At 58.0% G+C, this 115,343-nt stretch carries 108 protein-coding genes, 1 tRNA gene and 2 pseudogenes (2 of these 111 cut by a window edge); 69 read left to right on the forward strand and 42 right to left on the reverse strand.

Going from position 1 to position 115,343, the window contains the following annotated elements; translation table 11 throughout:
* The 5 genes from AC54XV_RS06460 to AC54XV_RS06480 all read right to left on the reverse strand — a co-directional run.
* Positions 1-1,023, reverse strand: the 5' portion of a protein-coding gene (locus tag AC54XV_RS06460) for an ABC transporter permease (protein WP_011266864.1). The gene continues 87 nt to the left of window position 1, outside the view; only the first 1,023 of its 1,110 coding nucleotides appear in the window; the start codon lies at positions 1,021-1,023; its stop codon lies beyond the left edge, outside the window.
* A gap of 9 nt (positions 1,024-1,032) precedes the next feature.
* A complete protein-coding gene (locus tag AC54XV_RS06465; RefSeq protein ID WP_032656339.1) occupies positions 1,033-2,142 on the reverse strand; it encodes a BMP family ABC transporter substrate-binding protein in 1,110 nt (369 codons plus the stop codon).
* A 15-nt stretch (positions 2,143-2,157) separates the two neighbouring features.
* Complete coding sequence (gene atzF / locus AC54XV_RS06470; protein ID WP_024651232.1) at positions 2,158-3,963, reverse strand: allophanate hydrolase; 1,806 nt, start codon at positions 3,961-3,963, stop codon at positions 2,158-2,160.
* 223 nt (positions 3,964-4,186) lie between these two features.
* Positions 4,187-4,567: a glyoxalase superfamily protein gene (locus AC54XV_RS06475; protein WP_004406588.1), complete on the reverse strand. Its 381-nt coding sequence runs from the start codon at positions 4,565-4,567 to the stop codon at positions 4,187-4,189.
* A gap of 61 nt (positions 4,568-4,628) precedes the next feature.
* The gene (locus AC54XV_RS06480) at positions 4,629-5,108 is read right to left on the reverse strand and encodes an Lrp/AsnC family transcriptional regulator (protein ID WP_004403020.1); all 480 of its coding nucleotides are present in this window, start codon (positions 5,106-5,108) and stop codon (positions 4,629-4,631) included.
* 233 nt (positions 5,109-5,341) lie between these two features.
* Here AC54XV_RS06480 and AC54XV_RS06485 point away from each other — a divergent pair, with 233 nt between their 5' ends.
* The 8 genes from AC54XV_RS06485 (at position 5,342) to AC54XV_RS06520 (ending at position 11,472) form a co-directional block, all read left to right on the forward strand.
* Complete coding sequence (locus AC54XV_RS06485) at positions 5,342-5,722, forward strand: Dabb family protein (protein ID WP_004406586.1); 381 nt, start codon at positions 5,342-5,344, stop codon at positions 5,720-5,722.
* Positions 5,723-5,737: 15 nt separating this feature from the next.
* Positions 5,738-6,160, forward strand: coding sequence for a DUF2000 domain-containing protein (locus tag AC54XV_RS06490; protein ID WP_004403022.1), 423 nt, complete (start codon positions 5,738-5,740; stop codon positions 6,158-6,160).
* A 25-nt stretch (positions 6,161-6,185) separates the two neighbouring features.
* A complete protein-coding gene (locus AC54XV_RS06495; protein ID WP_004406584.1) occupies positions 6,186-7,583 on the forward strand; it encodes a phenylacetate--CoA ligase family protein in 1,398 nt (465 codons plus the stop codon).
* Between the two features lie 2 nt (positions 7,584-7,585).
* Positions 7,586-8,545, forward strand: coding sequence for a branched-chain amino acid transaminase (locus AC54XV_RS06500; protein WP_004406582.1), 960 nt, complete (start codon positions 7,586-7,588; stop codon positions 8,543-8,545).
* A gap of 26 nt (positions 8,546-8,571) precedes the next feature.
* On the forward strand, positions 8,572-9,192 hold the full coding sequence (locus AC54XV_RS06505; protein ID WP_024639180.1) for a bacilysin biosynthesis protein BacA: 621 nt from the start codon (positions 8,572-8,574) through the stop codon (positions 9,190-9,192).
* Positions 9,193-9,257: 65 nt separating this feature from the next.
* Positions 9,258-9,827 (forward strand): carboxymuconolactone decarboxylase family protein, encoded by a 570-nt coding sequence (locus AC54XV_RS06510; RefSeq protein ID WP_024639179.1) that lies wholly within the window; start codon positions 9,258-9,260, stop codon positions 9,825-9,827.
* A 3-nt stretch (positions 9,828-9,830) separates the two neighbouring features.
* Positions 9,831-10,802: an ornithine cyclodeaminase family protein gene (locus AC54XV_RS06515; protein WP_024639178.1), complete on the forward strand. Its 972-nt coding sequence runs from the start codon at positions 9,831-9,833 to the stop codon at positions 10,800-10,802.
* A gap of 49 nt (positions 10,803-10,851) precedes the next feature.
* Positions 10,852-11,472: a LysE family translocator gene (locus AC54XV_RS06520; RefSeq protein WP_004406576.1), complete on the forward strand. Its 621-nt coding sequence runs from the start codon at positions 10,852-10,854 to the stop codon at positions 11,470-11,472.
* A gap of 48 nt (positions 11,473-11,520) precedes the next feature.
* On the opposite strand, the gene AC54XV_RS06525 is transcribed toward AC54XV_RS06520, so the two are convergent.
* The gene (locus tag AC54XV_RS06525; protein ID WP_004418871.1) at positions 11,521-12,942 is read right to left on the reverse strand and encodes a sugar porter family MFS transporter; all 1,422 of its coding nucleotides are present in this window, start codon (positions 12,940-12,942) and stop codon (positions 11,521-11,523) included.
* 205 nt (positions 12,943-13,147) lie between these two features.
* Here AC54XV_RS06525 and AC54XV_RS06530 point away from each other — a divergent pair.
* Positions 13,148-13,255, forward strand: a pseudogene (locus AC54XV_RS06530) (ester cyclase); the annotation flags it as partial.
* Between the two features lie 97 nt (positions 13,256-13,352).
* On the forward strand, positions 13,353-13,979 hold the full coding sequence (locus AC54XV_RS06535) for a glutathione S-transferase family protein (RefSeq protein ID WP_004406575.1): 627 nt from the start codon (positions 13,353-13,355) through the stop codon (positions 13,977-13,979).
* 474 nt (positions 13,980-14,453) lie between these two features.
* Here AC54XV_RS06535 and AC54XV_RS06540 read toward each other — a convergent pair whose 3' ends face one another.
* The 5 genes from AC54XV_RS06540 to AC54XV_RS06560 form a co-directional block, all read right to left on the reverse strand.
* A complete protein-coding gene (locus AC54XV_RS06540; protein ID WP_069704347.1) occupies positions 14,454-14,615 on the reverse strand; it encodes a DUF2986 domain-containing protein in 162 nt (53 codons plus the stop codon).
* Positions 14,616-14,678: 63 nt separating this feature from the next.
* Positions 14,679-16,424, reverse strand: a complete 1,746-nt coding sequence (locus AC54XV_RS06545) for an OPT family oligopeptide transporter (RefSeq protein ID WP_024642745.1) — start codon at positions 16,422-16,424, stop codon at positions 14,679-14,681.
* A gap of 204 nt (positions 16,425-16,628) precedes the next feature.
* Positions 16,629-17,114, reverse strand: a complete 486-nt coding sequence (locus AC54XV_RS06550) for a P-loop nucleotide/nucleoside kinase family protein (protein ID WP_024638534.1) — start codon at positions 17,112-17,114, stop codon at positions 16,629-16,631.
* A gap of 73 nt (positions 17,115-17,187) precedes the next feature.
* Positions 17,188-17,475 carry a YceK/YidQ family lipoprotein gene (locus AC54XV_RS06555; protein WP_003314115.1) on the reverse strand — a complete coding sequence of 96 codons (288 nt, stop codon included), beginning with the start codon at positions 17,473-17,475 and terminating at the stop codon, positions 17,188-17,190.
* A 394-nt stretch (positions 17,476-17,869) separates the two neighbouring features.
* Positions 17,870-18,814, reverse strand: a complete 945-nt coding sequence (locus AC54XV_RS06560) for a bestrophin family protein (RefSeq protein ID WP_024651696.1) — start codon at positions 18,812-18,814, stop codon at positions 17,870-17,872.
* Positions 18,815-19,156: 342 nt separating this feature from the next.
* Here AC54XV_RS06560 and AC54XV_RS06565 point away from each other — a divergent pair, with 342 nt between their 5' ends.
* A complete protein-coding gene (locus AC54XV_RS06565; RefSeq protein ID WP_024642743.1) occupies positions 19,157-20,608 on the forward strand; it encodes a hypothetical protein in 1,452 nt (483 codons plus the stop codon).
* Positions 20,609-20,691: 83 nt separating this feature from the next.
* On the opposite strand, the gene AC54XV_RS06570 is transcribed toward AC54XV_RS06565, so the two are convergent.
* Positions 20,692-22,017 carry a pectate lyase gene (locus AC54XV_RS06570; protein ID WP_011266872.1) on the reverse strand — a complete coding sequence of 442 codons (1,326 nt, stop codon included), beginning with the start codon at positions 22,015-22,017 and terminating at the stop codon, positions 20,692-20,694.
* A 304-nt stretch (positions 22,018-22,321) separates the two neighbouring features.
* On the opposite strand from AC54XV_RS06570, the gene AC54XV_RS06575 reads away from it, so the two are divergent.
* The 3 genes from AC54XV_RS06575 (at position 22,322) to AC54XV_RS06585 (ending at position 25,470) form a co-directional block, all read left to right on the forward strand.
* A complete protein-coding gene (locus AC54XV_RS06575; protein ID WP_024638530.1) occupies positions 22,322-22,816 on the forward strand; it encodes a CesT family type III secretion system chaperone in 495 nt (164 codons plus the stop codon).
* Entirely contained in the window at positions 22,813-24,975 is a 2,163-nt protein-coding gene (locus AC54XV_RS06580; RefSeq protein ID WP_058398988.1) for a hypothetical protein, read from the forward strand. The genes AC54XV_RS06575 and AC54XV_RS06580 overlap by 4 nt, the downstream gene beginning before the upstream one ends.
* A 105-nt stretch (positions 24,976-25,080) precedes the next feature.
* Positions 25,081-25,470 carry a type III secretion system chaperone gene (locus AC54XV_RS06585; protein WP_004406567.1) on the forward strand — a complete coding sequence of 130 codons (390 nt, stop codon included), beginning with the start codon at positions 25,081-25,083 and terminating at the stop codon, positions 25,468-25,470.
* A 62-nt stretch (positions 25,471-25,532) separates the two neighbouring features.
* Here the strand turns inward: AC54XV_RS06585 and AC54XV_RS06590 are convergent, their stop codons facing one another.
* Positions 25,533-30,893: an AvrE-family type 3 secretion system effector gene (locus tag AC54XV_RS06590; protein WP_496718167.1), complete on the reverse strand. Its 5,361-nt coding sequence runs from the start codon at positions 30,891-30,893 to the stop codon at positions 25,533-25,535.
* Positions 30,894-31,111: 218 nt separating this feature from the next.
* On the opposite strand from AC54XV_RS06590, the gene AC54XV_RS06595 reads away from it, so the two are divergent.
* From AC54XV_RS06595 to sctL, 9 genes are all read left to right on the forward strand, one after another.
* The gene (locus AC54XV_RS06595) at positions 31,112-32,635 is read left to right on the forward strand and encodes a lytic transglycosylase domain-containing protein (protein ID WP_496718169.1); all 1,524 of its coding nucleotides are present in this window, start codon (positions 31,112-31,114) and stop codon (positions 32,633-32,635) included.
* A 1,075-nt stretch (positions 32,636-33,710) separates the two neighbouring features.
* Positions 33,711-34,655, forward strand: coding sequence for a transcriptional regulator HrpR (gene hrpR, locus AC54XV_RS06600; RefSeq protein WP_080267145.1), 945 nt, complete (start codon positions 33,711-33,713; stop codon positions 34,653-34,655).
* 45 nt (positions 34,656-34,700) lie between these two features.
* Positions 34,701-35,609 carry a transcriptional regulator HrpS gene (gene hrpS, locus AC54XV_RS06605; RefSeq protein WP_011266878.1) on the forward strand — a complete coding sequence of 303 codons (909 nt, stop codon included), beginning with the start codon at positions 34,701-34,703 and terminating at the stop codon, positions 35,607-35,609.
* A gap of 92 nt (positions 35,610-35,701) precedes the next feature.
* A complete protein-coding gene (locus tag AC54XV_RS06610; protein WP_003314134.1) occupies positions 35,702-36,028 on the forward strand; it encodes a type III secretion system major pilin HrpA in 327 nt (108 codons plus the stop codon).
* A 52-nt stretch (positions 36,029-36,080) separates the two neighbouring features.
* Entirely contained in the window at positions 36,081-37,112 is a 1,032-nt protein-coding gene (hrpZ, locus tag AC54XV_RS06615; RefSeq protein WP_024638525.1) for a type III secretion system effector HrpZ, read from the forward strand.
* 27 nt (positions 37,113-37,139) lie between these two features.
* Positions 37,140-37,514: a type III secretion system inner rod subunit SctI gene (gene sctI, locus AC54XV_RS06620; protein ID WP_003314135.1), complete on the forward strand. Its 375-nt coding sequence runs from the start codon at positions 37,140-37,142 to the stop codon at positions 37,512-37,514.
* Positions 37,515-37,522: 8 nt separating this feature from the next.
* Entirely contained in the window at positions 37,523-38,329 is an 807-nt protein-coding gene (gene sctJ, locus AC54XV_RS06625) for a type III secretion system inner membrane ring lipoprotein SctJ (RefSeq protein WP_240850811.1), read from the forward strand.
* Positions 38,329-38,856, forward strand: a complete 528-nt coding sequence (locus AC54XV_RS06630; RefSeq protein ID WP_496718174.1) for a type III secretion protein — start codon at positions 38,329-38,331, stop codon at positions 38,854-38,856. Before sctJ ends, AC54XV_RS06630 begins: the two co-directional genes overlap by 1 nt.
* Before the next feature lie 34 nt (positions 38,857-38,890).
* Positions 38,891-39,493 carry a type III secretion system stator protein SctL gene (gene sctL, locus AC54XV_RS06635; RefSeq protein ID WP_496718176.1) on the forward strand — a complete coding sequence of 201 codons (603 nt, stop codon included), beginning with the start codon at positions 38,891-38,893 and terminating at the stop codon, positions 39,491-39,493.
* 408 nt (positions 39,494-39,901) lie between these two features.
* On the opposite strand, the gene AC54XV_RS06640 is transcribed toward sctL, so the two are convergent.
* Both AC54XV_RS06640 and AC54XV_RS06645 read right to left on the reverse strand, forming a co-directional pair.
* Positions 39,902-40,981 (reverse strand): FRG domain-containing protein, encoded by a 1,080-nt coding sequence (locus tag AC54XV_RS06640; protein ID WP_225651108.1) that lies wholly within the window; start codon positions 40,979-40,981, stop codon positions 39,902-39,904.
* Positions 40,968-41,705: a hypothetical protein gene (locus AC54XV_RS06645; RefSeq protein WP_225651109.1), complete on the reverse strand. Its 738-nt coding sequence runs from the start codon at positions 41,703-41,705 to the stop codon at positions 40,968-40,970. The genes AC54XV_RS06640 and AC54XV_RS06645 overlap by 14 nt, the downstream gene beginning before the upstream one ends.
* Positions 41,706-42,959: 1,254 nt before the next feature.
* Between AC54XV_RS06645 and AC54XV_RS06650 the strand changes: the two genes are divergently transcribed.
* From AC54XV_RS06650 to AC54XV_RS06660, 3 genes are all read left to right on the forward strand, one after another.
* On the forward strand, positions 42,960-43,091 hold the full coding sequence (locus AC54XV_RS06650; protein ID WP_010424327.1) for a hypothetical protein: 132 nt from the start codon (positions 42,960-42,962) through the stop codon (positions 43,089-43,091).
* A gap of 462 nt (positions 43,092-43,553) precedes the next feature.
* Positions 43,554-44,231 carry a DNA adenine methylase gene (locus tag AC54XV_RS06655; RefSeq protein WP_496718178.1) on the forward strand — a complete coding sequence of 226 codons (678 nt, stop codon included), beginning with the start codon at positions 43,554-43,556 and terminating at the stop codon, positions 44,229-44,231.
* Entirely contained in the window at positions 44,231-45,064 is an 834-nt protein-coding gene (locus AC54XV_RS06660; protein WP_010424325.1) for an 8-oxoguanine DNA glycosylase, read from the forward strand. Before AC54XV_RS06655 ends, AC54XV_RS06660 begins: the two co-directional genes overlap by 1 nt.
* Here the strand turns inward: AC54XV_RS06660 and AC54XV_RS06665 are convergent.
* The 6 genes from AC54XV_RS06665 to AC54XV_RS06690 form a co-directional block, all read right to left on the reverse strand.
* On the reverse strand, positions 44,999-45,742 hold the full coding sequence (locus AC54XV_RS06665; RefSeq protein WP_412548557.1) for a nitroreductase family protein: 744 nt from the start codon (positions 45,740-45,742) through the stop codon (positions 44,999-45,001). The two genes, AC54XV_RS06660 and AC54XV_RS06665, sit on opposite strands and share 66 nt — an antisense overlap.
* The gene (locus AC54XV_RS06670) at positions 45,657-46,262 is read right to left on the reverse strand and encodes a 7-cyano-7-deazaguanine synthase (RefSeq protein WP_010424323.1); all 606 of its coding nucleotides are present in this window, start codon (positions 46,260-46,262) and stop codon (positions 45,657-45,659) included. Before AC54XV_RS06670 ends, AC54XV_RS06665 begins: the two co-directional genes overlap by 86 nt.
* Positions 46,259-47,470: a PfkB family carbohydrate kinase gene (locus AC54XV_RS06675; RefSeq protein ID WP_225651111.1), complete on the reverse strand. Its 1,212-nt coding sequence runs from the start codon at positions 47,468-47,470 to the stop codon at positions 46,259-46,261. The genes AC54XV_RS06670 and AC54XV_RS06675 overlap by 4 nt, the downstream gene beginning before the upstream one ends.
* Positions 47,471-47,490: 20 nt before the next feature.
* On the reverse strand, positions 47,491-47,811 hold the full coding sequence (locus AC54XV_RS06680) for a hypothetical protein (RefSeq protein ID WP_225651112.1): 321 nt from the start codon (positions 47,809-47,811) through the stop codon (positions 47,491-47,493).
* A 258-nt stretch (positions 47,812-48,069) separates the two neighbouring features.
* Positions 48,070-49,974 (reverse strand): UvrD-helicase domain-containing protein, encoded by a 1,905-nt coding sequence (locus AC54XV_RS06685; RefSeq protein WP_496718182.1) that lies wholly within the window; start codon positions 49,972-49,974, stop codon positions 48,070-48,072.
* A gap of 2 nt (positions 49,975-49,976) precedes the next feature.
* On the reverse strand, positions 49,977-51,959 hold the full coding sequence (locus AC54XV_RS06690) for an ATP-dependent nuclease (RefSeq protein WP_225651114.1): 1,983 nt from the start codon (positions 51,957-51,959) through the stop codon (positions 49,977-49,979).
* Positions 51,960-52,247: 288 nt separating this feature from the next.
* On the opposite strand from AC54XV_RS06690, the gene AC54XV_RS06695 reads away from it, so the two are divergent.
* The 8 genes from AC54XV_RS06695 (at position 52,248) to AC54XV_RS06730 (ending at position 61,292) form a co-directional block, all read left to right on the forward strand.
* Complete coding sequence (locus tag AC54XV_RS06695; RefSeq protein ID WP_225651115.1) at positions 52,248-53,171, forward strand: DUF4238 domain-containing protein; 924 nt, start codon at positions 52,248-52,250, stop codon at positions 53,169-53,171.
* Between the two features lie 84 nt (positions 53,172-53,255).
* Positions 53,256-56,456: a tetratricopeptide repeat protein gene (locus AC54XV_RS06700; RefSeq protein WP_496718185.1), complete on the forward strand. Its 3,201-nt coding sequence runs from the start codon at positions 53,256-53,258 to the stop codon at positions 56,454-56,456.
* A gap of 163 nt (positions 56,457-56,619) precedes the next feature.
* The gene (locus AC54XV_RS06705) at positions 56,620-57,054 is read left to right on the forward strand and encodes a hypothetical protein (protein ID WP_010424307.1); all 435 of its coding nucleotides are present in this window, start codon (positions 56,620-56,622) and stop codon (positions 57,052-57,054) included.
* Between the two features lie 938 nt (positions 57,055-57,992).
* Positions 57,993-58,217: a type III secretion protein gene (locus AC54XV_RS06710; RefSeq protein WP_003314139.1), complete on the forward strand. Its 225-nt coding sequence runs from the start codon at positions 57,993-57,995 to the stop codon at positions 58,215-58,217.
* Positions 58,195-58,635 (forward strand): type III secretion system protein HrpG, encoded by a 441-nt coding sequence (locus AC54XV_RS06715; RefSeq protein ID WP_004418828.1) that lies wholly within the window; start codon positions 58,195-58,197, stop codon positions 58,633-58,635. The genes AC54XV_RS06710 and AC54XV_RS06715 overlap by 23 nt, the downstream gene beginning before the upstream one ends.
* 1 nt (position 58,636) lies before the next feature.
* Positions 58,637-60,742 (forward strand): type III secretion system outer membrane ring subunit SctC, encoded by a 2,106-nt coding sequence (gene sctC, locus AC54XV_RS06720; protein ID WP_440058757.1) that lies wholly within the window; start codon positions 58,637-58,639, stop codon positions 60,740-60,742.
* Entirely contained in the window at positions 60,739-60,942 is a 204-nt protein-coding gene (gene hrpT / locus AC54XV_RS06725; protein ID WP_003314144.1) for an HrpT family type III secretion system protein, read from the forward strand. Before sctC ends, hrpT begins: the two co-directional genes overlap by 4 nt.
* Positions 60,943-60,944: 2 nt before the next feature.
* Complete coding sequence (locus AC54XV_RS06730; RefSeq protein WP_003339817.1) at positions 60,945-61,292, forward strand: negative regulator of hrp expression HrpV; 348 nt, start codon at positions 60,945-60,947, stop codon at positions 61,290-61,292.
* 602 nt (positions 61,293-61,894) lie between these two features.
* Here the strand turns inward: AC54XV_RS06730 and AC54XV_RS06735 are convergent.
* The 14 genes from AC54XV_RS06735 to sctW all read right to left on the reverse strand — a co-directional run bounded on the left by AC54XV_RS06735 (position 61,895) and on the right by sctW (position 75,458).
* On the reverse strand, positions 61,895-62,755 hold the full coding sequence (locus AC54XV_RS06735) for an HNH endonuclease (RefSeq protein WP_058398995.1): 861 nt from the start codon (positions 62,753-62,755) through the stop codon (positions 61,895-61,897).
* Positions 62,752-64,455, reverse strand: coding sequence for an AAA family ATPase (locus AC54XV_RS06740; RefSeq protein WP_024659973.1), 1,704 nt, complete (start codon positions 64,453-64,455; stop codon positions 62,752-62,754). Before AC54XV_RS06740 ends, AC54XV_RS06735 begins: the two co-directional genes overlap by 4 nt.
* A gap of 531 nt (positions 64,456-64,986) precedes the next feature.
* Positions 64,987-66,066: a type III secretion system export apparatus subunit SctU gene (gene sctU, locus AC54XV_RS06745; protein ID WP_004406538.1), complete on the reverse strand. Its 1,080-nt coding sequence runs from the start codon at positions 66,064-66,066 to the stop codon at positions 64,987-64,989.
* The gene (gene sctT, locus AC54XV_RS06750; protein WP_003339813.1) at positions 66,063-66,857 is read right to left on the reverse strand and encodes a type III secretion system export apparatus subunit SctT; all 795 of its coding nucleotides are present in this window, start codon (positions 66,855-66,857) and stop codon (positions 66,063-66,065) included. The genes sctU and sctT overlap by 4 nt, the downstream gene beginning before the upstream one ends.
* A complete protein-coding gene (gene sctS / locus AC54XV_RS06755; protein WP_004406535.1) occupies positions 66,858-67,124 on the reverse strand; it encodes a type III secretion system export apparatus subunit SctS in 267 nt (88 codons plus the stop codon).
* A gap of 7 nt (positions 67,125-67,131) precedes the next feature.
* The gene (sctR, locus tag AC54XV_RS06760; protein ID WP_024651707.1) at positions 67,132-67,785 is read right to left on the reverse strand and encodes a type III secretion system export apparatus subunit SctR; all 654 of its coding nucleotides are present in this window, start codon (positions 67,783-67,785) and stop codon (positions 67,132-67,134) included.
* On the reverse strand, positions 67,782-68,180 hold the full coding sequence (locus tag AC54XV_RS06765) for a FliM/FliN family flagellar motor switch protein (RefSeq protein ID WP_024638522.1): 399 nt from the start codon (positions 68,178-68,180) through the stop codon (positions 67,782-67,784). Before AC54XV_RS06765 ends, sctR begins: the two co-directional genes overlap by 4 nt.
* Positions 68,170-68,886 (reverse strand): hypothetical protein, encoded by a 717-nt coding sequence (locus tag AC54XV_RS06770; protein WP_024638521.1) that lies wholly within the window; start codon positions 68,884-68,886, stop codon positions 68,170-68,172. The genes AC54XV_RS06765 and AC54XV_RS06770 overlap by 11 nt, the downstream gene beginning before the upstream one ends.
* Positions 68,883-69,455, reverse strand: a complete 573-nt coding sequence (hrpP, locus tag AC54XV_RS06775; RefSeq protein ID WP_024638520.1) for a type III secretion system protein HrpP — start codon at positions 69,453-69,455, stop codon at positions 68,883-68,885. Before hrpP ends, AC54XV_RS06770 begins: the two co-directional genes overlap by 4 nt.
* A gap of 6 nt (positions 69,456-69,461) precedes the next feature.
* Positions 69,462-69,908, reverse strand: coding sequence for a hypothetical protein (locus tag AC54XV_RS06780; protein ID WP_004405163.1), 447 nt, complete (start codon positions 69,906-69,908; stop codon positions 69,462-69,464).
* 2 nt (positions 69,909-69,910) lie between these two features.
* A complete protein-coding gene (hrcN, locus tag AC54XV_RS06785; RefSeq protein WP_011266891.1) occupies positions 69,911-71,260 on the reverse strand; it encodes a type III secretion system ATPase HrcN in 1,350 nt (449 codons plus the stop codon).
* Positions 71,257-72,231: a type III secretion system inner membrane ring subunit SctD gene (gene sctD, locus AC54XV_RS06790; RefSeq protein ID WP_054092896.1), complete on the reverse strand. Its 975-nt coding sequence runs from the start codon at positions 72,229-72,231 to the stop codon at positions 71,257-71,259. Before sctD ends, hrcN begins: the two co-directional genes overlap by 4 nt.
* A 33-nt stretch (positions 72,232-72,264) precedes the next feature.
* Positions 72,265-74,352, reverse strand: coding sequence for a type III secretion system export apparatus subunit SctV (sctV, locus tag AC54XV_RS06795; protein WP_011266893.1), 2,088 nt, complete (start codon positions 74,350-74,352; stop codon positions 72,265-72,267).
* Positions 74,352-75,458 carry a type III secretion system gatekeeper subunit SctW gene (gene sctW / locus AC54XV_RS06800; RefSeq protein ID WP_277249530.1) on the reverse strand — a complete coding sequence of 369 codons (1,107 nt, stop codon included), beginning with the start codon at positions 75,456-75,458 and terminating at the stop codon, positions 74,352-74,354. Before sctW ends, sctV begins: the two co-directional genes overlap by 1 nt.
* A gap of 241 nt (positions 75,459-75,699) precedes the next feature.
* On the opposite strand from sctW, the gene hrpL reads away from it, so the two are divergent.
* The 5 genes and pseudogenes from hrpL (at position 75,700) to AC54XV_RS06825 (ending at position 81,449) form a co-directional block, all read left to right on the forward strand.
* Entirely contained in the window at positions 75,700-76,254 is a 555-nt protein-coding gene (hrpL, locus tag AC54XV_RS06805) for an RNA polymerase sigma factor HrpL (RefSeq protein ID WP_004406521.1), read from the forward strand.
* 76 nt (positions 76,255-76,330) lie between these two features.
* On the forward strand, positions 76,331-78,637 hold the full coding sequence (locus AC54XV_RS06810; protein ID WP_177411198.1) for a type III effector HrpK domain-containing protein: 2,307 nt from the start codon (positions 76,331-76,333) through the stop codon (positions 78,635-78,637).
* Positions 78,638-78,767: 130 nt separating this feature from the next.
* Positions 78,768-80,156: a membrane-targeted effector domain-containing toxin gene (locus AC54XV_RS06815; protein ID WP_069704346.1), complete on the forward strand. Its 1,389-nt coding sequence runs from the start codon at positions 78,768-78,770 to the stop codon at positions 80,154-80,156.
* A 216-nt stretch (positions 80,157-80,372) separates the two neighbouring features.
* Positions 80,373-80,710, forward strand: a pseudogene (locus AC54XV_RS06820) (IS66 family transposase); the annotation flags it as partial.
* A 319-nt stretch (positions 80,711-81,029) separates the two neighbouring features.
* Positions 81,030-81,449: a hypothetical protein gene (locus AC54XV_RS06825; RefSeq protein ID WP_004406513.1), complete on the forward strand. Its 420-nt coding sequence runs from the start codon at positions 81,030-81,032 to the stop codon at positions 81,447-81,449.
* Between the two features lie 158 nt (positions 81,450-81,607).
* On the opposite strand, the gene AC54XV_RS06830 is transcribed toward AC54XV_RS06825, so the two are convergent.
* Both AC54XV_RS06830 and AC54XV_RS06835 read right to left on the reverse strand, forming a co-directional pair.
* Positions 81,608-82,018 (reverse strand): hypothetical protein, encoded by a 411-nt coding sequence (locus AC54XV_RS06830; RefSeq protein WP_003339776.1) that lies wholly within the window; start codon positions 82,016-82,018, stop codon positions 81,608-81,610.
* 166 nt (positions 82,019-82,184) lie between these two features.
* Positions 82,185-82,269, reverse strand: a tRNA-Leu gene (locus AC54XV_RS06835).
* A 117-nt stretch (positions 82,270-82,386) separates the two neighbouring features.
* On the opposite strand from AC54XV_RS06835, the gene queA reads away from it, so the two are divergent.
* From queA to AC54XV_RS06865, 6 genes are all read left to right on the forward strand, one after another.
* Positions 82,387-83,451: a tRNA preQ1(34) S-adenosylmethionine ribosyltransferase-isomerase QueA gene (queA, locus tag AC54XV_RS06840; protein ID WP_004406511.1), complete on the forward strand. Its 1,065-nt coding sequence runs from the start codon at positions 82,387-82,389 to the stop codon at positions 83,449-83,451.
* 14 nt (positions 83,452-83,465) lie between these two features.
* A complete protein-coding gene (tgt, locus tag AC54XV_RS06845; RefSeq protein WP_004406509.1) occupies positions 83,466-84,581 on the forward strand; it encodes a tRNA guanosine(34) transglycosylase Tgt in 1,116 nt (371 codons plus the stop codon).
* A gap of 53 nt (positions 84,582-84,634) precedes the next feature.
* Positions 84,635-84,970: a preprotein translocase subunit YajC gene (yajC, locus tag AC54XV_RS06850; protein WP_002552468.1), complete on the forward strand. Its 336-nt coding sequence runs from the start codon at positions 84,635-84,637 to the stop codon at positions 84,968-84,970.
* 63 nt (positions 84,971-85,033) lie between these two features.
* On the forward strand, positions 85,034-86,902 hold the full coding sequence (gene secD, locus AC54XV_RS06855; protein WP_496718196.1) for a protein translocase subunit SecD: 1,869 nt from the start codon (positions 85,034-85,036) through the stop codon (positions 86,900-86,902).
* Positions 86,903-86,911: 9 nt separating this feature from the next.
* Positions 86,912-87,823, forward strand: a complete 912-nt coding sequence (gene secF / locus AC54XV_RS06860) for a protein translocase subunit SecF (protein ID WP_004406504.1) — start codon at positions 86,912-86,914, stop codon at positions 87,821-87,823.
* 108 nt (positions 87,824-87,931) lie between these two features.
* A complete protein-coding gene (locus AC54XV_RS06865) occupies positions 87,932-88,471 on the forward strand; it encodes a glycine zipper 2TM domain-containing protein (RefSeq protein ID WP_003421912.1) in 540 nt (179 codons plus the stop codon).
* A 67-nt stretch (positions 88,472-88,538) separates the two neighbouring features.
* On the opposite strand, the gene suhB is transcribed toward AC54XV_RS06865, so the two are convergent.
* Positions 88,539-89,354, reverse strand: a complete 816-nt coding sequence (gene suhB, locus AC54XV_RS06870) for a type III secretion system regulator SuhB (RefSeq protein ID WP_003314166.1) — start codon at positions 89,352-89,354, stop codon at positions 88,539-88,541.
* Between the two features lie 215 nt (positions 89,355-89,569).
* Between suhB and trmJ the strand changes: the two genes are divergently transcribed.
* The 22 genes from trmJ (at position 89,570) to AC54XV_RS06980 (ending at position 108,781) form a co-directional block, all read left to right on the forward strand.
* Positions 89,570-90,334 carry a tRNA (cytosine(32)/uridine(32)-2'-O)-methyltransferase TrmJ gene (trmJ, locus tag AC54XV_RS06875; protein ID WP_054092902.1) on the forward strand — a complete coding sequence of 255 codons (765 nt, stop codon included), beginning with the start codon at positions 89,570-89,572 and terminating at the stop codon, positions 90,332-90,334.
* Positions 90,334-91,110, forward strand: a complete 777-nt coding sequence (cysE, locus tag AC54XV_RS06880) for a serine O-acetyltransferase (RefSeq protein ID WP_003365098.1) — start codon at positions 90,334-90,336, stop codon at positions 91,108-91,110. The genes trmJ and cysE overlap by 1 nt, the downstream gene beginning before the upstream one ends.
* A gap of 159 nt (positions 91,111-91,269) precedes the next feature.
* On the forward strand, positions 91,270-91,761 hold the full coding sequence (gene iscR / locus AC54XV_RS06885; protein WP_002552474.1) for a Fe-S cluster assembly transcriptional regulator IscR: 492 nt from the start codon (positions 91,270-91,272) through the stop codon (positions 91,759-91,761).
* Positions 91,762-91,805: 44 nt separating this feature from the next.
* Positions 91,806-93,020: an IscS subfamily cysteine desulfurase gene (locus AC54XV_RS06890; RefSeq protein WP_058399004.1), complete on the forward strand. Its 1,215-nt coding sequence runs from the start codon at positions 91,806-91,808 to the stop codon at positions 93,018-93,020.
* Positions 93,021-93,101: 81 nt separating this feature from the next.
* Complete coding sequence (iscU, locus tag AC54XV_RS06895) at positions 93,102-93,488, forward strand: Fe-S cluster assembly scaffold IscU (RefSeq protein WP_496718200.1); 387 nt, start codon at positions 93,102-93,104, stop codon at positions 93,486-93,488.
* Positions 93,489-93,559: 71 nt separating this feature from the next.
* Entirely contained in the window at positions 93,560-93,883 is a 324-nt protein-coding gene (gene iscA / locus AC54XV_RS06900; protein WP_003365093.1) for an iron-sulfur cluster assembly protein IscA, read from the forward strand.
* A gap of 10 nt (positions 93,884-93,893) precedes the next feature.
* A complete protein-coding gene (hscB, locus tag AC54XV_RS06905; protein WP_024638515.1) occupies positions 93,894-94,415 on the forward strand; it encodes a co-chaperone HscB in 522 nt (173 codons plus the stop codon).
* A gap of 44 nt (positions 94,416-94,459) precedes the next feature.
* On the forward strand, positions 94,460-96,322 hold the full coding sequence (gene hscA / locus AC54XV_RS06910; protein WP_058399016.1) for a Fe-S protein assembly chaperone HscA: 1,863 nt from the start codon (positions 94,460-94,462) through the stop codon (positions 96,320-96,322).
* A gap of 3 nt (positions 96,323-96,325) precedes the next feature.
* The gene (gene fdx, locus AC54XV_RS06915; protein ID WP_004406488.1) at positions 96,326-96,667 is read left to right on the forward strand and encodes an ISC system 2Fe-2S type ferredoxin; all 342 of its coding nucleotides are present in this window, start codon (positions 96,326-96,328) and stop codon (positions 96,665-96,667) included.
* A gap of 14 nt (positions 96,668-96,681) precedes the next feature.
* Complete coding sequence (gene iscX, locus AC54XV_RS06920; RefSeq protein ID WP_003415412.1) at positions 96,682-96,882, forward strand: Fe-S cluster assembly protein IscX; 201 nt, start codon at positions 96,682-96,684, stop codon at positions 96,880-96,882.
* Positions 96,883-96,978: 96 nt separating this feature from the next.
* Positions 96,979-97,404, forward strand: a complete 426-nt coding sequence (ndk, locus tag AC54XV_RS06925) for a nucleoside-diphosphate kinase (protein WP_002552482.1) — start codon at positions 96,979-96,981, stop codon at positions 97,402-97,404.
* 33 nt (positions 97,405-97,437) lie between these two features.
* Positions 97,438-98,586, forward strand: coding sequence for a dual-specificity RNA methyltransferase RlmN (gene rlmN / locus AC54XV_RS06930; protein ID WP_011266908.1), 1,149 nt, complete (start codon positions 97,438-97,440; stop codon positions 98,584-98,586).
* Positions 98,587-98,612: 26 nt separating this feature from the next.
* Positions 98,613-99,371 carry a type IV pilus biogenesis/stability protein PilW gene (gene pilW / locus AC54XV_RS06935; RefSeq protein ID WP_003409116.1) on the forward strand — a complete coding sequence of 253 codons (759 nt, stop codon included), beginning with the start codon at positions 98,613-98,615 and terminating at the stop codon, positions 99,369-99,371.
* The gene (locus AC54XV_RS06940) at positions 99,371-100,375 is read left to right on the forward strand and encodes a RodZ domain-containing protein (RefSeq protein ID WP_058399005.1); all 1,005 of its coding nucleotides are present in this window, start codon (positions 99,371-99,373) and stop codon (positions 100,373-100,375) included. The genes pilW and AC54XV_RS06940 overlap by 1 nt, the downstream gene beginning before the upstream one ends.
* Before the next feature lie 3 nt (positions 100,376-100,378).
* Complete coding sequence (ispG, locus tag AC54XV_RS06945) at positions 100,379-101,488, forward strand: flavodoxin-dependent (E)-4-hydroxy-3-methylbut-2-enyl-diphosphate synthase (protein ID WP_003339743.1); 1,110 nt, start codon at positions 100,379-100,381, stop codon at positions 101,486-101,488.
* 22 nt (positions 101,489-101,510) lie between these two features.
* The gene (hisS, locus tag AC54XV_RS06950; RefSeq protein ID WP_032656375.1) at positions 101,511-102,800 is read left to right on the forward strand and encodes a histidine--tRNA ligase; all 1,290 of its coding nucleotides are present in this window, start codon (positions 101,511-101,513) and stop codon (positions 102,798-102,800) included.
* Between the two features lie 39 nt (positions 102,801-102,839).
* Positions 102,840-103,481 carry a YfgM family protein gene (locus AC54XV_RS06955; protein WP_002552488.1) on the forward strand — a complete coding sequence of 214 codons (642 nt, stop codon included), beginning with the start codon at positions 102,840-102,842 and terminating at the stop codon, positions 103,479-103,481.
* Complete coding sequence (bamB, locus tag AC54XV_RS06960; RefSeq protein ID WP_024642815.1) at positions 103,474-104,628, forward strand: outer membrane protein assembly factor BamB; 1,155 nt, start codon at positions 103,474-103,476, stop codon at positions 104,626-104,628. Before AC54XV_RS06955 ends, bamB begins: the two co-directional genes overlap by 8 nt.
* Positions 104,629-104,765: 137 nt before the next feature.
* Entirely contained in the window at positions 104,766-106,238 is a 1,473-nt protein-coding gene (gene der, locus AC54XV_RS06965; RefSeq protein ID WP_011266911.1) for a ribosome biogenesis GTPase Der, read from the forward strand.
* A 109-nt stretch (positions 106,239-106,347) separates the two neighbouring features.
* Positions 106,348-107,496, forward strand: coding sequence for a pyridoxal phosphate-dependent aminotransferase (locus AC54XV_RS06970; protein WP_011266912.1), 1,149 nt, complete (start codon positions 106,348-106,350; stop codon positions 107,494-107,496).
* Positions 107,484-108,275 carry an amidohydrolase gene (locus tag AC54XV_RS06975; RefSeq protein WP_496718207.1) on the forward strand — a complete coding sequence of 264 codons (792 nt, stop codon included), beginning with the start codon at positions 107,484-107,486 and terminating at the stop codon, positions 108,273-108,275. The genes AC54XV_RS06970 and AC54XV_RS06975 overlap by 13 nt, the downstream gene beginning before the upstream one ends.
* 59 nt (positions 108,276-108,334) lie before the next feature.
* A complete protein-coding gene (locus tag AC54XV_RS06980; protein WP_004406464.1) occupies positions 108,335-108,781 on the forward strand; it encodes a FlxA-like family protein in 447 nt (148 codons plus the stop codon).
* A 111-nt stretch (positions 108,782-108,892) separates the two neighbouring features.
* Here AC54XV_RS06980 and AC54XV_RS06985 read toward each other — a convergent pair whose 3' ends face one another.
* The 4 genes from AC54XV_RS06985 to xseA form a co-directional block, all read right to left on the reverse strand.
* Positions 108,893-109,762 carry an isocitrate lyase/PEP mutase family protein gene (locus AC54XV_RS06985; RefSeq protein WP_004406462.1) on the reverse strand — a complete coding sequence of 290 codons (870 nt, stop codon included), beginning with the start codon at positions 109,760-109,762 and terminating at the stop codon, positions 108,893-108,895.
* Positions 109,763-110,119: 357 nt separating this feature from the next.
* On the reverse strand, positions 110,120-111,790 hold the full coding sequence (leuA, locus tag AC54XV_RS06990) for a 2-isopropylmalate synthase (RefSeq protein ID WP_496718210.1): 1,671 nt from the start codon (positions 111,788-111,790) through the stop codon (positions 110,120-110,122).
* A gap of 372 nt (positions 111,791-112,162) precedes the next feature.
* Entirely contained in the window at positions 112,163-112,987 is an 825-nt protein-coding gene (locus AC54XV_RS06995; protein ID WP_096135868.1) for a M23 family metallopeptidase, read from the reverse strand.
* Positions 112,988-112,994: 7 nt separating this feature from the next.
* The gene (xseA, locus tag AC54XV_RS07000; RefSeq protein WP_024652114.1) at positions 112,995-114,374 is read right to left on the reverse strand and encodes an exodeoxyribonuclease VII large subunit; all 1,380 of its coding nucleotides are present in this window, start codon (positions 114,372-114,374) and stop codon (positions 112,995-112,997) included.
* 131 nt (positions 114,375-114,505) lie between these two features.
* Here xseA and AC54XV_RS07005 point away from each other — a divergent pair, with 131 nt between their 5' ends.
* Together AC54XV_RS07005 and guaB are read left to right on the forward strand one after the other, a co-directional pair.
* A complete protein-coding gene (locus tag AC54XV_RS07005) occupies positions 114,506-115,054 on the forward strand; it encodes a hypothetical protein (RefSeq protein WP_011266917.1) in 549 nt (182 codons plus the stop codon).
* Positions 115,055-115,148: 94 nt separating this feature from the next.
* Positions 115,149-115,343 carry the 5' portion of an IMP dehydrogenase gene (guaB, locus tag AC54XV_RS07010; RefSeq protein WP_003314194.1) on the forward strand. 1,275 nt of this gene lie beyond the right edge of the window, so only the first 195 of its 1,470 coding nucleotides appear in the window; the start codon lies at positions 115,149-115,151; the stop codon falls past the right edge of the window.

A 115,343-nucleotide genomic window follows, 5' to 3' on the forward strand; every position in this document is an offset into this window, starting at 1 on the left:
TTCCCAGAGCAGCAGATTGGTGAACAGCAGACCTTCAAGAATCAGCGTGGTGGCGTCCGGCAGACCGAGCCGTCGTTGAAGCAGTCCGCCACTGGCCTCCAGCCCGCCAAGCAGGATGGCGCAGACGATAATGGCCAGCGGATGATGGCGAGCGGCGAAGGCGACAAGGATGCCGCTGGTGCCGTAGCCTGCGATCAGTGCGGCGTTGGCGCTGCCTTGCACCGCGGTGACCTCGAACATGCCGGCCAGGCCCGCCGCCGCACCGCCCAGCAGGCAACTGAGCATGATCAGCCGGTCCACGGGCAAGCCGATCATCAGCGCAGCCCGCACGTTGCCGCCGACCACGGCGAGGGCAAAACCCTTGACGCTGTGGCGCACCAGCACATACGCCAGCAGACAGGCGACGACGCCCGCCACCAGTCCCCAGTGCACCTCGAAACTGTCGCTGATCGTGCCGATCATATAGGCATCGTCCAGCGGCGGCGTCGAAGGCTTGTTCAGGCTTGCCGGATCGCGCAGGGGGCCTTCCACCAACTGCCGGAACAGTGCCAGGGCGATGTACGAAAGCAGCAGGCTGCTGATCGTTTCATTGACCCCGCGACGCTGGCGCATCCAGCCACTCAGACCAATCCACAGTGCGCCCACGGTCATTGCTGCGACGGCCATGCAGGCAAGCATCAAACCGGCTGGCAGATCGCTGACCCACAAGGGTGTCACTGCGGCAGCCAGGCCGCCCAGTACCAGCGCGCCTTCACCGCCGATGATGATCAGCCCGGCCCGTGCGGGCAGGGCGACGCACAGCGCGGTGAGCATCAGCGGCGCGGCGCGTTGCAAGGTGTTTTCCAGGGCGAACCACGAGCCGAACGCGCCTTCGCCGACCAGGTGCAGCGCCTGCCAGGCAGGCTTGCCCTGAACCGCCAGAAACAGCCCGAACAGCACGCACGAGGAAAACACCGCCAGCAGCGTAGGCAGCCCCGGCAACAACGCGCTGGCCAGGCGGCGCAGACTTATCGATGAACTCATGAATGTTCCTCAGAGCTGGCCAAGCACGCCTTCGACCAGGTAATTCATGCTCTCCAGAGCAATGTCGGTCTGGCCTTGGGCAACACCATCGGCAATCACCACGTTGCCCTTGTTGTCCTTGAGCGGGCCTTTGAAAATCACGAACTGACCGGCCATCATCTGCGCCTTGATGGCATCCGCTTTCTGTTTGGCGTCGGCTGTTACCGCAGGCCCGTAAGCGGACGTTTTGACGAAGCCTTCCTTGAGCCCGCCGCGCAGGAAGTTGATCATCGGCGCGCCGCTCTGGGCTGCCGCGACGTGAGCACGATAAGGCGTCTCCCAGTTCCATTCGGCCCCGGTCAGGTAGCCCTTGGGCGCCAGCGCAGCCTGGCTGGCGTGGTAGCCACAGGTCATCACGCCGCGTTTTTCAGCCGTCTCGACGATGACCTTGGGCCCGTCGACATGGCAGGTCAGTACGTCACAACCCTGGTCGATCAGGCCGTTGGCGGCCTCCGCTTCCTTGACCGGTAGCGACCAGTCACCGGTGAAGATCACCGTGGTGACGATGCTCGGGTCGACCGAGCGGGCACCCATGGCGAAGGCGTTGAGGTTGCGCAGCACCTGAGGCACTGGTTTGGCGGCGACAAAACCGAGCTTTTTGCTCTTGCTCATGTGCCCGGCGATCACGCCGTTGAGGTATTGCGCCTCGTCGATGTAACCGAAAAAGCTCCCCGCGTTCATCGGGTCGCGACCTTTCTGCCAGAGACCGCCGCAGTGCGCGAAACGGACGTCGGGGTACTTTTTGGCGACCTTGACCACATGCGGTTCGAAATAGCCGAACGAGGTCGGGAAAATCAACGTGGCGCCGTCCTGACGGATCATGGCTTCCATGGTCTTCTGTACGGCCACGGTTTCCGGAACGTTCTCTTCCTCGATCACTTTGACGTTGGGCAGTGTCTTGATGATGGCCGCTGCCTGGGCGTGGGCCTGGTTGTAACCAAAGTCGTCGCGAGCGCCGACGTAGATAAAACCCACTACCAGCGGCGCATCGGCTGAATAGGCGCGACCGAAAGGCAGCGCTGCGCTCAGGCCGATAATGCCCGCCAACTTGATGAAACTGCGACGATCAACATTCGACATGTGTGCTACCTCGGGTCATTGAGCGATGGAAGATGTGTGCGCGGCGCGGTAGGCGCGCCAGCCTTTGTAGTCAGTGATGTCCAGCGCGCCTTCAAGGCCGCCAGGCTCACAGATGAAACCCTTGACCCACTGGCCGTCGGCCAATTGCAGCGAGCCGATGCCCAGTGGCGCGGGAATGGCTGCGACGAAAGCGCCGAACTGGTTCAGCGGCATTTCCCAGACTTCTATCTCGATGCTCGCGCCCTGTTCAGCGACGCGCACCAGTCCCGGCTTCGGCGGCGACGTTTCTGCCAGCGCATACAGGCGGTAATCCGCGCTGGTGGTTGTGCTGCGCAGCAAGCGAGCGCCACCTTCAAGCAGTTGCCAGTTGAGCGGTTGGCCGACCAGATGCGCGCCGACGACCGCAACCTGTACGGTCGGGCTGTTATAGGGCAGGGGAGCCATTGCCACGGCGTCACGCTGGTCAGCCTGGCCGAACAGCGGCTGCCAGGCGGCGGCGATCTCTGCCAGGCGTTGATCGGCACCGGCCGGGCCAATCAGCGTGATACCCGCAGGCAGCCCGTCCGCGCGACGATCTGTCGGGATGGCGATGGCGCACATGTTCATCAGGTTGACGAAGTTGGTGTAATAGCCGAGCTGTGAGTTGAGCGCGACCGGGTTGCCGAGCACCGCTTCGATGGTCGGCATGCACGGCGCGGTTGGCACCACCAGCACATCGATGTCGGTCAGCAGTTGCTGCGCAGCGCGGGTCAGCTCTGCCAGGCGATAGCGCGCGTTGAACGTGTCCACGGCGTCGAATGAATCAGCGCTCTGCACAATGCCGCGCACCACGGGATGAATGTCGGCCGCGTTGCTGGCGAAGAATTCGCCGATGGCAGCGCGGCGTTCCGCCACCCACGGGCCTTGATACAGCAGGGCAGCTGCCTCGGCGAACACGTCGAACTCGATAGCGCTGACCGTCACCAGCGGGTCGTTTTGCAGGGCTTCCAGAGTTTTGAGGTAAGCCGCCTGTGCCTGCTCATCGCCGAAGAACTCGCAGTGCCGCGCGACGGCGACACGCCGAACCCTGCGCTGCACCGGCAATGCCTGCACGGCCACACTGGACGCATCCAGCGGGTCGTAAGCTGCAATGACCTGCGCCACCTGCCAGGCTTGCATCACATCGTTGGCAAAGATGGATGGGCAGTCCAGCGTGCGGCAGGCAGGCACGACCCCGCGGCTGCTGAACAGGCCAAGGCTGGGCTTGAGCCCGACGATGCCGTTGAAGCCGGCTGGCACGCGGCCTGAACCTGCGGTGTCCGTGCCCAGTGCAAAACTGACGTAGCCACGCGCTACCGCCACTGCCGAACCGGAACTCGAACCGCCACTGACGTAGGCCGGATCATGCGCATTGCGTACCGCGCCGTAAGGCGAGCGGACGCCCACCAGGCCTGTGGCGAATTGATCGAGATTGGTCTTGCCCATCAGGATTGCGCCGCTGTCGAGCAGCAGCTGCACAACGTGAGCATTGTCCTCGGGTACGTAGGCGAACGTCGGGCAGGCAGCCGTGGTCGGCATCTGCGCCACGTCGAAATTGTCCTTGACCGCAAAGGGCACGCCGAACAGCGGCAACCGGTCATACAGCGCATCGCCCATTTCTTCGGCGATGCCCTCCAGCGCCTTTGCCCGCTCGACAAGCTGTGCCAGGGGAACGCGATGAATCCAGACCTCTGCCCGGTCATCCGCATCAATATGCGCAGTCAGGGTATGCACCAGAGTCGTCAGCGTGGTTTCGCCGGAGCGGAGCGCCGACTGAAGTTCAGGAATATCGAGTGCGGTCATGGTGGTGTTCATTCATGTATACAAGATGAACTGACGCGTTTGCACGTTATGGGCCAACGTCGGCCGGAGGGCGATTTACGGCGGGATTACTGGCTATTGGCGGTGAGTTGCGCTGCAATCATGCGTCATGTGTGCGCTTGAATGCGTCTGTGTGCACAAAGATGGGTCGTGTCAGCCGCAGGGCGAATAGTATCGCCGCACGGCTGACATCAATGCGGGTTTCTCAGCTCTCGCAGAACCTGAGCCGGTTACCGAACGGGTCGCAGACTTCCAGTACCTTCCCCCAGCCTTGCTGAACAATATCCGGGCGGGCATAGCCGTACTGCTTGCCGATCAGCTCATCGCGCAATTGCTCGATGTTCTGCGTCGGAATGAACACCGCCGCACCTGGACAGGCGTCACCGTGATGCTCGGAGAGGTGCAGGTTCAGCCCGTTACGGCTGATGCCTAGATACAACGGCAGATCCGCTTCGAAGCGGTGTTCGAATTCGATGCTGAAACCGAGAAAGTCGATATAGAACTCACGCGCTTTGCGTTCATCGAACATCCGCAGGATCGGGATGGCGCTGGTGAAGGTCACGGTGGCTGGCTCGGTCGTGGGCATGGCTATTCCTTTATTTGAAATGATGGGCGTGCAGTCATTGATGCCGATGCACGCATTTATGCTATGCGGGCTGCTTTACCGGGAACGAGACGAACGGTTTTATTTCCTTGAGGACGAACATGCTCTGCATTTCCTTGATGCCGGGTAATCGTCTGACCACGGTCATGGCGAAGTCAGCAAAGGAATCCAGATCGGGCGCTACGACCTGAAGCAGAAAGTCCGCATCGCCACCGATGCTGTAGCACGCCACGACATCTTCCAGCTGCATGACTTCCTTCTCGAATTTTCTGGCCTCGGCCTCACTATGACTGTCGATGCTGATACGAATGAACACCATGACGCCCAGCCCGATCTTGCGGCGGTCCAGTACGGCTCTGTAACCCTGGATATAGCGATGTTCTTCCAGCTGCCTGACCCGTCGCCAACAGGGCGAGGCAGACATGCCGATCTGGTCGGCCAGGGTCTGGTTGGTGATACGGCCATCCTGCTGCAGCGCCGTGAGGATCCTTACATCAGTAGGATTCAACGTCTGGTAGGTCATAAATTCCGCAACTCCTTGTGGATGGGGGAAATTCTACCTAATTCGGTGATTCAGGCAATCAGAATAGATGATTTTTTCCCGTTTAAAGCGTGTAGTATTTTTTCCAGACAAGGTTTGGCAAACGTCTCATCAATACACTGTTTGCCGTTAGCCGGATCGTTGGAAAGTAAATAGGGACAGCCCCGCGTTTAAATAATCCAGTCAACGTGGTCGGCGATAAACAAGGACGATGCATGATTCTCCACTTGGTTTTCTTCAAGTTTCATGAGCCTTTTCAATGGTGTGACAGTGAAGTCCTGGAGGCAGAAGCCGCCACCCGTGGACACCCGCACCGTATTAGCGAGATTGCAGGCTGGGCCTGTGGAAGAAATATAAGCGTGCGTAAAAGAGCGATGGACTTTGTGGTCATGGGCTTATTTGAAAGTCAGGAAGAACTGTCAAGTTTCCTTATTCATCCTGATCACCAGGACGGCGTGCTCAAGTGGCAGAAGATCGCCAGTTGGCAGGTCGTGGATATCGATATCAACAGTGAAACAACACAGTGGTCAGGGCTGCTCGATGGCTGGACTGACGTGGTCAGCGCACCGCTCGATGCGGTGAGCGTTTCTCGATAGTTTGAGGGGGGACCCATGAATTTTGATGCGGCACTTCACAAGTGTGTAATCGTTGTTGATAAGGCGCTGGGGCTGGGGCATGCCGCGAACGCAGTCAGCGTCATCGGCGTCAGTATGGGGCGCTCCGTAGAGGGACTGGTCGGTCCGGACATGCAGAGCAGCGACAGTGTCAACTACCCTGGCGTCATCTACGCGCCTTTGCCGATTCTGTTGTCCAGCAATGAAAGCCTGCACGAGCTTCAGGAAAAAGCCCTGGCCGATGATGAGATTTTCAGCATTCCGTTCAGTGCACTGGCGCAATCCTGCAAAACATATCAGGAGTACGAGTCGCGTATCTCCGAGGCTGACAGTTCGTCCATCGAGTTGGTCGCGATCGGGCTGATAGGGCCGAAGAAAAAGATCAGTAAGCTGTCAGGAAACTTTCCACTGTTCAAGTAATTATCTCAATGACAAGGAGGTTGTCGTGTACGCTTTATTCAAACCGGATCTTTTAGAGTTGGCGCGTGTCACGTACCAGCAGCATGCATTGTTTGAAAGCGATGGTATCTCTGTCGAGGAACTTAACTCTATTCAACTCGACCGTCTCAGGCAGACACTTCGTTATGTCAACGCCCATTCTCCGTTTTATCGCGATCTGTTGTCCGCGTCGGACGCTGCATTAAGCACGCTGGACTGGCACGCGTTCCGCCAGTTGCCATTTACTACGAAAGATGACTTGCGCACGGCAGGTCACTTCATGCTCTCTGCTCCGCTGTCTGATGCCTGGATCTATTACGAAACCACCGGCACGACGGGTGCGGCCACGCCATGCCCGCGTAACGAGCGGGATTCGATATTCAACAATACCCCGTTGATACTTCGTTACGGAGCGCTTTTTCAGGCTCACGGCGAGCGCCATATAGTCGGTGTCATGGGGCCTACGGAGCTGCACTCTACCGGGGATACATTCGAGGACGTCTGCCGCAGTCTGGGACACACAGTAGTGAAGATGTGGCCGCGCTCACCTGTTGTCGGTATGGAGCGCGTCGTTACGCTGATCAGGGAGCTGAAAATCTCTGCACTGGTGTGTACTCCCGCCGTTGCAATCAGCCTGGCAAGGCACCTGATCAACAAGGGGCAGAACCCTTCATCGCTGGGCGTGAAGTTGATATTCACCTTGGGTGAACTCACCACGCCTGGTTTGTTGCGCAACATTGGCGATGTATGGGGCAGTGCGGTTTACAACTGCATGTACGCATCGCAGGAGTCTTCAATTCTTGCTGCCTGTGACAAGCAGGGGCACTTGTGCACCGTGCCCTTGAATGTCGTCTATGAAGTGGTCAATCCGATCACCGGCGAAGTCCTGGAGCCGAAAGACGGCCAGATGACCGGCGAGCTGGTTATCACGCACCTCTATCAGGGCCAGAAGCCTCTGATTCGGTATCGCACGGGAGATACGATCAGAGCCCGGGTTCTGAGTCAGGGCAAGTGGCAGATCATCCCCATCGGACGGCTCAGAGACACGCTGGTCATAAACGGACGCAACCATTGCGCCTACGACGTTGAAGCAGCGCTGTTCGAGCATCTGACAGGTTGTCTGGACTATCACATTCAGGTCGAAACCGTGTCGGGTATCGATAAATTAAGCGTCATTATCGAGTTGCAGCCCAATAGCGAAGCCCGAAACGACCTGAACACCGTTGCTAGCTATATGGAGACCGCACTCGGTGTTCCCGTGAGTATTACTGTCGGCCCAACCGATGCGGTGACCGGCACGGCAGCGATGGTCAGCTGGAAAGCTGCGCGACTCCACGACAAACGCACGGGCGGCGATAATCTGGAGCGTGATACCGCCTTGAAGATCGCTGCGCGGAGGGCCTGACCATGGCCGACGGACCGCTCAACACCACAAGTACTCCGCGCAAACCGCACCCATGGGTGTACCTGGATGATCGTTTTGTAGCCGCTGCAGACGCTCTGGTTCCGATAACGACCCAGGCATTCAATTACGGCACCGCGGTGTTCGAGGGTATACGCGCCTATGTTGCTGAAAACGGCGAGTTGAACGTCTTCAGGCTGGACGATCATCTTAAACGTATGGAGAACTCAGCCAGGTTGCTGCAGTTGGACAGCCTGCCGGGCCGCGCTGAACTAAAGGAAATCATTCTCGATTTACTGCGTCGCAATGACGCGCTGACCGACAGCTATATCAGGCCCATGGCCTACAAAAAGGCGCTGATGCCCGGCGTCGGTTTCGGAGTAAAACTGACTGGCGTCAGCTCCGGGCTGGTTATCAACACGCTGGCAATGGGAGCCTACATGCCCGCTGCCGGCATCCGCTGCGCCGTTTCGAGCTGGCGACGCATCCCGGATGTATCTCTTCCTTCGCGAGCGAAAATCACCGGTAGCTATGCCAATTCGGCGTTGGCCATGGAGTCGGCGCAACGTAACGGTTTTGACGATGCATTGATGTTGAATATTCACGGCAATCTGGCCGAATCAACCACCTCCAATGTATTCGTGGTCAAGGATGGATGCCTCATCACACCGCCTCTTAGTGCACACATTCTTGAGGGCATTACCCGGGATTCGATCATGACCCTGGCCAGAGAAACACTAGGCTTGAGCGTGGTAGAGCGAGACATCTCGTTTTCCGAATTGTATTCGGTCGACGAGTGCTTCCTCGCCGGCACAGGCGTCGAGATCGTACCCGTGACACAGATTGATCATTACGTATTGCAGAACCACAAAGTGGGCGAGCTGACCGCCGCGCTGAGAAGCCTCTACCTGCAAACGGTGAAAGGTTCGCACAGCCGATATGCCCACTGGCTGAGCCCCCTTTGAAATCGATCATCCGGAGATTTATGACAATGGACAGTAAATTCCTGAATTTGAGTGTGGGCGACTGGCGCGAGGTGATGATCCATACACTGGGGCCGAGTGGAACCAGTAGTGAAGCGGCGGCTGGTTTCTTTACCGAATGGCTAGGCCAGCGTTTTCCTGAATCACAGGTGCAGATCAACCTCAGTGACTCTTATGAGCATGCCTGCTCAGCGATGGACGAGCGCATCCCCGGCGTATTGATCGTGGCCAACGCCTATCCGCAGATTCATAACTTTTATATGAACCCGCGGTTAAGCCTTGTGGCGACGTTCGTCTTTGACACCCCGGAGTACGGTCTGGTGAGCAAGGGGCCGTTGACTACCAGAAAACTTACGATAGCTACCCATCCCGCTCCGCTCATGTTGATTCAGGAGTTGCTGCCCGACGGTCTTGAAGTCGACTCGGTGATTTTTTCGCTTTCTACCAGTGCCGCTGCAGCTGCGGTAGCCAGGGGCGAAGTCGACGTCGCGCTGACCACCGAGGTTGCAGCCCATATCCATGGGCTGCAGTTCATATCGAAGACGCGCCCCATACGCATGCTCTGGTCCGTCTTCGCGCCGATCCAGTGGAGCACCCAGCCCGTTGAAGTCAGCGCACGCTGGCGCTGATTCCCCAAACATAAGGGCACCTGGTCGAGCCGGGCAGCCCCGAATCACTTTTGATCGAGGTCATCATGACTGTCTTGAAGCTCCACACGATCGACTCCGCCCCCCTGAAAAGTAAAGCGTTGCTCCAGAGTTCGATCGACAACTTTGGCTGGATCCCCAATCAAAGTGCCTATATGGCCGAGTCGCCTTCATTGTTGGGCGCTTATCAGCGGGCGCATGACCTGGTTATCGAAAGCTCGTTGAGCGAGGAGGAAAAAGCGGTGGTCTGGATGACCACGGGTGTAGAAAACGGGTGCGCCTATACCATCCAGGCGCATGCCTTCATTGCCTTGTCCAAGGGCGTTGATCAGTCCGTGGTCGAGGCATTGGCTCATCAGCCTGGGCGCTTGAATACCCGTTTGCAGGCATTGCGCGAGTTTACCCTGGAAGTGATCAACTGCCGTGGCCGCTTGAGCGGGGCAGCCGTGGAGGCTGTGCTCAAGGCCGGGTTCAGCAAGCAAAACATGCTGGACGTGATTCTCGCTGTCGCACAGAAAAACATGTCAACGATTCTGAACAGCATTGCCGGTACTGAAATCGATGAACGGTTCAAATGGGACGCCTTTCAAGGGCTCAATACATTGTCCGAGGCCTGAACGATGCTTCATTTGGACGGCAATACGGTCAAGTCGCTCATGAGTGCTCAGCTAAGTCTCCAACTTAGCGAGGTAGCGTTCCAGCTGCATTCTTCAGGGCAGGTAGAGCAGCCGTTGCGTACCGTTATCAAGGGCGGTGAGAACGCGTTGATGGGCGTCATGCCCGCCTACATCAAGAGTGGTCCTTACCAGGGATTCGGCCTGAAGTCAGTGGTCGTCAGGTTTGGAGAGGCTGCCGGCGGTCCTTCTCACATGGGCACGATCCTGATTTATGACGAAGCGCAGGTGACTCCTGTCGTAGCGGTGGACGCAGGTGCAGTGACGGAAATCCGCACAGCGGCTGCATCGGCTCATGCGACGCGGCTGCTGGCCGCCCCTGACGCGAGTCGTCTTGCCATACTGGGCACAGGCTTGCAGGCGAGAGCTCATCTGCAGGCAATGCAAGCGGTAAGGCCCATTAGGTACGTTTCGGTATGGGGGCGCAGCAACGAGGCTTGTCGCGAATTCTCAGCCTGGAGCGCGCAGCACTGCGATCTGCCCGTTTCGATTTGCACTAGCGCTGCCGAAGCCGTGCGCGACGCCGATATCATCTGTACCACCACCGCTGCACGTTCGCCCATCCTGTTTCATGCGGATCTTCCAGTGCACTGTCACATCAACGCGATCGGCGCTTCAGCCCCTGGTTTTCAGGAGTTGCACGAGGATGTCTACCAGGACATTACGTTATTCACTGACTGCAACCGCTCGGTGCTGGCCGCATCCGACTGCGTGATCAAGGCCGTTCAGAAAGGTCTGCTTGCGCAATCGGGTGGCGGAACAGAGATCGGCACACTGTGCAAAGATGAAACGCTGCAAAAAACTCGAGGCGTAACAGTTTTCAAGTCGGTAGGGCTGGCGGTGCAGGACCTGGTGTTCTCTCGGGAAATAATCCGCCAGTGGGTCGCGTCCCGTTGCAACGGTAGCAGTCTTACATGACTGACGGCGCTGCTCGCCGGGCACTTATAATTATTTCAAGGAGTGCAACATGCTTGATCTGACTCAGGTTCTTACGTATTCGGCAGCGTTGGGTATTGCCGCCGCCATTCCTGGCCCCGGTATGGCAGCGCTGGTCGCACGGAGTGTCAGCGGCGGGGCGGTGTCAGGCTTTTGCCTGCTGTCCGGGCTGATCCTCGGTGACCTGACCTATCTTTCATTTGCAGTATTTGGCCTTGCCATGATTGCCGAACACTTCAATGCGTTGTTTCAGGTAGTGCGATGGGGGGCCGCGATTTATCTGTGCTATCTGGCCTGGCAGTTCTGGTTCGCAGATCATCAAGCCATAGAAATCGGAAAATCAGCGAAGAAAAAAGAGTTGCTGTCCGCGGCCGCGTCCGGACTGACCATTACCTTGGGCAACCCCAAGACCATTGCCTTTTATCTGGCGCTTTTGCCGTTGGTCATCAATCTTGAAACGGTCTCTTTGCAGACATGGGGGCTGGTTCTGGTGCCGCTGACGGTGCTGGTACTGCTGGCGGTCGGGGCCGTGTTCATATTTGCCGCCTTGCGCATTCGACATTTGCTGTCGAGTGAGCGTGCGCAAAGAAAACTGTTTCGCGGTGCGGCAGCAATCATGGTAGCGGCGGCAGCTTCGATGCTGGTGCGCTGATCTGCCTGGAGGGTGGATGAGGCCGTTGACGACCTCATCCGGTCGCCGTTACAGCTCCTTCTTCAGATGCTTTTCGATCTGCTCCAGCGACTTGCCCTTGGTTTCCGGCAGGCACAGGAACACGAAAATCAACGAGCCAATGTTGATGGCGGCGAAGATGAAGAACGTCGGGTTGCCGATGGTATCGACTGCGATCGGGAAAGTGAACGCTACCGATGCGTTGAACAACCACTGCATCGATACGGCCGTGCCAGTCAGCAAACCGCGCACCTGCATCGGGAAAAGTTCTGACATCAGCAGCCAGTAGACCGGCGAGATGCACATCTGCATGAACAGCAGAAACACCAGAATGCAGGCCAGGGCGGTATAGCTCTGGGTCATGTTCTGCGGCATGAACTGCAACACGCAACCGAGCGCTGCCTGCATCAGAATGACGATGACCAGACCGGTCATCAGCAAATGCCGACGCCCATAGCGGCCGATGGCCCAGATGCCCAGCAAGGTCGCGATGACTGACACCACGCCGTTGCCGATCGTCGCGGTCAACGCAGCGTTGGTGCCCATCCCGGTGTTCTTGAGAATGATCGGCGTGTAGTACATGAACGCGTTCACCCCGGTGAACTGCGCGGTAAAGCCCAGACCTACACCGATCAGCAGCAACTTGATGACCCAGCGCTGACGCAGCAATTCTCTTGCTTTGGGACGATGACGAGCTTCTTCGTCCTGCGCCTTCATCTCGTCGACTTCGCGCTGTGCGTCCTGTTTGCTGGGGCGCAGTTGCTCCAGCACGTCCTGCGCTTCGTCGAAACGGCCTTTGGAGGCCAGCCAGCGTGGCGACGCTGGTACGAAGAACGTGCCTACCAGCAGCAACACCCCTGGCACCATGGCGACTGCCAGCATGTAACGCCAGATCCCCGGTGTATGCAGCAAGGCGGCCATGACTGCACTCAGCACATAGGCGAGCAACTGGCCGCTGACGATCATCAGTTCGTTTCGGCTGACCAGCCGCGCACGCCGTGACGGGCCTGCGATCTCGGCGATGAACACCGGCACTGTTGCAGAGCCGCCGCCCACCGCGATACCCAGCACGAAGCGCGCGGCGATCATGAACGGAATGGACGGTGCAATGGCGGTTCCCAGTGCGCCGGCGATGAACAGCACTGACAGCAGGCGTAAGGTGAGGCGGCGTCCGAAGCGGTCGGAGATATAGCCGCTGGCAAGCGAGCCGAACGCGGCGCCGACAATCAGTGACGCGGTGACCATCCCTTCGCTGTACGCATCCAGACCCAGGCCGCCCTGGTCGGCGGGCAGGGTCATGAACGGCAGGGCGCCGGCGATGATGCCAGTGTCATACCCGAACGCCAGCGCGCCCATGGTCGCCACAAGCACGGAGATAAAGATGAGTCGATTCGATGCAGCGCGTTGCCGGCCTTGCTGACCCGCCGCTGCTGAGGTGCTACTAGAAGACATGAATCTGAAGTCCTTGGCTTGAAACCAGCGTTGCGCCAGTACATGGATGTCACGCTTAGGGCGATGTCGGTCGCGCTAGTTCCCTACAACCCCACTCAGGATTGCATTTTTGGCGAAAGCCTTGAGCATGGGGCTGCTGGAACGATTAACTTTTTCTTGTCCTGATGACTGGATTTGTCTCTTTTTCCGTCATTGAGACTCAGTCTTTGGTGATGGCAAGATCGTCGGGGTCTGGTCGGTCATTGATAAAGCGGCAGTGGAGCGCGAGCTTCGTGGCGAACCGGCGGGTGCTTCGAGTGACAGAGGCGCCTGAGCGAGTCGGGTACGTTCATCGAACGTAAAATCATTTCAGGGCACTCCGGGGTGGTAGCGCAGTCTTTTTTAGACACTCTCACCTGGCGGAGCCCGACATGATCACTGTCCATCACCTGAACAACTCACGTTCGCAGCGTATTTTGTGGCTGCTCGAAGAGCTCGACCTGCCCTACGAAATCAAACGTTATCAGCGCGACCCGAAAACCAACCTTGCGCCACCCGAGCTCAAGGCGGTACATCCGCTGGGCAAATCACCTGTCATCGAAGATGGTCCGCACGTCGTCATTGAGTCCGGTGCCATTGTCGACTACCTGATTCGCCGCCATGGCGACGGCCGCCTGCAGCCGGACCCTGCCAGCGCTACTTACGACGAATACGTGCAATGGCTGCATTTTGCTGAAGGTTCGGCGATTCTGCCGCTGATGCTCAACCTGTACGTCGGACGCCTGGGTGACGCGGGCGCGCCGCTGCATCCGCGTATCCAGTCGGAGCTGGCCAACTATCTGGGCTATCTGAATGAGGCTTTGGGGCTGACGCCATATCTGCTTGGCGACGAGCTGAGCGGCGCGGACATTCAGATGAGCTTCATTGGCGAGTTCGCCAAGGCCCAGGGAATGCTGCAGTCCTACCCGAATGTGACCGCATGGGTTGAAAGACTGCAGGGCAGACCTGCATACCGCAAGGCTTTGGAGCAGGGCGGCGAATATTCCTTTGCCAAGTAACCGCCGTGCCTGAAGCGCTTGCGCCGCACGATACTCGGGCTGATCGCTCCTCACGCTCCAGCGTGGGAATGCAGTTCTAGACGCTCTGCGTCGCAAGAGGACGCAGAGCGTCCGGAACGGCATACGACGCAGAGCGTCGCACGATATTCGGGCTGATCGTTCCTCACGCTCCAGCGTGGGAATGCAGTTCTCGACGCTCTGCGTCGCAAGAGGACGCGGAGCGTCCGGAAAGGCATACGACGCAGAGCGCCGCACGATAGTTGAGATGATCGTTCCTCACGCTCCGCGTGGGAATGCAGTTCTCGACGCTCTGCGTCGCAAGAGGACGCGGAGCGTCCGGAAAGGCATACGACGCAGAGCGCCGCACGATAGTTGAGATGATCGTTCCTCACGCTCCGTGTGGGAATGCAGTTCTCGACGCTCTGCGTCGCCAGGAGGACGCAGAGCGTCTCACGATGGCGCTGACATGGAGGATCAGCCTTCAGACGGGCGGATCGAGTCCTGATCCGCTTCGGCCGCCAGCTTCAAGCGGTCGGCCTTGCTGATGTATTTGTCTTTGCTTTGCGGGGCCAGTTTGGCGCTGGCCTTTTTGGCATGGGCCTTGAGCAACTGCTGGATTTTCTTGCGACGATTCATGTTCTTCAACCCGTTTGCACAGACGCGAATCATAGCAGTTTGCCTGTCGCGCCATGCCTATGCCTACCCGCCGTTCTGAACCATCTGCCACAACGACGCACCGACGCCGGTAATGCTCTCGCCGGCAATCAGGCCTGCCGCTGCGGTGATGGCGAAACGTTCGGTCAGTGACGGCCAGCGACAGTTCACCAGCCAGGTGAGCACTGCCCCGAGCGCCATCATCAACGACACCGAGGCGGGCAGCACGAAGGCCAGGCCCAGTGCTGCGGCGCTGGGCAGGTACCGGGCGCGATGCGCGGGCAGTGTGCTGTCGAGGATACCCAGCAACAAGCCGGCCAGACCACCGATGAAAATCGCCCAGCGGATGCTCGCCGACAGCGAATCCAGACCGTGCGTCAGGGTCTGCGCCACGGCTTTCCAGGTCGCCACCGCCGGGGCTGGCCACTCCTCGGTGAGCAGCATCGATTGCGGGTCCGGGATCAGCGCCATATAAGCCAGAACCCCGACGATACTGCCGACGAAAATCCCCAGTGTCTGGGCAATCAATTGCTTGCGCGGCGTGGCGCCGATCGCCCGGCCTACCTTGAAATCGTTCATCAAATCGGTGCATTGCCCGGCTGAACCGCCGGCTGTGTTGGCGCTCATCAGGTTGATCGGCACCTGACCGGGCGCGACGATGCCGAAGCTCAATTGCGATAACTGCCCGATTGCGCCGATGGGCGGAATACCCGTGGCACCGACCACTCGCGCCGCAACGGCCGCCAGGCAGATCGCCAGAGGAATGGTCAGCAAGGCCATCCACAGATTGATACCGAACAACAGTGCCTGCAGGCTGACGACCAACAGGATCGCCAGCGCAAACCCGGCGGCCGGCCCGGGCTTGGGCATTGACCAGGGCGTCCCGCCGCTGGCCTTGGTGGAGGCGTGCAGTGTCCACAGACGGATGGCCAATGAGGCCAGCGTCGAACAGACCATCAGGCTCACGCCCGGCCACAGCAACCATTCCACCAGCGCGGCGAACTGCGGGCCGCTGCTGTCGGCCGGTAACGTCACCAGCCCCTGTTCCAGCAGCCACGGCGCCAGGCCACCCCAGGCCAGCAAGGCACCGATCAGCAGGGTCAGGCCGACGCGAATACCGATAATCGCCCCAAACCCCACCAGCAGCAGCGAAGGGTCAGCGGTAAAAGTCAGGCGCTCCAACTGAGCGCTCGGCGACCAGCGCGGGAACGCCCATATGAACGTGTCGACCCACTTGGCCAGCGCTGACATCAACGCGGTACTGAGCAGCACCTTCAGGCGCGTCGCAGCTTCACGGCCGTGATTGTAGATGTGCAGGAGGGTTTCCAGAGTGGCCATGCCTTCGGGGAATTTCAGCGATGCGTCATTGAGCAGTGACGGGCGCAAATACCAGGCAATCCAGATCCCCAGAAAGCTCACCGAGAAAACCCAGGCGATCATCGGGATGGCATCCAGTTGCTGACCCGTCAGCAGGGTATAAGCCGGAATCGGCGCGACCAGCCCGCCGGAAATGATCGACGCAGCGGCCGAGGCGACAGTCTGATTGATGTTGCTCTCATGCAGCGTCCACGGCAGCTGCCCGGAAGAACGCTTCGACAGCCCTTGCCAGATCGCATAACCGATCAACAGCGCAATGATCGACATGTTGAACGACCAGCCGATCTTCAACCCGGCGTACACATTGGAAGGCGTCAACAGAATACCGAGCACAACCCCGGTAAGTACCGCGCGTAGACTGAGCTCACGCTCGACAGGGCTGGCAAGAGGGGTCGATGGTGAGGTCGAAAGCATGCGAATTCCTTTCGGCGATGAGACAAGGCGACCTATAAAGTGAGCGCCATATCGGCCGAAGGTTCACATGGCAGGCTTCGTTGTGTAGTGGCGTTAAGGCATCCATTTGTTCCGGTTTTCGCCGACCGGTTACGCAGGGTGCCTGTTGCAGGAATATCAGATATCAGACTGTTTGAAGGACATCACCACGCGCCTTCTGATGAATTACAGGCGGTGAACCAGAATATCCAGCCCTTCGTCAGTGTGTGGAATCTGGAAGTAGCGTGTGATCAGCCTGAACTCCGCATCTGTGGCCGCAAAGTCATGCTCGGCTCTTTGGTTGCGAGCATGCAGTCTGGCAAGGCAAATATCATCTTCCACGTCGAGATAGTGCAGTCGATGCTTAACCTGCGCGTCTTCAGCCAGGCTGCGAAGCCACTGGCGGTCGGCGAGCGTATTGGCAGGGAAATCCAGAACCACGCACATGCCGGACTTCAGCATGTCGATGACCAGAGGGCCGATGATGTCGCGAATCCGATGGGCCAGGCGCACGTAGTCCGCCACTGATTTGATCTCGTCAGGGTAGAGCCGGGAGAGCCATTGATCTTCACTCAACAGGATCGCTGAATGCTCGGTCGCGATTGATTTTGCCAGTGTCGATTTACCGGATGCGATCTTGCCGCACAGGAGGTGAAGTCTGGTGGCGAGCATCAAGTCGTGTCCTTTTCCAGTCGTAAGCTGTGCATTCCTGAACAGAGGTGAGCCCATACCCAGCGGGAGCCTGTCAACCAAGCACATTCAGCCCATCATTGAAATGGCACTCGCGATCATCACCGCCAAGGTTTTCCGGCAGGAAAGCGGTGAGGTCGTAGGGCAGAAACAGCGTGTCCAGCGCCAGAGAGAACGGCACGTCTATCAACCAGGGCCAGGTCGATGTCACATCTTTAGTACCCCATGCCCAGCCGTGCCGTGTACCGGGATAGACGCAACGCTCACCATCGAGGTGATACATCAGGCTCCAGCAGCCGCTCAGTGAGATGGCCGTAGCGAGTAACAGGCATTGCTTGAACATACATTCCCTTGTTTTGGCGTCTACGCAAAGTGTGCTTCATTCTACCCAACCGCCCTGACAGGGAACCAGGCGACGTCGAGTCTGGATCAAAAAAGGCGACTCTAGAGCATTCGAACAAGCGAGCAGTGAGCGACAGCAGATGCATGGGGTACTCCGATCATCCTGCCCACAGCTCAGGCAATGCGTTGCGCGATCTGCCTGAACAACGCTGTCTCAGTGGGAGCGAGCTTGCTCGCGATCTGTCGGGAACCGACAGCAAAACCTCTGAGCCGGTACGTTCAGGCATAACTGCGATGGCTGGTTGCAACGTCGCCTTGCCACTGTCTTAAACGTCAGCGGCTGCAGCACGCAAGTTATATTCAGCGCTTATAAATAGCGACGAGCGTGCCTGGCATCAAACGACCAGTCGATGCGGTTGCCAGGCGCTGCCCTGCTGGTCTTGCGAGTCAATTACCAGACTTTGCCTGGCCGGTGCATCAAACATCGAGCGCAGATTCTTTTCGATGGTGTTGCACAGGTCTTCCATGCGAATCCGGTGCTGGCTGGCGCCGAACGGGGCTTGCAGGTCAGTACCGATGCGGTCCATTGCCAGCAGCATGCAGCCGACGACCGTCGAGATTGCCGGGGTGAACCAGCCCAGGGTGGTCACCATGCTCAGCGGCATGATGATGCAGAACAGGGTACTGAACAGTCTGGGAAAATAGACGTACGGGTAGGGCAGCGGCGTATTGGCGATGCGCTCCATGCCGCCCTGGCAGTTGGACAGTTCGACCATGGTCGACTCCAGTCGCGCCAGGCGGATGCTGTCGATTCGCCCTCCGGCAAACTCTTCGGAGATCATGGCTGCCGAGCCGTTGAGAATGTCATTGGGAAAGTTATTGCTCTCACGCGCGCGTTGAATCTCGGAATGCGATAACAGCCCTTCGAGTTTTGCTGTGCTGACATCGCCTTTCAGATGAGCGCGCAGTGCCCGCAGGTAAGCCACGTGACGATTGAACAATACTTCTTTCACCGGGTTGCCACGTTCATTGGCGCTGCCTTCAATCAAGGTCAGTACCTGGCGGCCATAGCTGCGCGAGCTGTTGACCATCGCGCCCCATAGCGTGCGCGCTTCCCACCAGCGGTTGTAGGCGCTGGAATTGCGAAAGCTGATCAGTACGATAAGCGCCGAGCACAACAGCGTAAGCGGCATCAGCGGGAGATCTATCCCCGCACCCTGGATCAACATGAAGTCCATGGTCACGGCCACGTCCCAGAGCAGAAGCCAGAACAATGACCAGCCAACGTAGGTGACCGTTCTGCTGATGCACCGCCATTTTTTTTCAAAAGGACCAGACATTGCGGCACTCCTTTGCTGGGTTGGAAGGGGTTTGGCGCGGTCAATCAACACACCACGCCGCAAACTTACTGACCGAGGCTTAAAGCTCGCTTAATTCTCCATGGTGGCGAAACAGTCACGCCTGTCTTGACCATGGCGACCCCTACCAACAGCTGGAACCCCCGGCACTGTTGCGACCACACAGCCTTGTCGGTCCTCTTCGCTGACGGGCCCCCGGACGTTTGCAATTGCTATCACTCTCGGACCGACGCCTCATTGCCTTGCCTGTTCGCAAGCAAGTCGTCCGGCCAGACTCGTCTCGGCGCGTTGCTACGCAACTTAAGCAATAGAGAGGGAGTTTCAATGCACATCAACCGAACCGGCAGCTCGCAGCCCAGCATCGAGCTGGAGCGCTTTTATTCCGCATCGCAATCATTGGCCTCCAGTTCCGTACGCGAGCTCAGCCCTGCCGAACACGCTAATCTGCAAGCCATTACCGATTACCTGAAAGATCATGTATTCGCTGCGCACAAACTGCCGTTGAGTGAGTCGGCCGTCGATCAGGATGCCGTTCATGCGCACAACGAGCAACTCGACAACATCATCGATGCTCGCGCCAGACGCTTGCTGGACGAGGGCGAAACGCCTGCCACCATTGCCGACACCTTCGCCAAGGCGGAGAAGTTCGACAGGATGGCAACCACCGCTTCGACCGCGCTGCGCGCCACGCCGTTTGCCGCTGCGTCGGTGCTGCAATACATGCAGCCTGCCATCAACAAGGGCGACTGGCTGCCGACGCCGCTCAAACCCCTGACGCCATTTGTGTCCGGAGCGCTGTCCGGGATCATGGATCAGGTCGGCACCACGGTCATGAATCGCGCCACGGGCAACCTGCACTACCTGAGTACCCCGCCTGAGAAACTGCATGATGCGATGGCGGCTTCCGTGAAGCGTCACTCGCCGGGTGTCATGCGTCAGGCGGTGGATCTGGGTATTGCCGTCCAGACTTACAGCGCGCGTAATGCGGTGCGTACCGTGCTGGCGCCAGCATTGGCATCCAGACCCGCCGTGCAGGGTGCGGTCGACATCAGCGTGTCGGCGGCAGGTGGCCTGGCGGCCAACGCGGGGTTCGGCAATCGTATGCACAGTGTGCAGGCGCGTGATCACTTGCGCGGCGGTGCATTCGTGCTCGGCATCAAGGACCAGGAACCCAAGGCAGACTTGAGTGAAGAAACCGACTGGCTCGTGGCCTACAATGCGATCAAGTCAGCCAGCTACTCCGGCGCTGCACTGAACGCCGGCAAGCGGGTGGCTGGCCTGCCGCTGGACGTCGCCACCGACGGCCTGAAAGCGGTGAGAAGCCTGGTGTCGGCCACCGGTCTGGCGCAAAACGGGCTGGCCCTGGCAGGCGGCTTTGCCGGCGTGGGCAAATTGCAGGAGATGGCGACCAAAAATATCACTGATCCGGCCACCAAGGCGGCGGTCAGCCAACTGACCAATATGGCCGCCTCGGCAGGCGTTTTTGCGGCCTGGACCACCGCAGCGGTCGCAACCGATCCCGCGGTGAAAAAAGCTGAGTCGTTCTTGCAGGATACGGTCAAATCGGCGGCGTCGAGTTCGACCAGCTATGTAGCTGACCAGACTGTCAAGCTGGCCAAGGCGGGCATTGACGCGAGTGGTGAGGCGATTGCTGCGACGGGGGCATCCTTGCTTGACACATTACGTCGTCGCAATGCTCGTGAGCCGGACATCGAAGAGGGTGGCATTGCAGCGGGTTCACCGAGCGCGGTGCCGTTCCAGCCAGGGCGCTCATAAGCGTTTCGACCCATAGCCGGTAAAGCAAAGGGGCGCCTTCCACGGAGTGCGCCCCTTTGCTTGTTTCTCATGTATGCGTCGTATCACAGCTCGGTGTGCTGGGTAGACGCCTTGGTCTTGTCATAGGCGTGCTTGACGTCGGTCATGGCGATGTCGCCAGTGGCCAGTTTCAGATCGTCACTGTCGCTTTTGACGAGTGCGAACTTGCCATGGGTCGCGTCCACGCCATTGAGCTCGACACTCATGTCATCAAACTGCTTGCCACCATTGGTGCGGACCAGCGTACCGAAATCGGTGGCCTTGAAACCGTCGACTTTCAGGTGGGTATCGGCATTGAGCTGAATGACCTTGTCATCGGCACCGTTGGCGCTGCTGTTAGTGATGTTCAGATTGGTGACCTTTGCGCCGCCTTCACCCTTGACGGTGATCATGTCTTCACCGACGTTCTGGGCATGCACGTTATCAATGGTGACTTGCTCCGAGTTTTTGGCATTCACGTGGATGCCGTCGGCTTCGTTCTCGCCCAGGTTCACGTTTTTCAGCACAGCGCCTTCGGCCAGTTCGAACAGGGGCTTCTGATGTTCGTCCTGGTCGCCGGTGCCCATCGACTTGTCGGCGGTAAAGGTTGCACCGTGGCCGTCAAACACCTGGCCAGCACCGACTTTGATGGTGTCTTTCACGACATTGACTTCGCCGGATTGCTCAAGAGAGCCCGTTGTATCCGAAACCGTGCCGTTGCCCGAGTTGCGGCCGGGATTGGCCAGTTGCGGGGTGACTTGAGGCGTCACGCCATCACTGCCACCGCCTCCGCCGGTTCCGTCCTCGGTCGAAGGCGCGCCGCTGCCGTCTGCGCCAGTCGACACATAACTACCGCCGCCGTCACCTTCAGCGGTTGGAGATGTACCGCCGCCGTCACCTTCAGTGGTCGGGGATGTACCGCCACCACCGTCACCACCCGTCGCCGCCGTTGTACCGCCGCCCTCGTCACCGCCTGAAGCCTCCTGAGTACCACCGTCACTGCCTTCGGCCGATGGCGTACCGAGTCCTCCCTCGTTTTGAAACGGGTCTTGCCACTCGTTGGAGTCCTGACCCGTGTCCTGTTTTTTATTGAGGTTCATGAGCATTTGCAGCAGCGATGTGACGAGTGCACTGAGCAGCTTGACGACGTTGGATTGAGGGTCAGTTGCAGCGCTGCTGTCGGTGGGGTTTTGAACCGTATTGTCGGGCTGTCCGAAGCTGACGTCTTTCTGTCTGGCAGTGTCGAACAGCAGGGCACTCGGGTCGACGCCCTGTGCAGTGCTCTCATCGCTGAACGTATTGGTCTGCGGACTCTTGCCGCTCAGCGCCGAGAAGTCCAGCTGGGTTGAAGCGGGTTGGTAGGAGGTGGATGAGTTGATACCGATGCTCATGGTGCTTTACCTCGATGGGATGGACATATGAACCAGCGTCGTCTTCCGGATTTACCGGCGTTGATCGCCGCGTCCTTGTCGGGTTCTATAGGTCGATGAGGACTCTGCCTTGGCGTTGCCGGAAGTGAGTGGCAACACGGGGGGATGGGTTCCCGTTTGTGTGCGTTGACGGACGATGATCCCGATGCACCGCTCTGGAGAGGTCACCTCGCCCCAAGGAACCAAAACCCCTTGCCCTCCGACTCAGTGCGCACACGCCAGCAAAAAAATGGTGTGGACTCACATCGCACTCAGAGGCCGTGAAATGAACAAAAATGATGAATATCAAACGCTTATCAATGAGATTTGCGCGCTCAGTCTGATCTCCGAACCTGAACGTTTTTACGAGTCAGCCAATTTCAAAATCAGCGACGTCGACTTCACCCTTCACTATCAGGACCGCGACGAGGGGCGTGCGATTCTCATCTACGGGGATATGGGCGCGCTGCCCGCGCGCAATCGTGACAGCGCCTTGCTGGCGCTGATGGACATCAACTTTCATATGTTTTCGGGGGCCCACAGCCCGGCTTTCTCCTGGAATGCCCAGACCGGCCGAGTGCTGCTGATGGGATCGATAGGCCTTGAACGAGCGACAGCCGAGGGCGTGCTGTTGCTGATGAAGTCCTTTGCCGACCTGGCCAGAGAGTGGCGCGAGCACGGTTTCATGGGGCCGGTGGGTGCTGCGGGCGCCCCGGTCAATATGCCTGCTTCTCAGGCAACCACGCGTGACAATCCTGCGAGTTCCGGGAGGTTCCAATGATTGGCACACGAGTCGGCGGATCAGGCAGTACCGAAATCGTTCAGGCGAACCAGCCGCAGCCGTCTGCCGCTGTCGCCCAGGCTCATCCTCTCGCGGTAAGCCCGAGCAGCAACCCGCCGCTGACCGCCAGCCAGTCGGCCGCTCAAGCGCCGGAAAGCTCGGCGGCCGGTGCCGCTCGCCTGCCAGTCGCGCCGCGACATCTGCCGACATTGGAGAAGTTTCGTGCCGAACAGCCCACCGTACAAGGCACTTCCACGCCGACTATCAGCGCTAACGCGGCCCTGCTGATCGGCAGTCTGTTGCAGTCTGAAAAACTGCCCTTCGAGGTCATGGCCGCCCGTTTGTCGCCTGAGCGTTATGCGTTGCAACAGTTTCACGGCTCCGATTTACAGCAAATGCTCGGACGATTCGCTGAGCCAGGGCATCTGCCAGGCAAGGCCGAGACCGAACAACTGATCAAGGGCTTTGCCCGGTCGCTCGCAGACCAGCTGGAGCACTTCCAGCTCATGCATGACGCGACGGCTGAGGCATTCGGCCCCGGAGGGCTGCGCGACCGCAACACACTGGCGGTCAGTCAGGCGGCGCTTGGCGAATACGCCGGTCGGGCGAGTAAATCCATCGAAGCGGGGCTGAACCACAGTCTCGCGGTGCTGGACGAACGCATCGCCGCGCTGGACAGCCAGTTGGAGGGCGCCACTGAGGACAGCAGACCGGTTTTGCTGATGGACAGGCAGGCGCTGGAAACGGCCAGGGCGATGCTGAGCGACCTGCACGCCGACTTCTGCAAATCGCCTGAAGCCAAGCGGTTGAGTGCCGTTGCCGCTCACACGCAAATGGATGCTCTGATCGACAAGCTGAACGTCGATCGCAACTCGGTCGGCGGCTGGAAAGGGATCGGTCCGATCGTCGCGGCAGCGGTGCCGCAGTTTATGGTGTCCATGCTCCACCTGGGGTATATCCGCACGGCCACCGGTGACGCGATGAAAGATGCCGTTCCCGAAAAAAGCGCCGACGCCAGCATGAAGAGGGCCCTGGCCGTAGGACTGACTGCCGGGGTGGCTCACGAGGGCGTTACCAACCTGTTGAAGCCGATGGTGCAGGCCGGGTTTCAGAAAGCCGGCCTCAACGAGCGGCTGAATATGGTGCCGCTCAAGGGGATTGATACCGACTCGGTGATTCCCGACCCTTTCGAGTTGAAGAACGACAACGGCGCACTGGTCAGAAAAACGCCTGAGGAAGCCGCTGAGGACAAAGCCTTCGTCGAAAGCGAGCGAGCGGTCTTGAATCAGAAAAAGGTTCAGGTTTCGTCTACCCATCCACTGGGTGAGATGATCCCCTACGGCGCCTTTGGTGGCGGGCAGGCGGTACGCCAGATGCTCAATGATTTCAATCTGCTCAATGGCCAGACCCTGTCGGCCAGAGCGGTGACCTCCGGGATCGCCGGGGCCATATCAGCCACCACCCAGACCATTGCACAGCTGAACTCGACCTATGTCGATCCGCGCGGGCGCAAGATCCCGGTCTTCACCCCGGACCGCGCCAATGCCGACCTGGGCAAGGACCTGGCCAAAGGCCTGGACCTTCGCGAACCGGCGGTACGCACCGCGTTCTACAGCAAGGCTGTTTCAGGTGTGCAAAGTGCAGCGCTGAACGGTGCGCTACCACCGGTTGCCGTCCAGCCCCAAGGTGCATCCGGCACGCTCAGCGCGAGGAATATCCTGCGCAACATGGCGCTGGCGGCAACCGGTTCGGTGTCTTACCTGTCGACCCTGTATGCCAACCAGTCGGTCACGGCCGAGGCCAAGGCCCTGAAAGAGGCGGGCATGGGCGGCGCAATGCCGATGCTGCCGCGTACTGAAAGCGCCTGGAACACTATGCGCCATCCAGACAGAGCTTCACTGCCACACACGTTCCAGCCGGGGACTGCGCTTGGTATCCCCAGAGCCGTTGAAAGCGCCTATCACATGGGCAGAGGGGCGTTGCAATTACCGACCCAATTGGTGGTGGATACACTCCGCGGGGTGGAAGAGGACGTATCGAAAGGTGTTTCGGCCTTGCGCAATTCACGCAACGCGCCAGAGACACCCTTGCCTGCGGACAACGCTGACCCCGTCGATGTCGAACTGAGTTCGATGGAGGAGGGCCGTCGAGGCTTATAAACACACGGGGGCTGCGTCTTTGGCGGCCCCTTTTTGTGGAACCTGCAGCGCCAGGCAGCCACTCACTGCCTGGTCAGCTCAGGCTTTTCCTAAAGGACTATGACGATGAATACCTCGCAACACGAGTTTTCCCGTTTCATCACTGCGCTGGGTGCCCAGCTCGGCACTTCGCTTACCTGGCAGAACGGGGTATGCGCGCTGTATGACGGCCAGGACAACGAAGCCGCCATCATCGAGTTGCCCGAGCACAGTGAGATGGTCATCTTTCATTGCCGTGTCGGGCGCTGCCCTGAACGCTCTGCCGATTTGCAGCAGTTGTTGAGCCTGAACTTCGACGTCGCCCGCTTGCACGGTTGCTGGTTTGCCGTCGATCAGGGCGATGTGCGCTTGTGTGCGCAACGTGAGCTGGTGTCGCTCGATGAGCCAGCCTTTTGCGACGTGACGCGTGGCTTTATTGCTCAGGCTCGCGAAGCCCGCGCATTTTTGCACGCCTGAGCAGACGAGATTGCCCGCCAACGCGCCGCTTCCATGCGGCGCTTTTTACGGTGTTTCAACTATCAGCTTTTGACTTCGAAGCCCGACAGTTTCAACTCGCCTGCCGCCTCTTTCAGCGACGCCGAGGGCCGCGACAGTTCCCCGTCGAACGTGTAGCCGATGGGTTTGTCCTGGTCTTCGCCATAGATGAAATTGATCCGCCCGAGGGTCTTGTTCACGCTCAACGAGGCGCCGCTGTTGTAGCTGATCAGTGGCGTAGGTGACGTGAAGTTCTCGCTCTGCGGTGGGGCATGGAACACCACCAGCCTTTTGATCCTCATGTTGTTGCGATTTTCCAGAAGGCCGGAGAGTTCGGTCTGCGTCAGCGTCCCCCTGCGGCTGCCTTCGTCTATGTCGTCGATCAGCGAGTCTTTCGGTTCAAGGCGTACCCGGGCGAGGGTGCCCTGGCTGTTTTCAAGTTGCTTGACCATGGCGCTGAGCGTCGGGTCCTGACGCATGTACTCGGCGACCCTGGCCGCGTTGCCGGGCGCACTGGCTTCGCGTATCGAACCCATGATTCTGGTGAGGATACTTTCCTTGCTCAGGCCGGACAGGCTGGTCTTGCTGGTTTCGAAGCGGGCATTGTCCAGCACACTGTGATTGTTGATCGACGCTTCGTGTTGCACGCCTGCCCTTTTCAGGTCCCGAAGCGCCTTGTATTGCGTGTCGTTCTGCGACGGTCTCTCGGCAAACAGCGCTTTGAGCCCGTCAAGTCGTGCCTGAATGGCCTGCTCAGGGTTCATGTCGACGTAAAGAGCGTTCAGCGGATTCTGCAGCGCTGCAAGGCGGGCTGTCGTGGCTTTGTCCTTGAAGGCTGCACCGAGACTTTTCGACAGTTTGTCCAGGCTCTCGGTGGTCATCGGGGTCGCTACGTTAAAGCGGAACTTGACCCGTTTGACGGTTTTGTCATCAATGGTCACGTTCGCTGCGACCCCCAGGTTATTGGCCGCCGATTGAGTCGCCGGTGTCGGCCCGGCAGCGGAGGCCGGGGTCGCTGTGGAGTTGCTATGCGTGCCACTGATCTGCCCGCGTGCCTGCCCGCCGAAGATCAGACTGTTGAAAAAGCGCGGCCGGTTCTTGCCGCCTTCGCGCAGCTCTGTCTTGTCGTTCTTCTGGGTCAGGGAGTAATCGGTGTAGCTCAGCAGGTTGACCGTGACATTCGCCGCCACGCCCAGACGCGCAACCGCGGAAAGCGGCGCGCTGTCGGCCTCCGACAGGCCGAAGCCGACGCGCATATCAGCGCTGAAGCCTGTGGTGATATCGAAATTGAAGCGGCGCGCTTCATAGGTTTCGTGGTCCTTGACCTTGTTCAACAGCTGCAAGGGGTTGAGCTTGCCTTCGAACAGGTCGTCGACGAACCCGTCGATTTCGTCGTCCGCCACATTGAAGATCACCCCGGCACGCTGGCTGGCGGCAGCGGTTGCGGTCACGTCTCCGCCAAGACGGAAGTTCGGCGTCATCTTGCGGTTGTTACCGATATCGACGCTGCGGGCAGGGTGGTTTTCGTCGAAAAAGCCAGGCCAGTAGTCCTTGCCGCCGCCCACGCCGCCGCTGATATTGCCGGCCGCTTCTCTCATCAGGTACAGGGTCACGCCGCCTTCGCAACGTTCGGCACTGAAGAGGTAGTTGCGATTGCCGGTAGCGCCGGCGGTCGGCCACGGGCCTGTCGACTTGTCGGCAAGGACGGCGAACGGGCTGGTCAGGTTCAGGCCGTAACTGCGTTGCACGCCGATTTCATCGTCGCCATGCTCCAGGTTTTTGAGCATGGCCTTGAGCGTGTCGGCCAGTTCGGACTGATCCTGGCTGCCGGTTGCCGCGCGCATATTGACGCTGACCGCGTGGTCGGATTTCTTGAGTGCGTTCGAGAACGCCTTGACCGCGTCATACGCGCCTTCCAGTGCTGCGTTATCGGTAAAGCCCATGTCAGTGACCTGCTTGACCGGATTCTCGCCATAGGTCACATCGCGTAACGAGGTCAATTCCGCTTGCAGCCTGGGCAGGTCGCTGCTGCGTGCCAGCAGCTCAACCTTGCCGATCAGCGCACCGAGGTCGTTCAGGGTGACCAGATCGAGCGCCAGGCGGGCCTTGCTCAGCCCGTGATCTTCATTGGCGTCGCGGCGTTGGCCCATACCGATATCGGTTTTGGTGTGAGAAAGCTTTACACCGTTGTCTTTCAGCAGCCTGAGCGTTGTGGCCGTCGGGTTTTCTGCGGACGGGGCGACACGGGTCAGGGCGTTATCCAGCTCATTGACGAAATCATGGCCGGAGCTTTTGAAGTTGAGCATCGACCCCAGTTCAGCCAGCTTCTTGCCTAGCTGAGTGCGTTTCGATGACTTTGCCAATGCGCTGTGCTGGTTGAGCACACCGTCGTTCTGCCTGAGGTTTTTGAGCTTGCCGTAATCCTTGCCAATGTTCTCCAACGCCGTCCTGGCGTGCTTTTCCAGTTCGTCGCGGAATACTTCGAGTTCTTTCGCCAGCTCAGCGCCTTCAGGGCCAAGCTGCAGGCGCGCAATTCGCGCTTTCAGATCGTTGCCCGGGGTCGGCGGTGTGCCGCCGGCTTCATGAATCAGTTCAAGTTGTTTGAACGCGATCAGCTCTTTCTTGTAGAGCTCCTTCAGGCCCTCGCGACCATGATAGCGATGCTGGATATTGTTGCCGACGTTCTTCATCCAGCGAGGCGGTTCCAGCGTGTTCTTGTAAACGTTGGCCCGCATGGCCTCGCTGGCGGAGGGGCGATTGCTTTTCTCCATGCCGCTGCGCCCGAATGCATTGATGTCCAGCTTTGCTGTCAACCCGGTGCCTGGAATCCGCCAGGTCTTGTGCGCGCGCGTGATGCGGTTGTAAACGTCGTTCAAGCCGTTTTTTTCCACGGGACGCTGCTCGAACGCTTGCCACTGACCCTCTTTGAGTTGCATCAGGCCTTGACCGGCGGCGTCCTCGACCTGGACGCTCAAGCGATTGTCATCATTGCTGTACAGCGCTTTGACCGGTTGCCCGTCGGGCGCTGCCAGCGGCGTCCATTTGGCGGCCAACTGGCCTCCGAATCGGGTTGCCTGCCATGCCTCTCTGGGCATGCAATACAGCTTACCGGTGCTGCTCAACGCGTAAAGATTATGCTTTTCGTCCAGGGCCAGATCCTTGATGTCTCCGTCAATTGCGGAGGTATCCAGATCAATGGGTTTGTGGTCCTTGCTATGGGCCGTCAGTCTGTTCTGATCATCGAGCGCGACAAAGCGCTTGTCGCTGACCATGGCAAAGGCGGTCACGACCCGATTCTCCAGCCCTGCGATTTCCTTGCCCATAGCCACCTTGGTCGAGCGCGCTATCTGGGCCAGTGCCGTATTGTGGTCGAAGGCGACATTGGGGTGTTTAGGGGCCACGTCGAGCCTGAGCAGCTTGCCACCTTTCAACACGTAGGCGTTGCTGTCGGCTCCGCGCTGCAAGCGATCGACATCCTTGATGCCTGCGTCTTTCCAGCACTGCGGCGTCGCGTCCCAACGCTGGATGCGACCGGCGCTCAAACCGACCAGACCGGCACGGTCGAGGTGCAGGCGGTCGGCACCGACGGGCGCTGGCATAACCGTCAGGCCGCGTGTGTTGTCCAGAACCAGCGCATTGGTCAGATTCCAGCCACTTTCCAGCTTCGCACCCTGCTCGTCGAGCGCATGGGAGTGCACCTCGCCCTGACGATTCCTGATCAGTGCGTGCACGCGACCGTCATCGCCGCTGATGAATCCGCTGACGCTGTTGTGGCCGCCCATTGGTTGATCGTCCAGCCTGTAGCCGGCCCGTTCGGGCATCAGGCGCAACGTTGGCTCGTTGCTTTCGAAGGCGCTGCGATCAGTGCTGTAAAGCCTGCCCTGCGTGTCGGCAATAAATAGCCTGTCGTTGCTCAGGGCGACTTCGGCGGCCTGTGCCTGACCACCGTCGAGTTCCAGGGTTTTGGTTTTTTTCGGGGTCAGCCCACCAATCACCGGACTCATGTCGGTGAGCAGGACGGTCTGCACATCCGAGCCGCTGAGCAGTGCCGCGGTATCGTCAGGTGCGACCGAAAATGACTTCAGGTTGTTGAAATCGGCATGCGGCATGAACGGGCTGGAGAGATCGACGACAACATCGTCACTTTTGGCGTAGACCGAGCCGTTGCCTCCGGTTATCAGGCGGTTGAAGGCGATGTTCTCGATTTCATCCACCGGCTTCCAGCGTGCGGCGAGCGGTTCGAACTGGTACAGCCGGTCTTCGTGCACGCGCAGGCGGTCGCCGTTGGTGGTCTGATGGACGTCGGTGAGGTGGGCGATATGGGCCTTGCCTGGCAACTCCTGGCTGCGCCGCCCGTCAAGGGTGTCGAGATGAATGTGATTTTCTTCACGCTGCATGTTCACCGGCGGAGGTTTCCCGCCTGCCACCGGCAGTGTTGGCTCGCTGCTGCGGATGACCGCCAGCGAGCTGTCACCTTGCGCCAGATGCAGCAGATGCCCGTTGGCTTGCAACAGTTGATGGTCCTGCACGCCTTGCTCACTCTGCTGCGCCAGATAGGTTTGTCCGGGCTTGGCGAGTATGTCGTTCAGCAAAGCGGCCATGCCGGGCGTCTTGAACGAAGAGAAATCCGGCTTGCCATCGGCACTCAGCCTGATAGTGGCCTGTGGTCGCGTATCGCGTATCAGTTGCTCGCTCCTGAGCTCGGAGCGCCCGCCGGTGCTACTTTCCAGCCCGGTATTGCGGCGTGCGAGCGGCCCATCAGGATCGTCGGCTTTGGTACCGGAACTGCTTGCCGTGTTCGGTTCTACAGGCTGCATTGACTGGCGTGTGCCATCGGAGCCTTGCAGGCGGCTGCCGGGGTTACGGCGTTCGCGCATAGCGCTGGCGACCGCCTCTTCGTCAGTCATGGGCTCTGCGGCTAGCTGCTCTGAGGCGCTGCGTGTGAGCTGATCCTGCGGAAGATTGAACGTGACACGGCGATTGTTGCGGGGGGCAGTGTCTGCCCGCGTCGATCCTTGTTCTATTTCATGCTTCGTCGTTCCCGAGGTGTTCGCACGGGTGCGCAGAATTGACTTGGGGGGAGGATCGTTGCGCGGCGGCGGGTTATCTGGCAGACGAGTGTCACGACTGGTGTTTCTGCCCGCCTCGCGACTGGAGCGCGGCGGTGAGCTTGAGGGGGGTTGCGTACTGGGCGGTCTGGCTGCCGACTGCCGGGGTGCACTGGATTTCTGGAACACCTTACCGACGCTTTTCAGCAGCCGTTTGCCCATACTGCCCAGCGAATGTGAGGAGCGCTGGGTCGGCTGTTCGGTTTGTTGCCGGATATTTGAAGGGTTGTCGGCTCTTGCTGTCGCTTCTGGCGCAATGACGTTTCCGGTATTACGGTTGACCGTTGGTGCCTGCACGGTGCATCTCCCTTTCCATTTGCCGCCCGACGACGGCGATTTTGTAACCCTTTGAAAAGTCCTTCAGCTCCTGTGTGGCATGGGAAAGGCACCGGTTCCACAGAAAAACAGCTGGCTGAAACGTTTCAGGCTTGTGCGTACGCAAGCGAAATACGTCTTGCAGGGAACTGGAAAGGCGGGCGTGCCACGTAGGGGGACACGTTCAGGACATTCCGCACATGGCCGCCGTTGCCCTCCACGTTTCGTCTCCTCGTTTGCTGGCTCGTTCGGTACAGATCGCCGTTCTGGCCCTGGGGGCGCTGTGTGTGGGCTGTCAGTCAGTCGATGACTCACCGTCGCGCCTGGACCGCTTGCCGCGACTGGTCGCCGGGCTGGGGCATCGCTCCGCCGACGCGCAGGCCGACCCCCTGGCTGCAACGACTGTTGCCGATTTGCCCGTCTACAACGGCGAGGACGTTTGGCAACGGGTGGCGCAGCGATGCCGGCTGGTGGACGGGCAGGGCGTCAATGAACGTATCGCTCGCCAGCGTGACTGGCTGCTGAACAATCGCGGCTTCCTGACCGGGGCCAGCAAGCGCGCCACGCCTTACCTGCATTTCATTGTCGAACGTCTCGATGAGCGCAACATGCCATTGGAGCTGGCGCTGCTGCCCATGATCGAGAGCTCTTACAATCCCTTGGCCAACTCCCCGGCGGCGGCAGCGGGCCTCTGGCAGTTCATCCCGTCCACCGGTCGCCAGTTCAACTTGAACCAGAGCGCTACCTACGACGCCCGCCGCGATGTCGTCGCGTCAAGCAAGGCGGCGATGGATTATCTGACTCGCCTGCATGATCAGTTCAATAACGACTGGCTGTTGGCACTGGCGGCCTATAACGCAGGCGAGGGCACGGTTGCACGAGCGATCGACGCCAACCGTCGACGTGGCATGCCTGTCGACTACTGGCATTTGAATTTACCCCGGGAAACCCAGGACTACGTTCCGCGCCTGCTGGCACTTTCGCTGGTGGTGCGCAATCCAGGCGCCTACGGCGTGCAACTGACGCCGGTCGCCAACATGCCGTATTTCGATGTGGTTGAGCTCAACCACACGGTAGACCTGACTCAGCTCGCCGCCACCACCGGGGTAGACGAGGCACAGTTGTTGCGCCTCAACCCGGCATTCCTGCGAAAAAAGACCCCGGATGGCCCGGGACGTTTGCTGATTCCCAAGACCCACACGCAGGTGTTGACGGCAGGTATCGAGCGGATCACCGGAGAGTCGCCGACAACCGCTGTCATCCCGGCAAGTCCCGGAAAGCGTGTGATCGAGCGCGAGCCATCGTCGCAAGTGGCCGAGCGCGCTCCGACGCCTGAGCCGTTGCAGGCAGCAGGGCGCGAGCAGACGGCAGGCCTGATGCAGGTGCTTGAGCGCGAGCCAGCACCGGAATCGGTGCAGCCGGTCAGGCGTGAACCGCAACCGAAAGTCGTCCAGGTTGCCAGGCAGGAGCCCTTGCCCGGCCCCGCGCAACCCGTTCATGCTGCCGAACAGGTAACTGTGTCCGACCCCATCCAGCCTGCGCGTCAGGCGTCGTCGCAGGCGACAAACGAGCGTTCGCTACTGGACCGCCGGATACAAAAGAGGCTGTACATTGATGACCGTTCGTCGCCACGCAAGCGCGACGAGATCGCGTACCGCGATGAGCCGCGTGAGCTGCCGAACGGTCCTCGTGTCGTGGTGTACGCAAGCGATCCACGCCAATAACCTCTCGATTTTTTTCTCCTGAGCGCTTAAAGCACCTGAAAATTGCCCTTTTTTAGTGCTTTTTCGCGTTCTCAGCGCGTGCCCGAAACCTTCGAATAAAAAATTTTGATCCTTTTTTTGCCTTTATAGGGACGTAAAAAGGGTGGCGGACCAAGCGTTACCAAATATGTTTCTCAATGGCTCACGCAAACTTTGTAAAGAATTGTAAGGAAATACTTACACATTTTTTGAAACAATCTCAGTGATGATGAGGTATCAGCGCTGCTTATGGTGAGAGGCGTTCATAACGCTATAAGCCTGGATTGCCAGATTGTCCTACAGTGAATCCTTTCAGCGAATTAGCCATTTTCAAAACCTGCAAATACGCATTCTGAAAAGGCCACGCGTTCGGATTACCGAATGCATGGGTGGCAAAAAGCTATCGCGAGATGAGCCCAAAAAATGGGAGGGTTATGGATCCAACCAGATCAGAGATGCGCCATCGTTCGGAAATCCGACTGTGGTCTTGTTTGTATTAGCCCAGTTGCCGGGTTCTGTCTTGCAACCGGTTCTCCCTATTTGGACGTGTGGAGTAAGTTAAACGTTAACCGGTTTTTTCTTGAGTGTGTTAGTTGTAGGTGTATGGAAAGTTAATACAGTACGTTCCTACAAATAGCTGTTTTGGTGTGCTCATTTTTTATTGCTGTAAAGAACTAACGTGCTGCGGCGGCTATTAAGTGTGCTACCAGATTCATGGGGTGGCTATCTGTTTTTTCTGCGATTGGCAAGTTACAAATTTTTCGATTTCATTATGACCCATGATCGGGCATACGGCTGGATTCCCCGCAGCCATGGAGGCTGCAGCGACGCTTGGCTAGCGTAAGTCCATGATAATTTTGGAATAAGGATATATTAACAGAGTCATTTCAAAGCGCTTGCGCTATACCGAGTGGGTCTTAGGGGGGGTGGCGCTACTTGATAGTGATTCTCGAGTTTGTGAAATTTTTCACCGTCTGTGGGGAACTAAATTACTATATGTGTGCCTTGTAAGACGTGGTATTAATATCCCGCCTTCCTCCCGCCATGAGAGTGATCGATGAGCACAGACATTGATAACGACGTTCGAACGTGTTGGAACGTAACTGCATTATCGGCTGGTCATCAAATTGTAATGAACAGCGCGCTACTGGATATGGACTTGCTTCTTTGCGGGGAAACCGGCACCGGCAAAGATACCCTGGCCAGCCGGATTCATGAGCTGTCGAGCAGGACCGGGCCCTTTGTCGGCATGAACTGTGCGGCCATCCCCGAATCGTTGGCAGAGAGCCAGTTGTTCGGCGTGGTCAATGGTGCGTTCACCGGCGTGTGTCGGGCTCGCGAGGGCTACATCGAAGCCTCCAGCGGCGGCACCCTCTATCTGGATGAAATCGACAGCATGCCGTTGAGCCTTCAGGCCAAGCTCTTGCGGGTGCTGGAAAGCAGGGGCGTCGAGCGGCTCGGCTCGACCGATTTCATACCACTGGATCTGCGAGTGATTGCGTCGGCCCAGCGTCCGCTGGATGAACTGGTGGAACAAGGACTTTTTCGTCGTGACCTGTTTTTCAGGCTCAATGTGCTGACACTGCAGTTGCCAGCCTTGCGCAAGCGTCGCGAGCAGATTTTGCCATTGTTCGACCAGTTCACCCAGGACATCGCCGCAGAATCCGGCCGCTCCGTTCCAACGCTCGACAATCGACGTGTACAGATCCTGTTGAGCCATGACTGGCCCGGCAACGTGCGCGAACTGAAGTCGGCTGCCAAGCGTTTTGTCCTGGGGTTGCCGTTGCTGGGCGCTGAGCCGGTCGAAGCGCGTGACCCGGTAACAGGGCTGCGCATGCAGATGCGCGTCATCGAGAAAATGCTCATTCAGGATGCCTTGAAGCGACATCGGCACAATTTCGACGCTGTGCTCGAGGAGCTCGAACTGCCCCGGCGCACCCTCTACCACCGCATGAAAGAGCTGGGGGTTGCTTCGCATATCGACCTGGTAGCCGAGTCCTGAATCGCTGCTGCGCTCGCGCAACGCTGATGCCATTGGAGTCATGAAATGAATCTCGACGATGAGTTTGACGATCACCTGGATGCGGAGCGCGTACCCAATCTGGGGATCGTCGCCGAAAGTATTTCGCAGCTCGGCATTGATGTCTTGCTGTCGGGCGAGACCGGTACCGGTAAAGACACCATTGCCCGGCGCATTCACAACATGTCCGGGCGCCAGGGTCGTTTCGTCCCGATGAACTGCGCAGCCATTCCGGAATCGCTCGCCGAGAGCGAGCTGTTCGGAGTGGTGAGTGGGGCCTATACCGGCGCCGACCGCTCCCGAATGGGCTACATCGAGGCGGCGCAGGGCGGAACCTTGTACCTGGATGAGATCGATAGCATGCCGCTCGCCCTCCAGGCCAAGCTGCTGAGGGTGCTTGAAACCCGTGCACTGGAGCGTCTGGGTTCGACCTCCACGATCAACCTGGATATCTGTGTGATTGCCTCGGCCCAGGCCTGTCTGGACGACGCCGTCGAAGAGGGGAAGTTTCGGCGCGACCTGTACTTTCGCCTGAACGTGCTGACCCTCAAACTGCCGCCGCTGCGCGATCAGCCCGAGCGTATCCTGCCGCTGTTCACCCGGTTTGTGGCGGCGTCGGCCAAAGAACTGAGCGTCCCGATTCCCGATGTATGTCCGTTGCTTCAGCAGGTACTGACGGGGCATCACTGGCCCGGCAATATCCGCGAGCTCAAGGCCGCTGCAAAGCGCCATGTATTGGGCTTTCCTCTGCTTGGGGCTGACTCGCAGACCGAAGAGCACCTGGCGTGCGGGCTCAAGTTCCAGCTGCGGGCGATCGAAAAGGCCTTGATTCAGCAAGCGCTCAAGCGCCACCGCAATTGCATCGACGCGGCCAGCCTGGAGCTCGATATCCCACGTCGTACGCTCTACCGCCGCATCAAGGAATTGAGCATCTGATTTTTTGCAGAAGTTCTGGAACCGATTCGCGGACGCATGCCACCTAGCTGTACCAAGCAATTACGCTGGTACAGACGAAGGGGTATGACGTTATGACTATCATGAGTTCTCTGGCGGGTGCAGGTCGCGGTGTCGTCAACACGATCGGTGGTGCCGCTCAGGGCATCAACAGCGTAAAGAGCAGCGCCGACCGTAATGCTGCACTGGTGAGCAACACCGGCAGCACTGACAGTATCGACGCGACTCGCTCCAGCATCAGCAAAGGCGATGCAAAAAGTGCCGAGCTTGACGGCACCGCGAACGAAGAGAACGGCCTGCTGCGCGAATCGAGCATGCTGGCGGGCTTTGAGGACAAGAAAGAGGCGCTTTCCAACCAGATCGTCGCAAGCAAGATCCGGAACTCGGTCGTCCAGTTCTGATTTCTTGAAGCCCCTTCGTGCCTGAGGGGGCTGCTACTTTGAGGAGGTTGTGATGCAGAGTCTCAGTCTTAACAGCAGCTCGCTGCAAACCCCGGCAATGGCCCTTGTCCTGGTGCGTCCTGAAACCGAGACGACTGGCGCCAGTTCGTCGAGCAAGGCGCTTCAGGAAGTTGTCGTGAAGCTGGCCGAGGAACTGATGCGCAACGGTCAACTCGACGACAGCTCGCCATTGGGCAAACTGCTGGCCAAGTCGATGGCCGCGGATGGCAAGGCAGGCGGCGGTATCGAGGATGTCATCGCTGCGCTGGACAAGCTGATCCATGAAAAGCTGGGTGACAACTTCGGCGCGTCTGCGGACAACGCCTCGGGTACCGGACAGCAGGACCTGATGACTCAGGTGCTCAATGGCCTGGCCAAGTCGATGCTCGATGATCTTCTGACCAAGCAGGATGGCGGGACAAGCTTCTCCGAAGACGATATGCCGATGCTGAACAAGATCGCGCAGTTCATGGATGACAATCCCGCACAGTTTCCCAAGCCGGACTCGGGTTCCTGGGTGAACGAACTCAAGGAAGACAACTTCCTTGATGGCGACGAAACGGCTGCATTCCGCTCGGCACTCGACATCATTGGCCAGCAACTGGGTAATCAGCAGAGTGGCGCTGGCGGTCTGGCGGGGACGGGTGGAGGTCTGGGCACTCCGAGCAGTTTTTCCAGCAACTCGTCCGGTGTGAAGGGTGACCCGCTGATCGACGCCAATACCGGTCCCGGTGACAGCGGCACTACCAGTGGTGAAGCGGGGCAACTGATCGGCGAGCTTATCGACCGTGGCCTGCAATCGGTATTGGCCGGTGGTGGACTGGGCACACCCGTAAACACCCCGCAGACCGGCACGGCGGCGAATGGCGGACAGTCCGCGCAGGATCTTGACCAGTTGCTGGGCGGCTTGCTGCTCAAGGGCCTTGAAGCGACGCTCAAGGACGCCGGACAAACCGCTACCGACGTGCAGTCGAGCGCTGCGCAAATCGCCACCTTGCTGGTCAGTACGCTGCTGCAAGGCACCCGCAATCAGGCCGCGGCCTGACCGACACCCGCCTGACGGAGAACTCACGTGACCATTTCCCACCTTGGTAATGTTAAAAGCATCTCGCCGGAACTCGGGCAGGATGTGCCACAGGGGCTCGTTTCAGAACCGGCCCAGGCGGATGTCGACATCTTCACCGCTGCCACGCAGCCGGACGGCGTTTCGAGCGGAGCGCCGCTTTCCGAGCATATCGCCAGTGCAATTTCCGGCGGTCTGGGCGAAACCGAAAAAATGTCTCAGCAAGCAATGCGGTCGATGAAGAAAGCCTCCGGGACTGGAGACGCGCTGGATATCGCGGCGATGACCCGGACCTTGTCACAATGCTCGTTGCAGACTGCGCTCACGACCAAGGTGGTGAGCAAGACTGCGCAGGCGCTCGACAAGCTGACTAACTTGCAGTAGAGGTTTCCGTGAAATTTCTGAGCGCAGGGCTGCTGCTGATTTGCATGGTATTGCTCGGCGGCTGCAATGATGAAACCGATCTGTTCACCGGCTTGTCCGAGCAGGACTCCAACGAGGTCGTTGCCCGTCTTGCCGATCAGCATATCGACGCGCGCAAACGTCTGGAGAAAACCGGCGTTGTCGTCACCGTCGCGACCAGCGACATGAACCGCGCTGTCAGGGTGCTCAACGCTGCCGGCCTGCCACGCCAGTCTCGCGCCAGTCTGGGGGATATCTTCAAGAAAGAAGGGGTCATTTCGACCCCGCTCGAAGAGCGCGCCCGCTACATCTATGCCCTGTCTCAGGAACTCGAAGCGACGCTTTCGCAGATAGACGGCGTCATCGTGGCCAGGGTGCACGTGGTACTTCCGGAACGCATCGCACCGGGTGAACCGGTGCAACCTGCCTCTGCTGCGGTGTTCATCAAACACTCCGCAGCGCTTGACCCGGACAGCGTGCGTGGGCGCATTCAACAGATGGTCGCCAGCAGTATCCCCGGCATGTCGACGCAAGCGGCAGAATCGAAAAAGTTTTCCATCGTGTTCGTACCGGCTACCGAGTTTCAGGAAACCACACAGTGGGTCAGTTTCGGACCGTTCAAGCTGGACAGCGCCAATCTGCCGTTCTGGAATCTGATGCTTTGGCTGGTACCGGTTGGCCTGGCGGTGTTGCTGCTGATCATGGCGCTGCTGTTGCGCAGTGACTGGCGCGCCTCGGTCCTTGGGCGGATCGGCCTTGCCGGCCGTAGCCGCTCGACCGTACCGGCGCGCGCGTGATGGACCTGACCGCCGAGGACTATTGGACTCAGTGGTGGTGCAATCCCTGGCCATGGGCGCATCCGGGCTGGCAAAGCCGGTTCGCCGAGCGCTGCGGACTGACCGTCAGCGACTGTGAAGCCCTCATGGTCAGCCGTCACGGCGTGTTTCTGCAGAGTGTCGGCATCATGCCAAGTCAACCGCCGATGCCTGCAGAGCCGGTGTTGAACTGGCTGGCACTGACACCCGCGCAGCGTGATCAGGCGCTGGATCTGGCGCAGCGCATCTGTTTTTCCCGTAACGAAAGCGACGCTCATGACGGGCAGTGGTGCTGGGCGCTGACCAAGGCGTTGCGCCCTGGTGTCTGGCTGGAGCTGGAGCATGAAGATGCGCGCTTGCTGTTGGGTGCCTGGCTTGGGCCTGAGTATTGGCCGCGTTTGCGCCTGGCCTGGGCGCCCGATGAGGTCGCCGAGAGGCCTTGCGCGGCCCCCGAAAATAAACTTCAGACGCTGTGGCAGGCTGTTCTATGGCGTGTCACCACGGTCTGAATATCCGCCTCCCTCTGCATCAGGAATTCGCACCATGCTTGCCAAACGCAGTATTACCCTGACTGCCGACGCAGTGCTGCCCGAGCCAGTATTGCGCCGTGAAGACATCGCCAACAGTCTGCTGGCTCGCGATATTCTGACTGGCGCGCAACGTCAGGCGGAGCAACTGCTGGTACGTGAGCAGGCTAATGCCGATCGTCGGCATCAGGAGGCGCTTGCGCAGTTCTGGGAGCGCGCCAATGCCTTTCTGCACGAGCTGCACGTCCAGCGCGAAGCCTTGCAGCAGCAGGCCATGACTGCTGTAGAGGAACTGCTGACTGAGGCATTGAGCCAGTTACTCGACGAAACGACCCTTGCCGAGCGTGCTCGGGCACTGGTCAGGAACCTGGCAGCCAGCCAGCTCAACGAAGCAGTGGCCACACTCAGCGTTCATCCAGAGATGGCCGAGCCGGTCGCCGAATGGTTGGCAGAGAGCCGTTTTGCCGAGCACTGGGCGCTCAAACGGGATGCGACGCTGGCCACTGAAAGCCTGCGCCTGAGCGACGCCAACGGCGCTTTCGAAATCGATTGGGCAACGCTGCGCAATGGGCTGGCAGGCGCGGAGCCGGCTGCCTGTGTAGGTTCACAAAATAGATGATTCGGGAGGCCCAGCAAACACTGCGAAAAAGTCATCTTTTCTGTGAGTGCGGAGCAGGGGAGTCACAGAAAAGATGAGAAAAGCCTACTGGACTCACAAAATAGATGATCTATCGGAACACAGATAGTCTTCCCCGCTTGGCCGTTCATCAACGAGGTTTGTGCACTCAGCCAAAGTGAACAGGCAGTACTAACGGAAGGTCATCAGGTCGAAGTGATTCACGCAATCGGTGGCGGCTAACGCTGCCCTGCTTTGAAATGCATTATTGATCACATGACACGATCAAGCCCGCATCAGCGGATGCGAGCTTTTTAGTTACTCCCCCTCGATCAAATAACATGTGCATCACCCACAAAATCATACCGCCGGTGAACAATAGTTATCGTGCTCGGAGAGGCACTCTATCACTCAAGGGACGTGATAAATTTTCGCGAGCAAGTCTTGGACGACGGGCAGCTTCAGCTCGACCTTGCGCTCCAGGAGGAACCGTAGGAACTCGTCGTCCTGCGGCTTTGGAAAATAGTGCGAAGGCTGGAAGTCAAACTTCCAGTTCTCATGTCCCACGAGTTTCAATGCGACATAAATCCGTTGGGCGGCGTTGTTCGGCGCCTGACCCCAGCCGGTGGAAAAGAACATAGCTGATTGGGCGGCCGGCCGTGTGCACAAAAGGCGTCTCGGTGCCAGATCCTCATCTTTGTGCAGCTCGTGTTGGGTGAACCCGCCTAGGCCATAGACGATCGGCGCAGCAGTAGCGGTTGCGCGTGTGGCCGTCATAATTCCCTCGGCATTTGTCTTGAACGTATGAAGAGCAAAAAACAGGGCCACATCAATATCATGCGTGACGTCTAAGCCTACGCTTGGAAGGCCGTAGTGCTGTGCTGTGGCGAAGCCCCACATCCTGTAACGATAGGAATTGACGAAATTCAGCAGTTCCCGCTGCATCCCCTGTTCTTGAACCCGCTCGTGAACATATAGATCTAGCAATGCGGACCATGCACCAAAGCTGTCCGGGAAGTACAGATTGGTTCTCACTGCGGAAGGCAGCAAAGAGGGCTCATTTACGTCCTCCGCCCCATACAGCCGGAGCAGTTCATCCTTCGTGCGTCCCGCTTTCTCCGTCGTGTAATGGTTGGACTGTCCGCGCCATACACCGCTGAAGTTAGGGTCACCTGATTTCACGCTACCTGCGAGAGCGCGAACCTCCTCAATGGAACCGACCTCGATGACAGGTACTCGGCGGAACGGTACTCGTAAAAATGTTCCATTGGCCAGTTCGTCTAAGGGGCCAACAGGCAGATTTTCCGTGCGCCCGTAAACGGCAGCGCCGTGAGATGGAGTCCAGCTCCAGCAGTTTCCGTAAAGTGGATCTACGTAAGCAGGCGTTCCTGCGCTCTTGTTGACTTGTCCGATGTCACAGGCAGGGGAGACCCGATCCGCAATCGGATTGACGTTATGCAAGTGGGCGAATAATTGGTCAGCGGAGCGCATCGAGCATTCTCTGGCCGGCCTGGGTTGCGGCTCCCAGCACGGCCGGGTCTACTGGAGGGAGCGTTTGAACATTCACGGCCCGGTAAGCAGTGTCGATGTTGGCGTGGCCTGGCGAGGCAAATTGTGTTCCCACATCCAAGCCAAATACATAGGAACATGCTGCTTCAACGAAGCTGGGCAGACAAGCGTCTGCATAGGGCCTATGAAAAATCTTGGGGCTTCCCCCTGTTTTCTCTTCAGCTTGGGTAACTATGTCGTGCAAATTCTTGGTGAATTCGTACTTATCTAAATAGAGACCCATGAGGCAGTTCAAGGGTGCTCGTATAAGCTCAATCACCGCAGGCTCATCCTTAATGCGGAATGCCAGCTTGCCGCCGATGCTGCTAATCCGGACAACCTGAATGGTGGGTCTGAAACGCAGCGACTGCAAGGCTATTGCAGTCGCCTCAGTAATCTGTGGATCCAGAGCGCGACAAACGGCAACCTTTTGAGGAGGCACTATGTATCCATCTATCAAGTACTTAAGCAGGATTGCGAAAATCTGCTTGAACTCAGGTTCTGCATATTCAAGAGGCATCAACAACAGGCTGTCAGGTTGGTCGCCCGGTACGGTTCGTTCCTCAAGAATGCGCGCCGCGACCATAACGTCGGCTACGGACGTCCAAGCAGAAAGCTCGCCCAGTATTTCGGCGCTCCTTGCTTTTGGAAAATGCTCGTCGCTCATCAAATTCTCCCCGGGTGTTCACTGTCACGCTGCAATTCTTGCTCTGTGCGCCTAGCTTGCTTAAAACCTTGGCACGCGAAGTACATAAGTCTTGAGTCGATGGTCTCAGCCACAAATTGATCGCAGCTTTTGGCCGCACACTCGGGCTTAGGCGCACATGCAACTTTATTTTTCGATACAGAGAAAAAACAATGTCAACGTCAAGAGAGTACCATGGAAAATCAAGTGCCTAGGGCCTTACATGAGCACCACGTAGGCCTCCCCACTACCGTTCGCTGCTTAGGTTTCAGTGACGTTCTGGCCTTTTTTGCAGGACTCTGCGATGGCCCAAACGGTATGAGTTTCCGACGCAGCCTGAAACTTGGTCGCGGATCTCTCAGCGCTCTCGGGCTTTTTTTGGTCACCGCATTGCGGCCACTTGGAGAGCCCCAGTAAAGGAAGGCATGGCAGATCCAGTCGTGAATTATGCGCTCCAGTAGTGCCAAATCGGTGATGCGCCTTGGCTATTGGTTCGCAGCGCAGTGCTTGCCATTCGATCAAGCTACGAGCTAATCTCGTGTGCACTCTGCGTTAGCAGAGGCCGGGCGTTTTCAAGCCCCAATGTCTGGCCGTAAGGCCCATACCGAGCAGTAGTCCTCATCCAGTTGAGTTTCTGCATACGGACGACACCTTAGCTGTCCGATTGGACGCAAGGAACACATCACGGCCCGCGCACTTTGGTGCTGCGTTGCCAAATAAAAAAGCTTGTACGCTTCTAAGGATCAGATCGCGTAATGGCACGTTTAGAACTCATGAGGCTCGATGCACTGTTGCCCATTGAGGCGTCAGCAGAGCAAAGATGCTGCCCCCGACACTCATGATCTCGAGGGTAAGACTGGCAAGTACTAGCCAGGAATTTTGGTGTGGTTTTTTGCACATGAGCCCGCCCATTTTCTGCCCCACCCTTACCTTTCAGGTGAGGTACCCGTAACGGTGTTTGTGCGACCTTTAGACGGTCGAACAAATGGCAGATCAAATATCAGCGCCGGCAATCGAGGCGCAAAATCAGCTCAGCGCGCAAATAGGATTTGTGACGACTGCAGCAGGCTTCACTAGGCGTGGCTTTGATGCACTGGAGCATTGGCCACAGCCGAAGCGCAATCAATGTCACGGGGATAAACACCTGTGACGTATCTGGATCCTGCCATCGGTAGGACCAATAAACATTGGCTGAAACACGCCCGCAAAAGAAAGTTCTTCTATTGAGGATCTCTTATGAGCGGATTGCGCGGGCAACCTGATTGGCTGAAAAAGATTTTTCCTTCGATTGTGAAGGAAATTCTGCGTCTGATTTTTCGCAAGCTTGTTGAGTGGGCCTGGGAAAAAATGCGCGAGATGATCAGTTAGCCTTCAAAAAGCGGCCCACCGAGTGGGCCGCTTCCGCCAATGTTGTTCAAAACGTTCGTAACAACCCTATGACTATGTCCAAGGTTGTTTGTCGACTGAAGCGTCAACTTCCACCTTCACTGCACTCATTTCGAAAATTGGGCCTAGGCGCTTTCGGGTCAATTCGCTCATGAACAAGCCGTAGATAGCCACAGCCCGTACTGGTACGCTTTTCGTTAAACTGAAGCGTCAAACTGCCCCCACAGTTTCCGCTGATGCAGTTTTGGCCTGGGCTATCGGCAACCGCCGATATAGCCGAATTCTCGGTAAAGTCCCCAGCTTGGGTGGCGATGCCGCACGAACACACAAATGGCTTCAGGGCCCATCTGAATTTTATGACTCCACCTTCAACCGAACTACACACATGGTGGCCGTTCGGCACTTCGCCTTGACATCATCGTCATTTCTGACGATGCTTGCGACATGAGATATCCAGGCGGAAAAGGCAAGTGCTACCAGCGCTTTATCAATCTGATGCCACCGCATCAGACATACATCGAATCCCACCTTGGTGGCGGGGCAGTCATGCGCAACAAAAAGGCTGCGCAGAGGAACATTGGCTTGGACCTCGACGCCAAAGTCATTGAGCTTTGGCGAACGAAGTTTCCAGATACCTGCGAACTCCACCAAGTCGATGCAGTTGCGTTCCTTGAAGGGTATCCGTTCGAAGGCCAGGAGCTGGTCTATGTTGATCCGCCCTACGTCCCTGAAACCCGCCGCCGAGCGAAGGTCTATCGATGCGATTACTCGGAAGAAGACCACATCCGCTTACTGCGGTGCTTGGTCGCATTACCTTGCAATGTGATGCTTTCAGGCTATGACTGTGGTCTCTACAACCGCGAGCTCATCGGGTGGCGCAAGGTGAGTTTTCCAGCTAAGACCCATGTAGAGCTGCGCGAGGAGACGGTGTGGATGAACTTCGAACCTCCCAGCAGTTTGCACGACAGTCGATACATGGGCGAAACATTCCGAGACCGCCAAACCATTCAGCGTCGCCAAACCAGGCTCCGTACTCGTATCGAGAGCCTAGATCCCATTGAGCGACACGAGTTACTGCAATGGATGCAGGAACACTACGGCATTGCCGAGGAGGCCGCCTGATGCAATTAGGCGCTATTTTCATGGACCAAGCGGTCTTCAATGTCGAGCTGCCCAAAGCAGACGCCGAAGTTATTCCGGGCGTCCCGTGGGGAGCCATGGAGGCGTTCCCAACTCCTGCCTACTGGGCATACCAAGTGTACGCACGCCGTCTCACTGGCGATCGGATCAACTACAAGCTCGGGGTAACGCTGAAAGAAGAAGTTGGCGCGTGCTTGTTGGGGGGGCATGGCATCCCCGCTAGCGTTGGGCTCGCCGCCTTTCACCACGTCAAAGAACGCGGTGCCTTTGGCGACCAACCACCTTCAGAAGAAAGCCTGCTCGAGTGGCTGAAAGAGCCCCTTGTTATCGATGGTCGCCAAGTGCGGTACCGCTTCGCCACACAGAAGGCTCGCTACCTCAGCGCGGCTCTTCAGAAGCTGTCTGCTGAACGGCCTCCGTTAGGCTCTGGCAAAGCGCTGCGCGACTGGCTGCTGGATATTCCAGGCATTGGTTACAAGACCGCATCGTGGGTTGCCCGTAACTGGCTGGATGCGGACGACGTAGCAATCCTGGACATCCACATTCTCCGTGCCGGGCTACTGGGTAGGTTCTTCGAGAGCAACTTGACCGTTGAGCGACACTATCTGGAGCTGGAAGAGCAGTTCATCCGCTTCAGTAAAGGACTTGGCGTCAGGGCATCGGAGCTCGATGCCCTGATGTGGTTGGAGATGATGTCATCGCCCGCCACGGTGCACAGCATCATGGGCATGGGGCACCACGCACCTGATTCAGGTTCTCGTAGCAGACCCAAGAAGAGCAAGGCCAACCCCAGCCAACTTTCCCTGATCGGCTAGGGTACTGGCCCAAGGCTCACCGGTGATACCCAGCGGACAGAAGTTGAGTCCCTGGGCTGTCGCAGTTAATGCCATGACCGCGAGTAGCACCCCAGCGTCACGCCAAACAAGGCTGCATCCATCTTGGTATTTACCCAATGTTTTTCCGGGCTCGGCCAGAAACAGAATTCGTGTTGCCTCATCACCGCCCAGAACCCGCAGACTGAGTTCATAAAGGCCTGCAAGCTTGCCGGTCGAATGTCGGAGCTCTACCAGTTGGTGGGCCCTAGGCTCATATATCCACCATCGATCATCTTCGGGCCGCTTAACGACGATATGTATAGGGTGGATCGCTCCAGCCGAGGGGGCCGCTCGATGCTCCAGATCAAAACCTAGGTTTGACGTACCGGATCCTCGAGTTCTGCATGCATGCCAGAGGAAGGCTCCGAGCTGCAGGTCATAGACGACGCCGAACTCGCGATGCGACGCACGCGCATCCAAAACCTCGCCGAACGGCCGGTCTAATGCCTCCGATGAACCAGGGAGCGGGCGGACATCACCAATTTCCCACTCGAGAGGCTCATACCGCTCAGGAGCCACCCTTGGAATAGGGTCACCCAAGTCGATCCAAGTCATACCCCACCTCTTGAAACACCTCCATGTATTTGTTGCAACCCCGGCAGTTGCCACACGCGACATGCGACTTATGGCAGCTGTGCGCCCAGGCCAGAAGACTCGCAGGGATGCCAGACTCACGGACAAGCTCGGCAGTAGAGAGCTCAATTGCTGGTGCCTCAACCACCATCCCGCCCTCTTGGATGGATACAAGATGGCTGATCGCCGACATGAACTCGGGCGAACCATCCCTGTGGAAACCATCCGATTTCACGGTGCCCAACCACAAGTGCGTCACGCCGAATGAGATTGCCTTCATCGCCGCCAGCGTAACCAGCATCTGGTTCCGGTACGGCCACCAATCAGAGGCTGGAGCCAAGCTGTCGGCTTGGGTACCTGCCATGTCTCCCGAGCCCAGCTGGCGGCAGTCGACCTCAATTACATGATGTGGGATTCCCAACTGTTGGCAGATCGTCCTTGAAGCCTCGATTTCGGCCTGCGCCGCGAGCTGACCGTAGTTCAGGGTGAACGCGATGTCCGGCCGCTTCCACCAAGCAATCGTCAAGGAATCCATACCGCCGGACAACAACAATCCGGTCTTCATAGCACCACCGCTTCCCAGACCGTCTGATAGATCGCACTGACGTAGTCATCGGTGATGCGGCAGTCGGAGCCTTCCATCATTTTCTTGTCCTGTTCGGACTCATTTTCCGCGTAAAAAACGACAGGTTTGTTCAATGCCCGAGCGTAGCCAATCTCGTAGATTGTGCCCGAGTCGAGCCCGTCACCAATCGCAAACAAAACGTCGCAATCGCGCACCCCTTCAAGGTCCTTTTCGACCACTTCCTCAGCAGAGCCAAGACCGACGTCATGATATGGGGAAAATACAACCAGCCCCATTGCCTGCAGGTCTCTACGAGCCTGCCCGACTATCCACAGCTCTGCGAGGGTGAAGAATGGTCCTGCGAGGTACACCTTAGGGGCGTAGCCATCGCGATACCGAGCTGACGGTTGCAGCGGGTTCGGCTTGAAGCCAGCAAGCAAAGCCTGGTCGGGGAAGCCTTGATTCTCGCAATAAAAGGCTGTCGCAATGGATGCAACCGCGGCTGCATCATGAGCCGAAAGATTTTTATCCATCCAGCCCAACGCGAAGTGGGCGGCGAAGGTATCTCCCGAGCCGATCTTCCATACTCGCTCAGTGCGGTATGCAGGTATCGTAGAAATTACGCCGTTGTCATACACCAAGGCACCCAGCGGCCCCATCTTGATAACAACCACCTCAGCGCGCTCCTGCTCGGCAAGCATTATTGCGAGTTCTTGTGGGGTCAACCCATTGGAGGTAGGCACCAACAGATTGGCCTCGTGGCGGTTCAAGACCAGAGCCAGGTGCTTTGCTTCCGAGCCATTGGCCCTGAAAGACTCTGTATCTTCGGCATTCTGTGGATCAAACACTGCGTACTCAGCATCAACTACTGCGGTTCCATCGATCATGCCGAATCGAAGCACCTTCTCGGCGCTAACCTGCAGTTCCGATTTGATGTGAGTACCACGTCGAATATCTGGGTTGGCGAGGCCATGGATGTACTCGAAAGTCACCCCTGCCTGTGTAGCTGTGGCATTGAACTGGAAACCTTCGGCAGCTGCACGGGCATCAACGACGATCTGAGTGCTGCTATCTACACAGGCGTGTAATTCCGCCTGTCCACCGAAACGGGCAATTGCCGTCGCTGCCCGACCTGCCGACCCATAAATATCGTCCCACGCCGGGCGCATGCACCGCTCTCGGTAGACGCCACCTACGATGCTGATCATAGAGCTCTCCTTGCTCGCAGTTAGATGTGGTAAACGCGAAGACGTACTTGCCCGCCACCGACGTGCAGCACACGTGCCTGGTATTGTTCGCCTTGGCTCATGCAGCTCCGCAATTGGTTCAGATGTGGGTCGACAATTCCGCCTGCCTCAGCGCCTTTCCAAAGTGCGGAGACAACCTGCTGATTGCCAGACTGCGAAAAAACAATGTCGAGGACATCGTTGACGCTCAGCTGCCCAACCACCTGTGCTTTCGGTGAAGCTAGCTGGGTATCAAACTGAAGTGCCGCGCAGGAAGTGGTGGGTGTAGATGGACCCAGATAGCTACCGCCAGAACCAGACATTCGCATCTCCTTCGCGAGTCAAATTGAGTGCAAAGCAATATCACATCGGGAAGGCAAAAGGCCATAACATCCTCATCCTCATCCTCATCCTCATCCTCATCCTCATCCTCATCCTCATCCTCATGCTCATGCTCTAGCGGCGACCGGCACAAACTAAGCATCGTCCCGTATCTGGATCAACGATTTCTCGGCAGCTGGGTGATTTTTCATCAGCGCCAACACACGATGCCCTTGTCTGGAAGTGTCACCTGGAAATGATCAACTCGATCCAGTCGTGATTTGGACTCCGGCTTTGGTAAGCAGCTCGTAAAGCGTTGCAATTTTTGTTCGTGCGCCCCGCGAAGCACAGTAAGTGAATATGACCCGCTGTTTAGCGCGGGTGAAAGCTACAAAAAATCCTGCCGTAGCCTCAATTTCATCCTGGGAAAAACTCCACCAGGCGCCATCATCCAGTCCGACAAAGATAACGGTGTGATACTCAAGGCCCTTGCTCTTGTGGATCGTCATCAAAGGAATTGCGTGCACGCCTTCGTACATGTCGAGGGCGTGGGACCAGTCCGTACTGTGGAGCGAGCTGGATAAAAGATGCTCCGCCGTTGCATCTAACACTTTTTCTAGCCAGCTTCCTTGGCCATAAGCGGCGTTGAAACGGATCACATGCTCTGCACCCACAAAATTTAGGATGTCATCAACAAGTGCGCGTGTGGCCACCTTGCTTCTCGGGGGGAGGGGGTAGCGTGCAGTCAGTTCAGTTGCATATGTGTCCAACACACGAGCAAGCCTACTCTGCCTGATTGAGTCATCGGCATCGATCCCTCTCATTGAGGCGAGCCAATTCTGGCAAGTTGACCAATAACTCCCTGCTCGCGGAGTCATTGAGAGGCGGAGAACGTTGACCACCAGCTTCGAGATTTCCTCCGTCATCAGCTCCTGCAGCATTACTTTGCCGACCATTCCAGCTTCGTTACGCAGCGCCAGATTTTCGCTCGCGAAGGCAGGTTCTAAGAGTTCGGCATATTCTCCCGCCTTTTGTCGAACCAGTATGACGAAGTCTCGAGGAGCCAGTTTCAGGTCGGTAATGTATGACGCTACTGATTGCGCTAACTGACGCGCTTCAGTTTTCGGATTCGGGAAGTCGAGAATTGAACAGCTTTCTCCGTCAATTGTGCCATCAGTCTGAGATATCGGCTGCACAGCTTGTACATCTAATGCCTGTGCCAACACGTGCTGAATACGTACCAAGTCCGGCGAAGATCGATAATTGTTGAAGAGCGAAGTCCGGACACCACCGAAATCAGCATCAAATGCAGAGAAAGGATCATCCATCGCCATTGCCCAACGCATGATCTGCTGCTTGTTATCTCCGACAGCAGTCACGATGGTTTCTGTGCCTCGAAAAATCGTGCTTACAAGATCGTACTGAACTCTGGTGGTGTCCTGGAATTCGTCCATGAACAAATGCGAATAGGTGAGGCGCAAGGCATCCCGCGCCATCGGATTGACTCGCAGCAGCAATTCAGCGAGACGGCCAATCATTGGGAAAGACAGCACACTGTTGCCACCGCCGTGGAGCGACACTCGCCAGAATGCATCTGCCGCCCATTGCGCGACAGTTGGGTCTGGCCATCCTTCTACAGGTAACGACGAGCCAAGCAGGTGCCGACGCTCAAATGTTTTAGACCCTATCTCACGAACATCATTTCTCGTTCCGATTACCGCAGGTGGCGGTGGAAGGTCATGCAGGTAATCGCGAAAATCTCGCTCCGTGTGAGTCGTGATCTCGTAATCGGGTCTTGGCCTCCAGCGGTCAGGTAATGCCTGACCGAAGCGGTCGACCAACCCTTTTGCAAACGCATCAAACGTCATGGAATCGAAGCGGCTCGCATGGGAATGGTGGCAGCGTTGACGTACGCGTGCTGCCAGATTAGATGCCGCATCACGTTTGAAGCTGATAGCCAGAATGCGTCGTGGGGAAGGGGCAGTATCCGTCTGCAGGAGAAAGGCGGCGCGCTGCGCAAGCAGTTCTGTCTTGCCAGCGCCTGGCCCCGCAATGACCGACCGATTTTTTCTCGAACGGACCACCTTCAGCGCATTCGCTTCCAGAGCTTTAACCCCCACGGGTTTCCAATCCTCACGAGCAATTCGGCGTGACGAAACGGCCATAATCAGTCTCGCCTTAAGGAGTTGGAAATATGCCAAACGACTTCAGACAGAACTGTTGGCATTCGTGCAGTCAGGCTCGCCTTGCTGACTCGAGCCAATGCCGCCAAGTGCGTAGCTGGCTTGCTGTGTGTCAGGAAGTGGTACCGATAGCCCGGAAACAATGCGGGGTAATCCTCAAAGGGTCCCGTGTACACCGAAAGTCCTGGACCTGACGTCCCCAGCACAACCTCAGCGGCCTTATCAGCAGCCATGCGAGGACCTCCCCCTTTAGGAATAACGGCGGCATAGTCATCAGGGAAGGCTTTCAGCATGCCGAGATCAAGATCTAGTGGTGCTGAAAAGTAGACCCCGTATGGCTTCAAGCTGTTGATCCAACCCAATAGGGTTGAATGGTCAGGCGAGTTGCTCCATCCGTGCATATTTGCGAATGCCGCATCGGCCAGAACGCCGCTTGTGGTTTCTAGCAATTTGGCCTTGGGCGCACCGAACTCAATGAGCTTCTCAATCGCTGTTTTCACTCGCCCCCACCCCCCACCATCACGGCCGAGGTCCAAGTCAAGCAGAGTCGCGTGAGGGATACCTAGGGCTTTAAGTAAGCGCCAAAAATATTGGACGTGTCGTCCACCGAGAGGGACGATCGCGACAAAAGCAGGGTCAATGAGAAGATCAAGTGCCTCGGCGAGCTGAGGGAGTACGATTCTTTCCGAATCGCCCTCGACAAGCAGAACGAACCGTGCGAAGTAGAGTTCGGGATAAGCCAAGATGGCCCCACGCACGAATTTGCTGGCTTCCACATCGTCAGTTGGCAGCTCAATTCGCTTCACAGTAGATACGCGGGTCTTTGCGTTACAGCGGCAGTAACGGACCTCGCTTGGATCGATTCGGCTAAGAACCGCCGGCGAATGACTCGTGATTATGGCCTGCGCACCGCTGGCCTCAGTCAACGATCGAACCTGGCGGATGATGCGAGCAAGGAAGTAGGGTGAAAGATGGTTTTCTGGTTCCTCAAGAGCAAACAGTGTGAGCGCGGGAATATGGAGTGCATCTTCTCGAAAACCGGCCACAGAACCTTCAACGACCTCACGCTCTAGGTCAAAAACAGCGGCGGCCAATGCAAAATAAAATAGCGACTGCTGTCCATCACTGAGGGCTTCAATACCTCTCTCTCGCCCGTCAGGTCCCTGCTCAAATATGACTGCGATCTTGTTGATCACTTCCTCAAAACGTCGGCTCACCAGACTGAGCCTAGGCTTAGTATTGGAAGCGTCGTCATGCAGGTCGGCCCAGCGTGCTTGCAGAGCCTCGGTAATTGCAGTGATCGCAAACTCGCCTTCAAACGCAGCAGTCAGGCTCTCAGTCGCCTCTTGCACTTTGTCTTCGGTGTCAGAGGACCATTCAATGGCCCTCAGGAGACGGGCGGCCAGCGTGCCGGCAGTTGCTCGGATTTGGCCGGCGGCATCTCGACTTGCAGGGGTGTAATAAAGTTGTATGAGGCCCCGATCGGTCACTGCCACCGGTTGGTATTTGTCCTCTGCGGGCTCGTCATCTAAGCAATCGATCCAAAAAAGACTCTGTGACACCTCTCCCTCAAGCGTACCGTCGTCATCCCACTGTGCCTGAAGCCGCATTCGGCAAACGGGCGCCTGGGCTGCTCTCGTAATCAGCATGTGCCGAAATGAAGGGGCGATGGTTTCCGCGGTTGCAGACCCGTCCAACAATTCCGGGAAGGCAACGATCGCCTCGATGAAGAGCGCTTTGGAATCGCGGCTCTCAGGATCCTCTCCAGGAGCTAGGTGGAAATCCGAAAGTGATACGGTGCGCTGCGCCCGCGTAACCCCAAACAGCTTAGACATAGCCTGCAAAAGCGCAGTTTTACCCGCAGCATTAGGGCCAACGATCGTGGTGACCTCATCTGAGATTGGAACGGAAATCTCATTCGGGCCGAAACAGCGAAAGCCAGAGATCGTGATCGACTCGATGCGCACAGGTTCCTTCCTCAATGCGGTAACAGGCACACATGCTCGTTACTATCGGGCGAGATTAACGCAGTAATAGTCCGCGCACAGCCCTTGAACCCGGATTTTTATGCCATTTTCGCTTGTCAGGCCAAAACGTCGGGCTAACTGCGTGAGAGCAGCAAGCTGATTCCAGGGCCCCGAACAGTAAGCGAGAACACCCTTAATCCATTAATGAGCGTTTCGATAACCATCTTCACCTGATCTAATTATGGGCCGACCTGGCTTCGTACTACTCGTACTAGAGAGCTCTACTAAATGCCGAACCCTCCACGCAATCATCACTTCGTCCCTCAACATTTCCTCAAAGCTTGGCAACACAAAAATGGCAGAATTTACCGTTATCGCCGGTTGCCTTCGAGCGGTGCGATCGAAATCAAGTCAGTGGCCATAAAGCATACTGCTTCGATCCAAGACCTTTATCGGCTCGACTTTGCAGATGGAGGATTTGAGGTCGAATCCAGCTTTATCACCCCTATGATTGATGAAGCGGGTCATAAAATCATCGAGAAGGCGCGTGACAGCAGTGTTCAAGATTGGGAATTGGACGACCGTCGGCAATTGGCAAACACGCTGACACTGATGGAGGCTCGCCACCCAGACATCCTCAAAGCCATGGATGTCCGCCAAGAGCTTGAGCTGTTCAGGAAGGAGATGAAAGACGGACAGCGGTCCTCGCATCGCTCAATTGATGAAGTTATCGATTACCTCAAAGCAAGCAGCTCTCTGGGTGTGCTGTCATTACTTTTGCTTGCCCAGAACGAACAAGTCCCGTTGATTGACGAGGCGTTTTCAGATGGCCTTGCGGCAGCGAACATGCGGGAATATAGCTGGGAGCCACCTTGCTTGCTCGCGTCAGATTACCCCCCATCCCGCTGGGGGCATTATCTGAAAGACCTGCTGCTCATCATCGCAATCGCGCCAGGTAAAGGATTGGTGTATTCCAGCGATCCTAACGTTACGGTTTACGATCGACTTAAGCCGCATACACGTGCTCGGCTCATCAACCTATACACGTTGGCGAAGGCACGTACGGCTTACTACATTGACGATACGCAAGGTGAGTTTGTAGACACGCATCTCGGCTGGGCTCACGACTGTACTACCCTCAAAGAGCAGCGGGAATATGTCTCAAACTTCTTGATGAACGAAGATGCCTGGGATCTTGAATGCCTCGACTGAGTGTGGATCCTATTTAACCTGGCGCCGCGTCACGGTATACATAGTCAATAACTGCCTACGCCTCACCAAAAAGGACCCCATGTGATGCAGATGAAGGCTGAAGATAAGGTCGTCTCGCCCTCCCAGTTCATGCGTCAGATCCGCCCCGAGCTCTATTCCGACTCTACCCGCAAGATCAAATACCAGCTCAAAGCTGAGGTCCTGTCTCATCACTTGGAGACCATCACCGAGCGTAATCAGACGCATGACTTTGAATTGTTCTGTCGCAAGCTTTGCGAGCGGACGATTTGTCCGAACCTGAGGCCGGCGACTGGGCCGGAGGGCGGTGGTGACAGCAAGGCCGACACCGAGACCTCTCCAGTTTCTGACGAAATAAGCACCCTGACTTTTGTTGGTACGGCAAATAGCGGCACCGAACGGTGGGCTTTTGCTTTCAGCGCAAAAAAAACCTGGGCCGACAAGGCCAGATCCGATGTGAACGGAATCGTGGCCACCGACCGTGGATACACCAAGATCTTTTTTGTGACATCGAGAGCTGCGCGTGCGAAAGATCGTGCCCGCGTAGAAGATGAGCTGAGCCGTTTATACGGTGTCCGGGTAACCATTCATGACCGAGCGTGGATCATCAATGAGGTTATCGATAAAAACCGCCTGGACCTCGCGGTCAACTATTTGAAAATCGGTGACGAAACGGACGATCTAGCTCTAGGCCCATCAGACTATTCCCGTAAGCAGCAGCTTGCAGATATTGAGCGAGAGCTTGAGGATCCTTCTGCATTTGTTGGGATGAAAATGCAGCGCGCGTCGGAGGCACTTTTGGCAGCAACTCTGGCGCGAGGGCTGGAGTTGCCGCGAACGGATGTGGATGGCAGATTTCTTCGTGCTATCCGGCTGGCGGACGACGGGGGGACGTACCGACAGCAGCTCACCGCACGTTACGAATCTCTCTGGACTGCGTTCTGGTGGTTTGATGACCTCAAGGCGATTCTCGATGGGTATGAGGGGTTCGAGACTCGGGTCATCGATGATGAGAATGCGATAAACCTCGAGATGCTCTGCAACCTCTTGCAACTCCTGTTCAATATGGTCATCCACCGTCATCGCACACCGGAAGAGGTAAGACTTGAACCCCGGATAGCCCGACTGTCCTCTCGGCTTGCCGAAATGGCGAGCGATAGCAGCCGCCCGAACAACGCCCTTGAGGCAAGGACTTCTTTGCTCACGATCCAGCTCAACGAAGCTTTTATCTTTGGAGAGCCAGAACAGGTTTCATCGCTGTGGCCAAAGTTCTCCGACACTCTCTTGGAGGCTGATGGTTTAGGGGAGTTTAACGCCAAGCGACTGGTAAGGCTTATCGAAGTGTTCGGCGAGGCAGCAGGCAAAGATCGCGGTTACCGAAAGCTTGTAGACCAACTATCTGACTTCGTGGCTAAGCGCTCAGGAGAAGTTCAAGGGGCAGTGGTATTGCTCAATCGCGCTAAGCAGCTCGACTTCGACGAAAAAATGGAGGTGATCCGGCTTCTCGGTAAAGCAGTCCGGCTGCTTTCCAAAAAGGAGAACGCTGGAGATCTCGCCGACGCACAGCTTCAACTGGCGCTTGCTTACCAAAGTGCAGGCTTGCTTTGGGCAGCACGCGCGGGCTGTACCTCAGCAGCGGCGACCCTCTTCATCGAAGGTGAAAAGGATGGAGAGCCGCCGCTAATAGTGTTCCCGGCGCTCATGAACGCAGCATGGCAAGCAGCCCAGCTTAAGCACTTCCCCGAACTGCTTGAAACTATCCAGATTGCGCGGGGATGCCTGGCCTCTCTGCCTTTCAGTGATAGCGCAAAGAAGCGCGCCGCTGAACAGCTGAAAAACTATGACATGGTCCTTGCCTGTCAGTTGGCAAACCTGTCCAGGGATCAGATTCCAAGGCTGAAATCGATCCCTGATGTCCTCGCAGGATTAGGACTGGATGTAAGCAGGACTACGCTGCTATACCTCCTGGGATATGAGGACGTACTGAGAAAGGAAGGTTGGGTACCCGAAAGCGAAACTACTGAGGCTGTTGAGACTTTTTTCAATCAGTTAGCAGGACAGCCGGCGGGCGATGCGAGCTGGCGACCGCCAATTTTCAACGGCCCGGATGCTCAAGAGTATGTCACCTCGGTATTGGGCGTTCAGGTGCATGTTCGGCATGAACCTACCGATGTGAGTATCACCGTCACCGAAGCCATCGTCGGGACGATCGAGGCCTTCTTCGCAACAGCGTTTGAGCTAGAAGCTTTCGCTCATACAGAGCGTTTCCAAATCGAGATCATCGAAACGGAAATCGCGTCTTTCGAGATTGCTGCTGATTTGGATCGAATGAGCGTGACCGTCCGCTGGCCTAAGAATATGTTCCCGTGGAACCCGGCGGTTCACAGCGATTTTCTCTCCATGCTGCTAGAAGTCGCAGCCATAGTTTTCTCTGCGACCTGCACCGCAAAGAATTTCGAAGATGCCGTTGACCAGCTATTCAAAGCAGATGCCGCAATGGAACGGGTCGCGATGATCGGTTCGCTTTGTTTTAGTCGGGAGCGCATTTTCAATGGTGTGGCACGCCTTGAGTTGTGGGAAAAGCATGCACTAAAAACGTTCGAAGCCACTCCAAGTAGGCCGCAGGTTAGACGAGATCCGAAGGCAGCCAGAGCAGGCGTGCAACCCGAGAAACCACTACCCACCGATGCAGAACCTCCGAAGTTTGCGGACCATCGCGGTGTAGCAGTACGATCAGTGATCGACGTTCACCTTTGGGACCGCGCTCGCTGGACAGGCGTGGCTTATGGGGCGCTCGATCTAGCCGCCCCGCCCTTCATGGCGCTAATGTTCAGACATCGGGATGCGGCCGTAAAAATTTTTGAGCGGTGGCGAGAGCGATTCGGGACAATAGATAAGAACGATGAGATCCTCATCGACATAGTTCGCCATTTTTCCTCAGAGCATCCATCGCATTACGGAATGGCTATCACTTCAAACATCCAAAGGGATGAAGAAGATCAACGAACGCCGATGCTCACTGTACGCTCCATAACAATGGAGCCTGCAAGTGAGGTAAATCTTTCAAGGTTTTTGGCAGACTACAAGAAGGCCGGGGCTTACCTGTTAATGCCCATGGTCCTACTCCCAGGGCATCCACCGCAACTCATCAAAGAGGTATACCTTCTGAAGAAGTCGTTGACCGTCAGTGAGGCTTCTGACGTAGGTCCAAACGACTTAGGGTATATGTTCCTTTACCCCCGAGGCTTCGACCGAAGCCCTGGATGAGCGTGAATCATTCGATAACTTCGGAGGCAGATTGAAACGGATCGCTTGCCTGGGATGGGGCTCTCTGATTTGGGAGCCTAGGGATCTCCCTATTCGTGGCCCGTGGGCAGAGGACGGACCTTTGCTGTCGGTTGAGTTCGCTAGGCAATCACAAGACGGGCGGATGACGCTGGTGCTGGTCGAAAACGAGCGTCTAGTCCCTTCGCAGTGGGTGTTCATGGAGTCGGCGGATCTTGCATCCGCCGTCGAAGCATTACGTCTGAGAGAGGGCATTCCCGCTAAGAACGTGGGTAAGCATATCGGCCAGTGGTCTCGCGGTGAAGCCGCACCAACATCTATACCTTCCTTGACTGGATGGGCGGATGCGCGCGGTATTACCGACGTCGTTTGGACCGGCTTACCGCCGAAATTCAGTGGGCAGGAAACCACACCGTCAGCTGACCAGGTCGTCGAGTATTTGCTCAAGCTCTCTGGCGAAAAACTCCAACGTGCTGAGCGATACGTTCGCTTGGCTCCTGCGCAGATTGATACTCGATACCGGAGCCAAATTGAATTAACGCTTGGCTGGTCTCCTTATGTTGCAGATAGCAAACTTTAGCCTGGATTTGAGTTGAGCAGGACGTTGCTAATCCTTGGGACGGGCTCTCATCTGGCGGCCGAGCGCCGACGCTGCGTCAAAAAACCAAGACGCAGGGCAGGCGTAGCGGCGCCTTTCGACAGGCAACACTGTGCCGTCGAGTAGTCTCGCTAAGGTCGAAAAGATGGGGGAGGATTGACAGCCGCTTTGAAAAAATAGACATTGCGGGTTCTCAGGACGCAAGTCTGCTTCGCTAAGCGCGGTCAGTCCTCTCAGGATTGGCCGCGTTTTTCTACATTTTGGGCTCTCCTTTTCTGCTCATAGGTCATGATATTTATGACTGATCAGAATCTCAAGCAAACGGCTTGCTCTCATTTGTTCTAAACGATCACATATGGATCGTCAGAGCAGTTGAAATCTGGTTTTAAATTTTCGCTTCAATTCGCTGATTCGATTACGAATCTTCTAAACGAAGCAGAATAATGGTCATTGATCTTATTCCAATATCTATCCAAAATCCACAATAAATCTAACTGTGGATTTTCTAGTCAAATAGTCCCAATACTAAGTTTCTCAAAATAAATACTTAACAAGTAATCATAATTAACTATCTACTTGTACAGCTATTATTTCAACGCATCAGCCTCTCAACACCTGAGTTAGCCTGCTGACCTTTTCAGCCTATACGGGCGGCCATCTGATCCTCCCCCGATGCATCGCCACCTCAGACGAGAGGAGTAGGGCGTTCCGACATGAAAACCTAGGCAAAAAAAACCGCGAAGCGGGCTTGATGATGATCGGCGGAGACCAGAACTGATCCCCGGCCGGTCAACTATTTGTGAAACCGTGCAGCTATTTTGTAAACCTACAGCCTGAAACAGACTCTTGCGGCGAAAATGGAACCGCTCCACCTGTTTGCTCCACTCAAGGTTTGAACCTTTCTGATGGAGTATCAGGACATGATAAATTTCAAATCTCTGCAAAATAACCTCGATTCCACGCTCACCCGCGCGTTGTCCGACGTGGATGACGTGCTGGACGGGGGCAATGGGCATTTCACCGCCGACGACATCGATGCCTTCAGTGAGGCAAGCCAGCAGGCTGCGGTCAGCTCCAACATCGCTGATCAATGCCAGCAGGCTGGTTATAAAATGACCAAAAATGTCATCGATGGATTTCAGTGAGTTCGAGGAGGTCGTCGGCCTGTGGCGTGATCAGCGTCCGGCGAGCCCGCTCGACTGCTGGGTCGACGACGCCAACGCACGGCTGGAAAGGGTGGGTGGCGGAGTCCGTTGCAGCATCGAGTTACTCGACCCCTATGACGCCAACGACCCTCAGCGTATCGAAGCATTGCTCAGTCACGGCGGTGCCAGCCTGGCGTGTGCCTGTGACGGCGCGTTCGCCATCGATCCGCAAACGCGCTGCATGGTGCTGGTCAGCTGGATGCCTGGCCCCTGCAGCCTTGCCGATCTGCTGAACCGTCTGGAAAGCCTGGCCAATCAGCGCGCGGCCTTGCTCAGCCTGATGCACACCACTCTGGTCAATTCCGTGCCCGCCTTAGCCGGGCGCACGACCCTCAATCACCGGCAACCGGGAGTTTGAAATGCGCAAGGCCTTGATGTGGTTGCCTTTATTGTTGATCGGGCTGTCCCCCGCCACGTGGGCGGTGACCCCCGAAGCCTGGAAACATACGGCTTACGCCTACGATGCCCGGCAGACCGAGCTGGCGACAGCGCTGGCCGACTTCGCCAAGGAATTCGGCATGGCGCTGGATATGCCGCCCATTCCCGGGGTCCTCGATGACCGGATACGCGCTCAGAGCCCGGAAGAGTTTCTCGACCGCCTGGGCCAGGAATATCACTTCCAGTGGTTTGTGTATAACGACACGTTGTACGTCAGCCCCTCCAGCGAGCACACCTCGGCACGCATCGAAGTGTCATCCGACGCGGTAGATGACCTGCAGACTGCCTTGACCGATGTAGGGCTGCTGGACAAGCGCTTCGGGTGGGGGGTACTGCCTAACGAGGGCGTGGTTCTGGTTCGTGGCCCGGCAAAATATGTGGAACTGGTGCGCGATTACAGCAAGAAAGTCGAAGCGCCGGAAAAGGGCGACAAGCAGGACATCATCGTATTCCCGCTCAAGTACGCCAGTGCCGCGGACCGCACCATTCGCTATCGCGATCAACAACTGGTGGTCGCCGGGGTGGCCAGTATTCTCCAGGATTTGCTGGATACCCGTTCTCGTGGCGGGTCGATCAATGGTATGGATCTGCTGGGGCGAGGCGGTCGCGGTAACGGCCTGGCGGGCGGTGGCAGCCCGGACGCTCCGAGTCTGCCGATGAGCTCCAGCGGCCTCGATACCAATGCGTTGGAGCAGGGCCTCGATCAGGTGCTGCACTATGGCGGCGGCGGCAGCAAAAGCGCTGGAAAAAGTCGTTCTGGCGGTCGGGCCAACATCCGTGTAACGGCCGATGTCCGTAACAACGCCGTGCTGATCTACGACTTGCCCTCGCGCAAGGCCATGTACGAAAAGCTTATCAAGGAGCTGGATGTTTCGCGCAACCTGATCGAAATCGACGCGGTGATCCTCGACATTGATCGCAACGAGCTGGCAGAACTGTCCAGCCGCTGGAACTTCAATGCCGGGAGTGTCAACGGGGGCGCCAACATGTTCGACGCTGGCACCAGCTCCACCCTGTTCATTCAGAACGCCGGCAAGTTCGCTGCCGAACTGCATGCGCTGGAAGGTAACGGCTCAGCCTCGGTGATCGGCAACCCGTCCATTCTTACCCTTGAAAACCAGCCGGCCGTGATCGACTTCAGTCGCACCGAATACCTCACCGCGACGTCGGAACGCGTGGCCAATATCGAGCCCATCACCGCTGGCACCAGTCTGCAGGTGACTCCGCGCTCGCTGGATCACGATGGCAAGCCTCAGGTGCAACTGATCGTCGATATCGAGGATGGTCAGATCGACATCTCCGACATCAATGACACGCAGCCAAGTGTGCGCAAAGGCAATGTCAGTACCCAGGCCGTCATAGCCGAACACGGTTCACTGGTCATCGGCGGTTTCCATGGCCTTGAAGCCAACGACAAGGTCCACAAGGTTCCGTTGCTGGGCGACATCCCCTACATCGGCAAACTGCTGTTCCAGTCCCGCAGCCGTGAACTGAGCCAGCGCGAGCGCCTGTTCATTCTGACGCCAAGACTGATTGGCGACCAGGTCAACCCGGCTCGCTATGTGCAGAACGGCAACCCTCATGATGTCGATGATCAGATGAAAAGGATCAAGGAACGGCGTGACGGCGGTGAGCTGCCTACCCGCGGCGACATTCAGAAAGTCTTCACGCAGATGGTCGATGGCGCTGCGCCAGAGGGCATGCATGATGGCGAAACACTGCCCTTTGAAACCGACAGCCTGTGTGACCCGGGTCAGGGCCTGAGCCTCGATGGCCAGCGTTCGCAATGGTATGCACGCAAGGACTGGGGTGTGGCCGTCGTGGTAGCGCGTAACAATACCGACAAACCGGTGCGCATCGACGAGAGTCGTTGCGGTGGTCGCTGGGTCATCGGCGTCGCCGCCTGGCCCCACGCATGGCTGCAACCGGGCGAGGAGAGCGAAGTGTATATCGCGGTACGTCAGCCACAGATATCGAAAATGGCCAAAGAGAGCCGGCCATCACTGCTCCGGGGGGCAAAGCCATGAAGATCAGCAGCGTTGCAGTCGTGTTGGTGGTGTTTGCTACCCTGACCGGGTGCGCCACCCACGGTTGTTCGGGCACTGCCTGCAAACGTCCGGACTCCACCAGCCGCGAACTGGTCATCTGGTGGCCCCCGGACATGCGTGACGGTCTTGACGATCAGGACCACGAGCGCGATTACACCGTCGTGAAGTTAAGGGACTAGACATGATTGAGGTCGAGGAGAAAACAGCGTTCTACTACAACGTTGCGGCACAGAGTCCTGCGGTCTGGCCGGTGGCAAACGGAGTCTCGTTCGTCAGCCGCCGCGAGCACCATGACTGGGGCATTGCGCTGCACATCGAGGGTCGAGCGCTGCGTCCCGAACAACTCAGAGAGGCGCTGCAACTGAGGTTTTCAGAAGCCGAACGATTCAATGACTACTTTCTGTTCCTGGATATGCGGCGTGATTTCGTCGTGTGGCACGCGGTGAGCGACGCCCCCCATGCCGTCACCAATCTGGATGATATCCGGCGAAACGAACTGATACTGGCAGGCCTGGATCATTTGGCTTAGGAGATAACAACCGCATGAAAAAAAGACCGCCCCAGTGCAGATGGGGCGGTCTTTTTTTGGGGCAGCTGAAAGCTGCGAGCGGCAAGCCTCAAGCAGTATTGGGGAATCTTGCAGGACGCAGTCAGTAGCAGGAGATAATACGCAGGGAATGGGAGAGGGCTGGTGCATAAGCAACCACCAGGCTCTATACGTAAAGTGGCTTCGCTCGGTGATGCTGCGTTAAAAACAGGCTCGAGCGCGGGTCCGATCGGAATGCTCATTTACAACACGTAGAGTCGAACGCGACCCCGGCCGTTCCTCGCCTGTTTTTGCCTTGCCTGACCTTCGCTCCCCGATTGTTCGTACAGAGCCTAAAGTCAGTAGGTCAAGATTGCAAAGTGGTATGAACCCCTCGACGTAGTTCGAGACCTGATTTCAGATTCATATCCGCTTTGACGAACAGTATTTGATTGACCTGAAAGATGAGTGATCAACTCCCTACCGTACTAACATCCACAACATACGTGGGCTATCTTTTCGGGCTGACGGTAAGCCCGTCAGCCATTGCATGATCTAATCTATTGCGCAAATGCCATGACGGGCTCCCAGTAGGTGAATGGGGTCTAGATAAGCCGATGCGCTCCATTGGACCTCAGCGGTTTGCTCACAACGTGCCGTTGGAGTTCCCGCACAGCATCCTGGTTTTTAAGAACACCTTGATAGAAGGCCGTCGCCCAATTATTAGGGTATGGATCGCATTCTCGCTCGCTGAGCCTGGACTCAAATATAGATTTTATATCGCAGGGCTTGCTCTGGGCAATCCTAATCCAATGGCGGTATTGTTCATCGCAGTAGTCCACGATTCGCTGCTTGATATGCAGGTTTTTTAAGTGAGAACTTATTCTCTTCTCATCAACATCTGTAATGCTTTCTGGAATACTGAAGGCCGGTGAGAAAGCAAGCTTTCCCTTCACGATCGTTACCTCAATCTTAAACCTCAGTGTCGACAATGCAGGGCTATAAATAGGATGAAGAAAGAACGACTGATTTTCATGTTCACAAAAATATTTCACCCCTTTTATTGGAGCGCAGTCACGACATTGAGGCACCAGATTATCAGAAAAAATCGAATATTCCGGCCAACGCTCTTTCGGTAAGAAATGGTCGAGCGTTTCCGGCGCTCGAGGAAATCCACAATAGGGGCACTCATCCAGCGTATGATCATGACGGCGAGCCTCTAACAGTGTCTTTAACGCAGCTGGAGGGCGCTCATAAAAGTCTATCAGTACGTGGCCAGAAAGTGAGATCCCGCTTTTTCGTGGCTCTGTTTGATAGTCCTCAATAAAACCGTCAAACTCTTCATAGCGCTCGCGAACGGCATACTTAATAAATCCAAGTATGGCAGTGTTTTTTTTAGCTGAGCCAATAGCCAATTCAAACCAAGAGCAACCCGGTCCAGTGCGAAGGTATGAGAGGTCCTTCATTTCGGCCTCCGCTCAATATCCGGCTCCACATCATTCTCACCCGCGATAAGTTTACCGCTCAGATACGCCAGTGCCTCGTCTCCTACCTTGGGACCGAGCTTCTCAAGGGCCTCCTCGGGACTCGCGCAATCGGCGACAGCTTCGTCAATTGAGTCTTCGTAGGGCTTGCGCGTCTGATAGTCATCAAACGCCAGTCCCATGATGACTTCCACGGTCTGACCAAATGTTTCAAAATTGGGTCTCGAAACATCTGTCCTATCCTCCACCTTTCGCAGCACCGAAATCGCAGACCGCTCCACCTCTCGCGCTAATATCGTCGAATGCGTAGCAATGATCGCGTTGGATTTTGTCGCGGCAAGCAACTGCTTCAGCATATCCAAAAGCCCGACCTCCATTGACGGGTGGAGATACAGTTCTGGCTCGTCAAGGATGAGCAGGCTCTCCTCGTCCACTTCGGCGACTAAGTTCGGCAGCAGGTAGGAATAGATGGTCTGCCCGGAACTCAGAGGAACCGTTCTACCTCCTTTTAGGAATTCGATACCCGCCGCGTAATTAAAATCCTTGCGCGTAGCGAGACTCAGCCGTACCGCTTCCGTGGTGCGGCTAAGCACTATCGACGAATCATCTGAATTGAAAACTTGAACTGCATCAAAATCAATGGAGTGGGACAACGTATCAAACAGCAGCTCGAAACGGCTACCGCCAGTCCATTCGTTATCTGCATCATATTGAACAATACGATGGAGTGCTCGAGCGCTACTTTCTTTAGGCCACGTCAGGGAAAACTTACCCTCAGGGTCACGGAAACCAATGTAGACATATTCATTGACCAGTCGCCTGCGTCGTTCTTGCTCATCTTTAGCTGTCAGATCACTTTCGTGACTGTCGTCAGTCTGGGCCATGGCTTGGTTTGGCAAGGCATTTGACAGCTCAACCTCGGTTTTGAACGACTCAAAGGGTGAATAGGCTGCCACAATGACTTTATGGAAGAAGGGCCAGCTCTCAGCATGTTTTTCCACTCCCGTAACCAAATCTATCAAGTGGCGGAGGACGTGGCTTTTTCCGACACCGTTCCGGCCAATGAGTAAGTTGATATTGGTACGACCTAACTGCCTGGCGTTGTCAAAATTAAATTCGACAGCGTCAAAGTTATCCGGAAGTCCCTCCAGCTTGAACGAGAACTGTTCCTGCGCTTCATAGCTGCCTAGCGCTATCTGATAGCCTTTTTTTAAGATGGCCTTAGCAAGGCGATCTCTGAACAGGGACAGCTCGAAACCCTCCCAGTTTGAAAAATCTCCGTACGCATGCAGATTATAACTCCCGTCACAAATCTGACGCAGGTAGTCTTCTGCCCTCTGGGGAATGAGAGCGTGGATCCTACGATAATAATCAATGTCGGATGATAGCGAGACCACCTTTTTATGATCCAACAGTTTCGTAATTCGAACGCTTTCTCCGACTTTATCATGGGATGTTAAAAAATAAATTGAAGAGTCATCATAACCATTCACAAGTAACTTGGTGCGCCCCAAGGACTCGCGCCTGCCATGCTCTACATGATAGACCTGAAAGGTGACGATATAACCAAAGTCATCCCAGGCCTTGGAATAATAGGTGCCAATGTGATCTTGCAGTAGATGGATGCCATCAATGTTGTCAATGTTAAGTGCGGTTGAAAAGTAAAACTCTATCCCTGGCATGCATAAGTCCTTTTAAAAATTTTCCCAACTACTTCAAAACAGCCTACGCTTGGCAATGTTCCACTGCAAGCCCTTTGCAATGCATCAAGCGGGTGCCACATCGCCGACTATACTGACCTCTCAGCATAGCGCGCAATGGTATTCAAACAACCCCTTTACTATCCGCCAATCGTCCAGCCCAATTAGAACGACGCTTTATCATCCAGGTTGAGTCTCTGTGCAAGCGTCAACTGACCCACCGCCGACACCTGGTATGGATAGCCACTGTCAATCATTCAAGGCGCTTTCATGGCATACACAGCTCCCGAGGGGCTTAGTCCTAATACAACGATTTACCGATACATGGACCTGGCCACACTTCTCCTTGATTCGTCAGCGACTCCTGTTCTTCGCGGAGGTCATTCATGAAGGCCTCCTCGAGGGGATGCTCATGGATCTGGATAGTTTAATGGACAGTGGCATGGCAGAGATGCTCGAACATGCCGTAAACAAGTACAGCTGCATTTTGGTTCGTCAGTGGACAATAAGCCATCACAGCTCGACTTCAACCTGAATCACCTCATCGGTGACTTCATCCAGCTGCCGAACCACTTTGTAGATGTGACCGACAGCTTGCAGGGTGGGCCGGGGGATATATTTTCCGACCTTGGAGCGGTACAGCGTCCTGGTCAGCCAGATGCTCTGCACCACCGGGATGCCGGCTTTTTTGGCGCGGGCAATCAATGCCAGGGCTTCCTCGTCTTCACCTTTGCAATGAATCAGCGGCAGAGGCGTTTCGCCTGGTCGGTAATACAGGGCCACCGCGTAGTGCGTCGGGTTGACCAGCAGCATGTCGGCGTCTTCCACCGGCTTGGGCGCAGCACTGGGCTCCTGATTGAGGATCTCCTGGGCAAGTTGCCGACGATGGCCTTTGACGTGGGGGTCGCCTTCCGATTGCTTGTACTCTTTCTTGATGTCCTCGTGGCTCATGCGCAGTTTTTTCGCATGGAAGTATTTCTGCATGGCGAAGTCGATCATCGCGATCGCCAGCAGCAGCCCCAATATCACTCGCAAAATATGCCTGAACAGCTCGACCAGGGCATGCCAGTAGGTCGTCAGATCGCTGTTGGCCAGCAACACCAGGGTGCCCAGCACAGGTTTGACTTGCACATACAGCGTCGCGCCGATGGCAATGGCCTTGAGCACACTGAGCAGCAGGTTGAGCAGGTTTTGCCCGGAAAACATCTGTTTGGCGTGGGAGAACGGGTTGATCTTGTTGGGATCGATTTTCAGCGCCTTGGGCGCGAACAGAAAACCGATCTGCATCCAGCTGCTGATCAAACGCATCAGCATCGCTATACCGACGCTGCACAAGGTAAAGCTGAGCAGTACCGAGAGTCCTTCGCTGGCGATCAGCTCGACCGACGCGGCAAAGCTGCGGTCGATGCCTTGAAAGGACAGCGACAACAGCGCCTCCAGTCGGTTGACGCTTTCATCAGCCAGGGCCAGGGTAATTTCACTGACGGCCATCAACACCAGCAGTTTGCCGAGGTCCTGACTCTGCCCGACCTGACCCTTTTCCCGCGCGTCGCGCAGTTGCTTGGGCGTGGCCTTTTCGGTTTTTTCGCTCACGGCACTTGCACCAGAAGCGTCAGTAGCGACTTCAGATCAACCAGCTTCAACAATTGACCGGTGCCCAGTTCCAGCAGCGTCGGCAGATAGATCAGCAGAAAAGCGAGGCCGGCCATACTCTTGGCCGGCATGGCGAGGATCGAAACGTTCAGCTGTTGCGCATACAGACCAATGATCGCGAACGCCGCTTCGATCAACAGCAGCAGCGCAATGAAGGGCGCCGCGTACAGCAGCATGTGCTGCATCGTCTGGTTCAACTGCTCCAGAAAGACATCCAGGCCGCCAGCGTTCATGCCCGGCATCCAGGCCGTTGGAGGCCAGACGCTGTAGCTGTCCCAGATGATCTGAGTCATCAGCGAAAGCCCCCCGGTGAGGATTACCAGCATGATCAGGGTTTCTTGAAACAATTCGCCCAGTGGCGTGGCGTCAGGGCCCAGCGCCGGGTTCAACTGGCCGCCGCTGAGCGCACCGCGCTGGCTGTCGAGCAGCGCGCCCACCGAGGCGAACATCCAGAATGGCGCATACAGCAATAGCCCCAGTAGCGTGCCGAGTACCGCTTCCTTGATCAGCAGGCCGCCGATTGCGAACCAGTTGTCGTCGAGGGACTCCAGAGCCTTGCTGATGGCCGGTGCCGGGATCATCGCCATCACCGCCACGACGGCATAACGCAACGGGCCTTTCAGGTATTTGAAGCAAAAGGCTGGCACCAGCAGCATGCAGGGCATCAGCCGCGCCATTGCCAGTCCCATGCCCAGCATGAATTGAAAGGCGCTGTGCGCGTCGAAGGGCATTTAGTGACTGACCCCGGAGCGGGCAATCAGGTCGAAGGCCATATTGATGAACTCGATCAGCTCGACGCCGATCCAGCGGCCGGTCATGGCCAGGGTCAGTCCGACGGCGCCCAGTTTGATGCCGAAGGGCAATGTCTGATCCTGAATCTGCATGAGTGCCTGCAGCAGCGAGGTGACCACACCCACCAGCACCGCAACGGCCAGCGGCGGGGCGGTCAGGATGACGACCAGAAACATGCCTTGCTTGAACAACGCCAACGCTTCCATGACCGCCTCACATGTAGGAATAGAACAGGCTGTCGAGCAGACGCGACCAGCCCGATACAAGCACGAACAGCAGCAGTTTGAGCGGCAACGACAGTGTCATCGGCGAGACCATCTGCATGCCCAGTGCCAGCAACAGGTTGGAGACAATCAGGTCAATGACGATGAAGGGGATGTAGATCAGAAAACCGATCTCGAAACCGGCCTGCAATTCCGACAGCACAAAGGCCGGGATCGCCAGCAGAAGATCGTCTTTGCTGGCCTGATCGGCCATTTCCTTGGGCCACATGCGCTGGGTATTTTCCAGCAGGTGGGCCACGACGTCCGGATCGGTGTTGCGTGTCATGAAGCGTTGCAGCGGCTCGATGACGACTTTGAGGCTGCTCTGCAGTTTGTCGGCGTTGCTCAGTTCCAGCGGGTGTTCATGGACCCGCTGCTGTATGTCATGCGCCACCGGGGCCATGACGAACATCGTCGCGGCCAGGGCGATGCCATACAACGCCATGTTCGGCGGTACTTGCTGAACGCCGATCGCGTTGCGGGTGATCAGCAGCGTCATGGCGATCTTCAGAAAGGCGGTACAGACGATCAACAGGAACGGGATCAGCGACAGCGAGCCGAGAAACAGCGCCAGCATGATCGGGTTGACGCCCTCCATGATCATGAGCGCGCCACCAGCCGGGTAATCTGCAAACCGAGGCGGCCTTCGACGTCGACCAGTTCGCCTTCGGCAACCACCTGCTCGCCATGGCACAGCGTGGCGTGGCCTGGCGCGATGCCGCTGACTTCGAGAATGGTTCCGGCGTCCAGTCGGCGCAGTTCGGCAAGGGTTAATCTGAGCTCGCCGCAGCGCAAGGTCAGGTCCAGCTCCAGTGAGTCGAGCATCGGCGACTCATGGTGGTCTCCTGACTGCTCTTCATGCTCCGGTTCGTCCGCATACCCGAATGCCTGCTCGGCGTGTTCGTCGTCATGCGGTTGCTGATCAGCCTGTTCAGGCACCGGTTCTTCATAGTCGTCGAGCATCTCGACGTCGTCCTGATACAGGTCTTCAGTACTCATGGTGACTGTGCTCCTCATGACTGAGCTGCAGAAAAAGATGCTGTGCCTGTTGGTCGGTGCAGGCCGCCCATTGACGGCCAGCGAGTGTCACGGTCCCTTGTCCGGCGCTGTCGAATCGGCAGCGGGCAGGCAGCACGACGTCACCGGGGCGTAGCGCGGCGATTTGTTCCAGTGTCAGTGACAGTTCGCCGACGATCAGCGGTGTCGCCACCGACCAGGATTGGTCCACGTCACGCTTCAAGACTTGCCAGTCAGCCGAACCCAGAAGCCTGAGCAGGGTGGCGGGTGCGGCGTGCAGGTGGGCATCCAGTCGTTCGCTGCCCAGCCGTACGTGAACCCGGCAGCCGATGGCCGGCTCGGTCGGGGCGTCGGAAAACGGCGCAACAGGCGCCAGCAGGTCGGCAATCGCCGGGCTCAGGCGCTGGTTGAATAGCTGCCAGTACCAGGCCTGGTGCTCGCCGCCAAGCGTGAAGGGTATTTCGCCCAGCAGGCTGAGCAACGCTTCGGCATCGCTCAGCAGCAAGGGGCCGACCGCAGTATTCAACCAGACACCGTCTGCCGGTATGCGCGCGTCTTCGAGCTGCGGCAGCAGGCTCAGTTCGGCGTGCTGACCGCGGGTGCTGAAGCCCAGGCGCCGTCCGGCGCCGAGTGCGCGGGTGGCTTGGGCCAGCAGGGCGTCGACCTTGCGCAGACGCAGGGCGCTCATGCTGTGAAGTCTTCATGCATGTCCAACTCGACATCCTGCCCGAGTGCCTGCGCCAGCGAGTCCCGGCATGCGCCGACCTGGCCCTGCAAGCGCTTGAGAACGTCACGTCGGCCAAAGCCCAGTTGAATGCTCCAGCGGTTTTCGGATTTGCTGGCGTTGACCCGCACGCTCCCCAGATTGGGCATGAGCAGGCTGAAGGCCAGCGGACCGTCCGGCTGATCGGGCAAACGCTGCGCCAGCTCGTCGATCAACTGCGTCGGTACGTTTTCGGATTGTGCAGAGAAGGCCACACCGCTGCCTCCGAAGCCCTGCTGATCCGGCTCTTCACCGACCTGCGGTATCAGCAGTTGCGAGAAGAACATGCCGTCGGCGCTCATCGGGCTGTCGGTGACTGAACGGTTCAGCGCGAAACGAACCTTCTGTACATCGCCGCGAGGCGCCCCGGCAAAGGCTGGCGGCTGGTCATCGGACCTGGCGGGTTGACGCAGTGAAGGCAGGGCGCGCGAGGTGGCCGGCGGGGCACTCGGCACGGGTGGCGCTTTGGCAGGGGTTTTGATCGGTGCGGTCATCGTCACTTAACCTTCTTCGTTGAGCGTCTCCTCCATGCAGGCGAGTTTCTCGACCGCGCGCTGAGACGCCTTGGCTTGCAGCCGTTTCTGTTCAAGCAACGCCTGTTGTTCAGCTACTCGCATTTGCTGTTGCTCAACGTCCTGGCGGATGTAAGCCAGGCGGTCGAGCATGGTTCTTTCCTTTTCGTGCCAGCCGTCGACATCAGTCAGGCTGAGCGTCTTTTGCAAATGCGCATGGGACAGACTCTCGCGGCGGCGCTTATGGTTGTCGCGTTCCTGATTCAGCGACGCCCTGGTCTCTGCTAAGTGGTCGAGCATCGATTTCAGTTCCAACTGCGCCTGGCGATGGGCGCGCTCGGCACTGGCCTGACGATGTTGGCGCAGTGGCGTGAGCAGCCCGATCACCTGCTGCAGAGCGACCTGTTGCGGGTCGTCTTCCAGTGGTTCGTCCATGGCTACTCCGGCAGTTGAGAGGTGAGTTGCAGCAGCCTGTCGAGGGTTTCCTGCAACGGCACGGGCTCACGCAGGTCCTGGCGCAGGAACGCGTTTATAGCCTCGTTCAGTTGCACGGCACAGTCGGTGACCGGGTCGGCCCCGGCCTGGTATTCGCCCAGGCGCAGGAGCATTTCCACTTGTTTATAGGCGGCCAGCAACTGACGCAGGCGATTGTTCGCCCGTTGATGTTCGCGACCGGTGACGTTGCTCAGGATCCGGCTGATGCTGGCCGACACATCGATCGCCGGGTAGTGCCCGCGTTCAGCCAGTTTGCGCGACAGTACGATGTGCCCGTCGAGCAACGAGCGCACTTCGTCGGCGACCGGATCGTTCATCGAGTCCTGTTCGATCAGTACCGTGTAAAGCGCGGTGATCGAACCGTTTTCGCTCATCCCGGCGCGTTCCACCAGGCGTGGCAGCAGGGTGTACACCGAGGGCGGCAGACCGCCGCGCCCCAGCGGCTCGCCCGAGGCAATGCCGATTTCCCGTTGCGCGCGGGCGAAGCGGGTCAGCGAGTCGAGCAGCAACAACACTTTCTGGCCGCGGGCGCGAAAGGCTTCGGCAATGGCGGTCGCGGTGAACGCAGCGCGGGCGCGCTCCATGCTGGAACGATCGGATGTCGCACAGACCAGCACCGAGCGGCGGCGCAGGGTTTCATCCAGTTCATGGTCGAGAAACTCGCGCAGCTCGCGGCCCCGTTCGCCGATCAGGCCGAAAACGATGACGTCACAATCCATGTTGCGCGCCAGTTCGGCCATCAGCGTGGTCTTGCCGCAGCCCGCACCGGCGAACAGCCCGACACGCTGGCCCTCGCCGAGCAGAATCGCACTGTCGATGGCGCGTATCCCGGTGGGTAACGCCCGGGTGATACGCGGTCGCTGGGTCGGCGGCAGGGCGTCGGCGATCACCGGCAGCGTCGTGCGGCGATCCTCGGGACCCGCGAAAGCGCCGAGGCAATCGCCCATCAGCGGGCGCCCGAAACCGTCCAGTACACAGCCGAGCAGGCTGTCATCGACACCGATCCGGTGTGCCACGCCCAGCGGGCGGATCGGCGCGCCGACCTGAATACCGTCGGGTGGCCCCAAGGCACTGAGCAGCGTGCATTCCTGGGTGAAGCCGACGATTTCGGCCAGCAGCAACGAGCCGTCGGCTTTGCTCACTTCACAGAGATCGCCGACCTTGGCCGACGGAATCTTGCACTCCAGCAGAATCCCGCGCACGGCGCTGACCCGGCCAATGACGCGCACCGCGCAGTACTCGCTCAAACGCCTGGCGTGGGCGTCTTTCCACAGGTTCAGTGCTGCATTCACCAGTTCACCTCGATATGGCGATTACCGTCGAATTGCAGACGCTGATTGTCGATACGGGTGAGGCGCAGGCCATCCACTTCATCGCCTACGTACACACGTCGACCGTCGGCAGTCACCAGGTGCGCATGCGGCCCGGTCATGATCTGAACCACCACAAAGGGCAGGGTGTTGCGATTGCTGCCCACGTTGTCCAGAACGGTGACCGGCGAGTCGTACAGGGCCTTGAAGCGCTGAAGCATGCGCTGGTAGACCAGCAGCGATTCTTCTTTCAGATCGCCGTTGAGAATCAGCCCGTCGGGCGTCTCTTCCACGCTGACGTCGGTCAGCAGGCGGTCGCTGAGCATGGTGCTCAACTGGTGGCGGACGGCATCTGCGCTGCTCAGGCGTATGCGGTTGTCGGTCACAGGGTTTGCCGCCCTGGCTGGCGCCTTGGGTGTATCGGGCGAGGCCTCTGTCGTGGCGGCCGCCAGGTGTGCCGGGCTCTGATCCATCGCAATAGCGGGCGGGCGAGTCAGGCTCCAGGCGCTGCCGATGACGCCCACCAGCAGCCCGGCGATGATGCCCGTGGTGCGGTTGAGAAACTGCGAGCGGGACTTGACCTTCTCCAGCGGCACGTCGTTGCGTGCCGGCCCGGATTCGGCCTCAGGCTGTTTGGGAATCACGGCGGGCACCGAGGGCCACTCATCGCCTGCAGGCGAAACGCACAGCCACACCGAACCCAGCATGAAGGCGTTATTGAGCGTCAGGTCGATGCTCGGCCGGGCGTTGCCCTGTTCGTCGCAGACCGCGCCTTGTTCAGCGTTCAGTGTCCAGTTGTCGTCGACACGTTGCAGGCGGCAATGCAGGCTTTCCACGCCCGCATCGTCCAGCGCCAGATCGTGTTGCCCGGCAGAGCCAATCGACCATTGCTCACCGATCAGCGGTAATGCCGCGCCTTGGTGCTGGCCGTTCAGTACGCGTAATTCAAACATCTGAAAGTCTCCGTGCATTCAGGCCTTGCAGGCTCAGGCAGCGTGCTCGTTGTCCAGCGCCTCGAGATCGTCTTCAAGGTCGAATCGACCCATGACCTTGACCTTGGCCGCGTTGCTGATTTCCGCGAAAGATAGTACGGGTACATGGTAGAACTCCTCCCTCAACAAGGTACGCAGAGGGCTGCGCAGATCCTGTGCCACCAGTAGAACCGCCTGTTCGGGAGCTCGTACCGGGAAGGCAATGTGCAGCTGTTGCACGAGCATCTGGCTGATCTCGTTGCTCAGCGCGAAGAATGTTTCGGTTTGCGTCTGGCGCAGGCCATCACGCAACAACCCCTCGCTTTCCGGCGTCAGCAGCCACACTTGCAGGCCTTCGGCACCGCAGTACTGGTGGTAGATCTGCGACTTGAGCGCAATGCGCACATAGTCGGTCAGCACATTGGTATCGCGTTCATGCTGACAGTGCTCGATCAGGGTTTCGGCAATGACCCGGATCGCCCGCAGCGGCACACACTCCGAGGCCAGGCGTTGCAGGACAGCCGAGAAGCGCGTCAGGGTGAGGACCCGTTGCATTTCCTGAGCGAGTTCCGGTTGCTCGGACTCCAGCCAGCCGAGGATGGCTTTGGTTTCCTGCAAGCCGATGAACTGCGGTGCGCAGGACTGCAATGCGCGCTCCATGCGTTCGATGATCAGGGTCGTGGAACTGACCGGGTTCAATTCGCCGGACTGCTCGGCAGGCAGCCAGACCCATTGATCTTCCTGGCGGTCGGTATTGCCCGGGATGGCCGCCGGAAGGTTTTCGCCTTCCAGCTGGCGCGCTTCCACGGCGACATGGCTCTGTGTGAAGGTGGCCTTGAGCATCGGTACGTCATAGACGGTGAAGCGAAACTCGTCCGGTGCAATGTCATCGACGTGCTCGATGATGAACGAAGGCAGGGTCAGGCCGTACTGCACCACCAGACGGTTGCGGCGCTTGCGTATTTCGCTGACCAGCGCTTCGATCTGCGCGCTGTCCTGACCGGGGTGGAATTGCAGCACAAACTGGCGGCTGGGCGAGAAAGTACGCAGGTCTTCCTTGCCGTTCATTTCTGGCGCCACAGTGGCTGTACGTTGCTCATCGGCCTTGGGTTTTGCCCGCTGCAACTGCAGCAGTCCACCGGCACCGCAGATGATCGCGATGGTGATGAAAACACCGGTCGGCATTCCCGGCAGGGCAGCGAAGCCAAGCATGGCCACCGAGGCGATGATCCAGGCCTTGGGCTGACTGGTGATCTGTTCGGCGATCTCGCGGCCGATGTTGGCTTCCACACCCGCCTCGGTGTTGGGCACGCGGGTGATGATCATGCCGCTGGTCACGGAGATCAGCAGCGCCGGAATCTGCGCGATCAGGCCGTCACCGATGGTCAGCACGGTATACAGCTGCAAGGCGTCGCCCGCCGCCATATTGTGTTGCAGCACGCCGATGGAAATGCCGCCGATCATGTTGATGGCAACAATGATCAGGCTGGCGATCGCATCGCCGTTGACGAACTTCATGGCGCCGTCCATCGCACCGAACAACTGGCTTTCCTTGTTCAGTTCGGCGCGTCGTTTACGGGCCTCGTGGACGGTGATCAGGTTGGCGCGCAGGTCACTGTCGATGGACATCTGCTTGCCGGGCATCGCGTCCAGGGTAAAACGCGCACCGACTTCGGCGACCCGTTCCGAACCTTTGGTGATCACCAGAAAGTTGACCACCGTCAGGATCAGGAAGATCACCAGACCCACCGCCAGGTTGCCGCCCACCACGAACTGCCCGAACGCCTCGACGATGTGCCCGGCGTCCTGGTTGAGCAGAATCAGCCGCGTGGTGGAAACCGACAGGGCCAGGCGAAACATCGTGGTCAGCAGCAGCACGGCAGGGAAGGTCGAGAACGCCAGTGGCCTGGGCAGGTGCATCGCCAGCATGATCAGCAGGCAGGAGATGCAGATGTTCACGGCGATCAGCACGTCGATCAAGCCGGTTGGCAGCGGCGTGATCATCATGAACACGATGGCGATCACAAAAAACGCACCGACCAGTTCCGAGCGGCGCATGGCCGACAGCGCGACCATGTTCAGAAAGTTGATGACCCGGTTCATCAGGCAAGCCCCTCGTATAGTTGCTTCTGTTCCTTCTGCGTAAGCTCGGCCATCAGCGTGAGTAGATTATTCAGCGCGGCCTGGCGGCTTTTCAGGTCCCGCCAGAGCAGGATCGGCAACTGCATCAGCATCGGCCGCAGGCCATTGAGAAAGGCCAGCTGGTGTTCGAGCCTGTTGCCCCCGATGTGCTGGGTCAGTTGCAAGGTCTGATTCACATTCATGCCATTGGCCGTCAGGGTCAGCATGTGTTTGAGGAAGGCCGGCGGGTCCACCGTCAGTTTGGGATTCTTTTTGCGCATGCGCCCCAGCAGGTGTTCGCAGCCGCGCAGCAGCGTGGTGACATGGCGCGCGGTGGTCAGGCCATGCATCAGCGTGCGCAGTTGTTCATGGGAAGCCGACGGGGTAATCGCCGAAAGATCGTCGGCGATGGCGATGCGCATGTCGCGCAGGTTCAGGTCGAACTCGCCGGGTTCCTGTTGCTCGCCAATCAAGGCTTCGATCAAGCCCGTGACATTGGGTTGTCCGGAAACCGCTACGCCATACAGATTGCGTAAGGCAGTGCGGCGCTTGTTATCGATGTTCTGGCGCCCGAAGGCTCTTGCGGTATTGATTCCGGCGTGGGTACGCGGGCCGAATTGGCGGCGCAGATGTTTAAGCGTCTGGGTCAGCGCTACATATTCTGCTTCCGCCCCATCGTCTTCTGCCTGTTTACGCGCTGCCTGCAACACCACGTGAGCCTTGGCAGCGTCGCCGTCAGCGAATTCCAGAACCTGTTCCAGATCGGCGTCGTTGTCCTGCAGCAGTTTTTTGCGCAGCAGTCTGGCGGCGTTATCCAGCCCGGTGTCGCTGGCGCTCATCAGCAGCTGATAAAGCTCGCCCAGCTTGACGGCCCGCGACTGCAGCGCGTTCCTGCTCGCGATCAGTTCCCGCTCGCGCAGGATCCGGCTGTGCTGCACCAGTGCTGCGGCGAAGCGCGAAACCTGCAGTGACGAGGTGCCTTTTTCATCAGGCAACCCGCCGCCGGGAATCGCTCGCACAGCCGGTGTGATGGCGCGGATTGGCGCTACCGGACGAATGGGCAATGTAGGCGGGGCGACAATTTTCATAGGACGATTCTGGGCCTGGTGTGACCGCTGAGTGGGTCGTTGGCCCGGTTCGGTTCCCTGGTGGCGAAGGCTCATGCGTTTGTGCCAAAAGCTGCAGAGCTAAAAATCGTGTTGCGCAAAAAAATGTATTACAAAGAATTTCACATTTTAAAATATTTATATAAATCATGTGGTTATGATTATTTTTGGGCTGGCATGGTTATCGCTATAGGACTTGCACTCCATCAATTGAGGCAAGTCCATGCTCCCGAATCTTGTGATCCTTGATGCAACCGAACCACGCCAACCATCGTCGTCCGCCGGTATCCGGCAATTGACGGCCGATCAGGTCCAGATGCTCAGGGCGTTCATCCAGAAGCGGGTGAAGAACGCCGATGATGTGGATGACATCCTGCAATGCGTGTTTCTCGAGGCGTTACGCAATGAGCACAAGTTTCAGCACGCCAGCAAACCGCAAACCTGGTTATGTGGCATTGCGCTGAATCTGATCCGCAATCACTTCCGCAAAATGTATCGCCAGCCCTATCAGGAAAGCTGGGAAGACGAAGTCCATACCGATCTGGAGTGGAACGGCGATATCACCCATCAGGTAGACGGTCACCGACAGCTGGCACGCGTCATAGAGGCCATCGATTGCCTGCCGGCGAACATGCAGAAGGTTCTGGAAGTTTCGCTGGAAATGGATGGCAATTATCAGGAAACCGCCAACACGCTCGGTGTTCCGATCGGCACTGTCCGCTCCCGACTGTCCCGGGCGCGGGTGCAGCTCAAGCAACACATAGACCCGTTCGCCTGAGTGGTCATCTGTCTGGAACCAACTTGCACGCAAAACCACACAGTTGCCATCCCACACCACCACTTGGATGGCAACCATGCGTATATCCAGTTCTCCCAGTCCTGCCCTCGGCAGCATCGTGAATCAACCCACCTCTGGCGAACTGGCTGCTGAGACGCCATTGGCCAAAGCCTCGCTTACGCAGGGCAGCGCAGGTGGTGGTCAGGCTTTTGTGCAGTTCGGCCAGGCCAACGACAGCCCCTCTTCCTTTTCGGGAACCGAGCAAAGCGGCTCATCGCTGATGAGTCTGCTGACTCGCAGCAGCAGCAGTGACAGCACCTCCAGCGTCGATCAGGACAGCGATCAGGTGTCACCGATGACGTCGGTCTCGTCTACCGCGAGTGCGTCACCCACGACGGCCTCCAACGCGGCGAATGCCCCGAGCGCTACCGATGCAGCGTTTCTCGATAACTCCGAATACTCTTCGCCCGAGGCGCTCAAGCGCTGGGAACCGATGGTTGCCAACCTGCCGCCCGAAGAGCGCGAGCAGGCCGCCAAAGAACTCAACCGGCCCATCGCCGCAGCCTGGATGGCCAGAGAGCATGGTCCCAGCGCCGAAAAGGCGATGGCGTTCATCAATGCCAATCCCGCGTTGAAGACGGCGGTCGACGTCGGCAAGGACGGCGGTAATGCGGATGGCAAAATCACCAACAAAGACCTCAAGGCGTTCGCCAAAAACATGGAGAAGGCTGCCGACAATGCCGACAAGGACGTGGCCAAGTACATGGAAGATAACCCCGGCGCCGATCCTCAATCCCTTGAAATGGTGCGCAGCGCAGCGGTGATGCGCGCCAATATGCCGTTGGCGACGGCAGCCGACCCTCATCATGCAGTCGGAGCGGCGGACAAGACCGATGTCGATGGCAATGTCAGCGCCGAGGGTCTGAAAGCGCTGATTAAAAGTAACCCCGGGTTGTCAGGCACGCTCAAACAGTCCTGCAACATGTGGTCGCAGGCGGGCTTCCTCAGCCAGGTGGACGAAGCCGGTCTGACCGGGCGCAAGAAGGCTGCGCATAGCCCCGACCAGGTGTTCGATGCGTCCAATATGAGCGAGTGGATCAGAAAGAGCGCCCCCAAAAATGGTGGCCAGTTCGCCAGCATGCTCAGCGACGCCGCGACGTTGAATTCGGTAGCCGGTATCGATATCAGCAAACTCAACGCCCAGGTTTTCGAGAAACCCAAGGCTTACACCGGCGCGCAGAAAGCCGCTGTGATGATCAAGTTGCAGCAGACTCAGCAGAGCGTGATAGCCGGGCGGGATTTGCGCAATACCGAGAAGACCGAGGCGGGCCTTAACGAGCGAATCGCCCAGTTGCAAGCCGATCCCGACGTTCAGGAGTACCTCAACAAAAGCATTCCCGAACAGGAGCGTAGTCTGGTGCGCAGCGATTCAGCGCTGCAAAAGGCCGTGACTGAGCAGGCTCAAAACGTCAACAGCGGAAAGGCCTTGCAAACCGACATGGCAACCGCGGACAAGGCCGTCGACAAACACAACCCCAACCCCGATTACAGCGGCGCCATCACCGGCCTGTCGGTTCAACTGCAACTGCAAAAAGACCTGTTTCCCGATGCTCAGGTGCCCACTGCCCAGCAAGTCTTCAACAATCAGCCTGATGAACTGCAAACGAAGATCGCCGACTCCTACGTTCGCAATTTCAGCGAGGGGGGCGCTCTGAAACAACTGCTTGGCCAGAAAAAGTCTGACGCCGGTGAGTCTCTGCAAACCGCAGATAACCAGAAAGCGGCGTATGAAAGCGTGCTGCCCGCTGACTTCGTTAATGGTGAGCGTGAGAGCTACACGGCCAGCACCTTGTCCGAACTGCAGAACTCCAAAAAAGGCCGCAAGTTGCTGGAGGGCAAGACCGATGAAGAGGGCGGCCCTTCGCTGGCCGAGCAGCTCGCCGAGCAAGGTATCGGAGGCAAGGCATTCAACTCGGTCATGGGCTTTGCGTCAGTGTCTGACAGGCTCGCCAGCGGTGACAAGCTGGGCGCTGCTCAGGGCATCATCGACAGCTCCAGGTTGGGCGCGGAGGCAATCAAGGGCGGCATAGACACCGGCGCGAAAATGATGGGCCGTGAGGCGTCCGCGGGTCTTGGTCGTCTGGGCGGACAGATGATCGGCCGCGCTGTCGGTCTGGTTGCCGGTGAAGCCACAGGGCTTGCCGCAGGCGCAGCGCTGGGTGCTGCAATCCCGGTCATCGGTTGGGCCATCGACGGCGCCATGGCGTTGGGTTTTGGTATTTCGGCGATTATCGACGCAGTCAAAAAGCACAAGGCGCAGAAGGCGTTTGATCATAACGTTGACCCGGTGCTGGATCAGTTCGGGATTGACAGGGCGCATTGATTGACCCGCCGCGGGTCTGGACACTATCTCTTGGCCAAACAATGTAGGGACGACTTTGGCTAAGTATTCTTAGCATGATGCACTTACACCTGGACCGCTCTGTCGGTCTTGTTCACTCGGAGATTTAGTCATGAGACCTGTCGGTGGGCCTGCCCCAATCTATTATCCTCCAGCACCTGAAATTGAAAGGTCTGTTGCGCGATCCGCGCCGAAAGAGCTCTCTCAATCGTCACAAGCCAGCTCTTCGGGGACCAGCAGCGAGTCAGCAGATACGCCGAAGCTGGGTAAAATTCGGCACTATGCAGCTGGACGATATGCTCATCTCGCAGAAGCGATCGTCAATATGAAAGTCTCTGACCATGAGCAGGCAGACGATAAGGATGCGGGCAGGGAGCGCAAAAGCGAACGGAAGTCTCGTGCGGGTAACAGCACTGCTGTGAGGGGCAAGCAAAACGCTGGCTCATCTTCACGCTCATCAGACAGCAAATTTAGAGCCTCCAGCCTCGCTGAACTGGCAAGTTGGAGCGAAAACACTCATTCCTATAGCATGGCTCCCGCAAGCATGTTCAAGGGAATGCCCGTGTCGGCAATAGACAGATTTGTAAACGACGCAAAAAAAACGCTGGGAGAAGGTCTGAGTGAAGTCGGGGTAAAGCTGGACGACGTTATTGTGTCTCAAAGCCGGCAAACTATTAATGTGAACCTCAACTATATAGAAATGAACGAGTACCTGGGGCGCGATCAGAACATGTGGATCCAGCCGGACAGGAATAATGCAGGTAAAAAATTACATGCCAAGGCGACGCTTTATTTTTCTGACTTCAGCGCCCAGGACAAACCGCCGCTTGGCCCGTTGTCAAAGTTAAAAAGCAAGGAAAGCCTGGGTGTTATGCGTGAACTACTAAGCGACTCACCTGGACTGGTTATCGGCGAAGCTCACAGCTCAGTCGCCAGCAAGCGCGAGCTGATCAAAAACATGAAAAGCCTGAAGGCCGATGGCGTGACCACGCTGTATATGGAGCACCTGTGCGCTGATTCCCATGGTAAAGCACTGGATGATTACCTGAAAGCGCCTGAAGGCAGCCCAATGCCCGCCAGGCTCAAGGCCTATCTTGATATGCAGACTCGAGGCAATTTGGGTATAGGTAAAGTGGCATCAGAGTACAACTTTACAACGCTGATACGCGCTGCCAAAGATGCTGGGCTTCATGTGGTTCCCTTGGACACCGCCAAAACATATGAAACATCCCTTGAGGGAGGTGAAACACGCTTTAAAGTGATGAACTATTATGCAGCAGAGAAAATACGTCTCGATCAGCCTGCTGGCAAGTGGGTTGCCTTCGTGGGGTCAGGCCACGCTGCAACCTGCGACGGTGTGCCCGGGTTGGCGCAACTTCATGGGGTCAGGAGTCTGATAATCGACGATTTCGGGGCAAAGTCTCGTCCCGACATCAATATTAACGCAAAGAAATACGCGGATAAGATTAACCCAGATGTCGTCCTGTCTTATAAGGTCTGATGCAACAGCGCCGCTTCCTACTAATAGAAGCGGCGTTTCAGTGATCAACGCGTATCCTGATCGCTCGCCTCATGATGTGAACCGACGCACAAGTCGAAAAAATCTATCTCTATCCCAAGCTCGTGGACTTCGGAAAATCTATCGATGACCTTTCCGCATTGGTCGAACTGGACATAAAAGTAGCGGTGTTCGACCCCGTGCGCTTCGTCTTCCTCACCTACGCGCCTGCTCGAAGGTTATCGCGGCTACTTGATGATGAGTGATTACGCTGGCTTCAACGCATCGGGCGCATAGCCGGGTGTCGAGCGTTTAGGCCGCTGGGCGCATGCGCGTCGCAAGATTGTTGAGGCGCAGAAAGTGCAACCAAGCGCAAAACCGGTCGGGCTGATACTGCTCTGAATTTGATCGACAAGCTCTACAGTATCGAGCGTGATTTGAAAGAAGGCAGCGATGAGCAGCGTTATGAAATTCGTCAGCAAAACGGCTTGCCGGTGCTAGCCCAACGGCATGCCTGGATGGAGAAAACACGCCCTCAAGTCACTGCGCAAAATGCGCGCTGCAGGACGCGACAGCATTTGTCACGACATCATGATTATTTGATCGGCTGACCCGGCGACAGTCTGAGCTTCGGACGGACGATGATAATGTATCGATTCGCACGTTAAGCAATAAAAAACTCATCGCTCTGGGTATGACTCATTTTCAAGAACGCAGGTCATAGAGCCAGGTACTTTAAAGCTGCACTGCGCAAGCGTTCGGGATTGGACGGGCTCGGAGCGTCTGGTAAATGAAGTAGAGCCAGACGGTCTGACTGACGAACCACGGTATTCAATCACCCTCGTACTTTTCCTCGACCTTTAGGAATAAACATTGATGCGTGCGTATAAAACGCTGACTGCAAAGATCGGCGGCCTTCTTCTGGCGTTGACCATCGTGGGTACCTCGTTACCTACGTATGCTGTAAACGATTGTGACATGGACAACGACAACAGCACTGATGCTACGTGTGGTGGTAACGACAAGGACCTGGATAACGACAACGTCACTGACGCTGCATTTGGTGGAAATGACAAGGATATGGACAACGACAACCATACCGATGCGGCATTTGGTGGTACTGACAAGGATCTCGATAATGATAACCACACGGATGCATCATTTGGCGGTACTGACAAGGACATGGACAATGACCACCACACTGATGCGGCGTTTGGCGGAAATGACCGCGATCTTGATAACGACAACAACACCGACAAATACGACGGTGGCGCGTCCTCTGCCGCTAAAAACTAGCAACGCGATCTATCGTGTTATTTCGTGGAAGCGAGCGTCTTGCGCTTGCTGATACGGGCAGGTCTTTTGCACGTGAGCACGCTTGCCTCTTGTTGAGGCAAGCGTTTTCGTATCAGAGGGCAGAGCGGCGTCCGTGAAACGGGTTCGCTATTATTCATTCAGCTTGCAGATGACTGAAATTTTTTCGCCACCAGAGTCACGCCTTCGGTAAAGCTGTAGCCATAGCCGAAGACATATGACAGGTCTCTTGAGTCCAGGTCAGTTCTATCGTGACGCATTTCGTAACGATATTTGAGCGCATAATCATAAGCCCCGGACAATATAGGCAATACCGTTTGAATCTCATAACCGTCAGCGTTGAGTTGCGCCACTGCGTCTTCGACGTCTTTCGATAGTCGTTCACCGTCTATCTGACAATCAGACCACCCGGTTTGCTGCCATCGGGTCTCTTTTCTCATTACTTCTTTCTCGCCGAAAAAGCCTTGTTTGATTTCGCCGGTAGGCACTTTAACTGTGACCTCTTCTCCAACGGGTTTGAAGTAAGCTTTTACGTAGACGATCTTGTTCATGGCGTTATCCCTGGTTGTGTGACTCCGTTCCCACATTCTGCGCCGGAAAGGGGGGGCTGGGTGTTCTGCGGCCGATTCCGGGCAGGTGGGCAGATCGCGGATTCAGTCAGCCCACTTTCAACCAGACGAAAAAAAAGACCTTGAAATTCAAGGTCTTTTTTAAAGGTGGTGCCCCGAGGGAGAATCGAACTCCCACTTCTTTCGAAAACGGATTTTGAATCCGCCGCGTCTACCAATTCCGCCATCAGGGCTCAATGGCGGCGAAGTATAAGGATGAGTTTTCTGTTGGTCAACAGGGATTTACGCAGGTTTTTTACTAATGCCGTCAAACCGGATAAACTTCCCGGCCCTGCTAAACGAACCCGATCATGCGCGTCGCTGACTTTACCTTCGAACTCCCCGATTCCCTGATTGCTCGCCATCCACTGGCCGAGCGTCGCAGCAGTCGTCTGTTGACCCTCGATGGGCCGACGGGTGCGCTGGCACATCGTCAATTCACCGATTTGCTCGAGCATCTGCGCCCGGGCGACTTGATGGTGTTCAACAATACCCGGGTCATTCCCGCACGCCTGTTCGGGCAGAAAGCCTCCGGCGGCAAGCTGGAGATTCTGGTCGAGCGCGTGCTGGACAGCCATCGTGTGCTGGCGCATGTGCGCTCGAGCAAGTCGCCCAAGCCTGGCTCGTCGATTCTGATCGATGGCAGTGGCGAGGCCGAGATGGTGGCGCGCCACGATGCGCTGTTCGAGTTGCGCTTCGCCGAAGAAGTGCTGCCGTTGCTGGAGCGTGTCGGCCATATGCCGTTGCCTCCTTATATAGACCGTCCGGATGAAGGCGCGGATCGCGAGCGCTATCAGACCGTTTACGCGCAGCGTGCGGGTGCTGTGGCTGCGCCGACTGCCGGCCTGCATTTCGATCAGCCGCTGCTCGAGGCAATTGCCGCCAAGGGTGTAGAAACCGCGTTCGTCACCCTGCATGTCGGCGCAGGGACGTTCCAGCCGGTGCGCGTCGAGCAGATCGAAGATCATCACATGCACAGCGAATGGCTGGAAGTTGGCCAGGATGTGGTCGACGCCGTCGCCGCGTGCCGTGCACGGGGCGGGCGGGTGATTGCCGTCGGGACCACCAGCGTGCGCTCGCTGGAAAGTGCCGCGCGTGATGGCGAACTGAAGCCGTTCAGTGGCGATACCGACATTTTCATCTATCCAGGCCGGCCGTTTCATGTGGTCGATGCCCTGGTGACCAATTTCCATTTGCCTGAATCCACGCTGTTGATGCTGGTTTCGGCGTTCGCCGGTTATCCCGAGACGATGGCGGCCTACGCGGCGGCCATCGAGCACGGCTACCGCTTCTTCAGTTACGGTGATGCGATGTTCATCACCCGCAATCCCGCGCCGACGGCCCCACAGGAATCGGCACCAGAGGATCACGCATGAGTCGCACCTGTCGTATGTCTTTCGAGTTGTTGGCCACCGATGGCAAGGCCCGTCGCGGTCGGCTGACCTTCCCGCGTGGTGTGGTGGAAACCCCGGCGTTCATGCCGGTGGGCACCTATGGCACGGTCAAGGGCATGCTGCCCCGTGATATCGAGGCGACCGGCGCGCAGATGATTCTGGGCAATACGTTTCACCTGTGGCTGCGTCCGGGGACCGAAGTCATCAAGGGCCACGGCGACCTGCACGATTTCATGCAGTGGAAGGGGCCGATTCTGACCGACTCCGGCGGTTTTCAGGTGTTCAGCCTGGGCGCCATGCGCAAGATCAAGGAAGAGGGCGTGACGTTTGCCTCGCCGGTCGATGGTGCCAAGGTGTTCATGGGGCCGGAAGAGTCGATGCAGGTCCAGCGTGATCTGGGTTCGGACGTGGTGATGATCTTCGACGAATGCACACCATACCCGGCCGACGAAGATGTCGCGCGTGTCTCCATGGAGCTGTCGCTGCGCTGGGCCAAGCGTTCCAAAATCGCCCACGGCGAAAACACTGCCGCGCTGTTCGGCATCGTTCAGGGCGGCATGCACGAGAACCTGCGCAAGCGCTCGCTGGAAGGCCTGGACGAAATCGGTTTCGACGGTCTGGCGATTGGCGGTCTGTCGGTAGGCGAACCCAAGCACGAGATGATCAAGGTGCTCGATTACCTGCCGGGCCTCATGCCGGCAGACAAACCTCGTTACCTGATGGGTGTAGGCAAGCCGGAAGATCTGGTCGAAGGTGTGCGCCGTGGCGTCGACATGTTCGACTGCGTGATGCCCACCCGTAACGCTCGCAACGGCCATCTGTTCACCGATACCGGTGTATTGAAAATCCGTAACGCGTTCCATCGTCACGACAATTCGCCGCTGGATCCGACCTGCGATTGCTACACCTGCCAGAACTTCTCGCGCGCTTATCTGCATCACCTGGACAAGTGCGGGGAAATGCTGGGGAGCATGCTCAATACAATCCACAATTTGCGGCACTACCAGCTGCTTATGGCTGGTTTGCGCGAGGCTATTCAACAGGGTACATTGGCCGCCTTCGTCGATGCCTTCTATGCCAAACGCGGCCTCCCAACGCCGCCTCTGGGTTGAAACAGAACGAGTTTTTCCTGCTTTTTATACTAATTATGTAACTGGAGCGACAAATGAGCTTTTTCATCTCTCCCGCTTTTGCGGATGCTGCTGCACCGGCTGCCGGTCCTGCGGGCAGTGGTTTCGAGTGGATCTTCCTGGTCGGCTTCCTGGTCATCTTCTACCTGATGATCTGGCGTCCACAGGCCAAGCGTGCCAAAGAGCAGAAAAACCTGCTGGGTAACCTGCAGAAAGGCGACGAAGTTGTCACCAGTGGCGGTATCGCGGGCAAGATCAACAAAGTGACTGATGACTTCGTGGTTATCGAAGTGTCTGACACCGTTGAGCTGAAAATCCAGAAGGGCGCCATCGCGGCCACTCTGCCTAAAGGCACCCTGAAAGCGATCTGAGCAACAACTTTTTACCCATCGACGGGGCGCGCAAGGCGCCCCGCGTTTTAAGCGGGCGGCGTGATGCTGAACAAATACCCTCTGTGGAAATACGTACTGATCCTGGCGGTGCTGGTGGTCGGTTTTATTTATTCCGCACCCAATCTCTACCCTGATGATTCTGCCATCCAGATCAGCGGCGCAAGCACTGCGCTGCAAGTCAATCAGGCGGACGTGGATCGTGCAGCCAAGGCGCTTGCCGATGCCGGCATCTCGGTCAAGGCTTCTTCTCTGGCCGAGAATGGCAAGGGCGGTTTGTTGCGTCTGAGCAAGCAGGAAGACCAGTTGCCAGCCAAGGATGTCGTGCGCAAGGCGTTGGGTGACGACTATGTCGTTGCACTGAACCTGGCGCGTACCACGCCGACCTGGTTGCGTAACCTGGGTGCAAGCCCGATGAAGCTCGGTCTCGACCTGTCCGGCGGTGTGCACTTCCTGCTGGAAGTCGACATGGACAAGGCGATCGATGCACGTCTGAAAGTCTACGAAGGCGAAGTCAAATCCCTGTTGCGCAAGGAAAAGGTGCGTTATCGCAGCCTGCCGCAGCTGGGCAATGTGATTCAGCTGGGCTTCACCGACGATGCAGAGCGCGAGCAGGCTCGTGCACTGGTGCGCAAGACCTTTACCGATTTCGAAATCACGCCTGCCGATCTGAACGGTATCCCTGTACTGCGCATGGCGCTGACGCCGGCCAAGCTGGCCGAGATTCGTGAATACTCGATCAAGCAGAACCTGACCACCGTCCGTAACCGGGTCAACGAGCTGGGTGTTGCCGAGCCGCTGGTTCAGCGTCAGGGCGCCAACCGCATCGTGGTCGAGTTGCCGGGTGTGCAGGACACGGCCGAAGCCAAGCGTATTCTGGGCAAGACCGCCAACCTCGAATTCCGTCTGGGTGCAGGCCCGGATGATTCGAAAGGCACCACCGAGATGTTCGAATTCCGCGAAGGCGGTCGTCCGGCAGCGGCGGTGGAGCGTGGTCTGATCATTACCGGTGATCAGGTGACTGACGCCAAGGCCAGCTTCGACGAGCATGGTCGTCCACAGGTGAACATCAACCTCGATGGTCATGGTGGCGAACTGATGAGCCGTGCAACCCGCAGCAATGTGGGACGCAGCATGGCGGTGATCTTCATCGAACAGCGTCCGACCACCACCTACACCAAGCAGATGGTCGACGGTGTCGAGAAAGACGTGCCGGTGCAGACCTTCAAGGAAGACAAGAAAATCATCAGCCTGGCGACCATCCAGTCGCCACTGGGCAGTCAGTTCCGGATTACCGGTCTGAACGGTCAGGGTGAATCTTCCGAGCTGGCGCTGCTGTTGCGTGCCGGTGGTCTGGCGGCACCGATGTACTTCGCCGAAGAGCGCACCATTGGTCCTAGCCTGGGTGCCGACAACATCACCAAGGGTATCGACGCTTCCCTGTGGGGCATGCTGTTCGTCTCGATCTTCATCATGGCGATCTACCGTTTCTTCGGTCTGATCGCGACTGTCGCACTGGCCCTGAACATGGTCATGCTGCTGGCCTTGATGTCCTTGCTGGGGGCAACGCTGACCCTGCCGGGTATCGCCGGTATCGTGTTGACCATGGGTATGGCGGTGGACGCCAACGTGCTGATCTTCTCGCGGATTCGTGAGGAGATCGCCAACGGCATGACGGTCCAGCGTGCTATCAACGAAGGTTTCGATCGTGCCTACACGGCGATCCTCGACGCCAACCTGACGACGCTGCTGGTCGGCGGCATCCTCTTTGCAATGGGCACCGGCCCGGTCAAAGGGTTTGCGGTGACCATGTCGCTCGGGATCTTTACCTCGATGTTCACGGCCATCATGGTGACCCGCGCTATGGTCAACCTGATCTACGGCGGTCGTGACTTCAAGAAGTTGTGGATTTAAGGGGCTGCCATGTTACGTACCATCAACTTCATGGGCGTTCGCAATGTTGCGTTCGCCATCACGATGCTCCTTACCGCACTGGCGTTGTTCAGCTGGTTCCATAAAGGGCTCAACTTTGGTCTGGACTTCACCGGCGGTACGCTCATCGAGCTGACCTACGAACGTCCCGCCGACCTGGGCAAGGTCCGTCAGGAGCTGGTTTCGGCGGGCTATCACGAAGCCGTTGTACAGAGCTTCGGCGCCACCACTGACTTGCTGGTGCGCATGCCGGGTGAAGACCCGCAACTGGGCACTCAGGTTGCCGATGCGCTGCGCAAGGCCGGTGCCGATAACCCGGCAGTGGTCAAGCGTGTCGAATTCGTCGGCCCGCAGGTGGGTGAAGAGCTGCGCGATCAGGGCGGCCTCGGCATGCTGATGGCGCTGGGCGGTGTTCTGATCTACCTGGCATTCCGCTTCCAGTGGAAATTCGCCGTCGGGGCGATCATCTCGCTGATCCACGACGTGGTGGTGACGATGGGTATCCTGTCGTTCTTCCAGATCACCTTCGACCTGACGGTGCTGGCGGCGGTGCTGGCGATCATCGGTTACTCGCTGAACGACACCATCGTGGTCTTCGACCGGGTACGCGAAAACTTCCGCCTGCTGCGCAAGGCTTCGCTGATCGAGAACATCAACATCTCCACCACCCAGACACTGCTGCGCACCATTGCCACCTCGGTTTCGACCCTGCTGGCGATCGTGGCATTGTGGGCATTTGGCGGCGACAGCCTGGAAGGCTTCTCCATCGCGTTGTTCATCGGTGTGCTGGCGGGTACCTACTCGTCCATCTACATCGCCAACGTGGTGCTGATCTGGCTGAACCTGACCACCGAGGACCTGATTCCTCCAGTGGTCGTCGAGAAGGCTGACGACCTGCCGTAGATCCGGCCATCATAAAAAAGGCGCGAGTGCTGAACTCGCGCCTTTTTTTATGCTCCAAGGCTAGGCATTGCGCAGCCATGCTGCGTTTCGATTGGTCAGGAGGTTCAAGTGAACAAGTCTATGCTTGTTGGTGCTGTGTTAGGTGCTGCTGTCGTGACTGCTGGCGGCGCCGTTGCCACCTATAGCTTGGTCAAGGGTGGTCCTGAGTATGCGGATGTATTGGCGGTAGAGCCGATCAACCAGCAGATCAAAACCCCCCGTGAAGTTTGCAAGGACGTAACCGTTACCCGTCAGGCGCCGGTCAAGGACCAGCATCAGATCGTCGGTAGCGTGATTGGCGCGGTTGCCGGTGGTTTGCTCGGCAATCAGGTCGGCGGTGGTAATGGCAAGAAAATCGCCACGGTCGCGGGCGCGCTCGGCGGTGGGTATGCCGGTAACAAGGTTCAGGAAGGCATGCAGGAGCGTGACACCTACACCACTACGCAGAACCGCTGCACGACGGTCAACGATGTGAGCGACAAGGTTGTGGGCTACAACGTCAAATACAAGTTGAATGAGAAGGTCGGTCAGGTTCGTATGGAGCGTGATCCGGGTAGCCAGATTCCGGTCGACAAGAACGGTCAGCTGATACTGGGTCAGGCGCAATAACGCCAGTCGCTGAGTTTCACAAGACATAAAAAAAACCGGCTTGCGCCGGTTTTTTTATGCCTGCCGCTTAACGCTTGAGCGAAGCTGGCAGGTGCGGTGCGATCGCGGTCAGAACCGCCTTGAAGCACTTGGTATTGCCGGCAACGATGTGGCCTTTCTCGAGGAAGTCGTGACCGCCGGTGAAGTCGCTGACCAGGCCGCCTGCTTCCTGAATGAGCAGGGCGCCCGCAGCCATGTCCCACTCGGACAGGCCTGACTCCCAGAACGCATCGAAGCGACCAGCAGCAACATAAGCCAGGTCGAGGCTGGCAGCGCCTGCGCGGCGGATGCCGGCGGTCTGGCCTACCAGGCTGCGGAACATACCCAGGTAGTTCTCGATGTTGTCCATCTGGTTGTCACGAAACGGGAAGCCGGTGCCGAGCAGGGCGCCTTCCAGGCTCTTGCGCTGGCTGACGCGCAGGCGGCGACCGTTCAGGGCTGCGCCACGACCACGGCTGGCGGTGAATTCTTCCTGGCGGACCGGATCGAGAACCACGGCGTGCTCGAGGCGGCCGCGGTATTTGCAGGCGATGCTGACAGCAAAGTGCGGGATGCCGCGAACGAAGTTGGTGGTGCCGTCCAGTGGATCGATGATCCACAGGTAGTCGGTGCCTTCGCCGCTGCCTTCGTGCAGGCCGCTTTCTTCGCCGAGAATGCCGTGAGTCGGGTAGGCCTTGCGCAGAGCGGTGATGATGCTTTGCTCGGCAGCGCGGTCGATCTCTGTGACGTAGTCTTTGGCTTCTTTTTCGTCAACCTTGATGGTATCCAGGCGCTCGATGGAGCGGAAAATCAATTCGCTGGCGCTGCGGGCGGCGCGCAGCGCGATATTCAGCATGGGCTGCATGGATAATTCACCTAAGGTTGTTAAAGAGAGCCGGGCATTCTATGGGCTGATTCGAATTATTTCCAGCCTTGCGTTGTTACGGTTGTCGGGTTCGTGTGTGTTTTTTTGCGTCCGGCGCGGTCGCTTCTGCGGTTGCGGTCCGCACAGCTTCATAGCGTTAGCCGAGCCGTTTCTGTAAGATTTGCCCCCCTAATTCGTGTCAGTGAGCGTTCGCTTTGTTGCAGAACATTCGTGTTGTCCTGGTCGGCACTACCCATCCCGGAAATATCGGCGGGGCGGCTCGCGCCATGAAAAACATGGGGCTTTCGCGTCTGGTGCTGGTCGATCCGCGGATCTTCCCTTCGCCCGATGCCGATGCGCGTGCGTCCGGCGCTACCGACATCCTCGAGGGCGCGCAGGTGGTGGCGACCCTCGAAGAAGCGCTGGTCGGCTGCCGTCTGGTGCTGGGCACCAGCGCGCGGGATCGAAGCCTGCCGTGGCCCATGCTGGATCCGCGCGCCTCGGGTGAAAAAGTCATCGAGCAGGCCGGTGAGGGCGCCGAGGTGGCACTGGTGTTCGGTCGTGAGCACGCGGGCTTGACCAACGAAGAGCTGCAGCGCTGCCACTTCCATGTGCATATCCCGTCTGACCCTGCGTTCAGTTCGCTCAATCTGGCGGCTGCCGTACAGGTGCTCAGTTATGAGGTGCGCGTGGCCTGGCTGGCTGCGGCGGAGCAGGGCGAGGCTTCCAAGCCCGCCTCGGCGCACAATGCCGAGCTGGCGACGATGGACGAAATGGAAGGTTTCTACACCCATCTTGAGGCCACGCTTGTGGCTATCGGCTTTCTTGATCCGGAAAAGCCGCGGCATCTGATGGCCCGGCTGCGCAGACTGTACGGGCGTAGCGAAGTCGAACGTTCCGAGCTGAGTATCTTGCGCGGTGTGCTCACCGAAACCCAGAAAGCCGCACGCGGTGAACCCTACAAGCGAAAGGATCAGTGATGTTCGAGCGTCTGCGAGAAGACATTCAAAGCGTGTTCCACCGCGATCCCGCAGCGCGCAACGCCTTTGAAGTCCTGACCTGCTATCCGGGGATGCACGCGATCTGGCTGCACCGCTTCGCCCATATTCTGTGGCGCAACGGCTGGAAATGGCCAGCGCGGGTAGTCTCGAACTTCGGCCGCTGGATGACCGGTATCGAGATCCATCCGGGTGCGCGCATCGGTCGCCGCTTTTTTATCGACCACGGCATGGGCATCGTGATTGGCGAGACCGCCGAGATCGGTAATGACGTCACCCTCTATCAGGGCGTGACCCTGGGCGGCACCAGTTGGAATGCCGGCAAGCGCCATCCGACGCTGGAAGACGGTGTGGTGGTCGGGGCGGGTGCCAAGGTACTTGGGCCGTTCACTGTCGGCGCCGGCGCCAAGATTGGCTCCAACGCAGTGGTCACCAAGGCTGTGCCTGCGGGCGCAACCGCAGTGGGCATCCCGGGGCGGATCATCGTCAAGTCGGACGACGAGGTTGAGGCCAGGCGCAAAGCCATGGCCGAGAAGCTCGGCTTCGACGCGTACGGTGTCAGTGCAGATATGCCTGATCCGGTCGCGCGCGCCATTGGCCAGTTGCTTGACCATTTGCAGGCTGTCGACGGCCGTCTTGAAGGCATGTGCGATGCGCTCGGCAGGCTTGGCAGCGATTACCGCGCCAAGGAGCTGCCGGAGTTGCGTGACGAGGTTTTCGACTGCGTCAAGGACTGCCAGGAAGGCAAGGTCGGCTAGCGCTCACGACGGGCAAGGTGCGTGCCATTACGCCGCACCTTTGCTATGATGCAGCCCGCACTTTTCGCTAATCCCGACTGTTTTACTTGGTCTAATAGTTGACTCTTTTACTCGGGAATAGCATACTCGCTCTCATTCCGAACCTCTGCGGTATACGCCATGCGACTGACTACTAAAGGCCGATACGCTGTAACAGCCATGCTTGACCTGGCGTTGCATGCGCAGAACGGGCCAGTGTCTCTGGCCGACATCTCCGAGCGGCAGGGTATTTCCCTGTCCTACCTCGAGCAGCTGTTCGCCAAGCTGCGTCGCGGCAATCTGGTTTCCAGTGTTCGTGGTCCGGGTGGTGGTTACCAGCTGTCGCGCGACATGAAAGGCATCCAGGTTGCTCAGGTTGTCGATGCAGTCAATGAATCGGTCGATGCCACGCGGTGTCAGGGTCTGGGCGATTGCCATGCTGGCGATACCTGCCTGACCCACCACCTGTGGTGCGACCTGAGCCAGCAGATTCACGAATTTCTAAGCGGTATCAGCTTGGCGGATCTTGTCACTCGCCGTGAGGTACAAGAAGTTGCTCAGCGCCAGGATATGCGCCGTGGTCATAATCACATGTCGCAACTGGGTAAGATCGAAACGTCCGCCGTCGAATGAACGCAGATGAATGAGCGGTGCGCCTGCCTGATAGGAGAGCTTCAATGAAATTGCCAATTTACCTCGACTACTCCGCGACGACCCCGGTCGATCCGCGCGTCGCGCAGAAAATGATCGATTGCCTGACCGTCGAAGGAAACTTCGGCAATCCGGCCTCGCGCTCCCACGTCTTTGGCTGGAAAGCCGAAGAAGCGGTCGAGAACGCCCGTCGTCAGGTCGCTGATCTGGTCAACGCCGATCCGCGCGAAATCGTCTGGACCTCGGGTGCTACCGAATCCAACAACCTGGCTATCAAGGGTGTTGCGCATTTCTATGCCAGCAAAGGCAAGCACCTGATCACCTCCAAGGTTGAACACAAGGCTGTCCTCGACACCACTCGCCAGCTGGAACGCGAAGGTTTCGAAGTGACCTACATCGAGCCCGGTGAAGACGGTCTGATCACGCCTGCCATGATTGAAGCGGCACTGCGCGACGACACTATTCTGGTTTCGATCATGCATGTGAACAACGAGATCGGCACGATCAACGATATTGCCGCGATCGGTGAACTGACCCGTTCGCGCGGTGTGCTGTTCCACGTCGATGGCGCGCAGTCGACCGGCAAGGTTGAAATCGATCTGGCCAGCCTCAAGGTTGACCTGATGTCGTTCTCTGCGCACAAGACCTACGGCCCTAAAGGCATCGGCGCGCTCTACGTCAGCCGCAAGCCACGTGTTCGCCTGGAAGCGACCATGCACGGCGGCGGTCATGAGCGTGGCATGCGTTCCGGCACCCTGGCGACCCATCAGATCGTCGGCATGGGCGAAGCATTCCGTATCGCCAAGGAAGAAATGGCTGCTGAAAACGTGCGCATCAAGGCACTCAGCGATCGTTTCTTCAAGCAGGTCGAAAATCTGGAAGAGCTGTACGTCAACGGCAGCCTGACTGCCCGCGTACCGCACAACCTGAACCTGAGCTTCAACTATGTCGAAGGCGAGTCGCTGATCATGGCGCTCAAGGATCTGGCGGTATCGTCCGGTTCGGCCTGTACCTCGGCCTCGCTTGAGCCTTCGTACGTGCTGCGTGCCCTGGGTCGCAACGATGAGCTGGCACACAGCTCGATTCGTTTCACCTTCGGCCGGTTCAGCACCGAAGAAGAAATCGATTATGCCGCGCATAAGGTTTGCGAGGCGGTTACCCGGCTGCGCACCCTTTCGCCGCTGTGGGACATGTTCAAAGACGGCGTCGACATCTCCAAGATCGAGTGGGCGGCGCACTAATTTAAAGTCGCCTCCAATACAGGTCATGGGCAATTGCGCGTGACCTGCAGAGCGGCTCCCTGATGTGAGAGGAATAGAATCATGGCTTACAGCGAAAAGGTCATCGACCACTACGAAAATCCACGTAACGTCGGCAAGATGAACGCGGAAGATCCTGATGTGGGCACCGGCATGGTCGGCGCTCCTGCGTGCGGCGACGTGATGCGTCTGCAGATCAAGGTCAACGAGCAGGGCGTTATCGAAGACGCCAAGTTCCAGACCTACGGCTGCGGTTCGGCCATCGCGTCCAGCTCCCTGGCCACCGAGTGGATGAAAGGCAAGACTCTGGATGAAGCAGAGACCATCAAGAACACTCAGCTGGCTGAAGAGCTGGCACTGCCGCCAGTGAAGATTCACTGCTCGGTACTCGCTGAAGACGCCATCAAGGCCGCCGTTCGCGACTACAAGCAGAAGAAAGGTCTGCTGTAAGCAGGCTTTTCAAGAGAAGCTTGCAACAGAGTCAACTGCAACAGGCTAATGCAACAGGCTAAGGAGTTCCGATGGCTATCAGCATGACAGAAGCTGCCGCTAACCACGTACGACGTTCCCTCGAGGGGCGCGGCAAGGGTGACGGCGTTCGTCTGGGTGTTCGCACCACAGGCTGTTCAGGTCTTGCCTATGTGCTCGAGTTCGTCGATGAGGCGGCCAGCGAAGACACCGTGTTTGAAATGCACGGCGTCAAGGTGATCATTGACCCGAAAAGTCTGGTCTATCTGGATGGCACCGAGCTCGACTTCGTGCGCGAAGGGTTGAACGAAGGCTTCAAGTTCAACAATCCCAACTCGCGCGGTGAGTGCGGCTGTGGCGAAAGCTTCAACGTCTGAGGCTTTTATTGTGGGTACTCCCTGTCACTTCGCCCTGTTTGACCTCAAGCCCGAGTTTCAGCTTGATCTTGACCAGCTGGCCACGCGCTACCGTGAGCTTGCGCGCAACGTGCATCCGGATCGTTTTGCGGATGCCCCCGAGCGTGAGCAGCGTGTGGCGCTGGAGCGCTCGGCCAGTCTCAACGAGGCCTATCAGACCCTGAAAAGCCCGCCGAAAAGGGCGCGTTATCTGCTGGCAATGAACGGCAACGAAGTGCCGCTCGAAGTCACGGTGCATGATCCCGAGTTTCTTCTGCAGCAGATGCAATTGCGCGAAGACCTCGAGGACTTGCAGGACGAGGCTGATCTGGCCGGCGTCGCGACCTTCAAGTGTCAGCTCAAGATCGCTCAGGACGAACTGAACCAGAGCTTCGCAGCCTGTTGGAATGATGCTGCACAACGCGAGCACGCTGAAAAGCTGATGCGGCGTATGCAGTTTCTCGACAAGCTCTCTCACGAAGTGCGCCAGTTAGAAGAGCGCCTCGACGATTAACCCCGCGCGGCTTCGGCCGCGCGCCAGTGATTATTCTGAACAGCATGGCTTTACTGCAGATCGCCGAACCCGGCCTGAGTCCTCAACCGCACCAGCGTCGTCTGGCTGTGGGTATCGACCTGGGCACTACCAATTCTCTGGTTGCTGCAGTACGCAGCGGCCTGTCCGAACCGCTGGCCGATGCAGAGGGGCAGGTCATTCTGCCGTCTGCCGTGCGCTATCACGCTGATCGTGTCGAAGTAGGGCAGTCAGCGAAGATCGCCGCCTCCCAGGACCCGTTCAATACCGTTCTATCGGTCAAGCGTCTCATGGGCCGTGGTCTGACCGACGTCAAGCAACTGGGCGAGCAACTGCCGTACCGGTTCGTCGGCGGTGAGTCGCACATGCCGTTCATCGACACCGTGCAGGGGCCGAAAAGCCCGGTCGAAGTGTCTGCCGACATCCTCAAGGTCCTGCGCCAGCGCGCAGAAGCCTCACTGGGTGGCGAGCTGGTAGGCGCGGTGATCACCGTTCCTGCCTACTTCGATGACGCTCAGCGTCAGGCGACCAAGGACGCTGCCAGACTGGCGGGCCTCAATGTACTGCGCCTGCTCAATGAGCCTACGGCTGCGGCGGTGGCCTACGGCCTGGATCAAAAGGCCGAAGGTGTGGTTGCCATCTATGACCTGGGCGGCGGAACCTTCGATATTTCGATCCTGCGCCTGACCGGTGGTGTGTTTGAAGTACTGGCCACTGGCGGCGATACCGCTCTGGGTGGCGATGACTTCGATCATGCGATAGCCAGCTGGATTGTCACGGATGCCGGTCTGTCAGCCGATATTGATCCTTCCGCGCAGCGCAGCCTGCTGCAGGCTGCCTGCTCGGCCAAGGAAGCGCTGACTGACGCCGAGTCTGTCGAGGTCGTCTACGGCGACTGGCGTGGCACGCTGACGCGCGAGGCGCTCAATGCGCTGATCGAACCTATGGTTGCGCGCAGCCTCAAGGCCTGCCGCCGAGCAGTGCGTGACACCGGTATCGAGCTTGAAGAAGTCGAGGCGGTGGTCATGGTCGGCGGTTCGACCCGTGTTCCGCGAGTGCGCGAAGCGGTGGCCGAGCTGTTCGGTCGTCAGCCGCTGACCGAGATCGACCCGGATCAGGTGGTGGCCATCGGGGCTGCGATCCAGGCCGATACCCTGGCCGGCAACAAGCGTGACGGTGGCGAACTGCTGCTCCTCGATGTGATTCCGCTCTCGCTGGGGCTGGAAACCATGGGCGGGCTGATGGAGAAAGTCATTCCGCGCAACACCACCATTCCTGTGGCGCGTGGTCAGGAATTCACCACGTACAAGGATGGCCAGACGGCCATGAAGATTCATGTCCTGCAGGGCGAGCGTGAATTGATCAGCGACTGTCGTTCGCTGGCGCGCTTCGAACTGCGTGGCATCCCGCCGATGGTCGCTGGCGCGGCAAAGATTCGTGTCACTTTCCAGGTCGATGCTGATGGTCTGCTCAGCGTCTCGGCGCGTGAAATGGGCTCGGGCATCGAGTCGAGCATTCAGGTCAAGCCGTCCTACGGGCTGACCGATGACGAGGTCACCCGCATGCTCAAGGATTCCTTCGAGTATGCCGGCGACGACAAGGTCGCTCGCGTGCTGCGTGAGCATCAGGTTGATGCCGAGCGTCTGCTCGAAGCTGTTCAGGGTGCTCTGGACGCCGATGGCGAGCGTCTTCTCGACGAGGAAGAGCGCCTGGTCATCAACCTGCAGATGGACGAACTCCGTGAACTGATGCAAGGCACCGATGGTTATGCCATCGAGCAGCAGACCAAGCGTCTGTCGCAGGTGACCGATGCGTTTGCTGCCCGACGCCTCGATTCGACGGTAAAAGCCGCACTGGCCGGGCGCAACTTGAATGAGATTGAGGAATAACTGATGCCGCAGGTGATTTTTCTGCCCCACGCCGAGCATTGCCCGGACGGGCTGGTTGTAGAAGTGGAGCCCGGCACGTCTATTCTCGACATTGCCCACGAGCACCACATCGAGATTGAAAGCGCCTGTGGTGGCGTGTGTGCGTGCACTACCTGCCATTGCGTCATTCGCGAAGGGTTCGATTCGCTGAATGAGGCCGATGAGCTGGAAGAAGACATGCTCGACAAGGCGTGGGGGCTGGAACGGCAGTCACGTCTGTCCTGTCAGGCCATTGTCGGCAACGAAGACCTGACGGTCGAAATACCCAAGTATTCGCTCAACCACGCCGCTGAAGCGCCGCACTGATTCAAGGATTGCTCATGAGTCTCAAATGGGTTGATGTTCAGGAAATCGCCATCCAGCTGGCTGAAAGCCACCCGGAGGTAAATCCGCTCACCGTGAGCTTCCCCAGGCTGCGTGGTCTGGTCATGGCCTTGCCTGAATTCGATGACCATCCGGACCGCAGCGGGGAAAAGGTCCTGGAAGCGATCCAGACATTGTGGATCGAAGAGCTGGATTGACGTTCAGTAACGCGCGCAGTTAGGCAATACACCAGAACCCGCGTATAATTCGCGGGTTTAATTTTTCGCTTCAATCACTGCTTCTGGAGTTTCACCATGGCTGTTCAACGTACTTTCTCCATCATCAAGCCTGACGCCGTTGCCAAGAACGTAATCGGCGAGATCACCACTCGTTTCGAAAAAGCCGGTCTGCGCGTTGTCGCTTCCAAGCTGAAGCAACTGTCCAAGGCCGAAGCTGAAGGTTTCTACGCTGAGCACAGCGCTCGCGGTTTCTTCGGCGACCTGGTTGCTTTCATGATCTCCGGTCCGGTTGTCGTTCAGGTTCTGGAAGGCGAAAACGCTATCGCTCTGAACCGTGAGCTGATGGGCGCTACCAACCCTAAAGAAGCGGCTGCCGGCACCATCCGTGCTGACTTCGCTGATTCCATCGACGCCAACGCTGTTCACGGCTCCGATTCCGAAGCAGCCGCCGCTCGCGAAATCTCGTACTTCTTCGCAGCTACCGAAGTAACCGCTCGCTAAGTCATTTTTGACTGACGAGTGAAGGGTGAATTCATGATTGCATCGACTGGTAAAACCAACCTGCTGGGGCTGACTCAACAGGAAATGGAGAAATTCTTCGACTCTATCGGGGAGAAGCGCTTCCGTGCCGGTCAGGTCATGAAGTGGATTCACCACTTCGGCGTCGACGATTTCGACGCGATGACGAACGTCAGCAAGGCCCTGCGCGAAAAGCTCAAGGCCTGTGCTGAGGTTCGCGGTCCTGAAGTGGTCAGCGAGGACATCTCCAGCGACGGCACCCGTAAATGGGTGGTGCGCGTAGAGTCCGGCAGCTGTGTCGAGACCGTCTATATTCCGCAGGGCAAGCGCGGCACCTTGTGTGTTTCGTCCCAGGCGGGCTGTGCCCTGGATTGCAGTTTCTGCTCCACGGGCAAGCAAGGCTTCAACAGCAACCTCACCGCCGCCGAAGTCATCGGTCAGGTGTGGATTGCCAACAAATCCTTTGGCAGCGTCCCGGCGACCGTCGACCGTGCCATCACCAACGTGGTGATGATGGGCATGGGTGAGCCGCTGCTGAACTTCGACAATGTCATTGCCGCCATGCATCTGATGATGGATGACCTGGGGTATGGCATTTCCAAACGCCGGGTGACCTTGTCCACTTCCGGTGTGGTACCGATGATCGATGAGCTTTCCAAGCACATCGACGTGTCGCTGGCCTTGTCGCTGCACGCACCGAACGATGCGCTGCGCAACCAGCTGGTGCCGATCAACAAGAAATACCCGTTGAAAATGCTTCTCGAGTCCTGCCGTCGCTACATGTCCAGTCTGGGCGAAAAGCGTGTGCTCACCATCGAGTACACCATGCTCAAGGACATCAACGACAAGGTAGAGCACGCGGTCGAGATGATCGAACTGCTCAAGGACACGCCTTGCAAGATCAACCTGATCCCGTTCAACCCGTTTCCGCACTCCGGTTACGAGCGTCCCAGCAATAACGCGATACGTCGTTTTCAGGACCTGTTGCATCAGGCCGGTTATAACGTCACTGTGCGCACCACGCGTGGTGAAGACATCGATGCTGCATGCGGCCAGTTGGTCGGGCAGGTGATGGACCGCACACGCCGTAGCGAACGCTATATAGCCGTGCGTGAGTTGAGCGCCGAGGCCGATGCGGCCCCTGTCGCGGTGACTCGAACCTGACTGCGAACCTGACCGAGAGAGACCCCATGCCTGTGCGTGCCTCGCTGCTGCTCTGTGTTGTCGTCTTGCTGACAGCGTGCGTGTCCACCGGCAACGTCAACCCGCTGACGACGGCCCAGGGGCGCGAGGAAGCGCGCAAGGCTTACGTGCAGCTGGGGCTGGGTTATTTTCAGCAGGGCCAGACCGAGCGTGCCAAGGTTCCGCTGAAAAAGGCGCTCGAACTCGACAGTTCCGATGCGCAGGCCAACGCCGCGCTGGCCCTGGTGTTCCAGACAGAGATGGAGCCGGAGCTGGCTGAGCAGTACTTTCGCAAGGCGTTGGCCGCTAGCAATAACGAAACACGCATCGTCAATAATTACGGCAGTTTTCTGTTCGAACAAAAGCGTTACAAGGAAGCCTACGAGCGTTTTGAACAGGCGGCTGCCGACAACCTGTATCCTGAGCGGTCACGGGTTTTTGAAAGCCTGGGCATGACCTCGCTGAAACTGGGCAACCGCGAGCAGGCTCGCGAGCATTTTACCAAGGCATTGCGCCTGGACCGTCAGTTGCCGTTATCCTTGCTGGAAATGGCTCAGCTGTCCTACGAAGACAAGCAATATGTGCCGGCGCGTGACTATTACGACCGTTTTAGCCAGCTCAGCGAGCAAAATGCACGTAGTCTATTGCTCGGTACGCGGCTGGCGAAGATATATGATGATCGTAACAAGGCGGCCAGCTTTGGCCTGCTGTTGAAAAGACTCTATCCCGGTACGCCGGAATATCAGCAATACCTGTCGGAGCAATGATGAAAGCGGCGCATCCCGAAGTTGTAGCAACCAATCGCGTGAATCCTGGAGAAACCCTGCGCCAGGCCCGCGAGAGCAGGAGCTGGTCGCTGCCAGATGTGGCCTTGAGACTGAATCTCACCGTGACCTCCCTGACCAATCTGGAGAACGGCCAGTTTGAAAAGCTGCCCGGGCATACGTTTGCCCGGGGTTATGTGCGTGCCTACGCCAAACTGCTTGATCTTGATCAGGCGGCGCTGGTTGAGCAGTTCGACCAGTTCACCGGCACCGACGGTAAAGGCAGTTCGGTTCACGCGCTGGGCCGTATCGAAGAGCCGGTCAGGCTGTCGCACAATATTCTGCGTATCGTCAGCCTGCTGTTGCTGGTGATTCTGGTCGGCGGCGGTTTCTTCTGGTGGCAGGATCAGGCGACCTTGCGCGGCAAGGATCAGTCCGGGCTGAACATGGAGCACGTCGAAGTCGAAAGCGCGGATGGCACCACGCAGATTCACCCGCTTGACGAACCGGAAGAGCCTGCTGTGGCTGAAACGCCTGCCTCTGGACAAACTTCCTTGCCGTTGAATACCGGTGCGCCTGCCAGTGAGGCGCCCGCTGCTGCGCCTGCGGCCCCGGCTTCCAGCGTCACAGGTCACGCAACCGCACAACCACAGACACCTGCTGCTGCCACGCCACCGGCGAGCGCGCCTCAAGCACCCGTTGCTGCGCCGAACGTGCCGTCGATGCCGACTGCACCTGCCGAGCAGCCAGCGCCTGTCGTGGCGGGTGCCGGTCAGGTGACCGTACAGTTCGTCGCCGATTGCTGGACCCAGGTCACTGACGGAAACGGCAAAGTGCTGGTCAGCGGTCTCAAGCGCAAGGGCGAGAGCCTGGATGTCAACGGCAAGCTGCCGTTGACCCTGCGTCTGGGCTACGCGCGCGGTGCGCAGGTCAGCTACAACGGTCAGCCTGTGGATGTAGCACCTTTTACCAGCGGCGAAACTGCTCGCCTGAAGCTAGGGCAATAAGTCATGCACGGCGAATCTCCAATCAAGCGTCGCGAATCCCGGAAAATATGGGTCGGTTCCGTACCGGTCGGCGGTGATGCGCCGATCGCGGTGCAGAGCATGACCAACAGCGATACCAACGATGTGGCCGCTACCGTGGCCCAGATCAATCGTCTGGAAGCGGCGGGCGTCGACATCGTGCGTGTTTCGGTGCCGGACATGGACGCTGCCGAAGCATTCGGCCGCATCAAGCAACTGGTCAAGGTGCCGCTGGTCGCCGACATTCACTTCGATCACCGCATCGCCTTGCGTGTGGCGGAGCTGGGCGTCGACTGTCTGCGTATCAACCCGGGCAATATCGGTCGTGAAGACCGTGTGCGGGCGGTGGTCGATGCTGCACGTGATCGGGGCATCCCGATCCGCATCGGCGTCAATGCCGGGTCGCTGGAAAAAGACCTGCAGAAGAAATACGGCGAGCCCACGCCAGAGGCCCTGGTAGAGTCTGCGCTGCGCCATGTCGAGCATCTGGAACGCCTGAACTTTCAGGACTTCAAGGTCAGCGTCAAGGCTTCCGATGTGTTCATGGCGGTCGCGGCCTATCGGTTGCTGGCCAAAGAGATTGTTCAGCCGCTGCACCTGGGCATCACCGAAGCCGGTGGCTTGCGTTCGGGTACGGTGAAATCGGCTGTCGGTCTCGGTATGCTGCTTGCCGAAGGAATTGGCGATACTATCCGCATCTCGCTGGCGGCTGACCCGGTCGAGGAAGTGAAGGTCGGGTACGACATTCTCAAATCATTGCGCCTTCGTTCGCGTGGAATCAACTTCATCGCCTGTCCGAGCTGCTCGCGGCAGAACTTCGATGTGGTCAAGACCATGAACGAGCTGGAAGGTCGACTCGAGGATTTGCTGGTGCCGCTCGATGTCGCGGTGATCGGTTGTGTGGTCAATGGTCCGGGCGAAGCCAAAGAGGCGCACATCGGCCTGACCGGTGGCACGCCGAACCTGATCTACATCGACGGCAAACCCGCGCAGAAACTGACCAATGACAATCTCGTGAATGAGCTGGAACGCTTGATTCGCGAGAAAGCGGCTGAAAAAGCCGAAGCCGACGCCTCGGTCATCGTGCGCGGCTAACCCGGATTGCTAAGGATTTTTTGTGAGTAAGTCTCTACAAGCCATTCGTGGCATGAACGACATTCTGCCCGAGCAGACGCCGCTGTGGCGTCACTTCGAAGGCACTGTTGCCCGTCTGCTGGATAACTACGGTTACCGGCAGATTCGTATGCCTATCGTCGAATTCACCGAGCTGTTCAAGCGCTCCATCGGTGAAGTGACCGATATCGTCGAGAAAGAGATGTATACCTTCGCCGACCGCAACGGCGACTCTCTGACCCTGCGCCCTGAAGGCACTGCCGCGTGCGTGCGTGCGGTCCTCGAGCACGGCATCACTGGCGGCGGCCAGGTTCAGAAACTGTGGTACATCGGTCCGATGTTCCGTCACGAGCGCCCGCAGAAAGGCCGTTATCGTCAGTTTCACCAGATCGGTGTCGAGGTCTTCAACCTGGACGGTCCCGATATCGATGCCGAACTGATTGTCATGACCTGGCGCCTGTGGGGCCTGCTGGGCATTCGCAACGCCGTCAAGCTCGAGCTGAACAGCCTGGGCACCAGCGAGGCGCGTGCGCGTTATCGCGAGGCGCTGGTCGAATACCTCTCGGCACGTCTCGACCAACTGGACGAAGACAGCCAGCGCCGCCTGAAAACCAACCCGTTGCGCGTGCTGGACACCAAGCACCCTGAAACCCAGGCTGTGCTGATCGATGCGCCGAAACTGGCTGACTATCTGGATGACGAATCCCGCGTTCACTTCGAAGGCCTGAAGGCCCGTCTGGACGCCGCCGGTATTCCTTATGTGATCAATCCCAAGCTGGTGCGTGGCCTGGATTACTACAGCAAGACCGTTTTCGAGTGGGTCACCGACCAGCTCGGTGCCCAGGGTACGGTCTGTGCGGGCGGTCGTTACGACGGTCTGGTCGAGCAGATGGGCGGCAAGCCTACTGCAGGCGTCGGTTTCGCGATGGGCATCGAGCGACTGGTGCTGCTGCTCGAAACCCTTGAGCAGGTGCCGGAAGAGATTGCCCGTCAGGTCGATGTCTACCTGTGCGCATTTGGCGAAGCCGCCGAGCTGGCTGCGCTGGCACTGACCGAAAAGGTCCGTGATCAGCTGCCGACTCTGCGGTTGCAGGTCAACGCCGGTGCCGGCAGCTTCAAAAGCCAGTTCAAGAAAGCCGACAAGAGCGGTGCGCTTTACGCGCTGATCCTCGGCGAAGAAGAACTGGCGGCGAAGGTCATTGGCGTCAAACCCCTGCGCGGTCAGGGTGAACAACAAAATATTGCCTGGGATGCTCTGTCGGAGCACCTGGCCTCCTGCGTCGTGCAGGGTTGAAGCTGATTTAACAGCCGTTTAGCGAATAGGAGTATTGGGGTGTCGGGTACCGAAGATGAAGAGCTGGCGGTAATGAAGGACTGGTGGCAGCGCAACGGCAAACCTCTGTTGACCGGCGGTCTGCTTGCGCTGGTCGTGGTTCTGGGTTGGCAGTTCTGGCACAGGTATCAGGCCAGCCAGTCGCAAGGCGCCTCGATGCTTTATCAGCAATTGCTGGAAACCGCACTGACGCCCAGTGGCCAGGCAGACACCGCACGTGTCGCCGAGATCTCCGGCAAACTGAAAAGCGAATTCGGTGGCACTACCTACGCACAGTTCGGTAGCCTGTTCGTCGCCAAGGTGGCGGTCGATGCCGGCAAGCTGGATGATGCTGCAGCCGAGCTGAAAACCGTGGCCGACAAGCCTGCCAACGACACGCTGGGCGAGATCGCCCGTCAGCGTCTGGCACGCGTGCTGGCTGCGCAGAACAAGACCGATGACGCGCTGAAGCTGCTCGACGGCGATGCCGACAAGGCTTTCCTCGCCAGTCGTGAAGAACTGAAGGGTGACCTGCTGGTACAGCTGGGTCGTACCGACGAGGCGTATGCTGCATACCAAAAGGCCAAATCTGCTCTGTCCGAAGACGCAGCAGTGGGTGGCCTGCAAATGAAGCTCGACGATCTGGCGAAAGGGGATGCGTGACGTGATTCGTTGGAAACATGCAGCATTGCTGGCTCTGGCCATTCTGGCCGCGGGTTGCAGCAGCAACAGCAAAAAGGAATTGCCTCCGGCCGAGCTGACCGACTTCAAAGAAGAAGTGGTTCTGCACAAGCAGTGGAGCCGTTCCGTTGGCGACGGCCAGGGCAAGACTTACAACATGCTCGTGCCAGCCATTGACGGCGACCGCATCTATGCGGCGGACGTCACGGGCGAAGTCGTGTCGCTGGATCGTCTGACTGGCGACGTGATCTGGAAGAAGGATCTCGATCTGCCCGTCTCCGGTGCAGTCGGCGTGGGCTATGGCCTGGTAATGATCGGCACCCTCAAGGGTGAAGTGATTGCCATGGACGCCACGTCCGGTGAGGAAAAGTGGCGCGCCCACGTGACCAGTGAAGTGCTGGCTCCGCCGGCCACCAACGGTTCTGTGGTCGTTGTCCAGACTCAGGATGACCGCATCGTCGGTTTCGACGCTTCTACCGGTTCGCAGCTCTGGATCTACGAAAGTACGCCGGCGGTGCTGACCCTGCGCGGCACGGGTGCTCCGCTGGCAACCAACCGTCTTGCCGTAGCGGGTCTGTCGACCGGCAAGGTCGTCGCTCTGGATATCACCAACGGCGTGCCGATCTGGGAACAGCGTGTTGCCATCCCGCAAGGCCGCTCGGAACTGGATCGTGTCGTCGATATCGACGGCGGCCTGTTGCTGTCCGGCGGTACGCTGTACGTCGCTACCTATCAGGGGCGCGTCGCCGGTCTCGATCTGGAAAGCGGTCGTGTGCTCTGGCAGCGTGATGCTTCGAGCTACTCGGGTGTCGCCCAGGGCTTTGGCAGCGTCTATGCCACTCTGGCCTCCGGTACTGTCGAAGGTATCGACGAGCGTTCGTCCTCTGCACTGTGGAGCAACGAATCACTGGCTCGCCGCCAGCTCGGCGCGCCGGAAGTGTATTCCAGCTACGTAGCGGTCGGTGACATGGAAGGCTACCTGCACCTGTTGAGCCAGGTGGATGGTCGTTTTGTCGGTCGCGAACGTATCGACAGCGACGGCCTGCGTGCGCGTCCGCTGGTGGTTGGGGACATGATTTACGTGTATGGCAACAGCGGCAAACTGGAAGCCCTGACCATCAAGCAATAAGTGTCCATGCCCGGGCCAATGGCCCCGGGTGCCCTTGCTTCGGCAAGGCTGCGGTGCCTTTGTGGCATCGCCCCGAACTCCGGCCGCTGCCCTGCAGCGGCTTTTGTATTTTCTGAAATAACGAAGTGGAGAGCCGCATGGTTCCCGTAATCGCCCTGGTGGGTCGACCGAACGTCGGCAAGTCCACCATGTTCAACCGCCTGACCAGGACTCGCGACGCCATTGTCGGCGATCTGTCCGGTCTTACCCGTGATCGCCAATACGGAGAGGCGAAGTGGCAAGGGCGCTCCTATATTCTGATCGACACCGGCGGTATCTCCGGTGACGAGCATGGCATGGACGAAAAGATGGCCGAGCAGTCGCTGCTGGCCATTGAAGAAGCCGATGTGGTGCTGTTTCTGGTGGACGCCCGTGCGGGCTACACCGCTGCTGATCAGATGATTGGTGAGCACCTGCGCAAGCGCAACAAGCGTTCCTACGTGGTTGCCAACAAGATCGACAACATCGACGAGAACCTGGCGCGTGCCGAGTTCAGCCCGATGGGTCTGGGCGACGCCATTCCGGTGGCCGGTGCCCACGGTCGTGGCATCTCGCAGATGCTTGAAATCGCCCTGCGGGAATTCCCCAGGGACGAGGACGAGCCTGAAGAGGGCGTTGAGGTCGAAGAAGTCGCCGAAGGTCAGGAAGCCAAGCGCATCCCCGGCCCGAGCGAGAAAGACGGCATCAAGATCGCCATCATCGGTCGTCCCAACGTCGGCAAGTCGACGCTGGTCAACCGCATGCTGGGTGAAGACCGGGTTATCGTCTATGACGAGCCAGGCACCACGCGCGACAGTATCTACATTCCCTTCGAGCGTAACGAAGAGAAGTACACGCTGATCGACACCGCCGGTGTGCGCAAGCGCGGCAAGATCCACGAGGAAGTCGAAAAGTTCTCGGTGGTCAAGACGCTGCAGGCCATCAAGGACGCCAACGTGGTGATCTTTGTGATGGACGCCCGCGAAGGTGTGGTCGACCACGACCTGAACCTGCTGGGCTTCGCCCTTGAAGCGGGTCGTGCGCTGGTCATCGCGCTGAACAAGTGGGACGGCATGACGCCGGGCGAACGCGATTTCGTGAAGATCGAGCTGGAGCGCCGGCTGTTCTTCGTCGACTTCGCCGACATCCACTTTATCTCGGCCATGCATGGCACGGGCGTGGGCAACCTGTATCAGTCGGTACAGAACTCGTTCAAGTCCGCGGTAACGCGCTGGCCAACCAGCCGCCTGACCCAGATTCTCGAAGATGCAGTCAGCGAGCATGCGCCACCGATGGTCGGCAGCCGCCGCATCAAGCTGCGCTACGCTCACCTGGGGGGTGCCAACCCGCCGCTGATCGTAATCCACGGTAACCAGGTCGAGAAGGTACCCAAGTCCTACGTCCGTTATCTGGAAAACACGTATCGGCGTGTGCTCAAGCTGGTCGGTACGCCAATCCGTATCGAGTTCAAGGGTGGCGAGAACCCTTATGAAGGCAACAAGAACACGCTCACTGACCGTCAGGTCAACAAGAAGCGTCGGATGATGTCGCACCACAAGAAGGCCGACAAGAAGCGCCGCGACAAGCGCTGAGTCAGCATCGGGAAAAAGGCGCTTCGGCGCCTTTTTTTGTGGCCGTTTAATGGGCTATCCTGCTTGACCCGTGCCGCCCGGTGCCGGGAGATTGCAGGGAAAGGGTTCCATGATCGACAGCAAGTTGCCCAACGTGGGCACCACTATCTTCACCGTCATGTCACAGCTGGCCGCCGAAACCGGGGCTATCAACCTGTCCCAGGGGTTTCCCGATTTTGACGGGCCGCAGGCGCTGCGTGATGCAGTCTGCCGACACGTCACTCAAGGCCATAACCAATACTCACCGATGACCGGCCTGCCTGCGCTTCGTCAGCAAGTCGCGGCAAAGATCGCCCGCAGCTATGGGCGTACGGTCAATCCGGACAGCGAAATCACCATCACGCCGGGTGCCACGCAGGCGATTTTCTGCGCGATCCACAGCGTTATTCGCGCTGGCGACGAAGTGATCATTTTCGACCCTTGCTATGACAGCTACGAGCCTGCCGTCGAACTGGCCGGTGGGCGCTGCGTGCATGTGCAACTGGGGCTGGATGACTTCTCCATCGACTGGCAAAAGCTCAGCGATGCGCTGAGCCCGCGCACCCGCATGATCGTCATCAACAGCCCGCACAACCCCAGCGGCGCGTTGATCAGCCGTGCAGAGCTCGATCGGCTGGCTGCGTTGATTGCCGATCGCGACATCTACCTGCTCAGCGACGAAGTCTATGAGCATCTGGTGTTCGACGGCGCACGCCATGTCAGTGTGCTTGATCACGAAGCGTTGTATCAGCGCGCCTTCGTCGTCAGCTCGTTCGGCAAGACGTATCACGTCACTGGCTGGAAAACCGGCTATGTGGTCGCGCCGCCAGCATTGAGCGCCGAGTTGCGCAAGGTGCATCAGTATGTGAGCTTCTGCGGTGTCACGCCGTTGCAGTACGCGTTGGCCGACTTCATGGCCGAACACCCGGAGCATGTCGATGAACTGCCAGGCTTTTATCAGGCCAAGCGCGACTTTTTCTGTGGTCATCTGGCCGAGTCGCGTTTCAGCTTCCGGCCAGTGGGCGGGACTTATTTCCAGTTGGTCGATTACTCGCAGATCAGGCCCGACCTCAACGATGTCGACATGGCCTTGTGGATGACCCGTGAACACGGTGTGGCGAGCATTCCGATTTCTGTGTTCTACCAGAGCCCGCCAGCAGGGCAGCGCCTGATCCGCCTGTGCTTTGCCAAACAGGAAGAGACGTTGCGTCAGGCGGCGGAGAAACTATGCGCGATCTAAGCGGGCTGCCGAACCTCAACCTCGCGCTGATCCAGACCACGCTGGCGTGGCATGATCGCGAGGCCAATCTCGAGCATTTCGAGCCATTGCTGGATCAGGCGCGCGGCGCGGACCTGGTGATCCTGCCGGAAATGTTCACCACCGGGTTCTCGATGGAGTCCGAGGCGCTGTCAGAACCGGAAGCCGGGCCTACATCGGCATGGCTACTGGCGCAGGCCAGGCGTATCGACGCCGTAGTGACCGGCAGCGTCATGATCCGCGCTGCCGATGGCAGTCATCGCAACCGCTTGCTGTGGGCGCGACCGGATGGTGCGCTGCTGCATTACGACAAGCGCCACCTGTTTCGCATGGCCGGAGAGCACGAGAATTACACGCCGGGCGATCGCCAGGTCATGTTTGAACTCAACGGCTGGCGTGTACGGCCGCTGATCTGCTATGACCTGCGCTTTCCGGTCTGGAGCCGTGACGCTCAGGACACCGACCTGTTGCTGTACACCGCCAACTGGCCGGGTGCGCGGCGTCTGCACTGGAATCGCTTGCTGCCTGCCAGAGCCATTGAAAACCTGTGCTATGTGGCGGCAGTCAACCGGGTCGGGTCGGACGGCAAGGGCTTCGCTTACACTGGTGACAGTCAGGTTCTGGATTTCCAGGGCGAGAGCCTGTTGAGCGTGGGCGAAGCGGACGGAGTGTTCAAGGCGACGCTCAGCGCGGCAGACTTGCATGCCTATCGCACACGGTTTCCAGCCGGGCTGGATGCTGATTCATTTAATATTGAATAAAGGTACTTCAGAATGTTTCTGGTCGGCCGATAGCTTCTCCAGAATTCCTGGAGACCGCCATGACTACCATCAATACATCCACGCTGAACAGTTACTCGAGCTCGTTGACGTTAGCGATTAAACCTACCGAGGCTGAAACAGCCAAGGCCACTGCTGCTGCCGCCACCACGACTACCGAAACAGAGAAAAGCTCTGATCAGGCATCCACCGAAGGTGGCAAGGCCGGTGCGGCGGGTGGCGGCGGCAGCGTGGGTGGCTCCAGCGAGTCGTCTCTCAATCAGACCATCGAGCAAATAAAGCAGCAGATCAAGGACGCTCAGAAACAACTCGCCGAGCAGAAAGCGCAGTTGGCTGCCGCACAAAGCAGCAAAGGCACGGCGGAAGAAAAGGCCCAGAAATCCATGGCGATTCAGGGTCAGATAGCGAGCACCAGTGCCAACCTGCAGACCTTGCAGGCCTCGTTGTTGCAATTGGAGACTGAAGGTGGCGTGAACACCACTGCGTGATCCCTCCTGATGAGCGTCCGAAGTGACGCTCATCATGCCCACTCACAGTGTTGCGTGGGCATTCAGCTGCGTCTGCCTCCGATCAGGCGGCGCAGCGTCCGGCGTTGCCTGTCACTCGTTCACGTTCATGAACTTGCGGGCCCACTCTACGTAGTCTTCAGGCTGCGTATAGGTGTGGGTCAGTTCGGTTGCGCTCATGTTCGATTCGTTGCCCAGGATCTGGCGCTGTTCGCGCAGGCAATCGTAGGTGGCCTTGATCGCGGCGAAGTACGCTGCGTGGCCATGTACGCAGACCCTCACACCCATCTCGGCAAGGCGCGCGTTGTCGTGCAGTTCCGGGTTGCCGTACGTCACCAGCATCAGCGGCACGGTCACACCTTCGGATATCTGCGCCAGGTGATCGAAGTCACGAATGCCGACGATGGTAATGCCGTCAGCTCCGGCAGCCTGGTATTGCTGGACCCGGCTGATGGCTTCCTGAACCGGAATGATCGCCGCGTTGGTGCGAGCGAAAATCGACATCTCCGGATCGACACGTGCTTCCAGTGCTGCGCGGATCTTGCCAACACCTTCTGCAGTGGAAATCAGGTCCGTGGATTTGCGTCCGAACTGCGCCGGCAGCAGGGTATCTTCAATCGTCAGTGCAGAAATACCGGCACGTTCCAGTTCGACAACGGTGCGCATGACGTTAAGGGCATTGCCATAACCATGGTCTGCGTCCGCGATGACCGGGAGCTGTGCGACACGGCCGATGCGCGTGGCCTGTTCAACGAATTCGCTCAGGGTGATCAGGGCGAAGTCAGGGGCTGCCAGGACTTGCAACGACGCCACGGAGCCGCCGAGGATGCCTACTTCAAAGCCCAGATCCGCTGCGATTCGCGCTGACATGGGGTCGAACACCGAGGCTGTGTGAAAGCAAGCGTTCGACGAGGTGAGCGCACGGAAGCTGCGGCGCAAATCTTGATGGGAAGCCTTGGGCATAATCGCTCCAAATGTGATTGGATCAGCTCAGCGTACCGAGGCCGATGGTAATTTCAATGCACGGTGGGTCTGCCCGAGCATTCTTTTCGTCCGGAAATCAATGCAATAGTCGTCTTGGTTTTATAGGAAAGGTGCAGCTGGCAGGTAAGTCCGAGCAGGCATCGTCAGCATATGAATTGCTGTTGGATTGGGCGCACTCTGGAGTAAGGGCAGCATGCTACCACAGCATAAATGAAAAAGATTATGCCGAAACAGGCAGGGTCATGCGTGGAATGCAAGAGGTGGGTGCAGCGTGAGGCGGGGGAGGGAAGCGGGCGCTGCGGATGGCGGACCTGCGTCCGCCATCCGGCTGTCAAATCAGGCAGCTTTGGCCTGAGTCTGGCTGAGTGAACGATTCAGGGCGCTGAACAGGGCGCGGAAGCTCGCCGTGGTGATGTTTTCATCGATGCCCACACCATGCACGGCGCGTTCGCCATTCACGCGCAGCTCAATGTAGGCGGCCGCCTTGGCGGTCGTACCCGAACCGATCGCATGCTCGTTGTAGTCCATGATTTCCACGGCCACTGGCAGACCGGCGACCAGTGCTTCCAGGGCGCCCTTGCCCTTGCCACGCCAGTGCTGGGTTTCGCCGTCGACGTGCACCTCGGCATCTACCGAGCTGTTGCCGTTCTCTTCCTGCAACTTATGGCTGATCAGCGCATAAGGAACGTTGGCTTGCAGGTATTCACGACGCAACAGCGAGTGAATCTGCTCGGCCGTCATCTCCAGGCCCAGGCGATCGGTTTCACCCTGAACCACCTGGCTGAACTCGATCTGCATGCGGCGTGGCAGGGAAATGCCATATTCCTGTTCCAGCAGGTAAGCGATGCCACCTTTGCCTGACTGGCTGTTGACGCGAATCACCGCCTCGTAGCTGCGACCGATGTCGGCCGGGTCGATCGGCAGGTAAGGCACTTCCCACAACTCGCCTTCCTTCTGCTGGGTGAAACCCTTGCGGATCGCATCCTGGTGCGAGCCGGAGAACGCGGTGTGAACCAGGTCGCCAACGTACGGATGACGTGGGTGCACCGGGATCTGGTTGCACTCTTCGACGACCTTGCGCACGCCGTCGATGTCCGAGAAGTCCAGCCCGGGATTGATGCCCTGGGTATAGAGGTTCAGCGCCACGGTGACCAGATCGACGTTACCGGTCCGCTCGCCGTTACCGAACAGGCAGCCCTCGACGCGATCCGCGCCGGCCATCAGGCCCAGCTCGGTAGCCGCAACGCCCGTGCCGCGGTCGTTGTGGGTATGCAGGCTGATCAGCACGCTGTCGCGGCGGGTAATGTTGCGGCCAAACCATTCGATCTGGTCGGCGTAAATGTTGGGTGTCGCCACTTCCACGGTGGCCGGGAGGTTGAGGATCACCTTGTTCTCGGGCGTCGGGTTCCACACCTCGATCACCGCATCACAGACTTCCTTGGCGAATTCCAGTTCGGTCGCACTGAAGGTCTCCGGCGAGTACTGGAAGGTCCACTGGGTTTCCGGCTGTTGTGCTGCGTATTTGACGAACAGCTTGGCGGCGTTGACCGCGATCTCCTTCACCCCGGCCTTGTCCTGATTGAAGACAATGCGGCGGAACGATGGGCAGGTCGCGTTATACAGATGAACGATGGCTTTCTTGGCGCCGCGCAGTGATTCGAAGGTGCGGGCGATCAGGTCTTCGCGAGCCTGGGTCAGTACCTGGATGGTGGTGTCATCCGGGATATGGCCGTCTTCGATCAGGGTGCGCACGAAGTCGAAGTCAGTCTGCGAAGCCGATGGAAAGGATGCCTCGATTTCCTTGACGCCGACGCTGACCAGGGCTTTCCAGAAGCGCAGCTTCTTGGCCGCGTCCATTGGCTCGATCAGCGACTGGTTGCCATCGCGCAGGTCGGAACTGCACCAGATCGGCACTGCGTCGATGGTCTTCGAAGGCCAGGTGCGGTCAGGCAGATCGATGGTCGGGAACGCACGGTACTTCTTCGAGGGGTCTTTGAGCATGGTCATCAGGAAATCCTTTTGTATTCACGGGGCCGGGGTTGGGCGGCCTGCCGTTCTGGATAGATAGCACAGGGAGTTGCGAACACAGGGACGAGGCACAGCATGCTAGCCAGGCAGTCGGGCGCTGACCAGGCTGAGGCACCGATGTTGGCGCAACAGAATAAGGGTTTGAGAGGTTTTCATGAGGCCAACCGTAACCATTGGCATGGATGATGGCAAGCATTTGAAAAAGATTGGAATAAATTCTCGAAAAGGCGCTTTTGGCGATTTTTTATAGCGGGATATTACGCTTTATGTACAGGTTGTTGTTGGACGAAAGCGATGTGCGCAATGAGGGGGCAGGTGAGCGAGCGGGGTAACACTCGCTCACCAACAGGCTTACGGCTGAAACGCGCCGATGAAGATCGCCGGGTCCACGCGCGCATCGTTGAGGCTGACGTTCCAGTGCATGTGCGGCCCGGTTGCGCGACCTGTGGCGCCGACTTTGCCGACCACTCCGCCACGCGGGACGAGGTCGCCGACCTTCACGTCGATCTTCGACATGTGGCAAAACATGCTGATGAAGCCTTGCCCGTGGTCGACGAATACCGTGTTGCCATTGAAGAAGTAATTGCCGGTCAGGATGACCTTGCCCGCTGCCGGGGATTTGATCGGCGTGCCGGCCGGCACCGCGAAGTCGAGGCCCGAATGCGGGTTGCGCTCTTCGCCATTGAAGAAGCGACGCACGCCGAACTTGCTCGACAACGGGCCATTGACCGGCTTGTCCAGAATCAGGTTGCTTGGCGTGCCTGGGCTGAAACTGCGGTAGGCGCGCAGTTGCTCGGCCAGTTCGCCCTCAATGCGTTTGTTGTCTTCAGGGTTGGGATTGACCTGACGTTTGTTCTTGAGCGTGATGTGCTGTTCCGGGTATTTCTTGCTGCCAACGGTGAAGTTGAGCGTGCGCCCGCCGGAGGTGACCTGCTGGGTGCCGGGTTTGACGGTCAAAGGAATGCCGACGATGGCCAGCCAGCGCGTGCCCTGTTCCTTGACCACCAGCACCGGTTTGCCTTGATAGGTGGCGGTCGGTGCCTGGGCGCCTGTGCCCAGATCGATAACCGCCACACCGCCGGGCACCGGCTTGTCGAGTGCGCGGGCAATAAAGCTGTCGGCGTGGGCGGGCAGACAGAGCAGCAGGGCGAACAGCGGGGCGATAAAACGTAGCATCAGGCAGTCAGTCCAGAAGGGAGAGGGTCACAGGTGTGAGGTGATTGTCTTCGACGCGTACTTGCAGTTCGCCTTCGCCGAGCCTGGCGGTAAGTCGTTGGCCCGTTTGCGTCTGTGCAGCGTTACGAATCGCGTGGCCGCGCTCGTCGAGCAGAATGCTGTAACCGCGTCCCAGTGTGGCGAGCGGGCTGACCACGTTGAGGGTCTGCACCTGGCTTTGCAGTTGCAGCTTGCGCGCCTTGATCTGTTCGCGAATGGCTCGCGGCAGACGCTCGGCCAGGGTATCCAGACGCTGGCGCAAAAAGGCCAGGGTCCGGCCTGGATGCTGGGCAGCAAGGCGGCTCTGCATATGCGCCAGACGCAGCTGACGTTGATGCATGTTCTGTTCAAAGGCGCGGCGCAGGCGCATGTCCAGGTCATCCAGCCGCTGCGACTGCTGACGCAAGCGCTCGCCGGGGTGACGCAGACGCCGGGAAATACCCTCGAGACGCAGCCGCTCGCGCATCAGACGGTCCTGCATGCGGCTGACCAGTCGCCGGTGCAGGTTGTCGACGCGTCGATGCAGGTCGCTGGAGTCCGGGGCGAGCAGTTCGGCGGCAGCGGAGGGCGTCGGTGCGCGCACGTCGGCGACAAAGTCGCTGATGGACACATCGGTTTCATGCCCGACAGCGCTGACAATCGGCGTTACGCAGGCGTCGATGGCACGGGCGACGGCTTCTTCGTTGAAGCACCACAGGTCTTCCAGCGAGCCGCCGCCACGGGCCAGGATCAGCGCATCGAAGCCTCTGCTGTCGGCCAGCTTCAGTGCGCGGACAATCTGGTTGATCGCCTCGCGGCCCTGAACGGCGGTGGGAATCAAGGTCAGCTCGACCCGCGGCGCGCGACGGCGGAACACGCTGATGATGTCGCGGATCACCGCACCGGTCGGTGAGCTGATGATCCCGATACGTTGCGGGTGCAGCGGCAGAGCGACCTTGCGCTCGGCGCTGAACAGGCCTTCGTCGCTGAGCTTGGCTTTCAGCGCATCGAACGCCAGGCGCAATGCACCGTCACCGGCAGGTTCCACGGTATCGAGAATCAGCTGATAGTCGCCGCGGCCCTCAAACAGCGAAACCTTGCCGCGCACCTTGACCTGCAAGCCGTCCTTGAGCGCCTGACGCACCCGCGCTGCGCTCTGCCGGAACAACGCGCAGCGCACCTGCGCGCCAGAGTCCTTCAACGTGAAGTACACATGGCCCGAGGCCGGGCGCGAGAGGTTGGAGATCTCGCCTTCGACCCAGATGCTGCTGAATACGTCTTCCAGCAGCACGCGCGCGCGGCCGTTGAGCTGGCTGACAGTAAGGACTTCCCGGTCGAGGCCGAGTCTTGCGAAAGGGTCTTTGATCATGTCGGGCATCATAATGGCAATGCCGGTCTGGCGCACAGGTCTGTCTCGTCGGTAAAGGCAGGATTGCTTCTTGACCTGAATGGCCAGCCCATTAAGCTGCGGCCTCGAACAGCTTTAAGCGACGCTCCGTTATGAACACCCAAAGCATCATCGTCCCGCAAATCTCCACCTTTCCCGGGCACGAGGCCAGAGCGCGGCTCATTCTGCGCTGGCTGGTCAAGCTCGATGTGGTCGAGCCGGAGCTGACCACCTGCGGACGCACCTATAACAAGATGGCCTACGCGGTGGCATCGGGAGCGAAGCGAGTGGTCAAGAATCCCGATGCGTTGCCGTTCGGGCAGGTCGTCAACGGCCTGGAAATCGTCACCAAGCGCTGCATCTATACCCCGCTGAACGACTTCGCCGAAGAGGCCGGTTGCCCGGAGTGTCGTCGCGAAGTGGGGGAGGCGCTGTTCGACAGCCTGGAAGACTGGATGCCCGGCCACACCGATAATTTCACTTGCCCCGAATGCCGCCATGAAGATGACATCAACGGCTTTCTTTTTCTCGACGCCTGCGGGTTCTCCAACCTCGGTTTCATCTTCAACAACTGGCTGGATGCGTCGTTCACGCAGACCTTTCTGGATGACTTCGCCGAACGTCTGGATCGCCCGGTCTCCTGCGTTAATGTGCGTCTATAAACAGCTTTGATAATAGGCTGAGGTTTACATTGAGCCGGGCGGGGTCTGTGGGTATAATGGCGCGCTTCCAATTTCCCGCCCGGGAGCCCCCGCGATGCTGCGTATCAGTCAAGAAGCCCTTACATTCGACGACATTCTCCTTGTGCCCGGTTATTCCGAGGTACTCCCTAACGAAGTCAGTCTGAAAACCCGTTTGACCCGTGGCATCGAGCTGAATATACCTTTGGTCTCTGCTGCAATGGATACTGTCACCGAGGCCCGTCTGGCAATTGCCATGGCCCAGGAAGGC

The sequence above is a fragment of the Pseudomonas fragariae (ex Marin et al. 2024) genome, assembly GCF_059621105.1.

Coding starts and splice junctions, on each gene's coding strand:
- AC54XV_RS06465 (WP_032656339.1), bottom strand. CDS start 2,142: ATGTCGAATGTTGATCGTCGCAGTTTCATCAAGTTGGCGGGCATTATC.
- atzF (WP_024651232.1), bottom strand. CDS start 3,963: ATGACCGCACTCGATATTCCTGAACTTCAGTCGGCGCTCCGCTCCGGC.
- AC54XV_RS06475 (WP_004406588.1), bottom strand. CDS start 4,567: ATGCCCACGACCGAGCCAGCCACCGTGACCTTCACCAGCGCCATCCCG.
- AC54XV_RS06480 (WP_004403020.1), bottom strand. CDS start 5,108: ATGACCTACCAGACGTTGAATCCTACTGATGTAAGGATCCTCACGGCG.
- AC54XV_RS06485 (WP_004406586.1), top strand. CDS start 5,342: ATGATTCTCCACTTGGTTTTCTTCAAGTTTCATGAGCCTTTTCAATGG.
- AC54XV_RS06490 (WP_004403022.1), top strand. CDS start 5,738: ATGAATTTTGATGCGGCACTTCACAAGTGTGTAATCGTTGTTGATAAG.
- AC54XV_RS06500 (WP_004406582.1), top strand. CDS start 7,586: ATGGCCGACGGACCGCTCAACACCACAAGTACTCCGCGCAAACCGCAC.
- AC54XV_RS06505 (WP_024639180.1), top strand. CDS start 8,572: ATGGACAGTAAATTCCTGAATTTGAGTGTGGGCGACTGGCGCGAGGTG.
- AC54XV_RS06510 (WP_024639179.1), top strand. CDS start 9,258: ATGACTGTCTTGAAGCTCCACACGATCGACTCCGCCCCCCTGAAAAGT.
- AC54XV_RS06515 (WP_024639178.1), top strand. CDS start 9,831: ATGCTTCATTTGGACGGCAATACGGTCAAGTCGCTCATGAGTGCTCAG.
- AC54XV_RS06520 (WP_004406576.1), top strand. CDS start 10,852: ATGCTTGATCTGACTCAGGTTCTTACGTATTCGGCAGCGTTGGGTATT.
- AC54XV_RS06525 (WP_004418871.1), bottom strand. CDS start 12,942: ATGTCTTCTAGTAGCACCTCAGCAGCGGCGGGTCAGCAAGGCCGGCAA.
- AC54XV_RS06535 (WP_004406575.1), top strand. CDS start 13,353: ATGATCACTGTCCATCACCTGAACAACTCACGTTCGCAGCGTATTTTG.
- AC54XV_RS06540 (WP_069704347.1), bottom strand. CDS start 14,615: ATGAATCGTCGCAAGAAAATCCAGCAGTTGCTCAAGGCCCATGCCAAA.
- AC54XV_RS06545 (WP_024642745.1), bottom strand. CDS start 16,424: ATGCTTTCGACCTCACCATCGACCCCTCTTGCCAGCCCTGTCGAGCGT.
- AC54XV_RS06550 (WP_024638534.1), bottom strand. CDS start 17,114: ATGCTCGCCACCAGACTTCACCTCCTGTGCGGCAAGATCGCATCCGGT.
- AC54XV_RS06555 (WP_003314115.1), bottom strand. CDS start 17,475: ATGTTCAAGCAATGCCTGTTACTCGCTACGGCCATCTCACTGAGCGGC.
- AC54XV_RS06560 (WP_024651696.1), bottom strand. CDS start 18,814: ATGTCTGGTCCTTTTGAAAAAAAATGGCGGTGCATCAGCAGAACGGTC.
- AC54XV_RS06565 (WP_024642743.1), top strand. CDS start 19,157: ATGCACATCAACCGAACCGGCAGCTCGCAGCCCAGCATCGAGCTGGAG.
- AC54XV_RS06570 (WP_011266872.1), bottom strand. CDS start 22,017: ATGAGCATCGGTATCAACTCATCCACCTCCTACCAACCCGCTTCAACC.
- AC54XV_RS06575 (WP_024638530.1), top strand. CDS start 22,322: ATGAACAAAAATGATGAATATCAAACGCTTATCAATGAGATTTGCGCG.
- AC54XV_RS06580 (WP_058398988.1), top strand. CDS start 22,813: ATGATTGGCACACGAGTCGGCGGATCAGGCAGTACCGAAATCGTTCAG.
- AC54XV_RS06585 (WP_004406567.1), top strand. CDS start 25,081: ATGAATACCTCGCAACACGAGTTTTCCCGTTTCATCACTGCGCTGGGT.
- AC54XV_RS06595 (WP_496718169.1), top strand. CDS start 31,112: ATGGCCGCCGTTGCCCTCCACGTTTCGTCTCCTCGTTTGCTGGCTCGT.
- hrpR (WP_080267145.1), top strand. CDS start 33,711: ATGAGCACAGACATTGATAACGACGTTCGAACGTGTTGGAACGTAACT.
- hrpS (WP_011266878.1), top strand. CDS start 34,701: ATGAATCTCGACGATGAGTTTGACGATCACCTGGATGCGGAGCGCGTA.
- AC54XV_RS06610 (WP_003314134.1), top strand. CDS start 35,702: ATGACTATCATGAGTTCTCTGGCGGGTGCAGGTCGCGGTGTCGTCAAC.
- hrpZ (WP_024638525.1), top strand. CDS start 36,081: ATGCAGAGTCTCAGTCTTAACAGCAGCTCGCTGCAAACCCCGGCAATG.
- AC54XV_RS06630 (WP_496718174.1), top strand. CDS start 38,329: ATGGACCTGACCGCCGAGGACTATTGGACTCAGTGGTGGTGCAATCCC.
- sctL (WP_496718176.1), top strand. CDS start 38,891: ATGCTTGCCAAACGCAGTATTACCCTGACTGCCGACGCAGTGCTGCCC.
- AC54XV_RS06640 (WP_225651108.1), bottom strand. CDS start 40,981: ATGCGCTCCGCTGACCAATTATTCGCCCACTTGCATAACGTCAATCCG.
- AC54XV_RS06645 (WP_225651109.1), bottom strand. CDS start 41,705: ATGAGCGACGAGCATTTTCCAAAAGCAAGGAGCGCCGAAATACTGGGC.
- AC54XV_RS06650 (WP_010424327.1), top strand. CDS start 42,960: ATGAGCGGATTGCGCGGGCAACCTGATTGGCTGAAAAAGATTTTTCCT.
- AC54XV_RS06655 (WP_496718178.1), top strand. CDS start 43,554: ATGAGATATCCAGGCGGAAAAGGCAAGTGCTACCAGCGCTTTATCAAT.
- AC54XV_RS06660 (WP_010424325.1), top strand. CDS start 44,231: ATGCAATTAGGCGCTATTTTCATGGACCAAGCGGTCTTCAATGTCGAG.
- AC54XV_RS06665 (WP_412548557.1), bottom strand. CDS start 45,742: ATGTCGCGTGTGGCAACTGCCGGGGTTGCAACAAATACATGGAGGTGT.
- AC54XV_RS06670 (WP_010424323.1), bottom strand. CDS start 46,262: ATGAAGACCGGATTGTTGTTGTCCGGCGGTATGGATTCCTTGACGATT.
- AC54XV_RS06675 (WP_225651111.1), bottom strand. CDS start 47,470: ATGATCAGCATCGTAGGTGGCGTCTACCGAGAGCGGTGCATGCGCCCG.
- AC54XV_RS06680 (WP_225651112.1), bottom strand. CDS start 47,811: ATGTCTGGTTCTGGCGGTAGCTATCTGGGTCCATCTACACCCACCACT.
- AC54XV_RS06685 (WP_496718182.1), bottom strand. CDS start 49,974: ATGGCCGTTTCGTCACGCCGAATTGCTCGTGAGGATTGGAAACCCGTG.
- AC54XV_RS06695 (WP_225651115.1), top strand. CDS start 52,248: ATGCCGAACCCTCCACGCAATCATCACTTCGTCCCTCAACATTTCCTC.
- AC54XV_RS06700 (WP_496718185.1), top strand. CDS start 53,256: ATGCAGATGAAGGCTGAAGATAAGGTCGTCTCGCCCTCCCAGTTCATG.
- AC54XV_RS06705 (WP_010424307.1), top strand. CDS start 56,620: ATGACGCTGGTGCTGGTCGAAAACGAGCGTCTAGTCCCTTCGCAGTGG.
- AC54XV_RS06710 (WP_003314139.1), top strand. CDS start 57,993: ATGATAAATTTCAAATCTCTGCAAAATAACCTCGATTCCACGCTCACC.
- AC54XV_RS06715 (WP_004418828.1), top strand. CDS start 58,195: ATGTCATCGATGGATTTCAGTGAGTTCGAGGAGGTCGTCGGCCTGTGG.
- sctC (WP_440058757.1), top strand. CDS start 58,637: ATGCGCAAGGCCTTGATGTGGTTGCCTTTATTGTTGATCGGGCTGTCC.
- hrpT (WP_003314144.1), top strand. CDS start 60,739: ATGAAGATCAGCAGCGTTGCAGTCGTGTTGGTGGTGTTTGCTACCCTG.
- AC54XV_RS06730 (WP_003339817.1), top strand. CDS start 60,945: ATGATTGAGGTCGAGGAGAAAACAGCGTTCTACTACAACGTTGCGGCA.
- AC54XV_RS06735 (WP_058398995.1), bottom strand. CDS start 62,755: ATGAAGGACCTCTCATACCTTCGCACTGGACCGGGTTGCTCTTGGTTT.
- AC54XV_RS06740 (WP_024659973.1), bottom strand. CDS start 64,455: ATGCCAGGGATAGAGTTTTACTTTTCAACCGCACTTAACATTGACAAC.
- sctT (WP_003339813.1), bottom strand. CDS start 66,857: ATGCCCTTCGACGCGCACAGCGCCTTTCAATTCATGCTGGGCATGGGA.
- sctS (WP_004406535.1), bottom strand. CDS start 67,124: ATGGAAGCGTTGGCGTTGTTCAAGCAAGGCATGTTTCTGGTCGTCATC.
- sctR (WP_024651707.1), bottom strand. CDS start 67,785: ATGATCATGGAGGGCGTCAACCCGATCATGCTGGCGCTGTTTCTCGGC.
- AC54XV_RS06765 (WP_024638522.1), bottom strand. CDS start 68,180: ATGAGTACTGAAGACCTGTATCAGGACGACGTCGAGATGCTCGACGAC.
- AC54XV_RS06770 (WP_024638521.1), bottom strand. CDS start 68,886: ATGAGCGCCCTGCGTCTGCGCAAGGTCGACGCCCTGCTGGCCCAAGCC.
- hrpP (WP_024638520.1), bottom strand. CDS start 69,455: ATGACCGCACCGATCAAAACCCCTGCCAAAGCGCCACCCGTGCCGAGT.
- AC54XV_RS06780 (WP_004405163.1), bottom strand. CDS start 69,908: ATGGACGAACCACTGGAAGACGACCCGCAACAGGTCGCTCTGCAGCAG.
- sctD (WP_054092896.1), bottom strand. CDS start 72,231: ATGTTTGAATTACGCGTACTGAACGGCCAGCACCAAGGCGCGGCATTA.
- sctV (WP_011266893.1), bottom strand. CDS start 74,352: ATGAACCGGGTCATCAACTTTCTGAACATGGTCGCGCTGTCGGCCATG.
- sctW (WP_277249530.1), bottom strand. CDS start 75,458: ATGAAAATTGTCGCCCCGCCTACATTGCCCATTCGTCCGGTAGCGCCA.
- hrpL (WP_004406521.1), top strand. CDS start 75,700: ATGCTCCCGAATCTTGTGATCCTTGATGCAACCGAACCACGCCAACCA.
- AC54XV_RS06810 (WP_177411198.1), top strand. CDS start 76,331: ATGCGTATATCCAGTTCTCCCAGTCCTGCCCTCGGCAGCATCGTGAAT.
- AC54XV_RS06815 (WP_069704346.1), top strand. CDS start 78,768: ATGAGACCTGTCGGTGGGCCTGCCCCAATCTATTATCCTCCAGCACCT.
- AC54XV_RS06825 (WP_004406513.1), top strand. CDS start 81,030: ATGCGTGCGTATAAAACGCTGACTGCAAAGATCGGCGGCCTTCTTCTG.
- AC54XV_RS06830 (WP_003339776.1), bottom strand. CDS start 82,018: ATGAACAAGATCGTCTACGTAAAAGCTTACTTCAAACCCGTTGGAGAA.
- queA (WP_004406511.1), top strand. CDS start 82,387: ATGCGCGTCGCTGACTTTACCTTCGAACTCCCCGATTCCCTGATTGCT.
- tgt (WP_004406509.1), top strand. CDS start 83,466: ATGTCTTTCGAGTTGTTGGCCACCGATGGCAAGGCCCGTCGCGGTCGG.
- yajC (WP_002552468.1), top strand. CDS start 84,635: ATGAGCTTTTTCATCTCTCCCGCTTTTGCGGATGCTGCTGCACCGGCT.
- secD (WP_496718196.1), top strand. CDS start 85,034: ATGCTGAACAAATACCCTCTGTGGAAATACGTACTGATCCTGGCGGTG.
- secF (WP_004406504.1), top strand. CDS start 86,912: ATGTTACGTACCATCAACTTCATGGGCGTTCGCAATGTTGCGTTCGCC.
- suhB (WP_003314166.1), bottom strand. CDS start 89,354: ATGCAGCCCATGCTGAATATCGCGCTGCGCGCCGCCCGCAGCGCCAGC.
- cysE (WP_003365098.1), top strand. CDS start 90,334: ATGTTCGAGCGTCTGCGAGAAGACATTCAAAGCGTGTTCCACCGCGAT.
- iscR (WP_002552474.1), top strand. CDS start 91,270: ATGCGACTGACTACTAAAGGCCGATACGCTGTAACAGCCATGCTTGAC.
- AC54XV_RS06890 (WP_058399004.1), top strand. CDS start 91,806: ATGAAATTGCCAATTTACCTCGACTACTCCGCGACGACCCCGGTCGAT.
- iscU (WP_496718200.1), top strand. CDS start 93,102: ATGGCTTACAGCGAAAAGGTCATCGACCACTACGAAAATCCACGTAAC.
- iscA (WP_003365093.1), top strand. CDS start 93,560: ATGGCTATCAGCATGACAGAAGCTGCCGCTAACCACGTACGACGTTCC.
- hscA (WP_058399016.1), top strand. CDS start 94,460: ATGGCTTTACTGCAGATCGCCGAACCCGGCCTGAGTCCTCAACCGCAC.
- fdx (WP_004406488.1), top strand. CDS start 96,326: ATGCCGCAGGTGATTTTTCTGCCCCACGCCGAGCATTGCCCGGACGGG.
- iscX (WP_003415412.1), top strand. CDS start 96,682: ATGAGTCTCAAATGGGTTGATGTTCAGGAAATCGCCATCCAGCTGGCT.
- ndk (WP_002552482.1), top strand. CDS start 96,979: ATGGCTGTTCAACGTACTTTCTCCATCATCAAGCCTGACGCCGTTGCC.
- rlmN (WP_011266908.1), top strand. CDS start 97,438: ATGATTGCATCGACTGGTAAAACCAACCTGCTGGGGCTGACTCAACAG.
- pilW (WP_003409116.1), top strand. CDS start 98,613: ATGCCTGTGCGTGCCTCGCTGCTGCTCTGTGTTGTCGTCTTGCTGACA.
- AC54XV_RS06940 (WP_058399005.1), top strand. CDS start 99,371: ATGAAAGCGGCGCATCCCGAAGTTGTAGCAACCAATCGCGTGAATCCT.
- ispG (WP_003339743.1), top strand. CDS start 100,379: ATGCACGGCGAATCTCCAATCAAGCGTCGCGAATCCCGGAAAATATGG.
- bamB (WP_024642815.1), top strand. CDS start 103,474: ATGCGTGACGTGATTCGTTGGAAACATGCAGCATTGCTGGCTCTGGCC.
- der (WP_011266911.1), top strand. CDS start 104,766: ATGGTTCCCGTAATCGCCCTGGTGGGTCGACCGAACGTCGGCAAGTCC.
- AC54XV_RS06970 (WP_011266912.1), top strand. CDS start 106,348: ATGATCGACAGCAAGTTGCCCAACGTGGGCACCACTATCTTCACCGTC.
- AC54XV_RS06975 (WP_496718207.1), top strand. CDS start 107,484: ATGCGCGATCTAAGCGGGCTGCCGAACCTCAACCTCGCGCTGATCCAG.
- AC54XV_RS06980 (WP_004406464.1), top strand. CDS start 108,335: ATGACTACCATCAATACATCCACGCTGAACAGTTACTCGAGCTCGTTG.
- AC54XV_RS06985 (WP_004406462.1), bottom strand. CDS start 109,762: ATGCCCAAGGCTTCCCATCAAGATTTGCGCCGCAGCTTCCGTGCGCTC.
- leuA (WP_496718210.1), bottom strand. CDS start 111,790: ATGACCATGCTCAAAGACCCCTCGAAGAAGTACCGTGCGTTCCCGACC.
- AC54XV_RS06995 (WP_096135868.1), bottom strand. CDS start 112,987: ATGCTACGTTTTATCGCCCCGCTGTTCGCCCTGCTGCTCTGTCTGCCC.
- xseA (WP_024652114.1), bottom strand. CDS start 114,374: ATGATCAAAGACCCTTTCGCAAGACTCGGCCTCGACCGGGAAGTCCTT.
- AC54XV_RS07005 (WP_011266917.1), top strand. CDS start 114,506: ATGAACACCCAAAGCATCATCGTCCCGCAAATCTCCACCTTTCCCGGG.